The following is a 96,467-nucleotide window of genomic DNA, read 5'->3' as shown; positions in this document are numbered from 1 at the left end:
TGCTACTATCCATATCTGGGTTCAAAGGATTTTATTAGTGGGATAGGTTCATGAATTATCCTTCATCAGCCTATCTGAATTTATGACTCCACACACCAGACTCCGCAATCTCAACACGATTACTCAGCTGTGACGAGTTCAGTACTACCACGTGTACGACGCCGTGTAAGACTATTATACAGCATCACACCGATCGACTTGATCAAATTACCTTCCAATTCCTGGAACAGCTTCATGTTCGTGCCAAAGGCGGCGTTAGCTTCATCAACGATGCGATCGGTTGCCGCCTCGTCAAGGGGTAATTCATCCAAAGTTTGCCGATATTTGGTTTTGAATGCCTTCTCATCAGGAATTTCTGGAAACTCATAAAAGGCTGTTCCTTGTCCATCAGACAAATTCATCGCTGTTACAGCAATATTTTTGAGAATTTGTCCCCCGGATAAGTCACCTATGTAACGAGTGTATGAATGGGCGATTAACAATTCCGGTTCTGTAGCAGATATTTCTCGGATGCGCTGTACATAAGCTTCACCTGCGGGAGATAGTTTGATTTGCTCTCTCCAGTTTGCACCAAAGTAATAACTTAGGTCTTGCTCTAAGCTATGCTTGCGGTTTAGCTGAGGAAAGTTAATTTTAGAAACTATTGGGTGCTGGCGGTGCTTTTCTATTTCCTCTTCCATCGCTGAGTAGACGAAGTAGAAGTTAGCAACTAGTTTCCGGTAAGAGTTTTTTTCCACTACTCCTTTTAAAAAGCACTTGACAAAACCTACATTTTCTGCCATTGTGTGGGCTTTCTTAGTGCCTACACGTAATTTGGTTGCTAAATTGCTGCTCATGCTAAATTTCTCAACTTTAAAAAGTTTACTGCCGGAGTTTTGATTTACTAACGGCTAAAAAGGCCATTAAAACGTTACCTTAAAACTATTTGATGAGAATTTATATTAAAATTTTTTAAGCTGCAATGATTTTGTAGTTTTTTACACAGCGATAAGGCTAAGAGAACAGAATTTTAGATTTTAGATTTTGATTTTTTGTTGTTATTAGCTGAATCTTGCTTTCATTCTCAGCTTGGATGAAAAATTTTGCGATTTACCAAAAGTAATATTTATTACATACTTATTTGGTAATAGCATTATCAAGTGTGAACTAATACAGATAAAAATCAAAACGAAAATTGTCGGCATAAAAGGAATAATCAGCTAAGATGTGGAGACTTTACTAATAAAGTAAAAACCAATACTGACTTTATCAAAGATTTACAATCTTAGAAAGAAAAATTCAGTATTATTACGTAAAGATGGCTCGATCTAAAATGAATTTATAAAGAGAAAAAGCATGTCAAAATTGCTGAATAAAGTCTTAAGTGCTATTTATTTTTCAGTGTGATTGTGTGGAGTGTTTAAAAATATGGTTTCATCTATAACTCGGACATCGGGCATTTCTGGGGGTTCTACTTCTGAAGTTGAGGGATTGGGCAAAGGGATTGAGAGCAGTTTTGGACTGAATTTAATCCCATTACCAGCAAATCCCTTATTTGGCACAGATGGGATTCGCGGACGAGTCGGAGAATTACTGAATGCGCCTTTAGCATTGCAAGTTGGTTTTTGGACGGGGATTGTTTTACGTAACCATGCTGCTCAAGTAGGGCCAGTCATTCTCGGACAGGACTCTAGAAACTCCAGCGATATGCTGGCAATGGCTTTGAGTGCAGGGTTAACAGCAGCAGGGTTAGAGGTTTGGTATTTGGGATTATGTCCCACTCCTTGCGTTGCCTATCTCACCAGTATCAGTGATGCCATTGGCGGAGTGATGATTTCTGCCAGCCACAATCCTCCAGAAGACAATGGAATTAAGGTTTTTGCTGCCAATGGTGGGAAGTTGCCGCAAATCTTGCAGACAGAAATTGAAGCGGGACTGCGTGGCAAGATATCACCGATCGCTAGAGTCACTAATTGCGGACGGCATTACTCACGTTTCGAGTTAGTGGAAGATTATAGCTCGGCGTTGAAAAAGCCCTTAAACGGTGTCTTGAATCTTCAGGGAATGAAGATTGTTTTAGACTTGGCGTGGGGAGCCGCAGTTGGGTTAGCACCATCAGTATTTACCCAAATGGGAGCGGAGGTAATCTGCTTGCATAACGAAGCAGATGGCGATCGCATTAATGTTAACTGCGGTTCCACGCACCTGGACATTTTGGCAGCAACGGTACAAGAACACAACGCCGATATCGGCTTTGGCTTCGATGGCGATGCCGATCGCGTCTTAGCAGTAGACAATACAGGCAGGCAAGTTAACGGCGATTACATTCTCTACCTGTGGGGACGACACTTACAACAAAACCAACAATTGCCAGACAACTTGATTGTATCTACAGTCATGGCCAACTTAGGCTTTGAGAAAGCTTGGCAGCAAATTGGTGGTAACTTAATTCGTACCGCAGTTGGCGACCAATACGTACAAGCCGAAATGCAGCGCACTGGGGGAATGCTAGGTGGCGAACAATCAGGGCATATTCTTTGCCGTCACTATGCCGTCACTGGAGATGGCTTGTTAACCGCATTACACATAGCATCTTTGGTGAGAGAGGCAGGTGTTCCCTTGAGCGAATTAGTAGATCGAAGCTTCCAAACCTATCCCCAATTGTTGCGGAACGTGCGCGTTGTCGATCGCGATCGCCGTTTGGGATGGCAAGATTGCCAACCTGTGCAACAAGCGATCGCTCTTGCTGAAGCTGCAATGGGCGATTCCGGCAGAATTTTGGTTCGCGCCTCTGGCACAGAACCAGTGATCAGAGTAATGGTGGAAGCAGCCAATGCTGAACTCACCAACTACTGGACAAATGAACTAGTTGCCAAAGTACAGCAGCATCTGATGGATTAAATTAGCTAATATCTCATTTCAGCTTCAAAAAACGCCAATACAGCTTCTACGATTAACCACCCTTGGTTATGTCTAGAAGCTGTAACATTTTGATTGCTTATTAAACCCGAATTATCCAATACGTTTCGCTTAAGGATTGTTGATGAAAATATACTAAAATTCAGAGATACAACATTGTTTTACTAAATAATTTTTCCTTCAATTAATTCCTCCCCTATGTTCAGTTTTTACCCAGCGCGATCGCTCCTTTTGCACACACATCTTTGAAGTGGTCACAATCATCACAGGAATCCAATGCACCATGTATAACGACCCTTGAATTGTTGCCCAAACCAAAGACCATCCTCGTAAATTTTGAAATTGGTAAAGTCCAGCAATAAAGGCAATTGTCAGAATGATGCTAAGTAGTGTCTGGAGGGGAAACAGAACTGGATTATGGCTATAAAAAATTGTCCAAAGTAAGTCGGGTATTAGTCCAATTGGCAGAAGAAATTGCAATATAAAAAACAATAGTAAATCAATTTCTTTTGCCCAACCTAAAGTAAAAATTTGCGGAAAATAATCTAGGTAACGCTGATAGCCACCTTCAGCCCAACGACAGCGTTGATTCCAAAGTTTTTCCCAAGTAGTTACACCTTCTTCCTGAATTGATGGAACTGTAACAAACTCAATTTCCGTACCTGTTAAATAGAGTTTGAAACAAAGATCCAAATCATCGGTGACAGTGTTCTCATTCCAACCTTGACACTTTTCTAATAATTGCCGACGAATTAACATCCCATTACCGCGCAGTTCAGACATTCCACCAATAGCAATGCGATGGGTTTGTAGAAAGCTATCACAGTTCATTTCCATCTGCTGGCAATGGGTTAAGAAATTGGTATTAGCATTAGAAATTGCTTTTCGTACTTGCACTGCACCGATCGCTTGCTTATGAAACAGAGGTACTGTTTGCCGGAGAAAATTAGCTCTTAACTGAGCATCCGCATCACAGACTAAGATAATCTCCCCTTGAGTAAAGGGAAACACTGCATTCAATGCACCTGATTTACCACCTTTTGATTCCCGTCGATGAACTTGTAAAGCTGGAAATTGAGTTTGTAATTCTTTCAAAACTTGAGGAGTTTCGTCGGTACTACCATCATCAACAACCCAAATATCTAGGGAATCGCTGGGATAATTCAGTTGGCATAAGCTGTAAACTAGATTAGCCAAGACTGGGCTTTCATTTTTAGCCGGAACTAAAATCGAGACTGACGGTAAATAAATTTCACTCTCCATCACCGCCACCACTGGTTTAGCTAAGAGCATCCGTAACGTTTGCACAATCAGGATTGCCGTTAATCCCAGCATCAACCATTGTGTTTCTGGTAGCCAGTGCAGTAAACTCACGCCACTCCAGACAAATAAAACTACTAGGGTTGCTTTGAGACGGCGATGAAAGCTAATATTTTTACTGGACTGATAAATACTTCCCACTTTATTTGCTATATCCTTTCGGTTCGTGGCTTAGTCGTGCGACGTAATAATAGCATTGTCACCACTCCCAAAAGGAAACCGCCCACTCCTGCTGCAACTGCTAGAATCCGCCCTAATTGTTGAGCAGTATTCAACACTGGGTTATTCAACAGATTGGAGGAGAAATGTAGCGATTGAATCGTCCATTTATCTTGGAATTTTTGCAGCACAGCTGTCCATCGCAAGGCCATATCAGCCGCTTTGCCATCTTTGAAAAAGAAAGATGCCATCGCTTCTCCAGAGGCAACATCGATTTCTGGAGTGAGAAATGTTCTGAGACTATCTCCTTTTAGTTGCATTTTGATATCTTTAATGGAACTGGAAAACTGCTGATTCCAGTACTTTTCAAACTCAGGAACTTTATGAAATATCTGATTATCAACTGTTGTGATTGTGAAGTTTGGGTGCAAGTAAGGCTGTATTTTGGAAAAATCGCGAGTGTTTAGAGCTTGCAGGGCAATATCCCGCGTGCGAATAATTGCATTTATCTCCTGTGGGTTGACATCTGCTAGAGCGTATTGGGGTAGATTCCAAATTACTAACATTAACAAAACACTCCAAAGTCGCTGAGTGCATTTGTATATGCTTACTTGTCTCTGTTTCATGAGCCATAAAACCTGTAGATTGGGTGATGCTTACTGATAATTGTTTTAATCTTAATACGCACATTTTGCCACTTCTGTTGACTGGCACTGATTAAAATAATTTTTACATTGTTTCCATATACACAAGCTTTAATTTAATAAGGTGCGTTGTGGAATTTATATCATGTCCAGATAAATAGTTATGATTCCCACAGTCATTGCACCCCACCCCCAACCCCTCCCCGCTCTTCGGGAGGGGAGACAAAGCATAGCTTTGGCGGGGTGGGGTTCTTCGGGTTTAATAAGTAATCAAGCGGACATGATATTATTCCTAACTCTCAAATCTCTAACGTGCGTTACGCTGACGCGATAACACACCCTACAAAACGACAAAATCAGATTATCGAGTTAGGAGGCTGAGAAATCTAAACTTTGCCGAAAAGAGATCAGCAGTTGATTCAATGCAGCCATATCAATTAAAAATGCATCATGTCCGTGGGTTGAATTCAGCCATGCCAGTTGAGCATTAGGGATTAAATTTGCCAATTCTTGTTGTTCGACTGGAGGATAGAGGATGTCAGAATCAATGCCGACAACTAAAGTTGGTTGCTGGATGCTTTGCAGAATAGATTCATAATCTGACAAATCAGGACTGGTGCGATCGCGTGCAATATCATGGCGATCCATTGCATGGGTGAGAGTGATGTAAGTGTTGGCATCAAATCGTTCTGTTAGCTTTTGACCTTGATGCTGTAGGTAACTGGTTATAGTAAACTGCTCAGATGCATCATACTCGCGTCCAAAGCGGCTTGTAAAACTATCCCAAGAACGGTAAGTAAACATCGCCATCATCCGCGCTACTGCTAGTCCTTGGTTTGGCGGCGCATCCAGAGTATACTTCCCTCCTTGCCAGTTTGGATCGGCATAAATTGCCTGTCTTTGGGCTTCACTTAATCCAATACACCAAGCTGAATGTCTGCCAGAAACAGCAATGGGTGCGATCGCTTTCACCTTTTCTGGATATAACAACGCCCACTCCAGTGCTTGCATTCCACCGAGCGAGCCACCAATTACTAACCGCAGAGATTGAACACCCAGGTATTCTAATAGCGCAACTTGCAGGCAAACCATATCTCGGATTGTAATTTTAGGGAAGAATACGCCATAAGGGTTTCCCATTATGGGGTTGACAGTAGTTGGCCCAGTTGTGCCGTAACAACTTCCCAAAATGTTGCTGCATACAATAAAGTCGCGTTCTGGATTGAAGGCTTTCTCTGAACCAAATAAAGGTTCCCACCAATCATCAGCATCAGCAGAACCAGTTAAGGCATGACAAATCAGTACCCCATTATCGCCTTGAGCATTTAACTGTCCCCAGGTGCGATAAGCAACCTGAACCCCAATTAATGTTTCGCCGCCTTCTAATTGAAATGGTATTGTTAGCTGGTAAAACTGGGTTTGCGGTGAGATGAAGTCTGAGTAGATCATAACTAGAGTGTGGGAAGCAGAGGGGCAACGGAGCAGGGGGACAAGGGGGACAAGGGGGACAAGGGGGACAAAAAGGAATTATAGAACAAGTCTCTCCCAAGTCTCCCCCCTCTTCTTGCTTGGTCTACCTTGTCTCTTCCCCATGCCCCATGCCCCATGCCCAATGCCCCATGCCCCATGCCCCATGCCCAATGCCCAATTAAAAACTAAATCCTAACTTGCCCGAATGCTTGCTCAAAATCTTCTTTAATGTCGTCGATATGTTCAATTCCCACTGATACTCGCACCAAATCGGGTGTCACACCTGCTGAAAGCTGTTCGTCATTACTTAGCTGTTGATGGGTTGTAGAAGCGGGATGAATAACAAGGGTTTTCGCATCACCAACATTTGCTAAATGACTCGCTAATTTCACATGATTAATAAAAGCTTTACCCGCTTCTAGTCCACCTTTGATGCCAAAGTTTAAAACTCCCCCAAAGCCATGCCGAAGATATTTTTTCGCTCGTTCATGATAAGGGTGATTGGGAAGTCCGGGATAATTAACCCAAGATACTTGCTCTTGCTGCTCTAACCACCGAGCCAATTCTAGGGCATTGCTTACATGACGATCTACACGTAGAGAGAGAGTTTCTAATCCTTGCAGTAACAGAAAGGCGTTAAATGGACTCAAGGAAGGGCCAAAATCTCGTAACCCCTCGACTCTAGCGCGAATAATAAAGGCAATGTTGCCAAATGTTCCACTAGGGCCAAACACTTCTTGAAAATTTAGCCCATGATAGCCGGGTGCTGGCTCAGTAAATAGAGGAAATTTGCCATTACCCCAATCAAATTTACCCGAATCGACAATTACACCACCAATGGAAGTACCATGCCCACCAATCCATTTAGTTGCAGATTCTACTACTATGTCTGCACCATGCTCAATTGGTCGAGCTAAATAACCACCAGCACCGAAGGTATTATCCACAATTAAAGGAATGCCGTTTTCGTGGGCAATGTGAGCTAAAGCGGCAAAGTCGGGAATATTGAATTGAGGATTGCCAATGGTTTCAACGTATAAGGCTTTGGTGCGATCGTCGATCGCCTGACGAAAACTTTCTGGGTCATCTCCCTCAACAAACTTGACTTTAATACCTAACCGTGGTAGTGAAACTTTAAACTGGTTATATGTCCCACCATACAGAAAACTAGTGGAAACAATATTATCCCCAGTCTGAGCGATGGTACTGATTGCCAAGAATTGCGCCGCTTGCCCACTAGCGGTTGCTAATGCTGCTACACCCCCTTCTAACGCAGCAATCCGCTTTTCAAATACATCCGTCGTCGGGTTCATGATGCGGGTGTAAATGTTACCAAATTCCTGGAGAGCAAATAACCGCGCTCCGTGGTCGGTGTCGTCAAAAACGTAGGAAGTCGTTTGGTAAATCGGTACAGCACGAGCATTAGTTCCAGGAGCAGGCTCTTGTCCAGCATGAACTTGCAGGGTTTCAAAACGATATTGTTCTGACATAAGCAGTTATTTGAGTTTCCAATTATACAAACAAGTAACAATAATTGAGCGTTGTTTTGGATAAATCAACGGTAATTTGGAGGGCTTACCGTATTTTACCTGTTTGCATCTAAGATTCCTCATCTCTAGCACAACAAGTTGGAAAATAGAAAATGGGAATTAACACCTCTTAATTTATATTTACAAAAAAGCGTGTGAGTCGTCATGCAAATAGATCAGCCTTTTAGAATTAATGCTGCCCAACCAGACAAACTAAAACAATTTCTTCCCAAACCTTTAATTATTTCCAGCCCAGTTACAGGTTGCAATGGTTTTTATTTTGCCTATCATCGCCAGTCAAACTATCAACTTCCTGAGACATCGCCTTTTCAGCACATTATTACCATTTACAGTAGAGAGTTTCAGGCAAAATTAAAAATTAACGGACACTGGCAAAGTAAATCTTATGCAGCAACCGATGTAGGGATTTTTCCTGCCGATCAAATTTCGCCAGCAGTACAATTTGAACAGGAATTAGGGTTTATTCACTTTGGCCTTGAACCAGCGATGATTACTCGCGTTGCCTACGAATCAGTAAATGCTGATACCGTTGAAATTGTCCAACAACTGCAAACGCACGATCCATTGATTCAACAAATTGGACTGACACTTAAGCACGAAATAGAAACTAGTGGATTTGATAGTTCCCTGTATATGGAGTCAGCAGCAAATCTACTGGCAGTGCATTTATTGAAACGTTACTCAACGCAGAAATTTATCATTCGAGAATACACAGGTGGATTACCAAAACATAAATTAAAACAAGCGATCGCTTATATTAACGATAACTTAGACCAAAACTTATCACTTGCAGAAATTGCTGCGATCGCACAGATAAGTCCGCATTATTTTGCTAGCTTGTTTAAGCAATCAATGGGAATAGCACTCCATCAATATGTCACTCAATGCCGAGTTGAAAGAGCAAAATATTTACTTGTAAAACGAGAACTATCAGTTATACAAGTCTCCCAACTAGTAGGATTTCAAAGTCAAAGTCATTTCACCAAGGTTTTTCGCAAATATATCGGCATCACTCCTCAAGCATTTAAGAAGCTACACTGATTTTTCGGAAGATAACGCTAGTTTTCGGAAGATTGCGTGAGACAGCACGATATTATTAAAGCTAGACTCAATAGTTGTCATCACACTTTAAGTCCATAGTCCAAAAAATGACACAACTAAAACCAGCCGAAGAAATGCCCGGTAGCTTTGGGCTACCCATTTTAGGTGAAACTCTCCGATTATTTGCTACCCAAGGATGGGGACTGGCGAAGAACTATGAACGCTACGGGCCAGTTTTTAAAACTAGCATTTTAGGAAAGAAATATGCAGTTTTGGTAGGGGTGGAAGCAAATCGACTAATTTTGCAAGAAAAAGCCGATTATGTATCTTCCTACTTAGGATGGAAAGTGGCTATGGAGCATATTTTTGGGCGGCCTATGATGCTTCAGGATGGTGAAGAACATCGCCGGACTCGTCGTTTAATGGCTCCAGCGTTTCATAGTAAAGCCATTGCTAATTATTTTGATATCATGCAAACTGAAGTTAACAAATGCCTAGAAAACTGGGTGCAAAACAGTCCAACTTCCATCAAGAATGAATTTAATCAGTTAGCATTGCGAATTGGAATTCGGCTATTATTAGGTGTTCGACTACAAAGCGAAGTTGAGCAAGTCGAACAGTTGTATAACGCTTTGACGCAGGGAGCATTGGCGCTATTACGGTTAGATATACCATTCACAAAATATGGTCGTTCCCAAAATGCTCGTCGTCAGTTGAAAGCTTTCTTACAAAAAATTATCAACGAACGTAAACTTCAAGGCAACTTAGAAGAATCTTGTGATGTATTAGGATTATTTTTGGCAGCATTAGATGAAGAGGGAAATGCTTTAGCCCAGTCACAGATCGTAGACGAATTGATACACTTATTAAATGCAGCGCATTTCACTACTGCTACATCCTTAACGTGGGCAATGGTTGAATTGGCAACGCGTCCGCAATGGCGTGAAAAACTCCGCCAAGAACTTACAACAGTTGTCAAAGATGAACCTTTGAATTTGGGACACCTCAAGCAACTTAATCAAATGACTTATTTTTTCAAGGAAATAGAACGACTTTACAATCCCGCAGGTGTAGTGCTGTTTCGGGGAGTTGTAAAAGAAATTGAATACGCAGGTTATCGCATTCCTCCCGGTTGGGTGGTGATTGTTGCTCAAGGATTAACGCATCGCATGAGCGAGATTTATACTAACCCAGAAAGTTTTGATCCAGAACGCTTTGCCCCTCCTCGCGAAGAAGATAAAAAAGACTCCTTTGCTTTAATTGGTTTTGGTGGTGGCGAACATATATGCATTGGAATAGAGTTTGCCAAGATGGAAATGAAGATTTTTTTGGCAAGCTTGCTGCAACGATATGATTGGAAAGTGACACCGGAATATAAATTTAACAACTATCATCAACCACCGTTTCGAGTTGAAGGAAAATTACAGGTGCAAGTCAGCAACCTCGAATTGAGAAACTAAACTCAAAATCAGCCTGTATCCGTTGCAAACTTACTCACTCAGTTTTTGATTTTTAAGCACAAATTGCTCAAGATCGTGAAACTGTCCTTTGAAGAAGCCATACTGTTTCAGTACACCCTGACTGTGAAAACCTAACTTTTCTAGCAATTTTTTAGAAGCTATGTTTTCTAACATGACTTGGGCAACAACGAAATCTAAACCCATTTTCTCAAACCCAAATTGCAAGATAGTACCCACCGCCTCAGTCATGATGCCTTGTCTCCAAAAAGTACTGGCAAGCTCATAACCGACTTCGGCTGAGTGTTCTTGTGGGTTTACCTGGAACCCACAAGAACCAATCAAAACGTTGTCTTGCTTACGAGCAATTCCCCAGCGAATTGCATCTCCTCGCTCAAAGCGTTTGGCTCTACGTTCAACAACAGCGATCGCTTCTTTAATAGAAGTGAAGGTATCAAGATCGTGAAACTTAGTCACGCCTGGATCGGAGAATACAGCAAAGATAGCCTCAGCATCCTGCAACGTTGTCTCACGAAGAAGGAGCCTTTCTGTTTCTAATTCAGGAAAGGAAGATAGTGAGAAATTGTTGCTCATAGTTGCTCCTTTAGAGCTAACTTAGCGATCGCCACAGTAACAAGACAATTTCATTAGGCTCAAGGTTGAATAGTCTTTGCCGACTGGTTAAATAACAAATCTCGTGACTTATCTGGATCGAGCGGCTGAGTTTGCAATGCTTCTGCTTTCTCGTAGGCGCGAATTGTTGCTGGACGGGCTTTAATTGCCTCAAACCACCGTTTGAGATGAGGAAAATCTTCTAGATTCTGACTTTGGCGTTCATAGGGTACAATCCAGGGATAGGCAGCAATATCGGCGATAGAATAATCACCAGCCACAAATTCTCTATCTGCTAGTTGCTTATTCAGCACTCCATATAAGCGTCCCGTCTCATTCACATAGCGGTTAATCGCATATTCAATCTTTTCGGGAGCATAAGTACTAAAGTGATGATTTTGTCCCGCCATTGGCCCCAGTCCTGCCATTTGCCAGAACAACCATTCTAAAACTTTAGTGCGATCGCGTAAATCTTGGGGGATTAATTTCCCGGTTTTTTCTGCCAAATATAGCAAGATTGCACCAGACTCAAATACCGAAATTGGCGCACCTCCATCTGCTGGTTCATGGTCAACGATCGCAGGCATCCGATTGTTAGGAGAAATCTTTAAAAATTCCGGCTTAAATTGATCTCCAGCCCCAATATTCACAGGAATTATGGTATAAGGTAAGCCAACTTCTTCCAAAAAAATTGTGATTTTATGACCGTTTGGGGTTGTCCAATAATAAAGCTCAATCATGGTTATCTTCCCTAAAATTGTGCGATTGTTTTTTAAGCCAATAGTGCAGACAGCTTTTTCGGATTTCTCACAAAACCTGAAAATAAGAGGGCGAAAGCTGCAAAAATGTATATACAGTCAGCATTTTAGCACTTTATACCCAAAAGTATTGTCCTAGAGGTAAGATGGAAAATCGCTTTCAGAATGGAGCTATAGCCCCATACTGGACTATTTTGCTGGGCTATTAATGATTTTGCATTACAAAAAAAGACGTAATGCTTAAAAAAAATTAACTAGTTCATCTGTAGAGACGATGACGCTTTTCGAGAAGTTGGTGAAGTTGCATTGTCACCCCAAAACCTAGAATTTCAAATACTTAGAGAGTAACTTATGAGTGAAAAAACAGTAAGCGTGATTAAAGCAAACTTATTGCCAAAAGGAGATTATGTTTCGTCAGGATTTTCCACTATTCAGGCAGATTCATATTTTCCCAATATAACTTTGGGAAATAAATATGATTCTTTTTGGCTTTACTTGCGGCGGGATATTACTCATAACTGGTATGTGGATAAGCGACGGCAAAAGGTAGGTTTTGTAAGCAGAGATGAAGCTCATATTCTATATAATACAGCCTTAAAATTTCGAGGAAAAAAAGCTTTAGAAATAGGTTGCTGGATGGGTTGGTCAGCTTGTCATTTGGCTCTAGGAGGAGTAGAGTTAGATGTAATCGATCCGATGCTATCTGAACAATTATTTAATGAAAGCGTTACAGAGTCACTAAAATCAGCAGGCGTTAAGGAATCTGTAAATCTCATACCAGGATTTAGCCCTCAAAAAGTAGAAGATATCGCAAATAAATTTCAACGTAAATGGTCATTGATATTTATAGATGGTAATCACGAAGCACCAGCACCGCTCAATGATACAATTATTTGCGAACAACTTGCAGAAGCAGATGCTTTAATTTTATTTCATGATTTGGCTTCTCCCGACGTAGGCCAAGGTTTGGACTACTTAAAAGAAAAAGGATGGAACACAATGGTGTATCAAACTATGCAAATTATGGGAGTTGCATGGCGGGGGAATGTTGAGCCTGTAATACATCAGCCAGATCCTAATATTAACTGGCGCTTACCTCCACATTTACAAGGTTATTTTGTAAGTGGTTCAGTTGAATCTGCAACGGAAGATAAATTTGCAGAAATTCTCAGAGCAGTTCGGCCATTTACTTTATTGAGTGAAAGAAAGTTATTCTCGCTTTATAGTCAGGCAAAACAAATATATTGTTATCTTTTTTGGCTGCCAAAAATGTTACTACTAGCGATCGCCAGAATCAAACCTATCAAGGGCAACTAGCTTTGTATTATCAGCCATGACTAGCAACTGTCTATGTGTTGCTAGTCATGGCTTTCTCTGGATGAAACATAGAGCTTCGATTCATCATGCCTCAGTCGCTCATCTTGATGGAGCAATTGTATTGCCTGGTAGTCTAAAAGTGCATGAGTCATTTTTGAGTTGACAACCATTTCAAAGAAATCAGAACGCTCAATGGCAATAACTTTGATCGCTGCGTCATTTGCCGCACGTACTGTTGCTGTGCGCTTGCTTCGCTGGAGTAATCCTATTTCACCAAAAGAGTTATTAGGCCCCAATGTTTTTAATAATTTTGATTCTGAACCTGAAGACTCTTGAATGATTTCTATTTCCCCTTCAATCAAGATATAAAATCTATCAGCCACATCACCCTGGCGGATAACAATTTCACCGGGCTGGAAGGTCAACATTTTTAGCCTGGGAATCAACTGAATTAATTGCTTATCCGTTAAGGTTGGTAAAGTAACAGATACCTGACCCTCATAGTCCACATCCAGTTTGCCATCTTCCATACGCACAATGCGATCGCTAGCGCCAAAGATCCGACTGTCATGGGTAACAATCAAAACCGCACTTCCTTGTTCTTTCGCCAGTGTGGTCATTAGTTCGGTGACTTCTTGCCCTGTTTGCCGATCTAAAGCGGATGTAGGCTCGTCGGCCAGAAGTAATCGAGGACGGTGAACGAGGGCGCGGGCGATCGCCACACGTTGTTTTTGCCCGCCAGAGAGATCCCTTGGGTAAGCATTCAAGTGCTGCCCTAGCCCCACCGCTTTCAGAATTTGCGAACTTTGGCTTTTTGCTTTTTGAGGCGTGAAATCATCCTGTAGTTCCAGCGAAACCATCACATTCTGCTGGACAGTCATAAAATCCAGTAAGTTAAAATGCTGAAAAACATAGCCGATTCCTCGCCGTATTTGCATTCGCTGGATTTCGTTGGCTCCCTTCAATTCACGATCTAAGACTTTGAGACTGCCTTCTTGAACAGAACGCATACAGCCAATTAGAGATAGTAGCGTTGTTTTCCCAGAACCAGATGCTCCAGTTAAAATAACAACTTCTTTTGGGTAAATATCCAGATCGATTCCAAATAAGATTTGTCTTTGACTTCTGCCTTCCCGGTAATAATGATTCAGCCTTTTAATGGCTATAACCTGATTCATAAACCTATAAAATTAAGGAATTAAATTTACTTAAAAACATCCACTGGATCTGCATCTTTAACCTTTAGTAAGGAAAGTCCTGCTGATATTATGCAAATCATGCAGACTAATCCTAAAACAAATAATCCTGATTCTACAGTCATTTGGATAAATATTTTTGTAGTTTTAACTAGATAATCATAAGCCAAGCATGATATTATTGCACCTGGAATATATCCGGCAATAACCAAAAATATTGCCTCTTGAAAAACTATAGAAACTAAAGAATTGTGGTTCAGACCCAAAGCCTTTAACGTTGCATAATTGGCAAGATTATGCGTAACCTTTACATAAAGTATTTGGTATAAAATAAAAATACTAATAATGATAGCAATAATCAAAATAAACCGAAAGATAAAACCCATCGGTGAGTTGCTTTCATGAAATACTTTTTCTCTGGCGATTAATTCTGATTTAGAAAATATTTTAATGTTTGCCGGAAGATATTTTCTTAATTGCTCAACAGTTTGCTCTATATTGGTATCTGAATTAGCATCTGGTTTTAATTTAATTAAGCCAGCATCTATTTTTGTCAGGCTCCGCCCAAATAATTGGCTAAAAGTTGTTGGATTGATAATAAAACTAGCATCATAAGCATTATTAACCCCTAACTCAAAAAGTCCAACAACTCTAAGTTCTCGCAACGATCCAGTAGCTCCTGCTAAAACTTCTGCCGATGAATTTCCTGTTTCGTTGAATTCAGTAATGATAGGACTAAATTCATTTCTGGCATTACGGTCAAATAAAGCGAATTTTTGCTTGTTTAGTTTTTCAAGATTCTCTTTAAGTCCGGGAAGATTTAGTGTTTGTATATTAGAAGGAATGCCTATAACGTTCACTCTAATACGATAAAGAGATTGATTTCTGTCGTACCATTGGGTTGAAGTAATATAAAGTGGTGCGACAGATTCAACGTTCTTTAACGCTAGTGCTTGATATAAAGGTCTGGAGGAAAACGTTACTGGTTGCAATACAGTTGAAGAGAGAGAGCTAACTAAAACAATATCTGCATTAAAATTCAAAGGTAATTGCAACGCTCCTTCTAAAAAGGCATTTCTCAGCCCAAGCTGCATAAAAATGAGAAATGTAATGCAAAAAATTCCTACAATTCCCGCTATAGTTTGATTGCGTTGATATCTCAATTGCAACCAAGCAATGGGAATTTTTTGAATTTCAATTACAAAACGTCGAATCATTCTTTAAGTCCTATTGATACATCAACTTTGAGATTTGTCATTCCTGCTACAACACGGCTATTTTCCCGATTCAGGAGAATTTTTACTTCTACCACATGAGCATCCACATCTGTTGCGGCATCTGTATCTAAAACATCGCGTTTACCAATTTCTAAACCCACTTGAGATACTTTTCCAAAGAGCGGTTTAGTGAGGCTGGGACTGGTAATCGTTGCTGTTTGGCCTAGATGTATTTTGGGGATATCTGTTTCGTAAACCTCTGCTACTACCACCATTTGCATCGTATTACCTAAACTCACGATGCCTTTCGTCCCTACCATTTCACCGGGAGAAGTTTGCACCTTAATGATTTGTCCAGTTCGGGGCGATCGCACCACACTCAAGGCTAATTCCGCCTGAGCCTGCATCACCTTTGCCTTTGCGTGTTTCACTTCTGCCTGAGACAACTGCACATCTACCGGACGAACTTCTGCCAAACTATTCAAAGAAGCACGGGCTTGATTCACCTGTCGTTGTGCCGCTTCCATCCCCAAGCGTTTGCTATCGTACTGGGAAGCCGAAACCGCTCCCTCGTGGTACAAACTGCGATACCGTGACTCCTCCATCTGAGCATTTTTCAATTCCGCTTCCAAACGAGCGATCGCCGCTTGTTGAGCTTGTAAATCTCCCTGTTTTGCCCCAGATCGTACCTGCATTAATCGCGCTTGGGCTACTCTCACCTCTTCTAGCGCCATATTCACAGTTGCCAGACGACGAGTATAATTATCCAACACCGCAAGCACTTGCCCTGCCTTCACCCAATCCCCTTGCTGCACGCGTAGCTGTTGAATGCGGGCTGATTCCGTTGAAGAAGGCGGAAACACTTGAATTACTTCTCCTTCAGGTTCCACACGCCCCAAAGCCGTCACCGCTTGCACCACTGGAGTTACAACCACTGGCTGAGGTTTAACTGCTTCACTCGTCCCCATCATCCGATATGCGATCGCCCCACTAAGCGCGATTCCACCATAAAATACTGTAGTTAAAAATACGGTTAATATAGTATTTCTACTATTGTCATTCCGAGTAAATAAATGTGTCATAGTTCTTCCTGCTTGGAGTATAAAACTATTGTTAGATATAGAATATAAGTCAACTTCACCTTGATAAAGTAAGAAATCAAAGCATAAATTATCTGGTAAAGTTTTTATCCTTACAATATATATTGTTCCCATTTTTACTGCCAATCTCTATATACTGACTTCTGCAAGAAACTGAGTCAGATCGTGTCCGCTTGATTGCTTATTAAACGCGAAGAACCCCACCCCGCATTTGCTAACGCAAACGCTCCCCTCCCCGCTTGCGGGGAGGGGTTGGGGGTGGGGTGTAAGGGACTTTTGCAAGAAGTCTAATATCAAGCCCAAGCCTTTATAAGGGTTTCACCTTAAGTTGACACCAATGGTTGCGGGTATCTCCCCTTGAAAAACAAGCTAACCGAATGGTTTTAAGATGCCATTGTGAAGCAATTGCTAATAAATCTATAACTATATATATACTTTTTCATAGCGGTGATTTGGCGATCGCTGCCCAAACTCTATGGTGAACTTGAAGAATTGGTGTCGGATATTTTGTTTCGAGTAATGTCGCCAATTCTTGGTCAAATATTTCTACTTTTTCTGGTGTTAAGCTGGCTCCCACGCCAGCACTAGCACGAATTCGCCCCCGCCAAGCTTCGTGTGTATAAGATACAAATACATCGTAAGAAAATGTGCGGATTTCTCGGAATCCTCCTTCGCCAATATCCTGTAACCACAGGGGATACAAACCATTACCGCCGCCCAAATTCCACGCGGGATTATGAGCCTGGATCAGTTGTTCCGTTGCGTGAACTATATTACCTTTTAAGGGTATCCAATCAAAATGTGCGATCGCCAGTAAGCCATTTACTTTCAATATGCGAGTAATTTCCTTGACAGCACGCGGACGATCAAACCAATGCCAACACTGTCCAGCTGTCACTACATCTGCACTGGCGTTTGGTAACTCGGTATTCTCGGCACTTGCAACTCGATAATCTACTTTAAGTTGCAAAGCTTCGCTTAACAGTCTGGCTTGTTCTAAAAGTGAGGCTGATGGATCTAGGCCAATTACATAAGCACCTCTATCAGCAAACCCCCGCGCTAGTGTCCCTGTTCCCGTACCAAGGTCAACAATATTCTGCCCTGGTAAACCTATACCATATTCAGACAATTTGTTGAATAATGAACTAGGAAACCCAGCGCGGTGTTTTGCATAATCAGTAGCAGTTGCACCAAAATCAATTTTCATACCTACAAAACTATTTTTGTAACAATTGTCTAGGCTAGAAGTTCTCTACCCACGGATGTAGTTCTATTTTCCATGTCCTTGCAAAAGTCGGGGTAAAGGCAAAGGGGAAAAGGGTAAAGAAACTCAAAATCCTTTCCCTTTAACCTTTAACCTTTTCCCTGTCTTGCAAAAATACATTTTTACAAGAGGTCTATTGTAGATCCAATACGCTTGGGTTAAGCTTTTATTTCTCCCCCTGCCCCCTACCCCCCTTACTGGCTCTGTTTAACCAAATCGGTAATCGTCTCAACCAGCTTTACTGGCTCGATAGGCTTCGGAACATGCCGTTGAAAACCTGCCTCTATAGCCTTTTGATAGTTAATTTCTCCAGCAAATGCTGTTAAGGCGATCGCTGGAATCTTCCCGCCCTGTTGGTACGGCAAGGCTCTCAGCTGGCGTACCAGCATATAGCCATCCATTTCTGGCATCCCAATATCGCTAAGTAGCACGTCTGCTCTGTACTTGGTTAAAGTAGCGAGAGCTTCAACGGCTGAAGTGACAGTTGTTACATTTGCTCCATACATCTCTAGCATGAAAGCAATAAACTCCCGTGTATCTGTGTTATCATCTACCACCAAAACTTTGATGCCATGCAAATTTAAGGATGGCTCAGACGGTTTACTGTCCGCGTTCTTCTGGGATGGAGTTGCCATGAGCGGAAGTCTCACAGTAAAGGTTGTCCCCTGACCTTCACCTGCACTTTCTACCCGAACAGTTCCGCCATGCAATTCGACTAAGTGACGGACGATCGCCAACCCTAATCCCAGTCCACCAAACTTTCTGGTTGTAGCACCATCTGCTTGGCGGAAGTATTCAAACACATAAGGGAGGAAGTCAGGGTGAATCCCTTGACCTGTGTCGATAACAGTGACTTCGGCAAAAGAGCTAACTTGCTTGAGTTGGATATCCACTCGTCCCTCGACATCAGTGAACTTAATCGCGTTCGACAGGAGATTCCAAATCACTTGCTGTAACCTATTTGGATCGCCCAAAACTTGCCCTACATTTGGTTCAAGCCTCACCTGAATTTGAATAGACTTGCTTTCAGCAGCCAACTGTACAGTTTCCATTGCAGCTTGAACGATCGATACTAGATCCACTGGGCAAACATTCAGGCTAAGTTTGCCTTGCAGAATTCGCGAGACATCCAGCAAGTCTTCAATCAGTTCGGACTGTAATTTGGCATTGCGTTCGATCGCACTCAGGGCATGAGCGGTCTTGGCTTCGTCAAGCTTACAGGTTTGGAGCAACTTAGACCAACCCAGAATTGGATTAAGGGGCGATCGCAACTCATGGGATAATACTGCCAGAAACTCATCTTTAATTCGGTTAGCTTGTTGCAATTGTTGAGCTTGTTGCTGGATTGAAGCGAGTAGATTTGCCCGCTCAATAGCGATCGCCATCTGCTCGCAAGTGGATTGCAGCAGATCGATTTCTTCGGAAGTAAAGTAGGTACGGGTGCGGCTGCCAAAGGAGAGCGTCCCCAGTAACCGTCCCTGGACAATCAATGGTTGTCCAGCAAAAGCCGTAATGCCGATTGAGTTGACAAGCTGCGCGTTGGGATGGGTGGAGATTTGCGAGCGATCGAGGACAATTTGCTGCCGCTCTTGTGCCACCAGTCCGCAAAGATTTTGACCAAATTCAATCCATTCCAGTGATTGAGCTGTTGCCTCAGAGATCCCTTCATAGTTGTTCAGATGCAGCATTAGCCGGTTGTCTTTTTCCTCGACCATGTAGTTGTAGTAAGAATGTAACTCTAGCTGGGCTGAGAGCTTGTTAAATAAGTTATTCATCAACAACATGGGATGTTCTGTGGCCAATAAATCGCTGGTCGTTTCATACAGCAGATGCAGCCGTTCCTCTGCTCGTTTGCGTTCGGTGATGTCGAGTGCGGTTCCGAGGAACCCAACGGCTTGCTTGGACACTCCCTCTCCCTCTAATTGCACCTGCCCATTAGCGAATAGCCACCGCTCAGTTCCATCCTTCCACACGATCCGATAGTCAATTTCATAAGTACCTGACGACATCGGGTTGAGCGCATTGCTGATGGTGTTGACTACACGCTCACGATCGTTTGGGTGGATGCGCTCTATTACCATCGGCAAAGGGATAAGCGCGGTGTCATCCGGTTCGCCCCAAATCTCGTGCATCCGCTTGTCAAACTCGACGAGGTTCGTACTGGGGTCATAATGCCAAGTCCCAAGCCGACTGATGTTAACGGCAAGCTGTGCGCGTTCCTCACTCTGGTGTAGAGCTTTTTGTGCTTGTTTACGCTCGCTAATATCCTCTATTAAGCCGTCAATAACGGTTGTACCATCTACTTGGGTAAAAGTTGTACTAATTCGCACCCAAATTAAACTACCATTCGCTCGTCGCAATTGCATTTCGCGATCGCGGATTTCGCTATTTTGCTTTAATTGGTTGAGAACTTGGGCATAGTCCAATGGTTGGAAATAAGGCTCAAGGGTTTGACTTGCTGGAATTTCAGTTAGAGAATTTAAACCTAACAGCCGCAGAAATGCCGGATTACCTTCGAGTAAAATACCATCTGCCGTTAAGCGATAAATTCCTACATTTAAATTATTCAGCAAAGTTTGAAAGCGTGATTCTAGCCTGACTGCTTTACGTTGAGCTTCAGTCCGCTCTATTGCTCGGCGGACTGCTGCGGGTAATCGAACATAGTGCTTAGGAGACTTAATGATGTAATCTTCCAATCCCGATTTCATCGCCTCAACGGCAACTTCCTGAGTACCACTACTAGTAAACATTATTACTGGGCAATCAGGATAACGGTTTTTAATTGCCCGAATCGCGGTTAAGCCATCACTCCAGCGTAATTGATAGTCCGTTATTACTAAATCAAACTGTCCTTTCTCCAGTGCTTCTTCCAAGTCTTTTGCTTGAACAATTTCGTGAAACTGGAGGTCAAAAAACTCTTGCTCTAGTACATGAATCGCCAGTAGGCGATCGTTCAAATTATCATCAATTAGAAGAATACGTAACATTTAATTTCATTATATTTACGTAAGGATAGCAGTGAGAAGAAAGTCCAAAAAATGTTCAAACAGTTCAAAATTGCGGTCTTTCGTTAAACATAATCCAGTGGAGATTGAGGGTTATAACAATTTCTACTAATTCATTAAAAATAACTGGTTTAACTATGTAAGCATTTACACCTATGTCATAGACATGATTGATGTCGGCATACTCCCTCGATGAGGTGAGAACTACGACCGGTAAGCGTTTGAGTTCTGGTTGTTGCCGTAACCACATCAAAACCTCAGCCCCGGATCTGCGCGGGAGTTTCAGATCGAGCAAGATTAGTACAGGCAAGGGATAACGAGTGCGATCGCCATAAGGTTCCTGCCCAGACAGATATAACACTGCTGCATCGCCATCATTTACAACTTGAACTGGATTGACAATGTTAGCCTTGCGGAGCGCGCGTTGCAGCAGAAGCACATCTTTGTGATTATCCTCTACAAGTAAAATAGTGTCTTGCTCTTTACTCATGAAATTTTTGTCATTAAAGGCAAAGGCAGGGGGCAGGTGGTCACTGAGCGTAGCCGAAGTGAGGCAGGGGGCAGGAGGAAAGACAGTTTTTCAAAACTTACTAGTGTGCCCCAGAGCGTAGGGCAAGGGTTTTGCACTAAATATTTAAGACCGTAGAAAGAATTTTATGTTTGCCCGTAATCAAGAGGATTGAAAAATTTTAGGGATTTACATCTATAACTATAGGTAAATCTATCCAAAATCGGCTTCCTTGTCCAGGTTGGGATTCTACACCAACTTGTCCACCCATACGTTCGACTCCTTTGCGGACAATTGCTAAACCGATACCACTACCAGGATAAACTTCATAGCTGTGTAGGCGCTCAAAAACATTGAAAATGCGTTTATGGTGTGTTTCCTCAATACCAATGCCATTGTCTTGTACCCATAAGCGAACCAATTGATTACGTTTTTCAGTCCATATCCGTAACTGAGGTTGAACTTCCGGTGCAACAAATTTAATCGCATTGGTTAGCAAATTGGTAACTACTTGAATCAAAATAGTAGGGTTTCCCGTAACTTCAGCTAAAGGCTCTTCAACCTGCACTCTCGCCTGTCGCTGTGTTATCTCTAATTCTAGCTGTCTCAGTATTTGTATCATTAATAAAGATAAGTTAATAGGTTGTAATGGCATTTCAGTCCGGCTGAGGCGACTGTATTCAAGCAAATCTTGAACAAGCTTGTCTGCTTGCTGTGTACTTGTAATAATGCGCTGCAAATAGTTTTGTTGGTTTTCTAGGTTAGATTCACTATCCTGGTTCTCTAAGAGGATTGAACCAAACGCTTGGATAGCACGTAATGGTTCTCGCAGATCGTGGGAAATTGAATAACTAAATGCTTCTAAATCTTGATTAGCTACTGCTAATTCCTGATTTCTCTGCGCTAAATCTCGATTTGCTACTTCTAATTCAGCAGTGCGCTCCCTGACTCGCTCTTCTAAGGTTTGGTTGAGTTGCTGAATTTCAATTTCAGCTTGTTTACGAGATGTAATATCTTCAATTAAGCCATCTAGTACCTGTTGTCCCTCAACTGTATTTAGAGCTATGCTTAATCCTACCCAAATAAATCTTCCATCTGCTCGTTGTAATTGAATCTCTTGCTCTTGCTGTTGAGGTGGCGGCAGCTTTTGTAGTATTGAGTAGTATTCATGGATGTTCAATAAATTCATCGCTGAGGCTTGTGATAATGAATCCAGCCCTAACAATTCCAGAAACGCTGGGTTACACTCAATAAAATTTCCATCTGGATAAATACGAAATATACCTAGTTTTAATTGGTTAAGCAAACCTTGAAGACGGATTTCAAGTAAGGTAGCTCGTCGTTTGATTTCTGTTCGTTCTAATGCAAGTCGCACAGCAGCTGGTATCCGAATGTAGCGATTGGGTAACTTGAGGACATAATCATCTAGCCCAGACTTCATTGCCTCTACCGCAATTTCTTCACTACCTGTATTAGTAAACATAATCACTGGACAGTTTGGATACTGTTGCTTAATTGTATATAAAACTTCTAGTCCAGTACTCCAGCCCAGTTGATAGTCGGTAATAACCAAATCGAATTCGCCTGCTGCTAATGCACTAGCAAAGCTAGAGGCTTCACGAATTTCTTGAGGTTGAAATTGCGGAAATTCTCGCCTCAGTTCTCGGATCGTTAAGGCGCGATCGCCTGGATTATCATCAATTATCAGAATGCGAAGTACTTGCGTCATTCGTATCATTGCTGTGAGGAAGGGCTTTTGGCAGGGCAATCCAAAAGCGACTACCAGTACCTAATTGCGATTCTACTCCGGCTCGACCGTTCATTCGCTCTAATCCTTTGCGGACGATCGCTAAACCAATACCAGTACCTGGATAGATTTCAACGCCATGCAGTCGTTCAAACACCCGAAAAATGCGCTCTTGATGTTCTGGCGCAATGCCAATACCGTTGTCCACAATCGATAATTTTATCGAATTTTGCTGTTCCTGTGCATAGATATGTACTTTTGGGTGTATTCCAGGCTGCACAAATTTCATCGCATTGCTGAGTAAATTGGTTACTACCTGAACAAGCGTAAAGCGATGAGCCATCACTAGCGGCAAAGGTTTTGCCACCGTAACTTGTGCAAGCTGTTCTTGAAGTTGTTTGCTGAGTTGTTTTAAAGCTTCTTCGACAACATTAGTTAAATCAACTTTTTGTATTTGAATTTGGGAACGGCTGAGGCGGCTGTATGCCAGCAGATCGGAAATTAGGGTGTCCATTTGGACTGCACCCTCTGTAATATATTGAATGTATTCTTGCCCAACCGAGTCTAGTTTGTCTGTGTAATCTTCTTGCAATGCCTGAGCAAAGCCTTGCATAGTACGTAACGGTGCGCGTAAATCGTGCGATATCGTGTAAGTAAAGGCTTCTAGCTCTTGATTGGTTTCTTGCAACTGTGCAGTGCGCTCGGCAACACGCTGTTCTAGTTCCAAAGCGTAATTTTGAAGTTGTTGGCGTAGCAAAGATTGTTGGATAGCGATCGCTAACTGAGCCGCCACCTCAACCACAACATCTTGTGCTTGAGCATCAAAAACAGCTGTCTGAGTCGCCGCTAAGTTGAGTTCTCCTAGCAGCGTTTCTTCAACTAACATCGGAATCCGCAGACAACAACGCATTCCTGCCAAATGCAACCGTGCTAAAACAGGTGGGTAAAGCTCAACATTTGTCAAGTCTCTAACATAACTAAGGTTTTGCCGTAAGCTTTGCTCAGGTGCAAAGTCTGATACTGACATCTTTGTGCCTTCAAGCGGTTGTAATTCTCTAGTGCTGCTGCCTGCGACAATCTCAGCTGTACCTGCCTCAAAATTAAACAAGGCAACAAATGCTTGCTCATAGGGTACTAACTGACGCATTTGTGTCAGCGCACTTCGGATTAGAGATTTGATCGACTCAGCTGCTAGAATTGCCCGGTCAATATTATGTAAAGCAGCAAGTCTTTGGGCAGAAAGCTGAACATTTTCAGTTTGTACTTGGGCAGTTTTGAGAGCATTCTCATAATTATTAGACACATGGGAAATTTGCCGCCGAATAAAAAAGGCAAGGATGCCACCAGCAGCAAGTGACAGGATTATGCTAGTAAAAATGACTCGCTCAGTAGTCTGTTGGACTGCTTGGTTGCGCTGATACCGTAGCTGCTCTTCAGTAGCAATAAGATCGGTAATTTGATTTCGCATCACGTCCATGTGCTGTTTGCGAACCTCAATTGCTGATAGGGGTTCAGCTTCACCTCTTTGTTTGCGGGCGATCGCTTGAGAAATAGAGTTCTTCCAGCCTGTTTCCTCTGCCTTGATTTGCCTTAAGCGTTGATTTTGTTGGGGATTATCTGAAACTAAATCACCCAACTCATCAAAAGTATTATTAATGGTAGAGTTAGCTTGCTGATAAGGTTCAAGAAATTCTGGCTTACTTGTAATCTGGTATCCACGTACTCCTGTCTCTAGATCCAGTAACAGTTTTTGTAAGCCATTTGCTCTGGCAATGACTTGATTAGTGTGATCGACCCATTGCATAGCCTTGAGCAGGCGGTTAATTTGCCAGATTGAAACTCCTGACAATGACAATAACAGGATAATTGGCAGAGCGATCGCACCGATCAGCCTACGTTTGAATGCAACTTGAGTAATTTGCAGCATTTACTTATGCTATAGCAGCACTTGTACAGTAAACGACACTATCTTGAAAATAACTTTGTTTACGTAGCTGCTTTGAACACGAGCTTTAGGACTGTCTAGGGGACAACGCCAACTTCTGTTGTCATTGTTTTTTCCTCACATTTCTAGCTTCCGGCCAACCATATACCACAAACCCACGGCATAGCGGATGTAATTGAGTTCTGTAAAACCTGCTTTCGCAAACTCGTACTCGAAGTTGAAATGGATAAAGTCATCCAACCACGGTTCTTGAAAAGAAGCACTCAGCGCGTATTCACCCCGATAAGTGTCAGCATATAGTACCCAACCTCCGGGTTTGGTAATCCGGTACATCTCCTTCAGAATCTTAGGAGTCCACTCTTTAGGTGTCTCGTGAAACAGTAGTGATGATGTGACAAGATCGAAGGAGTTGTCAGGGTAGCCAGTGTTACGAGCGTCCACCTGCTCGAAGGATGCCCGCTCACTCAATCCAGCCTTGTTAAATTTGTGCTGACTAATCACCAGCATATAAGGTGAAACATCAGTAAGGCGAAAAGTGGCCTGTGGAAACCGCTGTGCCAGTGCCAGCGCTCCACCAGCCGTACCTGCACCAAGCTCTAGCACCGTCTCAATTTGAGCGTCTTCAGGAATTAGTTCAGCCATTGTCTCGCGCAACTGCTGGCAACTAACATTGTGGCTGAGGGGAATAATGGCATCCATCGCAGCATCCCAGGCTAAACACGACTGAGGGTTAGTGTAGGAATCTGTTGACCCATGAATGGGAGCGTGGATATAATCAGGGTAATATTCATGCTCAGTATGGTAGCTTTTGAGTTCCTCTTCCCAATTAATTGAGGCATATTCCTGCATTACTGAGGGCATTGCTGCGGTGATACGTTGAATTACCTCGGTTCGATACGCTTGTTTTTTTTCTGCGTTCCATCTCGGCATAATCATCTCCTACTTACACTCGTTACTGGTGTTCCTAGATTCCAATCTGGGAACGAGAAATAAACTGCAAATATAATAGAGCAATACTCCAGACAGTTTTTAATTGAGCTAATTCACAAGAAAGCTATCGATCCTTTAAAGTGCTGGTTAAAACAAACAAGCACCGGAACGATAGCTATATATAAATTGTACAGAGTCTGCTAGAAAAAATGAGCGGTTTGGGCAAACCACAGATGAAGGGGTTCACAAAAGAATATTGTCATCTCTAGTAATGTACCAACGCGCCAAGACAGTTTACTCTATACAAGCCATCAGGGATTGAATGACTAAGTTTGTAAGCCACTTTAACTAACGAGTGAACGGTGCTACTAGTGTAAAAGTGGCATCGTTTAAAAACAAGCTATCAGTGGTATACGGGTCAATATATAGCTTGAAGTTTCTGTGACGTATATAGTAAGTAGGAAAATTATATGACTGAAAAGAAACATTTGTTAAACTTGCTAAACCTGGTTTTATACAAAACGTTGCATCAGCTTTTAACTGTGCAGTATTGTCATTGCGATCTAATCTAATTTGAAAATTTTGATGTCTTAAGTAATATCCTGGCAAATTTGAGGATTCAAATGAAACACAGTTAGAAGACGCTAGCCCTGACCTTACTCTAAAACTTGCGTCTCCTCTGTCTAGAGAACTTGAAATGGGGCTAACTTCGCCAAGGAAATTGCGATGACGAATATAGTAGCTACGAAGATTAAATGCTCGTATTGAGACAGCTGGTTCAACAGGAGTTGACTCTGCGATCGCAGGATTAATTGATGTAGAAATAGATATAGGAAGCGCTGATAAGGTTAGCGCTAGTGCAAAGAGGTTATTTTTCATGGCTACAATCTTTTTAGATGACCATTTAGCAAAACAATGCTCTTACTTAAGAATTGTAGTATTAATTCTAAAAATGCTAGAAATTAGTTAGAAATATTCACATAATTCGTCTTAAGCTTAAAGCTTCGTGCGATGAAAATACTCTTATTAATTGCTGCATTAATACTGAGCTAATTAAACTCTAAAAAAACAAATTTTACGTAAAATTATGTTTATATGAAAGTTAAAGATTGAACCAAGTATCAGGGCTGAATGTTACTAAAATAGGCATTTCAGCTTTTGTTAATGCCATTGGCATCAACGCGCTCGGGGCGCAAGGCCTTGTGCCCCTACGACAGGTGTGGTTCAAATACATGAAAACTACTGTAAATTAACTCTCATGCCCATTAGTCTGCCTAAGTAATGGGGATTGTGACATTCCCTAATATCTTGGAGCGGCAGATGTAAATAAAGCTAATACCAATTTGGGAAAAGAACACAACAGATACCTGAGTAGGGGTGCGCAGCTACCTGTATGCCCCTACAAGTAATCCATCTGTCGCAAAGATTAATTAAATTGGTATAACTGTTTAAATTTAAGTAAATACTGAAAAAAATCTGAAAAATTCCGCTAAAGTCTTATTTAAAACAAACTTTATTCTTTCTACAAATGAATATAGAAGAAGCACTAGTAATTTTAGATACATTCCTTGAGCATGGCTTAAGTGATGTTCAAGAAATAGTATTTCGTAAAGCTTGGGAAGGACAAACTTATCCAGATATCGCCGAAAGCTGTGGTTATGATGCCAATTATATAAAAGATGTTGGTTCCAAGTTATGGAAGCTACTTTCACAGGCTTTCGGGGAAGAGGTGACAAAAAGTAATTTTCGCTCAGTATTGAGACGACGAAGCCTTGGGCGGGCTTTGCCTACGCAAAATAGCGTTTTGTCAGAAAAACTACAACCTGTGCCAGCAGTCTTGAGACAGTCTCAGCCAACAAGTAGAGCCAAAGATGGAATATCAGGGTCTTCTTTAACGATCGAAAAGCAAGACGAGAGAAAAACCCCAGCCCCTAATCCCGACTTCTTAGAAAATCCTGGTGGCTCAGTGCCGCTCAATTCCTTTTTTTACATAGAGCGTCCGCCAATTGAAGAACGCACATATACCGAAATCAACAAACCTGGAAGTCTAATCAGAATCAAAGCTCCCAGCAAAATGGGAAAAACATCCCTAATGCACAGAATTCTTACTCATGCAAAACAGACTGGAGTACACACCGTACAGATCGGTTTACAAAGAGCAGATAGTCAAGTTTTCACTAGCTTAGACAAATTCTTACGCTGGTTTTGTGCGAATATCAGCCGACAGTTGAACCTAGAGATCAGACTGGATGATTATTGGGATGAGGATATTGGCAGCAAAGTTAGCTGCACATTGTATTTACAAGAGTATGTGCTAGAAAAAATCGACGCTCCGGTAGTCTTAGCTTTGGATGAAGTGAATCAAATTTTCGAGTATCCAGAAATCTCTAGGGATTTTCTCCCACTACTGCGTTCTTGGTATGAAGATGCTTCCGAATTAGAAATTTGGCAAAAACTCCGATTAGTAGTAGTTCATGCCACTGAAGCTTATATGCCATTAGATATTAATCAATCCCCCTTCAATGTGGGATTACCGATTAAGTTACCAGAATTTAGTTTAGAGCAGATGCAGGATTTGGCAGTGCGTCATGGACTCGATTGGGCCAAAGGTGAGAAAGGATTGGAAAAGCTGGCTTTGCTACGAGCGATGATTGGCGGTCATCCTTATTTAGCTCGTCTGGCTCTTTATAACCTGGGAAATCAAACAGTAACCCTAGAGCAGCTATTACAAGAGGCTCCCACAATTGCCGGTATTTATAGCAACTATTTACGCCATCATCTAGCCAATCTCCAAGAACATCCAGAACTGGCGATCGCACTCAAACGGGTAGTTACCTCTCCCACAAGTGTACAACTAGAAGCGATCGCTGCCTATAAATTAGAAAGTATGGGTCTGGTAAAACTTGAAGGAAATCAGGCAATGCCTAGCTGTGATTTGTATCAGCTATATTTCCAAGAGCAATTAACCTAAATGCTATGAATAAGTACGAATATCAAATTGGTGGTAGTCTCAAAGTCGATGCTCCTAGCTATGTAGAACGGCAGGCTGACTTTGAACTTTATAATGCTTTAATTCAAGGTGAATTTTGTTATGTCTTTAGTTCCCGACAAATGGGTAAATCTAGTTTGCGGTTACAAACAAGACATAAATTAGAACAAGCAGGCTACAGTTGTGCTTCTATCGATATGACTCGCATCGGCAACGGCAATATTACTCCTGCTCAATGGTATAAGGGCATAGTAGTTGACTTATTAAGGAGCTTTAATCTCTTTAGCAAAGTTAATATAAAAGCCTGGTGGTCGGAGCGTGAAGATTTACCTGCATTACAGCGATTGAGCCAATTTGTTGAAGACATTTTATTAGTTGAACTAAAAACTGAAAAAATATTTATTTTTATTGATGAAATTGATAGTGTTTTAGGCTTGAATTTCCCGGTAGTAGATTTTTTTACTTTAATTCGCTCATGCTACAATCAACGAGCCGAAAATCTACAATATAACCGTCTAACTTGGGCATTATTCGGAGTCGCAACGCCTTCAGATTTGATTGCCGATCGCAACTGTACGCCATTTAATATCGGTAAATCTATTGAACTGCACGGCTTTAATTTATCGGAAGTTCAGCCATTAGCAGCAGGTTTAGAAAGTAAAGTAGCTAATCCGATGGCAGTTCTCAAAGAAATTTTGGCTTGGACAAATGGTCAGCCCTTTCTTACTCAAAAGCTCTGTCAAATAGTGGTGCAAGAAAGAAACTCTGGAAGCAAAGATGTTCAGGAACACAGAAGCATAGAAGTTGATGAGCGTTATAAATTGGATAATCATTTACCGATTATTAATCAACATTTGATAAATTTTTATTATCAATTTCCTTTGTTAATTTTAGAAAAACTAGTGCAAACCCATATTATAGAGAAATGGGAAGCAAAAGACGATCCAGAGCATTTGAAAACAATCCGCGATCGCCTGCTGATCAATGAACAGCGTGCTGGAGGTTTACTAGGATTGTACCAGCAAATTTTACAAGGTATTCAGATAGCTAGTGATGATGGAGAAGAACAAATAGAACTGCTGTTATCGGGGTTAGTAACCAAGCACCAAGGGCAATTAATAGTAAAGAACCGGATTTATGAAGAAGTTTTTAACCAAGCTTGGGTAGAAAAACAATTAGCAAAATTACGGCCATATTCCCAAGCATTCAACGCTTGGATAGCCTCAGAGCATCGTGATAATTCCCGACTATTACGCGGGACAGCTTTACATGAAGCTCTGGCTTGGTCGCAAGGCAAAAGTTTGAGCGATTTAGATTATCAGTTTTTAGCAGCTAGCCAAGAATGCGATCGGCGAGAAGTTGAGACATGGTTAGAAGCAGAACGAACTAAAGAAGTTAAAGCTAGACTAGTTCAAGAGCAAAAAGCAGCTAGATTTCAAAGATTATTTTTTATAGGCGCGTTCGGTTGGGCATTAATAGTTGTTTTAGGATTGGCGATGGTGACTTTCGAGTATAAAAAGCACTGTTCAGTAACCTCAAAGCAATTACTACATTACCCATGAGTGCTGTAGTTTAGACTAGTTATCGGTGTGAAACTGCTGAACAAATCATATATAAAAATTTGCTAAAAATCACTAGTTAGTACATATAACTATTGATTATTAACCAAGTCAGTTTTAACTATATTATCCCGTTAAGTTTGATAGGATAATTAAAAATCATCCTCAAATTTAATTGATAGTAATAATTTCAAACAAAACTGTAATGAATTATTTTATTTTTGAGAGTCTCTTGGCTAATAATAGTTAAAGAATAATCTGGGTTTTTCCCCTCTTTTTGCAAAATTGGGATGCTCCCGTTTTATAGCGATATTTTTTGTCATGTTACTATTAAGTCTGAACCTTATATCTTTACCCATAGCTAAGACCACGAAAAAAGCGATGAAAGTGATAATCTTTGCTATATTAGTATCGGTAGTAATCTCAGCAATCATAGGATTGCTCTGGGCAATAATTTATCTACTGTATAGCCAAAATATTCAAGTAACTCTCAAGTTATTTTTCTACTCATTTTTGGGAGGATTGCTTGGTGGAATAGTTGGTGGTTTTATTGGTTATTTAGTTGGTTCGAGGGTAGCTGAAGGATTTTCAGCTGATTTCTTTATTAGTTCTGAAGGCTTCAGCTGGCTTCTTTGGATTTCAATTTTCTGGATTATAGGCATTATTGAAGGAGCAGTTTTACCAGGATTGATTTTCATCAAATTTTATTCATAATCAGTTCTGGATAAGTACGTGTTTTTAGCTCTATTCGTGCATATTTTTTGATTTTTCGCCGAATTCTGGTCTTTTCTGTTATGTGTTTAACTAGAAACTTTTACGGTTCGTAATACTATACATATATCAATGAAAACTCAAAGTGTCATAGCAATCGTAACGATTCCAACAGTAATTTTAGGAACGCTTGGAGCGATTTGGGCAATATTTTATTTCAGATATACTCAAAATACTCAAGCAAGTTTTGAATTGTTTTTCTACTTCTTTTGTGCCGGTTTGATTGCTGGAATAGTTGGTCTAATTATTGGTTTTTTATTTCAGAGTATTGTAGGTTAATAAAGTATCAGGTTTGGCATGGACATTATTATATTTCGTGAATAGGTAAAACCTAAATCGATATTTATCCTAGACTGCCTCTCTAGGTTATCTGTTGAAATATTGTTTTGCTGCCAGTATCTGGAATTTTGTGAGCCACCTTCCTATGGTGAAAGCCTAGTTTATAATAAACCCTCTACCTCAGCAAATTTCCGCAAGCGTGGTAGACATTGACGTTGATAGAAACTGCTTAATGTCGCAATTGACAGCCCAAAGTCTTTTGATAATTCTTTCCAGCTAACTTCTGGGGGTAAGCGTTTGAGAATTAATACCTGACAATTTACGTCTGGACGCCCTTTAATGTGAGTACTACGTAGTTCCATATCCGAGTCTGTCTCCACCCATATCTCCAGGTTTTCCAAAATGGGAGGTGCTTGGGGGGTAGCTGGTATATTATCTATCGGGTCAATAGTTTCACCAATTTCACCCGACTTAGACTGACGAACCCCAAAGGAGACTGTTGTGGCTTTTTCTCGGTTTTGGTTGAGATAAAAATCTTGTAGTCTGCGTTTTAGGTAAGCATCTAACCAATTAATTACACTACCTTGAGTGGAGTCATAGGCTTGACCTGTCAGACCATCACAAATATTGCGGCAGAAATACAACCAAGTTTGTTGCAGTGCGTCTTGATAGTAGGGAGTATTTTCCTTCCAGAGTTTACCTTGTGTCAAACGAATAATTTGCGTGAGCAACTTCTGACGTTGAGAGCTTCCAGGTGAATGTCTACGAGCTTGGACAACTAAGGATGTTAGCTGTTCATTTAGATCCTCTTTACCTGAGGTTTTAAGCAACAGATATTTGACTTTCTGGGCTACTGGTAGTGAATGACTCTGAATATCTAAATCAATAGTAACATCTTCTACAGTCAAAGAATTCTTGCTTACTTCATCAGTTTCAATAGCAATACTATCCATGTTTCTTTGCTCAGATGCCTGAATACTGCGATGAATTTTTTCTTCAGGCGGGATAAAATCTTGGTTTATACAATTTTTTCGCATCTTATTTTCTTTCCTCAAATTTCTTTATTGGACATACTTTGTAGGTTTGATGCAGTACCCAAGCATCTCTTTGCTTGATTTTTGATGCTGTCATTATCTGTCAGATATCAGAGGTAACAATAGCATGGTTGCAATGGGCAATACCCTTTTGCTCACCGACTCAATTCAATCCACATAATCAACTCAGTAGGAGGACATAATTAAATGTAAAACGCAAATCAAAAGAACCTGTTGCTGTTGGGTTTTTCCCTTCTGCTTCTATTTATTAGACGTTCTTGAGGTTCTGGATTGAAGTTTACTTTCACCATATCTTTAATTTAAGTAAATCATTCACTTTTTGACAGCATGAAAAAGTCATAATTCGTCAGGAATTTTGCCGTCAAAGTTTTATTAATTTATGTAAAAAATGTCAGTAACGCCAGAAAAAATCTCTTTTCCCACCTGTGTTAGCAGTTTTGCATTAGAAGTCTTGACTAAAGGTATCTTCCAGCAATCTCAGACTACATATTCATTTACAGAATTTTTGATACAAAACACTTTAGCGGCTTGCTGAAATGATGTTAGTATAAGGCGATATCACGGACACTAGCACAGTGGTATTCCTGTCCGTTTAACTCCAAATAATTGACAGTTATTTCCACGGCTATGTCCTGACCATCTTGAGTTCTTTGGCTAGACTCAAAAGTGAGAGAGCCTTTTTGTCTAACTTCTTCCCAGTGCGATCGCCAAGTAACCGTCGAAAAGTTTGGATTTATATCGTAAACAGTCATAGTCAGCAATTGGGCGCGGGAGTAGCCAAGATGACGACAGGCGGCTTCATTCACGTAAACAAGCTGGGCATCCGAATTGACAAAAAAGATAGAATCCTTAAATTTATCTAGATAAAACTGACTCAGGCGCAGGGCTGATTCTGCTTTTTGGCGATCGCTAATTTCCTGCTGCAAAAGTATATTTTGCTGGGTCAGTTGTTTTTGCAACCTTCCAATAGTCAAGTTATTTTCTACACGGGCAAAAACCTCTTCTTCACTAAAAGGTTTGGTAATATAATCCACTCCCCCGACTGCAAAAGCTTTAACTTTGTCAAAAACTTCATCCAAGGCGCTAATAAAAATCACCGGAATGTCGCGGGTTTTCTCTGAGGCTTTCAAATGTTGACAGACTTCATAACCATTCATTTCTGGCATCATGATGTCAAGCAAAATTAAATCGGGCGGTGCAGCTTGTGCTGTTTTCAAAGCTGTTTGTCCGTTAATAACTCTCCGAATTTCATAGCCAACCTGAGTTAGCATAGCGGATAAAAGTCGCAGATTATCGGGTGTATCATCAACAACAAGAATATTTGCTTTTGGTAGCTGAACTTGATGGTTATCCATATTTATTAGAAATAATTTATTAGAAAATAATTCAGGAGTCAGAAATCAGAATTCAGAATTTAATTGGAGTCCGACTGGTAAATCAATGAGTTTAGTATAAGATCCCTACCAAATCTTCTAGTGCATTCACTACACGAAGATTTAGCGATATTTAATTAGTGGCAGGTCTCAATCCCCCACTTTCTTGTTCTGACTTTTGAATTCTGATTCAAAAATCATTTCTTACAGTTGTGTTAAATCAATAACTTTATCAATGCGAAAGTTATTAACCCAATCAGACAGAGTGTTTGTCAAAAGAGCAGATTCTTCAGGAATTTGCTCAAGCAAGCTAAAAATCAGCTTTTCATCAGTACACAGCGCCGCTTGGTGGAGCTGTGCTACCCACTCAGTGGGCATCTGAGCCAGCATCTCTTCTAATGATAAAATTTTCAGGTCGGAATTTTCAGCAAATTCGTCTTTTTGAAGGGGTTTATCTGCATATACATAACGCACCCCTAAATATTTAGACATCATATTCAAGATTACTTCCTCTCGGAACGGCTTACGTACAAAATCGTTGCAGCCAGCCGATAAAACCACAAAGCGCTCCTCATCAAAAGCACTAGCAGTTAGGGCAATAATGACAGTAGCTTGACCTTTTAAAGTAGCTCTAATTTGTTTAGTAGCTTCATACCCATCCATTACAGGCATCCGCATATCCATCCAAATCAGTTGTGGTTCCCAAGTTTCCCAAAGAGTCACCCCTTCTTGACCATTTTCAGCATGGCGTACCTCGAAGCCAAGCGATACTAGCATCTTGACTAGGAGTTGGCGATTTTCCCATTTATCTTCAACTACTAAAATCCGGTATTTTGGTTGATTAGGCTCTAAACCAATTACTCGTCGTTTTAGCTGTAGAATTGGAGCTTCAGCTACTTCTGCTAAACTAATTTGGAGATCGAAAGAAAAAATCGTTCCTTGTCCCAAAGTACTGCTAACAGTAATACTTCCCCCCATTAGATGCACAAATTGTTGGCTAATAGTTAAACCCAAACCTGTTCCTTGCTGAGATTTTCGACCTGCTTCTGTTTGAACAAAGGGTTTAAACAACTTTTCAATTTCGGCAGGTGCAATCCCTGTTCCGGTATCTTCAACTTCAAAATGAAGCCAAAAGAATGAAGGATGGGAGTTTCTTATTACTTGTGTCCCTTCTTGTTGCTGTAGTCTACTTTCTTCCTTCATTCTCACTCGTAAACTGACGCCACCTTCTTGAGTAAATTTGATAGCATTACCAAGAAGGTTAATCAAGATTTGACGCAATTTACTTTCATCTGTATGCACATATCTAGGAACTTCAGGTCTACGTTCAAACATCAACTGTAAACCTTTGGATTCTGCTTTAATTTGAAACATCTCTTCAAGTGAATCAAGTAGAGTGTACAAGTCAAAGCTATTGTTATTCAGTGTCGTTAAACCCGCCTCAATTTTGGACATTGACAACACATCATTAATCAAGGTAAGCAAATGCTCTCCACTGCGACTGATAATTTCTAAATGTTCCAACTGAGAAACATTGATAGAAGAATCGCGCATCATTAGCTGAGTAAAGCCAAGGATGCTGTTGAGAGGAGTACGAACTTCGTGACTCATGTTTGCGAGAAATTCGCTTTTGGCACGGTTGGCAGTTTCGGCTTCTTTGGCTTTTACTTCTAATCTATGGCTATAATTCTCTAACTGTTCGCCAGAAGTTTTTAACTGTCGCGTTAGCCAAGATACTCCAATCAATAGAAATCCCATTGATAAGAATCCCACTAGCATCATCGTTCCTGCTAATCGTTGAGCCGGCGCAAAGGCTTCTTCCTGGTTCATCTCCACCATTAAGGCTAGGTCTTGGTCATTGAGCCAGTGATATACCCCAATTACTAACACTCCAGCATAGTTTGGATAAAGTCCTTGACCGCTAATTCCACCCATTGCTGCATCAATACCTTGGCTGCTAACTCCTTGAGAAAAGTCCGGTGTTTTATTTTTATCTTTAGAAATAAAAGCGTTTTTAGTTACTAAAGAACCAACTAAATAAGTTTCTCCGCTCTTACCTAAGCCTGTACGTTCTCGTACAATTTGATCTATTCTGCCTAAATTTAGATCGGCTAAAAGGACACCTTGACGTACCTTGGCTGCATCACGTAGAGGGGTTGCAAAAGTAACTGATGGCTTACCAGTAATCGGTGAGGCATAAAAGATGGGGGCAAAAGAGTCTCCTGGCTGAATCTGTTCAATATAGGTGATGTTAGCTGAAATTTCATATTGACCTTCACGCTGTTTATTAGTAGATAAAATAATCCGATTGCTCCGGTCAAGAATGGAAATTTCTCCCAGACTTGGCTTGATTGTAGCCATATTTGCAAGATAATCTGAGAGAACTTTGTAAGCTTTTCGATAATTTGCGTCGGCGGGTTTGGAATTTAAAAGGATTTGAAAATTATTTTGTACGTCTGGAAACTGAGTTACTAAGAGAAAGTCTCGTTCTTGGTCTTCAAACCAACGGGTAATTTCTTCTTCTTTGAGAGTGGCAGCAGCACTGAGCCGTTCAAAAGCAGCTTGCTTCAAAGCTTCCCTCGCATTGATAAAAGCAAATCCTCCTACTACACCTACAGTTACTAAGGATAGGAATAAGAAGGAACTGGCAACTTTAATAGTTAGGTGCTGATTCCAGAAGTTCATATATTTACAACTTGTTTCTTATTCTAAAGATATTTATCTTTTTTATTATTCATGTAGATTGATTATTCCTTTAGTTAATATAAATAATTATTGATTACCATTGAGCAAAAATCTGTTTTATCCGCTTAATTGCTTCATCAGTTGCTTGCTTTGAAGAAATTTTATCTACAATTATTCGATTCAGAGCTTTTCCCCAGATATTCTCCTCTAACACTACGCTGTATGCCGGGTTTTGGACATAATAAAATAACCGCGTTGAACCTTCCGTCACTGTCTTGACCGCAGTTGAAACGTGTGGGTCAGCTGGGTTTTTCCAAAATGGGTCTTGCCAAAGTGTCTTGATGACAGGTAAATTACAACCTCCAGCAGCTTTCAGATACTTACCTATCACCTGTGATTGGGTGAGATATGCAAGAAAATCCAAAGCTTTTTTCTGTTGCTGGGAATCGGCGAACAAAACTGCTTGCCGAAGTGTGAGTAGATAACGCATTGGCTTGCCGTTGGGTTTGTTGGGAAATTTTAAAATACCAAGCTTATTGCGATAGGTGTCGGGATCTTGGCGCACAGAGCAAGGAATTGAGAGGGTGTTGTTAGGAGTCATCACCACCATACGGTTGAGCAAGCTGCGATTATTATCTGGATTTAACCAATTAAGTGCATCTGGTGGCACATAACCTTGTTGGTAAAATTTGGTATACCAATCTAATGCCTGGACAATTTTTTGTCTGACCTTTGGATCGTCGATCAGGAGTTTACCGTTGGAGTCGAGAATTTGCACATCGTATGCTTCTAAAATATGCTCAAAAAATATGTAGGTATCTGAAGCTCCAGTAGAAAAAGGAAAACCTAACCCATAAATATGCTGTTTTTGCTGTTTTGCCCGCAGTTTGTTCTGCACTTGTTTCCAAAATTCCCAAAAACCATTCCAATCTTTGGGAATATCGCTTTCACTGCGACCTATTTGCTTTAGCAAGTCTCGCCAGTAAAAAATATGAACCGTTGCCTGATTGATTGGAACTGCATAGTAGCTTCGCTTTTTTGCAGCATTATTATAATAATTAACAGCTTGCAGGGCATATTCAGGATAAAGATTTTTGACTGGCTCAATTACATCCGTTACATCCGCTAGTTTCCCTTCCCAAGCCAAATGCGGATTCAACGCTCTTTCAGCGCCGTAACTCATCATGATATCGGGTGGATTACCTGCGTGAATAGCTCTACGTGCCTTCTGCGGTAGCTCATCGCCGATATAGAAGGAAAGCTTGACTTGATTACCAGTTTGTTTTTCCCAGTTGCTCACCAACTGCTTGATTGCTTCATCTTCATCCACAGTAAAACCTTTATCCCACCAAATCTTTAAAACGGTGTTGTCAGTAGGGGAATGGGTGACTGAAGATTGTTTTAATTGAGAGGTGTTACTACAAGCAATAATTATCAAGCTGAGTGTCAATACGATGAACACATATCTGCAATAATAGTAATATTGCGGCTGATTATGAAAGCCTTTAGCAATTTGACTAGCTTTTGTTTTAAATGTCATATTTGTAAAAGCTTAGTGCCATTGGTCAAAAATTTGCTTAATTCGGGCGATCGCTTCATCAGCTGCTTGCTCTGGAGAAATTTTATCTACAACAATTCGATTGAGCGCCTTACCCCAGACATTATCTTTTAAAACCAAGCTATAGGCTGGGTTTTGGACAAAATAAAATGAGCGAGTTTCTCTGTTGAGAAATATATTAATGGCAGTCGAGAGATAAGGATCTTTGGAATTTTTCCAAAAAGGATCTTCCCACGCTGATGTTAAAACTGGTAAATGACGGCCTCCAGAAGCCTTGAGATAATTTCCCATCACTTCTGGTTGTATTAAGTATGCAAGAAACTCCTTAGCTAGTTTCTGTTTCTGAGAATCGGCAAATAAAAACGCTTCCTTCACCGTAATTAAGTAGCGCATTGGCAAGCCATTGGGTTTATTTGGAAACTCTAAGATCCCAAGTTTTTGATAATATGTATCGGGGTTTTGCCGCACAGCAGCAGGAATTGAAAGCGAGTTGTTAGGAGTCATCACCACGCTTTGATTGAGTAAGCTACGATTATTATCTGGATTCAACCAATTTATAGCATCTGGTGGGACATAGCCTTGCTGATAAAAATTTGTGTACCATTTTAAGCTGTTAATAATGCCTTGACGCACTTTCGGCTCGTCAAGGAGGAGTTTATCCATAGAATCTAAAATTTGCACGTCGTATGCTTCTAAAATCTGCTCAAATAAATAGTATGTATCAGCAGAACTAATGCCGAAAGTAAATCCTAACCCATAAATATTCTGTTTTTTATCTGGTATTTGTTTTGTCCGCAAGTCATCCTGTATTTGTTTCCAAAGCTCCCAAAAATCATCCCAATCTTTTGGTACATCACTTTCTTTACGACCTATTTGCTTTAGCAAATCTCGCCAATAAAAAATGTGAATAGTTGCTTGACTCATTGGCAGAGCATAGTAGCTTCGCTTTTGAGTAACATTGTTATAAGACTGAACAGTTTTGAGGATTTTTTCTGGGTAAAAACTTTTAAGTGGCTCAATTACATCTGATACATCTACTAGTTTGCCTTCCCAACTTAAACGGGGAATAATTTCTCGATCGGCAGTATAACTGGTAACAATATCAGGTAGGTTGCCAGCCTGAATTTCTCTTTGAATCTTCCGTGTTAGCTCATCTGTGGAATATAAAGAAAGCTTGATTTTGTTGCCAGTTTGTTTTTCCCACTGGCTAACTAGTTGCTTGAGGGCTTCATCCTCTTCCTGAGTAAAACCTTTATCCCACCAAATCCTTAAATCGGTACTTTCACTGGATAACTTATTAAATGGGGAAGGCGAGGATTGATATGTGTTAGTGCAAGCAACAATTATTAAGCAGAGGATTAATGCGATGAGTGCGTAGCGACGGTTGGTTAGTCTTGGTACTACACTAAAAGCTTCTTTAGCTTTCTGCTGACTCTTCAAGACTTGAGTAATCTGACTGGCTTTTTTTCTGGACACCACACTTCTAAAGCTTATATTTAAACTGAATAGATACAGCAGAATTCAGAATTCAGAATTCAGAAGTCAGAATTCAGGAGTAAAACACGCTTTATATCTGAGTAACAGATTTAGCTTGTTTACTTTACAGCTTGAAATCTACTGTATATTCAATTTAAGGCTTTTTGTTGGTCTCTCAATAATTTACAAGCGATCGCTCTTAAAAGAGATGGGCAATTGCTTGCTCTTTGCACGGAAGGAAGCGCCTTAGCAAAGCGGGGCGCTAGCACCTCGCCTCCCTATTTGCACCGATTAGAATAATTATTCTGCCGCGTGGTTTAATAATTCCATTGATGAATCGAATGCAAGGCGTTATATTAAGTACCTCGCATTCTGAAGATTTCTATTTGACTGTGGGGTTGAGGATTAAACAACTACCAAGTTATTTTGACTTAGTGACACTCCACCAGATAGTTGTGCAAATTGTACCTGAGCAAATCCACCCGCACTACCATCTTGGTCAAAATATAGTGCGCCTGTAGTATTGTTATAGATAACTCGCTGATTGCTGGTTGTTGCAGATGTTCCAAGGGTAAAAGAGCTAGCTGAGAGTAAACCTGATGATAACCCGCCACCAAAACCAGCAGTTGATACCTGAATCAGTTCATTAGTCGCGTTGAAATTATAAATATTATCAATGCCTTCATTGAAACTATTGAAAACAAAGGTATCAGTACCAGCTCCTCCATAAAGGTTGTCATTACCTTTGCCACCTTTGAAGGTGTTCTTGCCAGAAGCGCCAGAGGCTGTGAGAGTATCATTACCATCGCCTCCATCCAGTAGATTATTGCCTGATGAATAGTCAACAATCAAGCGATCGTCACCAGCACCACCATTGAGGGTGTTATTGCCAGAGACAGTATAAGCTCCGTATGAGGAATATAAGGAGGCTGAACCAGCGGCTGTGAGAGTATCATTGCCATCGCCCCCATTCAGTAGGTTATTGCCTGATGAATAGTCAGTAACTAAGTTATCGTCACCAGCGCCACCATTGAGGGTGTTCTTACCAGAGATTGCATCGAGATCAAAATCGCCTCGGTAGTCGTCATAGGAGCCAGAGACGTTCAGAGAATCATTATCATCACCACCAGAGAGCGAATTATTCCCATTTGAATAGTCAGCACTCAAGTAATCCTTACCTGTACCGCCGAGAATCGTGTTATTTCCGCGTCCCCCAGCCAGGGTATCGTTGCCATTGCTTCCCACAATCAGATCATCGTAGTTCGTACCTGAGATATTTAATTGTTCGATATTCTTGTAGCTCACCTGATTCGGGCCTGCTGTAATCGAACCAGCATTAGTAGCAGCATTGAATGTTGAAGTGATTCCCTGGCCGATGGAATAGTTATAGAAAGACAACAAATCATCACCCTTCCCTCCATCTATAGTATCTTTGCCGCGATCGCCTCCGGTGAGTGTATCGTTGCCATTGCCCCCGACAATCAAATCATCGTAGGCTGTACCTGAGATATTTAATCGTTCGATATTCTTGTAACTAACCTGATTCGTGCCTGATGTAATGGAGCCAGTGTTAGTAACAGCATTGAATGTCGAAGTGATTCCCTCACCCCCGCTAGAATTACTGTAATAATAGCCTTCTAATAAATCATCACCTTTTCCGCCATCGATAGTATCATTGCCACTACTACTCCCGTAGAGCGAGATAGTATCGTTGCCATTACTCCCCACAATCAAGTCATTGTAGGCTGTACCTGAGATATGTAATCCTTCGATATTCTTGTAGTTAATCAGATCCGTGCCCGCCTTAATCGAGCCAGTGTTAGTAGCAGCATTGAATGTTGTTGTAATTCCCCCACTAGGATAGATATACGAAACACTCAACAAATCGTTACCTGTTCCCCCATCTACTGTTTGAGTCGCTAAGGAAAGTGGAGAAGTATATAGGACGAAAGAGAAGGAATCATTACCATTCTCTCCATTGAAAATGTTATTACCAAACCTACCCTCGGCTTTTTTGTCGTCGTAGTAGCCAGAGGCAAAGAAAGAATCATTGCCATCCCCGCCATTGAGGATGTTATCGCCCGTTGAATAGTTAACACTCAATTGATCGTCACCAGCACCACCATTGAGTGTGTTATCACCAGAGGTAAAAGAGGCGGAATAGTCGTATTCGCGAGAGGCACTAAGAGAATCATTGCCATCTCCTCCATTGAGGATGTTATCGCCTGTTGAAAAGTTAGCATCTAATTGATCGTCACCAGCACCACCGTTGAGGGTGTTATTGCCATCTGTCTTAGACGCAGAGAGATTATCACTGCCATCTTCTCCATTGAGGATGTTATCGCCTGTTGAAGAGGTAGCACTGAATTGATCGTTACCAACACCACCGTTAAGGATGTTATCGCTTGTTGAATAATCAACATTCAAGTAATCGTTACCTTCACCGCCAAAAATTGTATCATTGCCATAATTTGAATCGTTGCCACTACTGCCTCCGAAGAGTAAATCGTTGCCATTGCTTCCGACAATAAAATCAGCGTAGGTTGTACCTCTAATTTCTAATTGTTCGATATTGGTGTAGTTAATCCGATTTGTGCCAGCCTGAATTGAGCCAGTGTTAGTAGCAGCATCGAAACTCGAAGTGATTCCTTTAGTAGCACGGGTGTAATATACAGACAAAGAATCCTGACCTGTTTCTCCATTTACACTTTGAGTCGTTAAGGAAGAGGGGGCAGTTTTTGAGGCGGACAAATGGAAGTCATCATTACCAGCGCCTCCATTTAGAGTGTTTCTACCCCGGACTTCATCGGCGTAAAAGGAATCATCGCCGTCTTTGCCTGAAACCGTATTGTTGCCAGCAGAATAGCTAATATCAAGGTAGTCATCCCCTGCATCTCCACTGAGGATGTTATTTCCAGAAGAATAGGAAGCATCAAGGGTATCATTTCCCTCATCACCCCGCACCAGATTATTACCAGTACCACCACGGAGAGAGTCGTTACCTGTACCACCACGGAGGGAGTCGTTATCCGTACCACCAAGGAGAGTATCATTGCCTGAACCACCAATGAGGGTATCATTTCCGGCATCACCGCTTAAAAGGTCGTTGCCATTTTTGCCATCGATGATATCATCACCCACTTTAGCGTTAATTGTATCTGCGTCCTGAGTACCCAATAGAGTATCTTTACCGTTGGTTCCAATGATATTCACCATAACTCTTACCTTCCTGAATCGATATTTTGAGTAACTTCAGCTATTAACTTGTTGTTAATGTTGTTTGAGGACACACGGAAATCGCCGAGAGTTGACGCTTTCGACATACTGTTATGTCACCCTTGAGGGTTAGCATTTTCTCGAAGATTTACCCTATTGATGAGCTTGTAAGTAGGACTTATCTAACTGACTTGAAAAAGTTAGGGGGCAGGAGATTCAAAGTTAAATTCTTTGCCTATTCCCTATTTCCTTTTTCATTCGTTATTTGTGTACCCGTTAATAATGCTAGTTAAGACTATCTAAGTCTTAGCATTGTACATATTTATGAGCGTGTATTTAGGAAAACAGATGGTTTCACACTTTTTTATCATTCTCGATCCGCAGATCAACCTAGCCATCACTGACAAAGTGTCGAAAAATCAAGCTTGAATGCCTAAAACCCACACTTCATATTTCTTCTCAAAGCGTAGCCCTACTGTGGTAAATATAGAGAATAATTCACTTTCGATAGGGAAATAATTTTTATGCAGTTGTTGTGGGCTATTGCCCGTAAGTGTGTAGCTTAAAAATAGGGAACATCTAAATAACACTTTGATAACCATATCTGAAGATTTACTGAGATGTCCACACTTATAGACATATCTTTGCATACTCTTTACATTATTTGCCGATCGGTATAATCTCAGTACTTATCTTTATATATTCTTCATGTCTGAAAACCACTAATAATCCAGAATACAGCAGCTAAACAGCAGCTAAACAGTTGTTTTATTTGCTCGTGTAGCGTGTCGTTGCCCTTAGTAAACAAGCAAGCTGTAAGAGTTTTTGAAATCTGGGGTTATACTGTGAGTCTATGACGATAAGTTACAGAAGTTGAAAGCGATCGCTCCAAAGGATTGCCATATTATCAAGAGTTACTTAAGAATAACCTCCACCAAACATAATCTCGTAGCGTAGGCGTAGCCCGTCCTAACCATAGCCAAGAAATTACTGAGGACGGTGAATCTGAAACTCGATTATATTAGGAAGTTTTGGACAAAAATAGATTTTTATTCAAAAAAACAGTAGTCAGGAAATGAAGGCGTATTAATATAGTGGATTTCTTGAACCATGCCAATTTGAAAAAAGAATGCAATATCAATATATAGATATAAGAGAGTGTGCGAGTGTGCGTTCTGATTAGCAAAAATTTTTTAAATTGGCATCAGTATAGTATTCATATAGATGACAGTGAAGGTCAACTATAGCAATCTGATTTGATTTCTGAGTTAATCGTAGGGACTAGGGACTGGGGACTGGGGACTGGGAAGAAGGAATAAAGTTGTACTGAGTTTTTTTCAAAAATCAAATATGAGTTTTATAGTACTTATAGATATATAAATTTATTCCTCTTCACTTCATTAATTCTTCATACAATCAGTATTGTATGCGTTTACAATTGTTTGTGTATCGATTTAACGTAGTATGTGCTTTTTGTTTACAGCTATTTTCAGGTAAATAGACCACGCGGTAGGGGTACAAGGACTTGCATCCCTACGACAGATGTGATTCAAATACATAAAAACTGCTGTAATACCGTTTATTTGTGAAGCTGCATATAATTCACCTCCGATGGTATCTCTGCACGCGAACTGTTCGAGATCGTTATTCGGGTAATGCAGGAACTCTGATGATTTCAAGGATCGTGCGATCGCAAACGAAGAGATCGATGGTACATCACTGTCAATGCAAGGATTTTTTTAGATTAACCACCTTGTATGGTAATTTCTGAGCTTGATAAATAAATGTAAAGAATAAGTTGGCATTGCATAAACTTTGCTTTCTAGCTTGATGAATTAACTAAGAAACTAAAAAGTTGAAGGTACAAGATTGAAAATATCTTGTTATCTCCTAAATTAGTTGCTTCAACAACATAGTTCTTCTAAAGGAGAAAAAATGAGTACATTAGAGCAAAGTCTTAGTCAATTCCGAGCTTTACCAAAACCAGAGTCATCTCGATTAATTGACTTTGAAGAAGCAGAAATTCGTCCTGGTATAGTAAATGACACTTATATTTTAATTGTCAGAGGAACGAAACCATACTTGAATTTGGAAGTGAATCTTGTGCCACTTGTATACGTCCAGCAACCTGAATATTGGGGAGTGGAGGTCGTTGGTACTTTGCCTGGAATTGGACTACCAGCGATCGCACCTTATATAGTTTCTCTGCCAGTAGACGGCATTCGTGGCAAACAAGGTATTGAAGTTATTGGTGCTAATGGTTCCAAGCAACTGCCTTTTCTAGATGTTAAGTATTCCTAATTCCCGACATGAATATGTGTAGAACCACCATCTTAAAAGCTGTTACAAAAGCATAAAAAACGCCAGAAAATTTATTTTCAGGCTATTAGCTCAAGTTGGTTGAAACGGACTAAAATACTTTATTAGTCCGTTTCAACCAATTCTTGCTATTAGAGGTTGTTTGAAAAGTCTCATTTATTACTTGCCTAAGTGATTGGAAATCACGCCTACGCAATCAAAACCTACTTTCGCAGAGGGTTAAAAACCCTTGTAACGCATAACTATTTTGATACGCTTCCAGACTGTAGATTTGGACGATCGCAGATGAGTTAAGATTTTTGGCAATTGTGTACTGATTGCAAAACTGCAACAGCTCGCTGAAACTGGGATATGAATTTTTGAGCAGTTTATATTACTACAGGTAATGAGTCAGTTTCTCAGTACCCCCAAGAAACTAGAGTTCTGGAACCATTGTAGATTTCTTTACTTATGTCGTATCCAGGAATACTGACCATACTGCTAAACCCTGGTGATTTCTAAATTTATTGTTCTCAAACCAGTAACATCAGTTTGTATGTGTGTTTTCATACAAGCAACTAGAGCAAATTATCGCAGTAGATAGAACTGTATTTGATGTCCCAAATTCAAAGGCGAATAGCCGTTCAGAAACGAGAACATCTTGCTATAAGAAAGAAAAGTTGTTAGTAAAGCCTTAAATAACGTGAGTTCGACAAGCCCTTTTTTGACCTCTCCCCCAACCCCTCTCCGTGTCGGAGAGGGGAGCCAAAACCCTAATTTCTCGTTGCTCCTCCCTTTCCCCGTGGGAGAGGGAGGTTGGGAGGGAGAGGTTCATCGAACTCACGTTAAATAATACTCAAAGAAGAAACCAAAGGAAAAGGTGAGAAAAAACCCACCTCTTAAGAATCGATATGATAGACAAGTAAACAAAATTTAAAAAATATTTATCGAATGGTAGATCAATCATCTGGCTTGTCCAAGGTCAAAGACTCAATAACACAAAAACTCTTCTTGGGTAATGAACCTAATGCGGAGTTAATTGCAATTCTCACCGTTTACTTTGTCCAAGGAATTTTAGGGCTATCGCGTCTAGCCGTTAGCTTTTTTCTCAAAGATGAACTACTCCTGAGTCCAGTCCAGGTATCGGCGCTATTGGGAATTGTCTTCCTACCTTGGATGATCAAGCCGGTGTTTGGTTTCATCTCTGATGGCTTGCCTATATTTGGCTATCGTCGCCGTCCTTACTTGATTTTATCCGGGATATTGGGAACTGCTTCTTGGATGAGTCTGGCCACAATAGTTCATACTAGCTGGGCAGCTACCTTAGCGATCGCTCTTGGTTCTCTTAGTGTCGCCATGAGTGATGTCATCGTTGACTCGTTGGTTGTGGAACGAGCCAGAGGCGAATCGCAAGCAAAAGCCGGTTCATTACAATCTCTCTGTTGGGGTGCTTCTGCGATCGGAGGTTTAATAACAGCCTACTGTAGCGGTCTACTACTTCAATACTTTACTACCCGTACCGTCTTTGGGATTACCGCTTTATTTCCGCTGATCGTTTCAGGGGTGGCTTGGTTAATTGCTGAGTCCCCCGTTAGCAAAGATCCTGAAGATAGTAATCAGACTAACTCTGTACCAATCAAACATCAACTGGAACAGCTACGCCAAGCCATTAGCCAAAAAACAATTTGGCTACCAACGGCGTTTATCTTCATTTGGCAAGCTACCCCAAATGCTGACTCAGCCTTTTTCTACTTCGCTACCAACGAACTCCACTTTGAACCAGAATTTTTGGGGCGAGTAAACTTGGTGGGAAGTTTCGCTTCTTTGGCAGGTGTTTGGATTTTTCAACGTTTCCTCAAAAGCATCCCTTTTCGCGTGATTTTTGCTTGGAGTACTGTGCTTTCGTCACTTTTGGGGATGACGATGCTGTTGTTGGTAACTCACACAAACAGGCTATTAGGTATAGATGACCACTGGTTTAGTTTGGGTGATAGCCTGATTTTGACTGTGATGGGGAAAATTGCCTTTATGCAAGTGATGGTGCTAGCAGCAAGGCTTTGTCCTTCTGGTGTGGAAGCGACATTATTTGCCTTGTTAATGTCAGTCTATAATTCAGCCGGAACGGTTTCCCATGCAATCGGAGCATTAATCACCTATTGGCTGGGGATCACCGCAACAAACTTTGAGTCACTTTGGCTCTTGGTGTTAATTACTAACCTCAGCACGCTGTTACCCTTACCATTTATCAAATGGCTACCTGCTGCTGAAGAGCAAACTGAGACACTCAAAGATAAGGAACAAGCGTTTTTGCCAGATTTGATGTCTGAGTTGGTACTGAGAGAACCAAAGTCAGAAATAGTCGAATAGTGTAATAAATCTCACGCCAATTCAAGCCATTGCGCTGCCTTGCCGTGTTAGCAACTGGCATAGTGAAGCCGCAAAAAAACTATTAGCGGCTACATATTTTCGTCCAAAATAACCAGAAAAAACCAAGTATATGCGTTTGAAAAGTCAAGAAACCTCAGTTACAGAAAAATCCTACACCCGTGCAGACTGGCAAGGAGGATATCAATCTCTCACCGAAGAGTTTGATTATTGGATTGATGATATAGAAGGGCAAATTCCCAAACAATTACAAGGTACGCTGTTTAGAAATGGCCCCGGTTTGCTAGATGTGAATGGGCAACCTCTTCATCACCCCTTTGATGGGGATGGAATGATTAGCAAAATTACCTTTACAAACGATCGCGCTCATTTTCGCAATCGCTTTGTCCGCACAACTGGCTATTTGGCAGAGCAAAAGGCGGGAAAAATTCTCTATCGCGGTACTTTTGGTACTCAAAAACCCGGCGGTTGGTTAGCTAATATTTTTAACTTTAAACTCAAAAATATCGCCAATACAAATGTTATCTATTGGGGCGGTAAACTGCTAGCAATGTGGGAAGCGGCTGAAGCATATCGTCTCGATCCTTATACTCTTGAAACGCTAGGAAATGAATATTTTAATGGTGCTTTGTCAGCAGGTGAAGCTTTCGCTGCACATCCCCGCTTGGAAAATAATTGTGAGCAAGATGGAGGCGCACCTTGCCTAGTCAACTTCTCGATTAAGCCGGGATTATCTACCACAATTACTATTTTTGAGCTAAACCCAGCGGGTGAAATTGTCAGACAGCACGCTCATAAGGTTCCAGGTTTCTGTTTCATTCACGATTTTGTCATTACTCCCAATTACTGCATCTTCTTTCAAAATCCTGTTAAATTTAATCCCATACCTTTCGCTTTGGGAATACGTGCGGCGGGAGAATGTATCAAATTTCAGCCAAATCAGCCAACTCAAATTTTAATTATTCCCCGCTTCCCCAAAGCAGGGGAAGAAGAGATAAAATTTCTGGAAACTCAGTCGGGTTTTGTCTTCCACCACGTTAATGCTTTTGAGGTAGGAGGAGAAGTTTTAATTGACTCCATTTGTTACCAAAATTTGCCAGAAGTGGAACCCAACAGCGATTTTCGACAAGTTGATTTTGAAGCTTCTTCACCTGGGCAACTTTGGCGATTTTCTCTGAATTTAAAGGATGGGATAGTACGGCGGGAATTGATTGAGAGCCGATGTTGTGAATTTCCCAGTATACATCCGGCGAATGTGGGACGCCCTTATCGATATCTATATATAGGTGCGGCTCATGCAGAAACTGGTAATGCTCCCTTACAAGCATTGTTGAAAATTGATTTAGAGTCTGGAGAAAGACAATTTTGGAGTGCTGCACCCCGTGGTTTTGTAGGTGAACCGATTTTTGTCCCGCGCCCAAATTCCGAAAAGGAAGATGATGGTTGGATATTAGCTTTGGTTTATGATGCTGCTCATCACCGCTCAGATTTGGTAATTTTGGATGCTAGTGATTTCTCTAAAGGAGTAATTGCACGGTTACATCTGAAGCATCATATCCCCTATGGTCTGCATGGAAGCTTTACTTCTGAGGTTTTTGGGGAAATTTGATCCCCTATTTGGGTGAAACCATTTTTTCGCTGGCAATAATATGCAAATCTATATTTTTGAGCAAGCGCACCAATTTTTGCGTCAAAGATCCTTTGAGGAGCATTTGCCAGCGCGATCGCTGACTTTCACCGATTACAATTTGAGTAATCCGGTGTCTCTCGGCGACTTGGGCGATCGCATTAGCGATATTACTGTTGGTAACACGAAGAAAAGTACCTTCAAATTCTTTACAAAGTTTCTCACAAGTGTGGATATGCAAGCTTTCTTCTTTGGTGAGGAAGCGTTCTGGATCGGCAACAAACAAGGTATAAAGCGGCGCATTCATATAGTTAGCCAACCTTGCACCCCGGCGTAACAGCTGCACTGAGTTGGGATAAGTAGATACACATACCAAAACCCGCTCGTGAATATTACAAAATTGTCCGTTGGGAGTAGAGGCGATCGCATTTTCTTCTACGTTGTCTGCCACTTCCCGCAAAGCCAACTCCCGCAAAGCAATCAGGTTACGGCGTTGGAAAAAATTATCGAGTGATTGTTGGATTTTTGGCTGTGCGTAAATCTTCCCTTCTAATAACCGTTCTTGCAGTGTTTCTGGTGTGACATCTACTACCACTATTTCATCTGCTTCATCCATAATCCTGTCAGGAACCCGCTCCCGGACTACCACACCTGTAATTCTGGCTACTAAGTCGTTGAGACTTTCCAAATGTTGCACATTCATGGTGGAGTAGACATCAATCCCAGCTGTCAAAACTACTTCGACATCTTCGTAGCGCTTTTCACGTGCAGAACCAGGGACATTGGTATGGGCAAGTTCATCGATTAAGACTAATTGCGGCGATCGCTTTAAAATAGCATCTGTATCCATATCCGTTAGCGTCAACTCACCGCGAGGATATTGCTTACGGGGTATAATTTCCAGTCCCTCTGCCTTTTCAGCCGTCTCCTTGCGTCCGTGGGTTTCCAAAAGCCCAACGACAACATCAATTCCTTCTTGTTTTAATGCGTGTCCCTCTTCCAACATCCGGTAGGTTTTGCCTACTCCAGGAGCCATACCAATAAAGATTTTATGCTTACCCCGCCGTCGTGCCGGATAAAGCGAGTAACTTGCAGAATTTAAAGGCGCATTCCCAGCCGAACCAGTATTGGTCATTTGTCCTTTGTCATTGGTCATTTGTCATTGGTAAGGATTTTAAGCCTATTTTCGTTTCGTAGCATAATTTGGTTTATTCCCGCCCACTTACTTAGTACTCCTACTTCATCGGAAACGAAAACAGCGCTTTACCCATGCCCAATGCTCCATGCCCCATGCCCATTTACTGATTTTGCTGACGATTAATATCTTGCAAGTCAAGAGCATAATTCAATCGCAGAACATTGACTCCTGGTTCGCCAAAAATCCATAAAAATCTGTCATCAGTATACTTATTAATTAAACGTAAAATCTCATCTTCTTTTACTCCCCGCGCACCAGCAACCCGTGTCAATTGCTGCCGTGCTGCTTTCAAGGAAATATGCGGATCTAAACCCGAACCAGAAGTATAAATTATATCAGCTATCGGTTGAAGATTTTCCTCTCGCAATTTATCTGCCTCTTCTAAAATCCGCTTCAGTAATTCTGGATTGCTGGCAGCGAGATTGCTAGCTCCAGATATGCCAGTTGGCTTGGCTTTTTTTCCTTGACTATATCTAACAGTACTAGGACGAGAATGGAAATATCGCTCAGATGTGAATACCTGACCGATTAAAGCCGAACCAATTGGTTCATTACTTAGATTCCGCACGATACTGCCATTAGCTTGATAGGGCAAAAAAACTTGACCCACTACAAGAATTACCAGCGGATAGATGATTGCAGTCAACAACCAAAGCATTAGAGTTATAAAAATTGCTCTGATAGTTTCTCGAATAATAGCCATAAAAAGTTTTCCAATTGCGCCTAGAATTTAATTTTTAATTTTTAATTTTTAATTCTTTTGCCCACCTAGCAGGATGTTACAAGATGCTGTTAGCAACAGCATAAACAACTGGGGCAGTTACCACATTCAAGCACAGCAAGATGAAAATAGCGAGTGGTAGATGTTGTTTATGCCATTGCGACTAAACAAAGGATATCGCCAAAGCAGTGCTGAATGAAAACGATATTTATTCATATTCTTCTTGTCCCTCCTATCAACAGGTAAAAGTAAAAATGTTTATTATTTTACTTTGGTCAAGATGCGATCGTTTCTCAGCGTCTCTACTTTTGCTATCCTTAAGCCAAACCTACAAGTGTAATCAGTACATCGATCAACTTAATTGCAATAAACGGTGCAATCACGCCACCTAAGCCGTAAATTAAAATATTGCGTTGAAGTAACTGATTAGCTGTCAGCGGTCTAAACCTCACACCCTTTAATGCCAAGGGAATCAAAGCAGGAATAATCAAAGCATTATAAATCAATGCTGAGAGTACAGCAGATTTAGGGCTAGTCAAATTCATAATATTCAGGCTTTGCAAATTAGCAGCGACAAATATCACTGGAATAATTGCAAAGTATTTAGCAATATCATTAGCGATGGAAAATGTCGTCAATGCCCCGCGAGTAATCAACAATTGCTTACCAATACCAATGATATCGAGTAGCTTTGTGGGATCGGAGTCCAAATCGACCATGTTAGCGGCTTCTTTTGCAGCTTGCGTTCCTGTATTCATCGCCACGCCGACGTTAGCTTGAGCTAATGCTGGTGCATCGTTAGTTCCATCTCCCGTCATGGCAACTAGTTTGCCTGCGGCTTGTTCCTGTTTAATGATACTGATTTTGTCTTCTGGTGTAGCTTCGGCAATGAAGTCATCAACCCCAGCTTCTTTAGCAATGACAGAAGCGGTAATTCGGTTGTCTCCAGTTAGCATGATGGTACGTACTCCCATCCGTCGCAGTGCAAGAAAGCGATCGCGGATACCAGGTTTAACTATATCTTTGAGATAAACAATCCCATAAATTTCGTTATCTAAGCTAACTGCTAGGGGTGTACCTCCCAAGCGGGAAACTCGTTCGTAGGCAGCATCCAATTCTGGCGTATCGCGTCCGTTGCGGGAACGGACAAATCCTTTAATGGCTTCTACTGCTCCCTTTCTGGCCTCATACCCACCAGGTAAATTCGTGCCACTCATCCGAGTTTTGGCAGAAAAACTGATTCCTTCTGCCTGAGTGGAATCAAAATCAAACCGTGCGCCTAACTGTTCTGCTAGTCGGACAATGGATTTTCCTTCTGGTGTATTGTCAAAGACACTAGCCGCCCAGGCAACATTAGCAATTTCTGACATTGAATGACCGTTGAGGGGAATAAACTCTTCCGCCAGACGGTTGCCGAGGGTAATTGTACCTGTTTTGTCAAGAAGTAAAGTATTGATATCACCACAGGCTTCGACTGCTCGTCCTGATGTGGCAATGACGTTAAATTGGGCAACTCGATCCATACCAGCAATACCGATGGTACTTAGTAAGCCGCCAATGGTGGTAGGAATTAACGCTACTAATAGGGCAATTAAAATTGGGACGCTGACTGGACTGTTGACATAGTAAGCAAGTGCAGGCAAGGTGACTACGACTAACAAAAACACTAAGCTGAGAACTGCCAACAATACCGTGATGGCAATTTCATTGGGTGTTTTGCTGCGTTCTGCTCCTTCTACCAAGGCAATCATCCGGTCAATAAAGCCTTTGCCTGGATCAGTAGTTATACGGATAATTAGTTCATCTGAGATAATCCGCGTTCCACCAGTGACGGAACTGGCAACATCGGAGCCTGATTCTTTTAATACTGGTGCAGATTCTCCAGTAATTGCCGATTCATCCACTGAGGCAACACCCATGATTACTTCACCATCGGCGGGGATGATATCGCCAGCAACGACGTAGATGGTATCGCCCTGTTTAAGGCTGGTGGATGAAACTTCGCTAAGTGTGCCATCGGCAGCAAGTTTTTTAGCGATCGCCTCTAACTTTGTTAACCGCAAGGCATCGGCTTGAGCTTTACCCCGTCCTTCTGCCACTGCTTCGGCAAAATTGGCAAACCAAACTGTAAAAAATAAAATCCCTGACAACAAGGCGTTGAAAACTTGCGGGTTCTTTTGCAGGGTTGGGCCAAATAGGTTGGGATCGATGGTTAGCAATAGGATGATGATTGTTCCTACCCAAACCACAAAGATTACTGGATTTTTGATTGCATACTTAGGGTTGAGCTTGACAAAAGCATCTCTAATTGCTCTTAAGTACAGCCACTTATTATTTGCCCTAGTCTTTTTACGTTTTTGGCGGCGATCGCCAGAACGAGAACTTGGGCGTCTAGCTTTGAAGTTAGTTGCCACTTGATTCATAAATAAAGTTAGCAGTGAGAAGTTAGGAGTTATAGGAACTTCTAATAAAAAAATATCCAACCTGTAGGATGCGTTAGTAACGCATCCTACGAAACCGGATAATTTATAAGATAACGGCAGGAGCCAGGAGGAAATAAGTATGAATGAAAACTTTAGTTCTGAGTAATTACCCAGTTAAAAATAAGATACTGGTACGAGACGCATAGTGCAAGATATAGCTGAGTGCTGTTAGCTCGGCGTTGATCCCGTGCTGAGTAAACCTAGTAGTTCGCTCTCGTGAACTTGGCGGGGTAAAGGGAGAAAGGTTTTAAATCCCTTCAGGACTTACGCACTTAGATCCCCCAACCCCCTTAAAAAGGGGGCTTTAGAAGTTCCCCCCTTTTTAAGGGGGGCTAGGGGGGATCTAGGTTTCAGGCTTCAGTGCGTAAGTCCTGCCCTTACCCTTTCCCCTTTACCCCTTACCCAGCCCTCACAAGCACATTTTTGGCTTGGCAGACTACTAGTTGCTTCCAGGCTTTGAGCAATCAACACTGTTCTAACATCATATCTGACTACAGCTATATAACTTTTCTTGCTTAAATCTCACACTTTTAAGTCTGGGTTACTCCTTCCTCCTGCCTCCTGAATTACTTTTTGATATCTTCTTAATTTCAAACTTATAACTCATAACTTTTCTAACTGCCAGATGCTAGTTTTAAACCCTCAGCTATGGGGCCTAAAGCCAGAACGGGAAAGAAAGTTAATACTCCCAAAACCAGCGTTACCCCAGCTGTGATACTAGTAAATACCAAAGAATCAGTTCTTAGGGTAGCAGGAGTTTCTTCTACTGGTTGTTTGCGAGACATACCGTCAGCTAGCAGCAAGATAGCAATCATCGGAATGTAACGTCCTCCGATTAGGCTAACTATTGTACTCAAGTTCCACCACAGGGTGTTATCCCCCAAACCCTCTAAGCCCGAACCATTATTTGCTGCTGCTGAGGCATATTCATAAACTACTTGAGAAATACCGTGATAGCCAGCGTTGCTAATTCCAGATAGGGAGATGGGATAAGCCAAAGCGATCGCACTGGGGATCAAAACTAGAATTGGGTGAATCAACAGCACTACGCTAGCGAGAACGATTTCCCTTTTTTCAATTTTGCGTCCTAAAAACTCTGGAGTACGTCCTGCCATTAATCCAGTCAGGAACACTGTGAGAATTAAGTAAATAAATAAGTAAGCTGTTCCAGTTCCTTGACCACCCCAGATAACCTGGATAAATAAGTTGAAGAGAGTCGAAAATATTCCTTGCGGCATCAAAGAATCGTGCATCCCGTTCACAGCACCAGACATAGTAGCAGTAGTCATCACTGCCCAAAATGCTGTTTGTGCCCAACCAAATCGAACTTCTTTCCCCTCTAAATTCGGCTGTTCTAATCCAAAGGCGGTATTAACCAGGGGATTACCTTGCAGTTCTCCTACGGCTGTAACTCCCACGAGAATCACAAAAATCACAAACACCATCCAAAAAAGTAGCCAAGCTTGTTTGATGTTATTGGCAAATATACCGTAGGTGTAAATTAAGGCTGCTGGTATAGAAATCATGGCGAGCATTTCTATCAAGTTAGAAGCGCCATTGGGATTTTCAAAGGGATGTGCTGAGTTGACGCCAAAAAAGCCGCCACCGTTCTCGCCCAAAAGTTTGATCATTTCAAAGGATGCCACCGGGCCTCTGGCCAGATATTGCGTCCCGCCTTCTAAGGTTTGCACATCCATAGTTCCAGCTAATGTTTGTGGTACACCTGTTATAAGTAAGGCGATCGCGCCAATAATTGAAATCGGCAGCAATATTCGCGTAATTCCACGGACGAGATCGACGTAAAAGTTTCCCAATCTTTTACCCGTTAACCCGCGAATAAAGGCAATTCCCACAGCTAAACCTGTGGCTGCGGAGGTGAACATCAAAAAGCCTAAAGCTGCTACCTGGCTAAAATAGCTTAAGGTTGTCTCACCTACATAGTGTTGTTGGTCAGTATTCGTTACAAATGAAATCGTTGTATGCAGCAATACATCCCATCTGGGCGAACCGAAGCCGTTTAGATTCCAGGGTAAGAGTCTCTGAAAATAGATCAAGAAATACACTGAAATACCCATAATCAAATTAAAACAGAGTATGGCCCGGATATACTGCCAAACCGTCATGTCATCTTTTCTCCGAACACCCGCAAATACGAACATACTCCGCTCTATGGGGTTCATTAAAAAATCAAGCAGTGTTTTTTCTCCCAAAAAGACACGAGCTATGTATTTTCCGAATAATGGAGTGATTGCTATGACAATACATAGCGTTAAGCCAATTTGCAAAAAACCTTGTCCCATATATTTCGCGCTAAATTAAATTTAAGTAGTAGCAAGCCAATTCTTAGAAATAATAGATTAACTGTAGGAGTATTTGATTTCAAGGGATTTTCCTAAACAGTACTGAGTACAAAAAGCAATAATTGCACTCAGCATCAAATCAGTTCCGAGTATTAAGTGCCTCGGCTGAGAGTAGTAAGATTCATAAGTACTAATTTTTACTCATAACTTGTTACTCAATACTGGCTGAACGTACCACTACGGCTAAGATAACTCCTGAATATTTTCAGTTATGACTATTTTCTAGATACTTATTAAAGTTTTCGTTAAGAATATTTAATTTTGACTCTTAATTTATCTATCTCACTACTTAGGACTATTTGTTTATACAATACATTTTGCAAGTTTGCTACTTTCAAAGAATATAAATATCATAAAGTATTTTCTTAATGGGATTAGGGTTTTGGAAGATAGTGGTAGAGACGCCGCTTCTTGTGGGCAACTACTCAGTTTCCATTATCCAGTCTTCTTTATTGCATTTGGAGAATCGTAATTTTCGGGTTAATTCTTAAGTTGGCATTTGCAGATATAGATTGCAGATAACTCATAATTGGTCAATTAAATAGTTATACAGATTGGAAAATCAAAATTTTTTAGTAAATCATAAATGACGATGTTAAGTCGATTATTGACTATGAAAGAAGCGATAAATGAGCGGGGAAAGACTTATGGGCTAATAGCGATCGCCTTTGCGATCGTGATAGTGTTGGAATTTTCAACACCACCTGAGTACGTATTTGGCTACCTCTACACAGGGACGATTTTGTTAGCAAATTCACGATTGAATCGGGGTGCTGTGTTGGGGATCACTCTTGCAGCTACAGGATTAACATTATTAGACCTGCTTGTTCCCGGAAGAGAAATACTTTATCTCTCAACATTGGCAAATAGGCTGATTGCAGTGTTGGCGTTGATGGTAACGGGTTGGTTAAGCGATCGCAACCACCGCAATGAAGAAGCGATCGCTTATACCCAAGCACAATTACGCTCCCAAGAACAACTAGCGATCATGCGTGAAGATTTTGTTTCTACCCTAACGCATGATTTGAAAACACCTTTATTAGGAGCAATTGAAACGCTGAAATATTTTCAAAATGAGCAATTCGGTAAAATCACGCCTATGCAAGCAAAAGTATTACAAACAATGGCTCGTAGTCATCAGAGTACATTGCAATTAGTCCAAACGCTTTTAGATGTGTACCGCAATGATGCCGAAGGGCTGAAACTACAGATATCACCAGTTAACTTGGTGACAATAGCGGAAGAAATCGTTGCTACCTTAACAGAACTAGCGAAAACACGCCAGGTTTATATTTCTCTGCATTATGGCGAATCAGATTTTCGCAGCTTTCTCTGGGTAAATGGCGATTCTTTGCAACTTGGGCGAGTCTTCAGCAATCTCCTGAGTAATGGCATTAACCATACCCCTCGTGGCGGTAAAGTGGAAGTAGTATTTGAAGGTTATTCTAGCGATCAAGTGGTAAAAATACTCGATACTGGTTCCGGGATTACCGAAAAAGAGTTACCTCACTTATTTGAAAGATTTTATCAAGGAAATAGCGATCGCCACGTCACCGGATCTGGGCTAGGACTTTATTTGACCAGGCAAATTATTACTGCTCATGGGGGTACAATTTGGGCAGAGAATCGCTCACCACGCGGCGCATTGTTTGCTTTCCGACTTCCAGCTTGTCCGCCACCGGGGAGATGAGAAATCAATTCAAAATTCAAAATTCAAAATTCAAAATTCATGGATTAAAGAACTTCTGCCCCCTGCCTCCTGACAAATGACAAATGACAAATGACAAATGACAAATGACAAATGAAAAAAATCTTACTAGTTGAAGATGATGAACTGTTTCGGCTTGGTTTGCGGATGCGGTTGCAACAAGAAACCAGTTTGGAGATTGTCGCAGAAGCGGAAGATGGGGAACAAGCTGTAGAATTAGCCAATCACTATCCTCTGGATTTGGTGTTGCTGGATATAGGTTTACCAGGGATTGGCGGGATTGAGGCTTGTCGCCAAATCAAGCAGAAGCACCCAAATTTACCAATTCTCGTTTTAACGTCTCGTTCTGAAAAACCCCTGATTTCGCGGTTAATTGCCGCTGGAGCGCAAGGTTACTGTCTTAAAGGTATTCCGGCTGAGTCTTTGATATTAGCAGTGCGCTCGGTTGCTGCGGGCGCTTCTTGGTGGGATCAAACGGCAACAACTGAAATTAGAGCCGCTTTTGAGGGTAATTCGATAGCGGTGCAGTCTGCAAAAACTGAGGAATCTTTAGAAAATCCTTTAACGAAGCGGGAGCAAGAAATTTTGGCACTGGTAGCAGCTGGCAAAAGCAATCAAGAAATTGCTGAAATTCTCTACATTGCCCCTGGTACAGTGCGGGTTCATGTCCATGCTATTTTACAAAAACTAGAAGTACGCGATCGCACTCAAGCCGCAGTCTTAGCTATTCAAAAAGGATTGGTAGCACCAGAATTGTTGATTAATTAGATTTATTGGTCATTTGTCATTTGTCATTTGTCATTGGTCATTTGTCATTGGTCATTTGTCAGGAATTATTATTCTCTCCTACTTCCTTGCTCCCCCTGCTCCCCTGCTCCCCTGCTCCCTAATCCCTTTTCCGATTTTGAAAATTGCGATGAGATATCAGGTTGCTGCTCTATGGGAATTTCGATTGCAAACTCCGCTCCTTTGCCCACAGATGAGTTACAGCTTATATTTCCTCGATGTTTTTGGACGATAATCTGATAGCTAATAGATAATCCTAGTCCACTACCTTTGCCCACAGGTTTTGTGGTAAAAAATGGGTCAAATAAACGCGATCGCAACGACTCTTCAATACCAAGACCATTATCAGCGATCGCAATTTTGACTGCGTTCAAGTCTGTCACCTCTGTATGAATCCAAATTTGGGGAGGAGAAGATTGATTCCCTATTCCCCATGCTTCATTTCCCATTGCTTCATCTGGAAATTGATTACCTGCTCCCCACTTTCCGTTCTCTACTCCCTCCTGTATTGCATCAATAGCATTATTCAACAAATGCATAAATACTTGATTTAGTTCACTCGCATAACAAGTGACTAGGGGCAAGTTACCATAATCTTTCACTACAACAATTGCCGGACGATTGGCTGTTTCCCTGAGCCGATGTTGTAACATCACTAAAGTGTTTTCGATGTCTTCATGGATATTGACTCGTTTCATCTCTGCTTCATCATGCCGAGAAAAATGTTGTAGCGCCAGTACAATTTCCTGAATGCGATCGGAGCCTCTATACATTGCACCTATCAGATTTTGCAGATCCTTAATGATAAAATTCAAGTCTATATCTTTGGCTATCTGCTGAATTTTTGGTGTGGGTTTGGGATATTCTTGCTGATAGACCTCAATCATCTTCACTAGGTCTTCCACATATTGACCAGCATATTGGAGATTTCCATAAATAAAACTGATCGGGTTATTAATCTCATGAGCTAGTCCAGCTACTAACTGTCCCAGCGCCACCATCTTTTCGTTCTGAATTTGTTGAACTTGAGAGGCTTTCAAGTTGTCAAGAGCCTGTTGGAGTAAAAAGTTTTGTTCTTGCAGTTTAACTTGGAGCAAGCGTAAATTAATCTGATTTTCAATTCGCAATACCACTTCTGCACCATGAAAAGGTTTGGCAATATAATCTACACCACCAACATCAAATGCCTTTACCTTATCGACAACATCATCCAGAGCGCTAATAAAAATTACTGGGACTTCACTAGTTTTATCGTCAGCTTTTAGTTGTTGACAAACTTGGTAGCCATCCATACCTGGCATATTGATATCCAGCAAAATCACATCGGGCAAAACCATTTGACATGCAGTCAGTGCCATTTTACCGTTTAAGGCTTTGCGAACTTCAAAACCTTGTGCAGTCAACATCGCTGATAAAAGCCGCAGATTATCTGGGGTATCATCGACCACCAAAATATTTCTTTTCTGATGGTTAGTTTGATTAAAATGCATTATTGATCAAAGTTACGCGTATAATTATTGAGGATAGTAAATCCTTGTTTGAAATCACCCTAAAATTTGTTGACCGATTTCACCGAAATATTTATATTTATAGTTTAACTCTCACGTGGCTGGAGAGTTTTGCAGATTATCGAAGCTATTAGCCACTTATCACCTTTGGCAACACGATGAATTGTTGTCACGATTGTAATAAATAGCACTCACAGATTATCTAGCCAAGGATCGAAATGAAATTTTTTCCAGGTGCTACTTGATAGCTACCATTGAGGTGCTGAAGCGAGCAACTCAACAGCCAGTCGTTGTTCTACGGGTTTAGAAAATAAATATCCTTGAGCAAAATTACAGTTTAAACTTCTCAATTGGGCTAACTGTTCTTGTGTTTCGACGCCTTCAGCGATCGCACTCATCCCCATTGAGTTGGCAATGCCAATCATTGCTGGTACTAACCCCATATTCTCTTTATTCTCCTGCATCCGCTTGACGAAAGATTTATCAATTTTGAGTGCATTCAAAGGGAAGCTATGCAGGTAACTTAAAGAGGAATATCCTGTACCAAAGTCATCCATAATCAACTTAATTTTTCGCTGCTTTAGTTGTTCAAGAATTCCTTTGATTGCATCAGTATTTTCCATAATTACACTTTCGGTAATTTCTAATTCTAAATATGCGGGATTTATTTGATTTTCATAAATTATTCGGTCAATTTGCTCTACCAAATTTGGCTGTAAAAATAACCTTGCACTCAAATTGACGCTTATAGTTAGAGGTTCTGGTGTGACTGGATTATGTTGCCAGATGCTTAATTGATGACAAGCTGACTGTAATACCCAAGTATTGATCGCATTAATTAAACCCGTTTCTTCGGCCACAGGAATAAATTCTATAGGAGAAACCAAACCACGGATCGGATGTTGCCAGCGTACCAAGGCTTCAAATCCAGAAATTCTACCTGTAACCAGGGAAATAATTGGCTGATAGTAAACGAGGAATTCTCGCCTTTCCACAGCCCTCCGCAGGTCATTTTCTAACTCTAAAAGCTGAATAGCTTCCTGATGCATCGCTGGATTAAAAACGTGATAGTTGGCTCTTCCTTGAGCCTTAGCCCGATACATTGCCGTATCAGCATCTCGCAGCAAATACTCTGGGCGATCGTAATCTTTATTGCCCCAACTAATGCCAATACTGGCATTCATAAATACTTCATATCTTGACAGTTGAAAAGCAAGTGATAACTGTTGCAAAATCCTTTCTGCAACTTGGATTGCTATATTGACATCTGTGATATTTTCTAGGAGAATTCCAAATTCGTCCCCGCCCAATCGTGCTAAAGTATCAACAGGTATGATACATCCTTGTAAGCGGTGAGCAATGGCTATCAGCAATTCATCTCCTACCAGATGACCAAGAGAATCATTAACAACTTTGAAGCGATCGCAGTCCAAAAAAAGTACTGCAAATTGATAACTAGATTCTTGTTTAGCCCGATTTAGAGCATTTTCTAGTCGCCTAATAAACAAAACTCGGTTTGATAATCCAGTCAGGGAATCATGCAGTGCTATATCTAGCAGTTGACTTTGCAATTTTTGGCGGGAATCGATTTCTTGTTGAAGTTTTTGGAGAGTTTTTTCTAGCTCTCCAGTCCGCTGTTTTACCCGATCTTCAAGCTCAACATTTAATTTCAATATTTCTAATCGCGCCGATCTCAATGCCAGTTGATTTTGCACGCGCACTAAAACTTCTTGAAACTCAAAAGGTTTGGTGATGTAGTCTACACCACCTACTTTAAAGGCTTTAACTTTGTCAAAAACATCGTCTAAAGCGCTAATAAAAATTACTGGAATATCGGCTGTTAAATCCCAAGCTTTAAAGGTCTGGCAAATTTCATATCCATCTACTTCTGGCATCATGATATCGAGTAGAATCAAATCAGGTAATAATGTTTGAGTCGCTGTCAGTGCCATTTGCCAGTTCAAAGCTTTACGAACGTTATACCCTTCTCTTGTCAATATGGAGGATAAAACCCGGAGGTTATCCGCCATATCATCAACGATCAAAATATCTTTTTTATTAGGGTCTAAATGCTCGTAATTCATTCTAAGTTTGTTGTAGTCAATTCCATGATTTTCTCAAACTGGTAGTTATTTGCTAAATCCCTGAGAACTTGGAAAACTTGAGCATTATCTGATGGAATTTCTTTGAGTAACTCTAAAATCAGTTCATCGCTACAGCTAGCTGCGGCATAGTGAATCTGTTGGAGCCACTCAGGTGACATTTGTGATAAATGACCCAGGAGTTCGGCAACACTTACAAAAATCTGTGTACCTCGATCGGCAACTACTGTGTTTGTGGTTTCTACTTGATTGGTATATTTTAAACCCAGATGTTTGCTCAGTTTTTCCAATAATACTTCCTGTTTGAATGGCTTGCGAATAAAATCATCACAGCCAATGGACAGAATTTTCTGGCGTTCTTCCTCAAAGGCGCTAGCAGTTAGGGCAATAATGATTGTATTGGTATTGGAGCGATCTGGCATTGTTTTAGAGAAGTCGTCAGGAGGAGCCAAGGCTGTTGGCATTCGCTTACGCCAAGTGGACGCACCAGAAGCATCATTTTCGATCGCACCAGTTGTTTCGGGTGTAGAAGATTTGCATACAACTTTCAGAACCTCACCCTCGGCGGAATCGGTTAACTCCTCTGCAAGGTACTGGCTTCCCGATGATACCAGTTGTTTCAATTTTGGGAACCTCCGCGACGTATTGGCTCCCCCATGCCCGATTTCTCTAGCTTTAATAATTCTTGTGGCTTCATAACCGTCCATAACTGGCATTCGCATATCCATAAAAATCAAGTGTGGTTGCCAAGATTCCCAATTAGCGATCGCTTCACTACCATCTGTAGCTTCATTAACTTCAAAGCCAAGAGATGTGAGAATTTTAACTAGCAATATACGACTTTCTTTGGAATCGTCAACTACTAAAATGCGGTATACTTTTTCACTAGGTGCTAAAGCTCTAATTTGTGATTTTATTTGGTCGATCGGGATTTCTCTGGGGCAAGTTAGAGCAATCTGAACATCAAAGGCAAATGTACTACCGACACCAGGCATCGTGCTGACAGTAATATCTCCTCCCATCAGTTGCACGTATTTACGGCTAATCGCTAAACCCAGTCCCGTCCCTTGTTGGAATTTTCTGCCGATTTCAGTTTGCTCAAAAGCCTCAAACAGCAAGTCAAGTTCTTGTGGGGCAATACCACAGCCAGTATCTTGTACCTCGAAGATGAGGGATTGGGGATTAGGAATTGGGGATTGGGCTGAAGAAGCAGACGGGTAGGAAGCATGAGGTAAGGGTGAAAACGAAAAATTCAATTTTTCCTCGCTCTCTCTAGTCCCCAGTCCCCAGTCCCCAGCCCCCAGTCCCCAATCCCCAGCCCCTAGTCTCACCCGTAGCGTCACACTCCCTTTCTCGGTAAATTTAATCGCATTTCCCAAGAGGTTGAGCAATACTTGACACAATTTATTTTCGTCAGTTTCTATGTATTTAGGAATATCTGGCGCATATTCAAACAGTAATTCTAAATTTTTAGATGCAGCACGCAAGTGCAACATCTCTTCTAAGTTCTTCAACAAATGAATTAAGTCAAAGCTGCTGGAATTTAAAGTGATTTTGCCAGCTTCGATTTTAGACATTTCGAGAATGTCGTTAATTAATTTGAGTAGATGTTCGCCAGCACGATTAATTATTGCCAAGTTTTCTTGATGTTCGCTAGATAGCGAATAATCTCGACTCATGACTTGGGTAAAACCAAGAATGGCATTGAGTGGGGTACGCAGTTCGTGGCTCATGTTAGCCAGGAATTCGCTTTTGGCGAGGTTGGCGGCAGCACTTCGCGCGGCTTCTCGAACGGCTGCTTGTTGTTCCTGTGCAGCGATTTTTTGCGATTGAATCAGTTCTTCTTGGGTGGTTTGCAGTTGCTCAATAACTTGCTGGAACTCTTGGGTACGTTTTTTTACTTGAGCCTCTAAGGTGCGATTGTATTCCGCTAATAACTTTTCTGTTTGTTTGCGTTGGGTGATATCAAAAAATGTGGCGATCGCAAAAGCCACATTCCCTGATTCATCATAAATTGGCTTTCCTAAAACCTCAATGCGAGTAATATTGCCACAATAGCGAATTTCTATATCATCAACCCTGATGCTTTCCCCAAGCAATGCTCTCAAAATCGGCAAGCGATCGCTGGGGTAAAGTCGATCTGTCCCGGCAAGGTAAGCTTGATATATCTCTGATAATTCTTCGACTTTAACTTCTGCGATCGCTCCTTGACCGAGAATTTGCTGCCCAATCTGATTTGTATAATAAGGTTTACCCTCAGCATCGATGATAAATACACCGACCGGTATGGCTTCTAAAAATTGAGTTAGCTGACTCTGATTATGAGATAGTGCCTCATTTAAAACTTGCATCTGGGCATTCTTTGCTTCTAAAGCGCTAAAGGATGCTTGGAGTTGCTTTGCCATAGTTTCAAATGATTTAGCTAGTTCTCCCAGTTCATCGGAACGCTGAATGTTTGGTGTTTCCTCCCATTCACCTTCAGCAATTTTCTTTGCCGTTCTGTTTAATTGTGAAATCGGTTTAATTATCCAACGAGCAGTCAAAATCCCAATTCTTGTAGCCACTAAAAAAGCAACTATGCACAGCAAAATAGTGATGCGGGTGTTGGCATTAATTTGCTCCATAAATTCGCCTTCGGGAATCACCGCCACGATTAGCCAATCTAAACCCAGTTCGTCCCTCCAGCTTTTTACCTGTACAAAATAACGCATTCCATCGGCGGTAAAACTTAGCTGTTGCTTCCCCACAATCAACTTTAGACTACCAAAGCGTTCGATCAAAGACTGTGTAGTGAGTTTAATTAAAGAATTTTGACTATTTAATGCTGATAGACGTTTTCCTTTACCATTAACGATCGTATATGGTGGCTCGCTAGTAGAAGAAGCCACTATATACCCAGAACGCTCTAAAATAAAAGTTTTACCCGACTCTTTGATTTTTAACTTAGTTAAAAACTTGCTAATTTGTGATAAGAGCAAATCAACACTAATCACCCCAACAAATTTGCGATTTTTATCGTAAACAGGATAGCTGGAAGATATGGATAAAACTTCTGGTTTATCTTCCCATGGATAAATTTGACTCCAAACTCGTTTGCTTCTCTTAACTGGATCTGTATACCAAGCTTCTAGGCGAGGATCGTAATTTTTGACTTGCTGTAAATGGCGGCGATTTCCTTGCTTGTCTGTAGGATAAACATAGAGTTTGCCTACACCATGCTTGGCGCTAACTTCATTAATTAAGAGCTGGCCATTATCTAGACGCTCAACACCAATAAACTCACCTTTGAAATTGGCAAAGCTGTTGTAGCCAACATTGAAAACCTGCATTTGTTTCCAAAAGTAATTGCCGGTGGTTTGAAAGTCCGAAAGGTTGAGCAAACCTAGCTCAATCGCATCTAAGTTGATTTGATTGATTTGCTTTGGAGTTGTTAAATAGCGATCGAGATGCTGTTCAATGCGATCGCAGATTTCATTTTCTAATTGATTAGCAAGCTCACTTACCGCTTTTTGCCCGTTTTGATACGAAAGATAGCCCACAAGTCCCACTGCACCACAAATTTGCAAGATAAAGGGCACAATCAGAACATATCTCAGGGGCATCTTGGCATAAACTTTGCCAACTAAGCGATTAAATGATTTGACGGGCTGAAGTTTGGATAACATTGTAGTTTTATTCTTCCCCAGCATCTACTAGGTGCATTTTGCCGTGCTAGCTACATTCTATATAAGTATAATTACGGCAGACATCGCTCTTTATGAAAATTTTATATTTTTAGTATAAAATAATACGAAATACTTATAATTGTTTGACTGGCTGACTTCCTCCAACGCCTCACTTTCAAACTTTATACAGGAGTAGTCCACTATAGAAATCGTCTATGTGGATACGCCATCACACTTGAATTTGCTCAATTTTATCTGGCAATATTTCCACAAATTTTCTCAGATGAACTGAAATTTAACCAATAAGCTCCAGTATGCCATTCTAAAATTCAGGTCGCCATTAGCACCCAATCCTAAATTTAATTTGTAATTGCTGATGTGTTGATTTTCTGGTCTGGAAACCTCTGGATTTGCACAAGAACTTATATTTAATTACAGCAATTTTAGAATTGTTATGCAAATACACAGCAGAAACAAAAAAAAATATAAAAAATTTACTTTGTATTTTTTATTTTGACAAATTGTTAACTTTTTTATATAATTATTTCTACTTTATCGCCAATTTTTGAAATTTTTCCGGCTGATGATGGGGGTAGTTGAGTATTGATACTCAATCGATAAAAGTGATTAAAAGGCGATGAAGCAACCCAATTTGGCAAAGTTGCTTGTCGCTGGGTTGTAAAGATTTTTTGAAAGTTTGGGTAAGCTTCTCCTAAGTAAGAATTGCGTGTTGGGACTATACAACGCTGACATGGGTTAACCCCAAAAAAGTCTACATCTCCCACTCGAAAAGAGACTAAATCACCTTGTTCGCTAAATAGCCGATCTTCCCAAAATGCTGGTACACCACCAATCTCGATGTTGGCACGCATCCGACGGCGCATTTCATCTACACTTAAACCAGGAAACCAAGAAGCTACCTCTGCCAATGTGGCCGTACTAATTACCGTTGGGCCAAGTGAGTGTGTATCGTCAGGAAAACCCATCAAAGAGTTTTGTCTTAATGTGACAGCAAACTCAAAATAATCACTCAAAGTTGCTTCTAATGCTTGCCGTTCCTCATCCAGATGAAAAATCTGTTGTAAGTTGCGATCGGGAATTTGCAACGAGATAGTTCTATTTAAGAGTGCAAATTGTGCCCTTATTAAATGGATTTTAGCATGACGCTTGCCATTGACAAATCTACCTTGTTCGTCAAAAAGGGCAAACTCGCGGTCATACTGTAGTGCGCCACTGGCAAGAACTCTAGCGTTCTCAACTTCAACACCATCCAGTGATTTAACTGGATACAGTAAAATCTTAGCTAGGTAAGGCGTCACGTCGCTTCGCTCCGAATTCAAAATTCAAAATTCACGCATTCAAACATTTTAGACACCCGTCAAAAGAGGCAGGGGAGCAAGGGGGAGGATTGGACGGAGCTTGATACTCCGACCAATCAAGAACGTCCTTTATGACGGGGCTTGATACCCATGTTCCGCTTTGCTTCACGGCTTCGGGGCAGGGGGAGCAATCCCTGCCCCCTGCCCCTTTGCCCCTTTCCCTCTTCGGTCATAGAAATATTTGGATTTGAGATTTGGCGAAAAGTCGCAGTATCTCGCAAAGAGCGAACTGAACTTTTCAACACGGATTTTGGATTTTAGATTGGTGATTTAGTAGTCCCCAATCTAAAATCTAAAATTCTTTTGTTAATGAGCTATTTGAGCAATATTGTTTGTTAATTTATGGATATACTGGCGATTTATCGATTCCGCCAACATGATTTAAAGGCCAGAAGCGAACTACAGCACGTCCAATGATATTCTGGCGAGGGACAACACCCCAGCAGCGGCTGTCATAACTACTGTTACGATTATCACCCAGTACTAAATATGAATCGGTTGGTATAGTCTGGGGTTTGGCCAAAAAAGGTGGCTGTGGCCCTGATTGGCAAACATCAATAACTGTAGTCTGCCCAGAACTGAGGTAATTAGATTCTGGCAGAGGTTTGTCGTTGATATAGACTTTGCCATCCTTAAGTTGTATTTTCTCTCCAGGTAAGCCAATTATACGTTTAATAAAAGCATCTTGATATTGTTCTTTTTGTAGCTCTTTTGTAGGTGAAAATACTACTATATCTCCCCGCTGTGGGTCAGCAAATTTATACTTCAACTTATCGACAATAATTTTGTCTGCCTCCCACTGGTTTGGCGTACCATGCAGAGTTGGTTCCATTGAGCCAGAAGGAATCCAGCGTGCTTCAGCAACAAAGGTACGAATTCCCAGAGCTAGAACGATACTCAATACAATTGTTCTACCTAGCTCTGCGATCCAGGAATTATCGGGTTGTTGACTAGAGTTGTTATCAGACACTTGATTATGCATGAAATTACTTAACTTAACGAAAGACGTAGGTAATTAACTCGCCTAGTGAGACTTTATCTGTTAATCTTAACGGGAAAATTTTAATTTCCTAATTATGTTTGCATCTTGACTACCAATTTGAGATTGTGGATTGGGAAGGAGATAGGAGGCAGGGGGCAGGAGTAGGTTTCAATTTAGATGAGGCTTCTATATAAGACAGACGCTTTCGCGTTCAACCTTATCTAATTGCAGTCCACCAAATCGGAGATTTTGTGGCGGAATTAAACTCCTGCTGCCTCTCTTGTTAAAAATAAACTTTTTTTTAAGGTGCGGCAAAAATTGGTTACTCCGATCGCGAATAAGTTTAACCTAAAAGCATGGTTCTCTGTAATACATAGCTCGCTGTCTAAACTTGGTTATCCCTATGTCATCGCCAAAAATGTTGCTGATTCGCCGCGCTCGCATAATCTTACCCGATGGTGAACTGATGGTTGGAGATGTGTTGACGCGCGATCGCCAAATAGTCGAAGTTGCGCCAGAAATCTCCCAAACACCACTAGCCACTGAAATTGACGCAGAAGGCTTAACTTTGTTGCCAGGAGTTATCGATCCGCAGGTGCATTTCCGGGAACCTGGACTAGAACATAAGGAAGATTTATTCACTGCCAGTTGTGCCTGTGCTAAAGGGGGAGTCACTTCTTTTTTAGAAATGCCCAATACGCGCCCCCTAACTACGACACAACAGGCTTTAGACGACAAGCTAGAACGGGCCTCACACAAATCCTTAGTTAATTATGGCTTTTTTATTGGGGCAACAGCAGAGAGTTTACCAGATTTGCTTTTAGCAAAGCCAACACCGGGAATTAAGATTTTCATGGGGTCGATGCATGGTCAGTTGCTAGTTGATGGCGAAACAGCATTGGAGGCGATATTTGCCAAAGGCGATCGCTTAATTGCCGTTCATGCCGAAGACCAAGCTAGAATCAACCAACGCCGCCAAGAATTTGCCAATATTCACGATCCAGCCGTTCACTCGCAAATTCAAGATAATCAAGCGGCGTTGCTGGCAACCCAACTAGCATTAAAACTTTCTCAAAAATATCAACGTCGGTTGCATATTCTCCACATGTCAACAGCTGAAGAAGCAGACTTGCTGCGTCAGGAGAAACCGAGTTGGGTGACAGCAGAGGTGACACCACAGCATTTGTTGTTAAATACTAGTGCATATAAAACAATTGGCACATTAGCACAGATGAATCCACCTTTGCGATCGCCCCACGATAACGAAGTTCTCTGGCAAGCTTTGCGTGATGGTGTGATTGATTTCATTGCCACAGATCACGCGCCGCACACCTTAGAAGAAAAAGCTCAAGAATACCCCAATACTCCTTCGGGAATGCCTGGAGTGGAAACTTCCCTCGCTTTGATGTTAACTGCGGCAATGGAGGGCAAGTGTACTGTGGCTCAAGTTGTAAACTGGATGTCTAAAGCTGTAGCTGTGGCTTATGGTATTCCGAATAAGGGAGCGATCGCCCCTGGTTATGATGCTGATTTGGTGCTTGTAGATTTAAACACATACCGTCCAGTCCAGCGCGAAGAACTTTTAACCAAATGCCATTGGAGTCCTTTTGAAGGCTGGAACCTGACTGGCTGGGCTAAAACCACTATTGTTGGCGGTGAAATAGTTTATGACAAAGGCCAGGTAAATACGCAAGTGCGGGGTCAAGCTTTAACTTTCTTGTAGCAAATATTTATTTAACTTTACTGAAACCTTGAATTTACAGCAACTACATAAGATATATTCCTCCCCAACCTTCATGCCAGATTGTGCAGGTGGGGTATTTCCATAACTCACAACGTAGAATTTTGCTGTATTTCTAAGTGTTTCAAGTTAAACGCTCGCAAAGACGCGATAAATCGCCGTCTCTACGAAAGATTGACTATTGTAGAGACGGCGATTCATCGCGTCTCTTGCCTTAACCGAACAGTATTGCGCAAGGCGGAGCCTCTAGGACGGCATTCCCAGTCTTCGACTGGGAACGAGATAATATTTAAAAGCTGGTTTTGAGGCTGGCTTTCACGTTAAGTTGACACCAATACTACGCATACCGCCCTCTACAGATAAGCAAGCTATAGGTAGTGTCTCGTAGAGAAGGGAATTCGTTAAAAAAAAACTTAGGTATTCTTCCAGTCGGATAAATCGGATAAGTCGGATAAGAGTAAACAAGCCAATGGAATTGTATTGTGGTTCATCTCACGATCCTTGTCCACAAAAAAATAATCAAAAAGAATTGCTATGTCCTTCAAAATTTTGGCTTTAGACGGTGGCGGTATTCGTGGAATTGTTGCAGCACGAATACTTCAACAAGTAGAACAAGAAATTAGAAATCAGGGAAAAGGAGAGTTTTTACACGAATATTTTGACATGGTTGCTGGTACTTCTACTGGTTCGATATTAGCAGGAGGGATTGCTATCGGAAAGGAAAGTGATGAACTTATTAAAATGTATAAAAATAGAGGTAAAGATATATTCCCTCTGGAAATAAAAGAGCGCTACAAAAACTTTCCGTCCATTATCAAATCAATTATTGATGTATTTTCCCCATCTAAATATTCTCATGATGGAATTACTAGCGTACTCAAAGATGCTTATAAATCCACAAGAATCAAGGATATCGAAAAACCCATTCTTTTGATTCTTGCTTACGATACGCTATATCGCAACACCACCTTTTTTACAAATTGTCATCCCGATTTAGGAGACAGATGGTACGATGACTGTTATTTATGGGAAATATGTACCGCTTCTGCCTCAGCACCTACTTTTTTTCCACCATATAAATTAGAACCTGTAGATAAACAAAAATTTGGTGACTGGGAATTCCCCCACATTGATGGAGGAGTTTCTGCTAATAACCCTGCTCTGGCAGCTTTGAGTCTAGCGATGAGGATTAGTCAGTCTTCAGTATCTCCAGAAATCAAGCAACAATATAAACTAAATAATCTGCGATTAGAAGATATTTCTATCCTTTCTATTGGCACAGGTCAAACTGGTCAACCATATCAATATAAGCAAATAAGCAAATGGAGAGGTTTAGACTGGATCAAAAATCTTACTAACATATTCATGGAACCTACATCTGAGATTGATAGTACGATTTGCCGACAAATTATGGGTGGATATGAGTCTAAACGTTACTTACGTCTTCAGTTTGACTTAAATGAAACATTTAAACCCAAACCAAAAGAGACTTATAAAGATCCTCGCATTGTCTTACCTCCAGAAGAGCGGAAAAATAAATTTACAGGGGAAAAAGTCACTGAAGAAATAGATAATACTAATTCCGTGATTCTTCAGCAGTTAATAGATACTACTTCTGCATTCATTGAGGAAGGTCTTACGTACTATACCAGAGACGATTCCGGTTCTCCGATAAAAAAGGCGATCGCGTCTTTTATTAAAGATAACTAGCGAACTGTGTCATTATTTACAACTGTCTACAATTGGTTGGGGTTTGAATACCCATCCAATTGATTTTTACATGCCGTTCAAGACTTTTTCTGGCTGGTTGCATCAGCTTAGATAGTCAAGGAGCGATGCCTACGGTGGTCACTGAGCCTTGCCAAAGTGCGGTAAACTACGCACGTCACATATAACAATAACTGCCTTCTTTGATAAATTCTCGAAATTGTATTTAATTTACTAATTAAAATTTGCATTTCTGATAAAGTTTAGTCAAGTCAAGCTTTACCTCTTCTTTGTACTACTCCTATCACATCGTAATAATACCTAAGTTTTTTAATTAATAATTAACAGGAGAAGATATAAAAAATCTTTTAGTAACAAAATAGAATGTGTAATCAAATACATTTTTCTCAGCCCTGTTTTGTGTTGTTGCCGCAGTATTTACCGAATGTTTTCCATGAGAACTGAGGCAGAGAAAATAATATGTTTTTAGACATTTTAGCTAGCCTGCAACGGTTATTTGTTGGTTATATTCCAGCAGTTGTATTGGGTGGTTTTATTGGATATTTAATCGGGATAAATAGCATGGTTTATCAGCTATTTCGGCTGATATTTCAGATACCACATAGTATCCCTCCTATCGCTTTGCTACCTATTGCTCTAATTGCGTTTCAAGAGAGCGACTCGGCTGCTATTGTAGTAGTTTTTGTGGGAACTCTTTGGACGATGATTATTAATACAGCAATAGGGATGCGGCATTTCAAGAGACAGAATAATAACTTTCGAGTAGCTATTTTTCATATATTTCATGCCTTGAAAGTTAGCATTTGGGTAGCCTGGTTTATCGTTATTGCCACAGAAATGTTAACAGGCCCAAGAGGACTTGGCTTTACCCTCTGGGATGCTTATAAAGCTGGCAATACTGATTATATAATCCAGGAAATATTATACATCGGCATCATTGGCTTTTTGCTGGATCAGTTACTAGATTTCGCAGCTTATATTCTCTCGCAAATGGTTTCAGATGGGAAAAAATCTTCTTAAACTTTATCGAGCAGAATTCAGGAGTCAGGAGTCAGGAGTCAGAATGGGCTACCCCCCGCTACGCTAACAGAATGAATTGTGTACGACTAGCAGGTAGCGCAGCGTAAATCCTTCTCTTTTCCCAAAGGCAGAAGCTACGCGCAGCTTCTTGTAGAGAGCGTTTTGATTCTGAATTCTGAATTCTGAATTCTTCTTTATCTAGGCTTGCGGATTGCACCCTGCCAGCTAATAGTTTGCTTGGCAGAACGTGTTCCTAAAGAACGAGTTGCTACGACTTCAATATCAACATTGATACCAGGGCGTAAAGCTTCGTCAGGAATTTTTAGCTTACCCAAAGCTAGAGTAAAACGGTTGTAGTCACGAGTCACAAGTTCTGTAGGAATATCTCCTTCAAATTCAGTTTTGTAGCCAGAAAAACCGTGCAAGCTATCCTGGACGCGGAATTTCACGCGAAATTGAGTATTAATAGCATCAGACTTGGCTGCCAAATCAACTATTTTTAAGTTGAGATTTTGTCCGGCATCGGCAAACTCTGCCACAGCTAACCGGGTGACATCTTTTTTGGGAATGGCATGGTTAACAGTAAATGTTGTTAAGTTAGCCTCACTTTTGCTGTTACCTTCAACCCATAATTCCTCAGAAAAAGTAATTTCTACTTGTTTGTTATCAGTTAAATTTAGTGTTACGGCTTGATTGCCAAAGCTGGTAATGGGTTGTCTTTCTTGCCAAATTATTTGAAAAGCCTCTTCTAGACGCTGTTCAAACTCAAGGTAATCATCGGCGATCGCAGAACCAGGCGCAAGTAAAGAAGCCGCCCCTATGCGTTGATTCCACTTATTCTTCGAGAGTTTGAACTGTTTATTTATCAGTTCCGACATTGCTAGCTGCACAGTTGGAGTATCAGCGGCCAAAGGTTCCTTGCTATTGACAATACTCAAAGTTCCTAAGCGCCCTTGGCTACCATCGCTACCATCACTGCCATCTCGCCCATCGCTACCATCGCTACATCGATAAACCTTTTCAGTACACTTGTAATCAGGACTACCAGGAGTTCCCTGGCAGGTTTTTACTTCCCATCTTCGTCTGTGACAGTTACAGCCTTCCGTACCCCTACCACCTCTACCACCGCGCCCGCCTTCGCCACTAGTTGCCCGAACAGAAATATTCCGTAAGTCTGCTAAATTGCTGTAATACACTGTCAAAGAACCACCATTTCCCCCATCTCCTCCTTTGCCACCATTACCGCCACTACCACCATCTGGTGCGTTTATATCATGGCTGACGCGATTGCCGCGTTGGGAACCACAGTCAGGTTGATAACCATCTTCCCCGTCTTCCCCGTCTTCACCATCTTTACCCGACAAGTCAAGATTTACAGGTGAACCATTGACAAAAATATTTTGGTTTTCACCGCTGCTACCATCTCTACCGGATCGCCCATCGGTTCCTGCGCGTCCATCTCTGCCATAATTTCTAGCTACTCTATAGTATTCGTCAGAGGCAACGGCTGGACATAAAACTGAACCAGAGGCAGGCAAAAAGCTAGTAAATAAGCAGAATGTCAGCAGTAGTGGCAGTTTACTCCTAAAACCATTGTGCATCTATTTACACCTAAAACTTTAGTTGAATTATCTACTCCTGACGCTGAGTTTCAACAATTTGCTCCCTCTTGTCCAGTGAGATCGTGTTTGGTTAAAGACTTATCATTAAGACCGCTCTAGGGGCAGAGGAGCAGAGGGGCAGAGGGGAATTGTCCCAAAGCGATCGCTCATAAGAGTAACTAGCAACTTGGGTTAAACTTGGCCATGCTAAAGCGAGGTAGTGAGTGTCGAAGTGTGACCCACTTATGAAAAAGGATTAGCTTCTGTTACCACTTCTGGCAGTGGAATAAACTCCGTTTCATCTGGCACCCTAGCAAAGCGATAGTCGCGCCAATCAGCTTTCGCTTGCTCTATTCGCTCTGGTCGGCTAGAGACAAAATTCCACCATTTGTAGCGTGTACCTAACGGCTCACCGCCAATAATAATACATCGAGCAGCAGATGTAGCAGAAACCTCAACCCGATCGTCTGGCTCTAGAATAGCGAGACGATATTGCTCGATCGGTTCACCATTAATCCTCAATCCCTCCGTGACACTGTATACTGCCCTTTGTGAATAATCTGTAGGGATAGTGAAGTGGGTGTTGGCAGACAACACTGCATCTAAATAGAGGATAGGTGAGAGAACTTGTACAGGTGAGGTATAGCCAAATGCTTGCCCAGCAATAAGTTTGATGATAACGCCATTCTCTTCCCAAGTGGGAAGGATTTCAGCCGGATAGTGAATGAACGCTGGCTCGGTTTCTTCGTGTTCAACAGGCAGGGCAACCCAGGTTTGAATGCCATGAATAGTAGTTTCTTGGTGACGGTCAAAGTCGGGTGAGCGTTCTGAATGGACAATCCCCTTTCCTGCTGTCATCCAGTTAACTGCACCTGGTTGGATTTCCTGCACAGTACCCAAACTATCGCGATGCATCAAAGCACCATCAAATAAATAAGTTACTGTTGCCAGATTAATATGAGGATGTGGTCGGACATCGATGCCTTGATTGGGGGGCATAACGGACGGCCCAAGATGATCGAAAAAGATAAACGGCCCAACCGTTTGGCGATTAGGATATGGCAAACTGCGGCGGGCAGAAAAACCACCCAGATTTTTAACTTCGGGTTCAATCAGTTGAAGAATTGCCATAAATAATCGCAGGTGATTAGTAAATGCTGTAATTATTATAAGTATATTTACTTGCAAATAAGCTAATCTTGATGAGTTATCTGTTTATTTTGGAGAGTTGATGCCAATGCGATCGCCTGTTTTTGACTAGTTTTTTCCGATTAAATATGAAACACAGCCCCAGTCAGTATTGTTTCTCAACCAGAGAGTTTTTTCACAAGTGCGATCGCTCACCTTTAACTTTATTAAACTTCTGATTGGATCTCAGTTTCCTACTGTTAAGGAAATTGATTGCAACCAATTAGCTCAATTACTATCAGATTCTGCAAAGCCCCGTCCATTATTACTAGATGCACGAAGTCAAGCTGAGTATGCAGTTAGTCATATCGAAACAGCAGTACGCATAGATCCTCTCACAGAGGACTTAACAGCAGTTGCAACAGCTTTAAAAGATAGACCAATTGTTGTGTACTGTGCTGTTGGCTACCGAAGCGCAAAATTAGCCCAAAAACTGGATAAAGCCGGGATTAAGTGCATTTATAACTTGAGTGGTGGAATTTTTCAGTGGGCAAACGAAGACAGGCCGATTTTTCAAAATGGTCATCCGACAAAGGTTGTACATCCTTACAATGCAATCTGGGGAAAACTGCTAAAAACTACTTACCATGCTCAGGAGTATTGACCTTTGGACTAATATCATATTCGCTTCATTACTTATTAAACCCAAAGAACCCCACCCCGCCAAAGCTACGCTTCGTCTCCCCTCCCGAAGAGCGGGGAGGGGATTAAGGGGAGCCAGTGCGGTCTTGGGGTCTCCCCAAGTGGAGCATCTGGCGTGTGGGGTGCAATGACTGTGGAAATCATAACTAATTATGCGAACATGATATAAGAGCTTGTCAACATTGAGCAAGTAGAATAAAAGCAACGATAAAACTACTTAAGCTGCATGTCTCAAGTTTCGATTGTCATTCCTACTTTAAACGAAGCAGTTAGCTTAGAGCGGACATTGCGCCAATTGACTTTACTTAATCCGCCTGCTTTTGAAGTGATAGTAGTAGATGGTGGCAGCGATGATGAGACAGTGGCAGTTGCAAAGCAATGCTTTGGGTCATTCAATCAATCGCTAGGCGTACAAGTTCTTTCATCTGAACAGCGTGGGCGTTCTATTCAGATGAATTACGGAGCATCGGCTGCAACTGGAGATATTCTTTGCTTTGTTCATGCAGATACTTGGGTGCCGGATGACCTAATCACTGTAATCGAGCAAACTCTAGCAGAGTCAACCATTGCCTGTGGGGGGTTCATTTCTCTGATGAGTGGATCTCAAACGACTCGCTGGGGCATCTCTCTACATAATTATTTAAAAACCTACTATGCACCACTGCTATTTAAACCTCACCTGTTTTTTCGAGGATTGCGCCTGTTGTTCGGAGATCAGGTAATGTTTTGTCGTCGCACTGACTTTTGGGATTGCGACGGATTTGATGAGGCATTACCGATTATGGAAGATGGAGATTTATGCCTGAAATTGGTTAAAAAAGGACGTATTTATCTAGTCAACCGCATTGTTCACTCTTCAGATCGTCGCGTCGCAAAATGGGGTAGCTGGAAAGCAAACGCAATCTACCTTTATATCGGTTTTTTGTGGGGAATTGGCGTTGATGCAAATTATCTCAAACAATTTTATCAAGATATTCGCTGATTCAGGCTCCAATCATAGTAGAGATAGGAAATGGGCGTTGAGGCATTGATTGGCAGGTCTGTTTGTAGGTAGGAGCGGATATATTCTGGAATAGAGGATTTGACCTTAAGAAAATCTTGACGATACCATTTAAAGATTTTGCTACAGTAGAGCGTTTTACTATTTGAGTCATAACGGACTTTTTCAGGATTGTTAATGAAGCGACGGGTATCTTCATCTAACTGCTGAGTAACTTGTTGAGGAAAATAAGCTCCAGCACGCAGTAACGGGCAACCAACCGAAGCGCAGACAATTGCAAAATGAATTCGTGGCTCCTGTAATTGATTCCGTAGAATTTGGTTCTCTATTTGGGCTAAACTGTAATGTTCGTCAAATATATAATAAGCACGACGTTGGAAGAACCACAAAAAAGCCAGCCAGTTGGGAATGCCTAAGATTCGCGGACGAATTGACTCAAGTGGGTATCTTTCTAAAATTGCCGAAATGGTGAACGCATTGTAAAGGTTGATCCACAATGCCAATTGCTCAGAAGTGTTGCTATTAGATGTAAAAGCCAGATTTTTTTGACTCGACAACCAATCAGCTAGCGCTTGAGGTTGCTCAGTTTTCCAAGCAATATAGTTTACACGACCCTCTCGATCGACATATTGACGCAACAACTTGTCCCAAGGTTCAAAATCAATCATTATTGCTGTGTTTATATGTTGGCTGTAGCTAAAAGAATTCTTTGCTTTCGCGATCGCAACGTAGACTTGAATTTGTACAAGTATTTATTTAACGAATTATAACAATACTATCTTTGGCAACTTAAAATCAGCGATACACTGAGTAAAATTCCTTGAGGAAGCGTTGATGGCACGGTCAAATGGGGTTACAAGTGAAACGTCTGTAGAGGAATTGCCTACAGTTTCAGATAAAAATGCGATCGCAATTGAAAATCCACCTGAGCCAGTGGAGGATGCCCAAGATATTGACGACATATTGAACTCACTAAAAACCTTACTGAGTTCTCTAGAAAAGCTCCAAAAAGTCCGGCAGGAAGTAGGCGATATTAAACCGTTAATTGGGCGGATGCTTGATGGCGAACTAGTTGCTGGTGAAGAATTGGAGCAACTCAAGACAGGTGTGAGCAGTCTTTCTCGCCTTGTTCGTGCTTATAATGACCATCAAGTAGCGTTGGCTAAAGCACAACCTGCTAGAGACTTGCTAGATCAAGTGCTTAAAGAGCGTAAAGCTAATTGAGTTGAGACTGGAGATTGGGCACAAGAGGCAGAGGGGAAAGAGGTAATTTTTTATTCTCCCCCTTTCGCCCTGCTCCCTAGTGTCCAATTTAATAAGCGATCGCACTTTTTTGAGAGAATGCGATCGCTTCTCCATCGCCTTTAGGTATGTATGTCTACGGCGGCAAGGTATATTGTTAAAGTAAGTATGGTATTATACTCAATCTACTATTGAAATTTGCTAATAACCTAAAATAGGTTATGATGACGAAAGCCTAGTATTACTTGCAAGGTAGGTATCGTAATGAAGACTAATAGAGAGAATCTACCCTTAGACCAGATTCTCTTGGAGGATAGCTTACAAATGCTGAGTAATCTGCCAGATGAATGTGTTGATTTAGTTGTATCTTCTCCACCTTATAATCTAGGCAAAGAATACGAATCAAGGCAAGCTCTTGAGATTTATTTGGCAGAACAAACAGCCGTTCTGCTTGAATGTAGCCGGATTCTCAAAAATACAGGTTCGCTATTTTGGCAAGTTGGTGCTTTTTCTAACCGAGGAATGCTGATTCCTTTAGATATTCGCTTTTTTCCGATTTTAGAGTCATGCAGACTAATTCCTCGCAACCGAATTATATGGGCTAGGCAACATGGTCTTCATGCCCAGAAAAAGTTTTCTTGTAGACATGAAACTATTCTTTGGTTTACTAAATCAGATAACTATAAATTTAATCTAGATGCTATTAGAGTTCCCCAAAAATATCAAAATAAGAAACATTATCGAGGAAATCGAAAGGGGGAACTTTCATGCAATCCAGAAGGTAAAAATCCTGGTGATATTTGGCTGTTTCGGAATGTTAAGCACAATCATGAAGAACAAACTATACATCCCTGCCAGTTTCCAGAAGACTTGGTAGCTAGAATTATATTAGCTACAACTAACGAAAATGATATTGTTTTAGATCCATTTATGGGATCGGGAACTACGGCAGTGGTTGCGAGAGATGGTAAACGTCATTTTATCGGGTCAGAAATTGAACCGAAATATCATCAAGTTGCGTTGCGTCGTCTCAGTGGCAATCCGGATAAAAATGGTTGTTTTCCAAATTTAAAAACATTGCGTGATTATGTTGAAAAAACTGGTCAATGTATTGATACATTTAAGTTTGATGTGCAAGTAGGAAATAAAGCTTCAGAACGCAGCAAAGCAAAAATTTATTCAGAAGAGTATCACTTGCAAGCAATGGAAGATAGATTAATTTATGAAGAATCTGCTTTTGCAGCTAATCTAAGAGGTGAAGAGATTCCAGTAGATGCAAAGCTTAATGGTAATGGGAAAAAGACCTCTTTACAAAATAAAATAGCAAAACAAGTAGAAGAAGTAGAACAAATTGAATTGAGATTATGGACTTAATAGATTAATTTTTACAATAAGTTAATTAGACAACGACTACGGGCTGAACGTCCCGCAATAATTTGGCATTGGCGATTAACTCTAGTATTTACAGTTCTCGAATATCTTTTAGATAAATACTCAGTCCAAATAATAGGAACTATTGTATTTTGTTGTTCAAATAATCCAACCAGTCTGATTGGTACATCAAAAACTTGGTTTTTAGCCAAAGCTGTTAACTGATTAACAGCTTGCTCGTAATAAAGAGTGCTATTGGAAGCAGGAAACATCAGAGCCTTTGTTACTATAATTACCAAATTAGTCGGGTATCCAACAAATTCAGTTTTAGCTTTGAAGAACAATTCTGAGCGCAAAGTGTTATTGAGTAGAAAGGGATAGTTAGAAAATTGAATTTAAATGATAATGCCAGTTTTAGCAAAATCAACATCTGTACCTAAAAATCTATAAGGTGCCGGAATAGGAATATTTGATTGCCAAGCATCATGAATAAAAGCAGCTTTAATATATTCGTTCGTACCTACTGGATCGAATATTGCATTACCTTGAATTCCAGCTTGATCTGAAGCCTTGATATGCAAAGGCATTCTAGTGAGAGTAGTACTAATCTCATGCCATTCGTTTTGGTATTGGGTATTAATTATTGTATCTGCTGCGTTAAAGTCAACATATTGAATAATGATTATTATGTCTCCTTTTGGTATTTCAACAGTTCTTTGATAAAAGCAAGCGGATCGATTTCAAGAACTTGGGCAACTTGTAAAAATTCAATCACGTCAAGACGGCGCTCTCCACGTTCATACTTTGATACATAAGATTGTGGAAGCTCTAGCTTTGCTGACAACTCTGTTTGAGTGAGCTTTGCAGCTTTCCGCGCTTCTATAAGTAACTGGCGAAACCGATTGTAATCTTCGCTGAAAACTGATTTAGGCACTTTAGCTTGCCTTTTTTCGGGCGATGGTTTATTCGATCTCGATGAGAGTTATTACATATTGCTAAACTCAGTTAAATTTTAAAACCTAATATGGGATAAACCCAAAATAGGTTTTGGACAGCTATTATGAAGACAGCACGCACGTAGGTGTTGGCGTAACCTCTCCAAGAGTTGCCCGTCGTAGAAATGACACTCTCAGTTCTCCAGCTTGTAAATGTGAAGTCGCTACATGTCTATATCTGTGGTTTCATTTGAAGGATATCAAATTTTGCAAGATATCTACTTACGATCATGAATGTTGCACCTGCCATTGTAGTACTAGGTCAAAATAGCGTGACAGTAGCACGCAAGATAATCAGCGTCTTACCAGGGGCGACGCTATACGGTCTAGAGGGTCGCACATCTGGAGTTGATGTCAGCTTCACAAATTTTGGGGAGACGCTACGCGAGTTATTTGTGCAGGGAAGGCCGCTGATTGGCATTTGTGCCGCCGGCATTTTAATTAGGACTCTAGCTCCGGTAATCTCGGATAAACGACAGGAACCACCAGTGCTAGCTGTGGCTGAAGATGGTAGTGCTGTTGTCCCTCTCTTGGGCGGACTTGGTGGAGTAAACGATTTGGCTCGCCGCATTGCTGAAGCGCTGGATGTCAAAGCTGCAATTACGACCACAGGCGATTTACGTTTAGGCACAACGCTGTTATCTCCTCCCCCTGGATACCATTTAGCAAACCCAGACGATGCGAAGAAATTTATCTCAGATTTGCTAGCTGGGGCGCAAGTTAAGCTCGAAGGAATAGCGCCTTGGTTGAGCGATAGTAAACTGCCCATAGATCCACAGGGAGATTTGACCATCCAAGTTACGGAACGCTTGGTGACTCCTACAGCCAACAGGCTTGTCTACCACCCAGCAACGATCGCGATCGCAATGAGTGGCATGATTGATGATGCAGTAGCTTTAGTACACCAGCTACTAGCTGATGCCAAACTAGAAAAAGCATCAGTCGCCGGGATATTTGCACCCATCGCCGCCGCCGCCGATCCCGCAATCCACGCGGTAGCTAGCGCCTTAAAAGTGCCCACTCGCTTTTTTACCCCAAATCAGTTAGAAAGTCTACTTTCACAAGGTTATAGCCCCGTCCAAGCCGCAGCGATCGCCGCCACTGGGACATCCCCCCTATCTCCATCTCCCGATATTGCGCTCGCTATTGCTCCTCAAGCAATCGACCCCAATACCATCGGTCAACCACGCGGAAAATTAGCGATTATTGGCACGGGCCCTGGTGGTTCGCAATGGATGTCTCCCGAAGTCAAGGAGATACTCAAGTCGGCAACTGACTTAGTGGGTTATAAAACGTATTTAGATTTAGTTGGTTCTCTGGCTGATGGCAAGCAACGGCATGAGTCTGATAACCGCGAAGAAGAAGCACGGGCAAAGATGGCCCTTGATTTGGCTGCATCTGGACGATATGTAGCTGTAGTTTCATCTGGCGACCCCGGTATCTATGCAATGGCAACAGCGGTTTTTGAGGTATGCGATCGCTATGCTAAACCAGAATGGGACAGTATCGACATTCATGTGGCCCCAGGCATCTCTGCAATGCAGGCAGCAGCAGCAGCCATTGGTGCGCCCCTTGGGCATGATTTCTGTGCTATTTCCCTCTCCGATATCTTGAAACCTTGGTCTGCGATCGCCCAACGAATTGCGGCTGCTGCTGAGGCCGATTTTGTCATTGCTTTCTACAATCCTGTTTCTAAAGAGCGTACTTGGCAACTGGCAGAAGCGAGAAATATTTTGCTGCAACATCGAACACCAGATACACCAGTAGTATTGGCCCGGAATCTCGGCCGCCCAGGACAAACGGTAAAAGCGATCGCACTTGAGCAGTTAACACCAGCAAGCGCTGATATGCGGACAATTATTCTCGTTGGTTCCACAAAAACCCGAACTATCAAGCGCCGCGATGGTAATATCTGGGTTTATACGCCGCGTCGCTATACCGAATATTAGGCACGATTGGCGCTGTCACCGAAGAGAGCAAAAAAGGCAAAATAAACACTTTTTTAAAGGCACTCAAAGATAAAGGGATGGGATTTTGCATTTTCTGTAATGCCGCGATGTCTAGCGACAAGCCGCAAAGCGTCTACGCTACTCTTTATGCTTTAGAAATAGGACAAATTAAGCGAGTTAAAATTCTTGAATGGTATGTACATCAAGGGAACGAAACACAAGCAGCCGTGGAAAATGTGCCCAACATTACTTTTGTTCAATTCATCAATTATCAGGCTATTAACACACATAAAAATCTGAAAAACATGCATAAAAGTTCCCAAAAGTCTGCAACAGCAACTGGTACATCATCAAAATTTTTAATTTTCACAACAGCAGTCATAGTTGTGCTACTATACAACTCGTGTATGTAGTTCATTCAAACGAAAATCCCAATAAGTCTCACCTATCTGCAATATAAATGAGTAAAAACCATTGATGATTACGCTATGAAAAAATAAATTATTATTAAACAGAATACATTTGTCAAAAGTCAAAATTTATTCTGAATTCTGTACAAATAGCGGAGGAATCATCGGGTTCAAAATCTCACAAAACAAGAAAATTTGGTGATGCAAGAATTCATTAATGGGTCTAAATCCCCGATTGATAACGAAGCTCTTTCTCTACGAAAGGCTTCTCTTTCAGAGACGCTAAGGCAACGCCAAGGAATCCTTAAGTGTTTTGATTTTGACTTCTGAATTTTGACTTCAACAAATTTTCATTGGAATTTTCACATTGTAATCTAAGCATATAGCGATTAGTCAGGAGTTTAGTTTGATGAATCCTAAAGTCTCTGTAATTATCCCTGCCTACAATACTGAAGTTTATATTAAGAAGGCAATAGAGTCAGTCTTAAATCAAACACTTACTGAGCTTGAAGTTATCGTTGTCGATGATGGGTCAACTGATAAAACTGTAGAAGTTGCAAAGAGTTTTACCGATGAACGTCTCAAAGTGATAGTTAATCCACAAAACCTTGGGGTTTCTGCTGCACGTAATCTTGCTATCAAAGCAGCCCAAGGAGAATGGATTGCTGTTCTTGATTCAGATGACTGGTATACTCATCAAAGATTAGAAAAGCTTGTGTTGCTGGCAGAACAAGCAAATGCAGATATGATTGCAGATGATGTTTATTTTATCAAAGATGGTGCAACATCTCCTTGGAGTACATTGATTCAAGAAAGTGGAGAACATATAGATAAAATTCTCCAAATTGATATCGTTTATTTTGTAAAGACTGATGTCTATGGAAAAGCAGGACTACATCTTGGTTTAAGCAAGCCCCTGTTCAAACGAGAATTTTTGGTTAAACACAGCATTGAGTACGATGAAAGCCTAAGCATAGCTGAGGACTTTTGGCTTGATATGAAATGTTTAATTAATGGCGCTCGCTTTTTTCTAGTGCCAGAAGCCTATTATTTCTACCGTTCACGCTCTTCTTCTCTTGTACGTGAAAGCCGATTAAAACGTCTAAATCAATCTTGCATATCTACTGATTCTTTCATGCAGCAAAAAGTTGTGGAAAAAAATCCAGCTTTAATGCGTGCTCTGTCTTATAATCTTGCAGTTTACAACAGAACTTTAGCTTACTATCAAGTTTTATTGCCTCTCAAGCAAGGAAATTGGTTATTAGCATTGAAAGAACTCACAAAAAAACCGAGCGTTTTTTATGATTTTATTTCTAGATGTAACAATATTATTAAACGTCGATTTCAATACTATGTGATGGGTAATAAATTAGTTTTTGAAATGCCTTATAATCTCCAAATAAAACGAAGAAAATCAACGCATCCCAATTTTTACTCTTCCAAAAATAATAAATAAGTAAGACCAAAAGATTGTTACAAAAATATGAGGTAAGGGAGTAATCGGACAACCCTGTGACTAGAAAGATTATAAAGATTATAAAGCTGTACGTCTTCTAACTTGGTTGCGATGCCTACGGCGGGCTGCGCCTACGCAGCCTCATTCCAAGAAAATAATCTTGTAGTCTAATTGGGTTAACAGCCAAATCATAGCTCCTATACTGACCTGTATTGGAGATGGACATGATGGAATTTAGAATATTATTCGTGAATTTACTCTCCCTATTGAACGCCGCGAAATACTCGATCGAGTAATCATGTCCTATTTTCCAACCATAGAACTATTATGATACCTATTGCATAAGCAATAATATCTTTCCAATCAAATACACTTCCCAAAGCAACAGCCAGAATCTTGTATTTTTGTAATCCTAAATTATTTACAAAATTAAAATATTGCAGAATCTCAATTGCACAAGAAAAGGCAAAAACTGATAAAGCGACTATCGATGAGTGTATATTCCAAAAAGCTTTGACAAAGCAATAAATTAATATAACTACTAAAACATCACCGATAAAAGGACGAATAAAACTATCATTTATAAAAACTGCAATACATACCTCTATTAAAAATAGTAAAACTGTCAGGTAAAAATATTTTTTATTGAAGATAAACATGGCAATCAATAGCGCTCAAAAAATACCTAATTTGACTATCAACCTCTTTAATTTTTGATAGACTCTGTTAAAAATTCTATTATTACTAATCCCTCTTTTGTTACTATGGGGAGAGTATAATCAGGAAGAAAAACCGAAACAGTAAGTAACTCTGATGGTTACGTAGCGCAGGGAAGCAGTAAATACAGTCGGCTTCATAGATAACTATTGTCAACACTATTATTCAATATTTGAGGATGTGAGACATTTTGAGGCATTCAAGTATTTACACTTGAGAATGTTATCAGAAATCCGAGCCAAATCGCTACCAGAGATAGCGAAAACAGCAGGATTAAAAGATGGTCAATTCCCGTCATCATTTTTACCAGAGATGCACTGTGGAATATCAAAAAATTAAAAGAAATGAGGCTGTGGTTAACAAAAATGTTGATTGGAGAAAGAGAAATAATTTTATGTATTGACAAAACAGGAGACAAGAAAAAGGGAAAATCAACAGATTACGTGACTCGCCAATATACCGGGAATTTAGGCAAGACAGAGAATGGCTGGGGTATCAGTAAATGCTTATGGTGTAGTAGATGGGATTACTTATCGGTCAATGTTGACAATCTTTAGAAGAAGCTTTCATACCTAGCTGCTGTTAGTAGTAATACACTCATCAAGCGACCTACTGAGTATTGCCTTACTTAGCGGTATCAAACTAAATATGAACTTCCGTTAACTAGTATAACAAAATATTCACAAACCTGAGATGATGGCATATTAATGCTTTAGTACATCCTGTGTCACTGATACCCCAGATATCCGAGTAATCATTTGTCATGAATCCTTACACTATCCTCGATCGGACAGGACTTCAGCGTGTTAGTGATGGCATGATCCGCCCCCTACTAGAAAATTGCGAGCCTGCCTCATATACCCTGGTTTTAGTCTGGCCCCAACTTGGGGATTTTGATAGTCTTGAATATGCGTGGTGGTTACAGCGCGAAGCTAAAAAATTTTCAGATGAAAAACTCGCTATTCGTGCAGTGGGAATTGGTAATCGCGCCTCTGGAATAAGATTTTGTGAATATACAGGATTTCCACCGGAAAATTTATTTGTTGAACCTAATGGAGAACTACATCACAAACTCAAACTTTATTCAGGTCTCAATTTTCCTCTCCCTGGACTTTCCCCTGCTCAGAAAGCTTGGCTAAATCTAGTGTTAATGTGTGCAGGCCTTGGAAGTCCTGGAACGCTAAAAGAAGTTTTTCGGGGATACAGGGGAGATCGTCAAGCCCCTCAACTTATTGAAGATGATGAAGTTATTCAAGCTACTCCTTTACCTGCTTTTAAAGGCTCGTTTTTCCAATTAGCTGGCGGAAGTGGGTTTCAACGTCCCTTTGAATTGGCTACTCTACGGCTACGGAATATGGTTGAAGTTCTCAGCAATTGGCATACTTATGTACCTAATTCTGCCTACTTAACTCAGCGTGGTGGAACTTTTCTGTTTGATACCAAAGGCCAGTTACTTTACGAACATCGAGATCCAGGAATTTTAGGCTTTGCTGCTAATATGAGTCAGCCCTTATCATTTTTATCCTCGATTGAAACGGATAGCTTTACTTCAACTCACTAATTCCTAAACCTTGTCTACCTTGAGAACCGTAGTTTTGTAGGTTGGATGCAGCGATAGCGTAACCCAACATATAAATAAGGTGGTAATGTTGGGTTGCGTTTCACTCTACCCAACCTACATAAACATAAATATATCTTTTAAGGGACTTCCAAGAAATAAATTATCCAATCTTGTAGGGTGGGCATCTTGCCCGCCTTTGACTATGGGCGCGCTACGAATGGGGTCATACCCTGCGGGATCTCGCTACAAACCCGCCGTTGATTGAAAACCACTAAATCTTCTCTTTTAGAGACGCTGTTCGCGTTTGATTTAATAAGGGTTTTAAACCCTCTTGTTCAGACGCTCCGCGAACAGCAGACTCAGGGCATCGCTCCTGACTCTTGAATTTTGAATTATGCTGAAAATCAAGATAAGTGAGGACTTTTCTAACGACACTTGAATTTCATTTGTGCGAAGTGGTCTTCCAGTAGGAAAATAGATAAAGGAGTAGTAACCATCAAGCTATATGTTTGAAATTATGGTATTAAATCATTTTTTGTTAAAAGAGCCTGCTTCGGTATCTCATCAATATTCTGAACACATCAATCTACTTTTGTAAATCTAAAATCTGCTCTAAAAGAAGCTCTAATGGGTATAAAAGTCATAATAATTCGTAATTGATAATGACGCTTGCGGACTCGCTAACGTAATTCGTAGTTGTAATCACTGCTTGCTCTGTACTCTCTTAATTACGAATTACGAATATAGCAAGTAAGGATAAATAAAATGTCATTTATTATGCAAACTTCTGGAACTCTTACTGGTTTAGATATCTTGGTAGTTGAGGATGATGATGATACTCGCTTTTTTATCACTACTGTCTTGGAAATGGATGGAGCAACAGTTATAGCAGTGATATCAGCAGCAGATGCACGCAATGTATTGTCTGAATTGCAACCCGATGTTTTAATTAGTGATATCGGGTTGCCTGGGGAGGATGGCTACACTTTCATTTCCAAATTCCGTGCGCTCAAAGCAAATAATTGTGGACGAGTCCCGGCTATTGCTTTAACAGCCTTTGCTGATAGTGAGGCTCGTATCCGTGCTTTGGAAGCTGGCTTTGACACTCATATATCTAAACCGATCGCTCCAGAAGAACTAGTTGAGATAGTGGCTAATTTGGTTGCTTCTTGTAATTGGTAGTTATTCTCTTCGGTCTTGATAATCTTCAGAAGATTTTGGATCTAACTCCCAGCGATCGCCATCACGATCCTCTAAAATATCGTTGGTATGCAGAAATTCAGAATCAGCCATTTCTAGCCCTACTGCTGCTTCTAAGTCCTCTGTGACATTTTGATCGGGAGTGGAAGTACTACCACCAACTGCTTCATCTCCAACTGCATCTGCATCTTGCCAATAAGCATCAACATCCCCACCAGTCAGTTCAGGACTAGTTTCTGTGTACTCGTCTCTTTCTGCTTTTATTGAGCGTCCGCCAATGTTGTATCCCGGCAAGTCTTTTACACCAGTACCGTAGGATTCGGTAATCTCTTGTGGCAAATCATTACTTTTAATTTTGTCATTATGATTTTTTTCTGCCATGATCCTAGCTCTTTTCTGCATTCTCACAATAACGTTTTCTTGTCAGCAATTTGTCTAACTAGAGGTGTATAGCTAAGAAAATAATCTATCCCCTGGGTACGAAGCTAAACTAGCGATCGCGCCATAAGATTGTAGCTATGAATTCATGGTCAAGGAACTTGTAGTTGAAGTTATGAGTTATAAGTTATCAAACCAAAATTATTCATTGGCGAACTTTTCACTCATAACTATTTCTTGTTTGGCAAAAATAGGCAACCAAAATAAAATTTTGATGATAAGTTTAGCATTTTAACTCGTTTTCATACTTTTTAAATATCTGAATGCTAAATAACCAATTGAATACTCAAACTTATTTGAGTAGTGAAGGCAGATAATATGATAAGTAATTCAAGATTATTTATTCAAAAAATAATCTGTTTATTTAACTTTTGTTGTAGTTAGTTAAAGACTAGAGAATACAAACGTAATACCATTTTATGACTGAACATAACAATAACTCCGGTAAGAAAAAAGTTGCTATCCTCATTGAACAAGCAGTAGAGGATGCAGAATTTACAGTTCCATATAATGGATTGAAACAAGCAGGAATAGAGGTAGTAGTCCTTGGTTCCCGAATGAATGAAAAATATAAGGGGAAACGCGGCAAACTTAGCATACAAGCCGATGGTACCACAACGGAAGCGATCGCAGCCCAATTCGATGCAGTGGTGATTCCCGGTGGGATGGCTCCCGATCAAATGCGGCGAAACATCAACACAGTCCGCTTTGTCCAAGAAGCTATACAACAAGGAAAATTAGTCGCTGCTGTTTGTCACGGCCCACAAGTTTTGATTGAAGGTGACTTGCTCAAAGGTAAGCAAGCCACTGGTTTTAGCGCTATTGCCAAAGACATGATTAACGCTGGCGCAAATTATCTAGATGAGCCAGTGGTAGTTGACGGAAATTTGATTACATCTCGTGAACCTGGAGACTTGCCAATTTTCACTACAGCTATTTTAAGCCGTTTGGGTTATGGTGGCAAAGATGCTGCATTGCCAAATGAAAAAGACACAAGTGCTGAATGGTGGAAGTTGGCTGATGCTTGGGGTGGCTCAACTAAAGGTGATATTGCCAAAGGCTTAAATACTGCTCTTGCTGGTGAACGTTATTCTTTAGAAGCATTTGAGAACTACTTTGAAAAGGAATCAGATAACGAAGTAAAATCAGTTTTCCAAGAAATAATTGCTCATAAACAGCGCCACATTGAAAAACTAGAAACTTATCTTGACCGATTGGGTGAAAAACCCTCTTTAGGGGCAAATATTGCCAATCAGTATGCCAAAGTGAAAACTGCCATGACAGGAAGTGATGATATATATCAGTTACGTTCTGCTCTAGGTGATGTGCAAACCGGTATCGGCGATATTGGCAATTTGTGTGCAATGTACACTGACCCTGTAGCAACAGCTATTTTCAAACAAATTTACCAAGATTCATCGAAATATGAGCAACGATTGGTAGAACTATATCGAGCGCGGATAGGCGCTCAGATTCAGCCTCCTAAGCCGACAACAGGGGCTGCTGTGTCAATGTAAGGTTTTTTGAACGTAGATGGCTACCGAAAAGGCGCAAATAACACAAAAGAAAGAAGAGGGTATTTGCGCCTCTATGGTGAATTTACAGTAATGGAGATATAAAAAGTGACTTCAACATCAGGGGATAAATCAAGTACAAACCAGCCAGAGGCTAGTGAAGTAGAGCGTTGGGCTTCCCTTATCGGTGGCGGTGCGATGGTGCTGATGGGTTTAAGACAAGGTTCATTGCGAGGAGCGCTGACGGCTTTAGCTGGTGGTGGTTTGGTTTATCAAGGTGCAACCAAGCAAAGCACAATCCAGAAAGCACAGGAAGCAATAGGTCTAAACCAGCCGATCAAAGTTGAAAAGACGGTAACTATCAATAAATCGGCAGAAGAATTGTATCGCTTTTGGCACGACTTTGAGAATTTGCCCACCTTTATGAAGCATCTCAAATCTGTTAAGGTGTACAACGAAAAACGTTCTCATTGGATTGCCAATGCACCTTTGGATAATACCGTAGAATGGGATGCAGATATTCTCGAAGACCGGGAAAATGAATTTATTTCTTGGGCTTCAGTAGAAGGTGCAGACATTGATAATTCTGGTTTTGTCCGTTTCAAAAAAGCACCAGGCGATCGCGGCACGGAAGTCAAGGTTGTTTTGGAGTATAACCCACCAGGCGGAGCATTGGCAGCTACCGTAGCTAAACTTTTTGGTGAAGAACCAGAACAGCAAATTGGTGATGAATTGCGCCGCTTCAAAATGCTAATGGAAGCAGGCGAAATCGCCACAACTGAAGGTCAACCTTCTGGACGTAAGTAGTTCTTTGTCCTTTGCCCAATGCCCAATGCCCAATGCCCAATGATTAATAATTATGAAAGCAGTCTGCTGGAACGGTGCTAATGATGTGCGGGTAGAGACAGTACCAGATCCGACAATTCTTAACCCGCGTGATGCAATTATTAAAATTACTTCCACGGCGATTTGTGGCTCCGATCTACATATTTATGGCGGCTATATTCCCACAGTGCAACAGGGTGACATTATTGGTCACGAATTCATGGGGGAAGTCGTGGAAGTTGGCAGAGGAGTCAACAATTTAAAAATAGGCGATCGAGTTGTTGTTCCTTCCACAATTGGCTGTGGTAATTGCAATTATTGCCAACGTGATATGTGGTCATTGTGCGATAACTCCAATCCGAAAGGTTGGATTCAAGAAAAATTGTTTGGCAATATCACCTCAGCTATTTATGGCTACTCCCATATGTTGGGTGGTTATGCAGGCGCACAAGCCGAATATATCCGTGTACCCTTTGCTGATGTGGGTGTCGTCAAAGTTCCGCCAGATTTGCCGGATGAGATGTTGTTATTCATCTCCGACGCTATCCCCACAGGTTATATGGGTGCAGAATTATGCGATATCCAACCGGGTGATACTGTAGCCGTTTGGGGTTGCGGTGCTGTTGGACAGTTTGCCATGATTAGCGCCTACATGATGGGAGCCGAAAAAGTGATCGCAATAGATCGCTTTCCCGAACGCCTGGAAATGGCGAAAAAGTTTGCCAAAGCAGAAGTGATTAACTACGAAGAAGTTAATGCTGGCGAAGCGTTGAAAGAGATGACTGGTGGTCGTGGCCCCGATGCTTGCATCGATGCTGTTGGTTTAGAAGCACACGGCGTTGGTTTAGAAGACTTCTACGACCAGACAAAACAAAAGCTCAGATTGGAAACCGACCGTCCCCACGTTCTGCGGGAAATGATGGTCGCCTGTCGTAAAGGCGGGACTCTTTCAATTATGGGTGTTTATGGTGGTTTTGTAGACAAAATACCATTGGGTGCAGCCTTTAATAAAGGCTTAACCTTCAGAATGGGACAAATGCATGGACAGAAATATATGCATTTGTTATTGCAGATGGTTTTGGATGGAAAACTCGATCCATCCTTCGTTGTCACCCATCAATTGCCTCTAGAACAAGCACCCCACGCCTACCACATCTTTCAACAAAAAAAAGATAACTGTATCAAAGTTGTTCTTAAACCCTAAATGGCAAATAGTCATTCAGTGTTTTGAATTTGTCCACCTTACATAATGCAATTGAGGTTTTTTATGAATCGACTAAGTTCTTGGTTACGAAATATTCGTATTTCTCAAATCCTTGTAGTTTTCTTAGCAGGATTTATATTTTTACTGGGTCAGGCTTTTAGCTACGTTGATGTAGCACAAGCTGATGTTACAAGTCCAGAGGGTACTTATTACAAAGGAACACCAAATGGGCAAGGTGAAATTAGAAACGATACCCAAATCAATAATACCCAAAAATCACAAAATCCAATCAAAGGTGCTGTTGATAATATCCGCGAAAAATTAAACTTGGATGAAAAACCTCCTGAAGCTACAAAAGAGTTTTTTGATCCTAGTACAAATAGAAGTGCAGATAAAACTTCATCATATGAAGGAAGTAGAGAAGGTTATTATCGCACTCCTTCTAGTAACTAACTCAGAGATAGCAGCTAAAGGGTTAGTAAATCTTGAGTCGAATACTTGAATAACTTTTTAGCGGTTATTGAGACGCGATAACTATCGCGTCTCAAAATTAAGACAAATCCAGGATTTATCTTGATACGAACGATCCAGGAATTATAACTAAGGACTAAATAATTATGAAAGCAGTTTGCTGGCATGGAGCAAACGACGTGCGGGTGGAAACAGTTCCCGACCCTAAAATTCTTAACCCACGTGATGCTATTGTTAAAATTACTTCCACAGCAATATGCGGTTCAGATTTGCATATTTACGACGGCTATATTCCCACCATGCAAAAGGGCGATATCCTTGGTCATGAATTTATGGGGGAAGTCGTAGAACTTGGAAGTGCAGTTAAAAATGTGAATGTAGGCGATCGCGTTGTTGTTCCCTTCACTATATCTTGCGGTAGCTGCTTTTTCTGCAATCGGGATTTATGGTCGCTGTGCGATAACTCTAACCCCAATGCTTGGTTAGTAGAAAAGCAAATGGGACATTCACCAGCAGGTCTATTTGGCTACTCTCATTTATTCGGCGGTTACGCTGGCGGTCAAGCAGAGTATGCAAGAGTACCTTTTGCCGATGTAGGCTTGTTCAAAATTCCCGATGGTTTAACGGATGAGCAAGTGCTATTTCTAACAGATATTTTTCCCACAGGCTACATGGCAGCTGAGAACTGCAACATCAAACCCGGTGATATTGTCGCCGTTTGGGGTTGTGGGCCAGTCGGACAATTTGCCATCAGAAGCGCATATATGCTAGGTGCGGAACGGGTGATCGCCTTTGACCGCGTTCCCGAACGTCTGCAAATGGCTAAAGAATACGGCAAAGCAGAAGTTCTCAACTACGAAGAAGTGAATATTGGCGAAGCACTCAAAGAAATGACTGGCGGTCGTGGCCCCGATGCTTGCATTGATGCAGTGGGAATGGAGGCACATGGTACAGATTTTATGGCGATGTACGACCAGGTAAAGCAAGCAGTACGTTTAGAAACAGACCGTCCGACGGCATTACGGCAAGTAATAGTATCTGCTGCTAAAGGTGGTCACGTATCACTTGCGGGTGTGTACGGTGGCTTTTTAGATAAAATCCCAATGGGTGCTGCCATGAACAAAGGATTAACCTTCAAAATGGGACAAACGAATGTCCACAAGTATCTAAAACCTTTGCTAGAACACATCCAAAACGGTGATATCGATCCAACATTTATCATCACTCACACTTTACCTCTAGAACAAGCGCCGCACGGCTACGAAATTTTTAAACACAAGAAAGATAACTGCATCAAAGTAGTACTCAAACCGTAGTGGGGAATGGGGAAGAAGCAGGGAGCAAGGAGCAAGGGGGAGAATACAAAATTACCTTCTTTCCCCTCTGCAAACTTCACCCTACCCCTGTGCCTCTTCCCAATGCCCAGTGCCCCAACACTTAACACCTAACCTTCCATGTTTGATTTACTAAAATCACAATTTACGCGTCGTACTATATTACACAAAGCAGGTTTTGGGTTAATTACACTGAGTACTTTTGGGGTAGCAGGTACTATTTTTAAACCTAATCGTACCTTAGCCCAAGCTGGGCCAGCACCAGGCAAAGAACCATCTATGCCTCCTGAAAAAAAGTTAGGATGGGCTATTGTTGGCTTGGGAAAATTTGCTACGCAACAGATTATTCCGTCGTTTGGTGAATGTAAGCGTTCAAAGTTGGTAGCACTAGTCAGTGGCGATCGCGCCAAAGCTGAAGGCATAGCCCAGCAATACGGGGTTAACTCGAAAAATATCTACAATTACCAGAACTACGACACCATCCGCAATAACCCGGAGGTTGATGTTATTTATATCATTTTACCTAATGGGTTACACGCCGAATACAGTATTCGTGGTGCCCAAGCTGGTAAGCATATCATGTGCGAAAAGCCAATGGCTATTACTGTCGAGGAATGCCAAGCAATGATTGATGCTGCCAAAAAAGGCGATCGCAAATTGATGATTGCTTACCGCGCTCAATATGAACCTTACAACCTGGCTGCGATCGAACTTGCACAAAGCGGCAAACTCGGTAAACTAAAAACCATAACCTCTGACCACGGACGCAACCTCGACCCCAAAGATCCCGCAGATCGTTGGCGGGCACAAAAAAAACTAGCTGGCGGCGGTTCTCTTTATGACATAGGCATCTACAGCTTGAATGCTGCTAGATACATTACAGGCGAGGAACCACAAGAAATTAGCGCCATGATGTACAGCACCCCTGGTGACCCCCGCTTTCGGGAAGTTGAGGAAAATGTCAACTTCGTTTTGCGTTTTCCTAGTGGTGTGCTTGCTAACTGCACGTCAAGCTACGGCTATGCAGATACCAAGCGTATCCAAGTTTTTGGTTCAGATGCAGTCTTAGAGTTAGATCCAGCTACCGACTACTACCAACATCGCTTGACAATCAAACGCAAAAACAGCAGTGAAGAACAGAATATTCAGGAAAAGAACCAATTCGCCCTAGAGATGGATCATTTGTCCGAGTCCATCATGGCGAATAAACAGCCCAAAACTCCTGGAGAAGAAGGCTTGCAAGATGTCAGGCTGATGCAACTAATTTACCAGGCAGCTCGCACTGGCAAAACAATCAAAGTTTAAAAGTAAAAGAGGCAAAAAATATGTCTGATACAACCGTTATCAAAGTAGACTCTAGCAATTCTCCTAAAGGCCAACTTGGTCAGAAATATCTTGCATCTGGCAAAACCATTTCCATGCGCCTATGGGAAAATGAGGAACCGAACGAACCTAAAGAGCCAACAGCAAGAGAATATGAAACTGTTGGTTATGTAATTACTGGTCGTGCAGAATTGCATCTTGAAGGGCAAACGATTTTACTAGAACCTGGCAGTTCTTGGATAGTACCAAAAGGAGCCAGCCACACTTATAAAATTTTAGAATCATTTACTGCTGTTGAAGCAACCAGTCCACCTGCGCAAGTTCACGGGCGAGACGAAAACTGATTTGCGATCGCTCGCTAAAAACCTATAGCCGCTTTCAATGACATGGAATATAAAGCATTCGTAGGAGAACAATATTCTTGTTCTCCTTTTTACTGTGCTTTGCAGTTTAGAGGTTGTTTTAAAAGTGTTTTGCTGTGATTTATATCACATTTTTACCCCCCTTAATCCCCCCAATATATAGGGGGGATTAAGGAAGTTTGGTTCCCTCCCCTTTATAAGGCTACGGTGTACACATAAGTCTAAAAAAGCTTTATTTTTCATTGTTTTATCGTTGTTATCGTTCCCAGGCTTCGTCTGGAAACGAGGAAAAATCATAACTAATTAGCCGGACTTGATATTAATTCTATTTTGATCGGTCTAGATAATACTTATGGCATAAATCTTCTGATAGAGAGACATAACAAGACGAAATTGTATTCTATTAACAATGTCTTTTTAGAGAAAATGCTTTTTGGTAAGTCTGGTTTTCTATCAATAATTTCAGCATAGATAATTACTCAATATTTTTAACAAAAACAGAATGGAGCGAACAAATGAGGTTTGTCTTAAGACGCCGCAAGCTGGGTCAATTGATGGTCTTCAGCACAGTAGCGGCTACGATCGCTAATTTTGTAGAGAAAGCTGTAGCAGAAACTCAAGTAAAAAAAACTACCCCAATGCTGGCAACTTCCACTTCTGAAACTGTGAAGGTGACGCTACAAGTGAATGGAACACCTCATAGTTTGCAAATTGAACCGCGTGTTACCTTACTTGATGCACTTCGGGAATATCTAGGATTAATTGGTACTAAAAAAGGTTGCGATCATGGTCAGTGTGGTGCTTGCACAGTGCTGGTTGATGGGCAACGAATTAATTCCTGCCTGACATTTGCAATTATGCACACCGACGCAAA

The 96,467-nt window shown here is 41.1% G+C and carries 74 protein-coding genes and 2 pseudogenes (1 of these 76 only partly in view); 35 read left to right on the top strand and 41 right to left on the bottom strand.

All coding sequences use genetic code 11. The features are described from left to right. Positions 1-119 precede the first annotated feature (119 nt). Positions 120-836 carry a heme oxygenase (biliverdin-producing) gene (locus RMX89_RS09400; RefSeq protein WP_322667120.1) on the bottom strand — a complete coding sequence of 239 codons (717 nt, stop codon included), beginning with the start codon at positions 834-836 and terminating at the stop codon, positions 120-122. A 571-nt stretch (positions 837-1,407) separates the two neighbouring features. Here RMX89_RS09400 and glmM point away from each other — a divergent pair. Beyond that, the gene (gene glmM / locus RMX89_RS09395; protein WP_322688737.1) at positions 1,408-2,880 is read left to right on the top strand and encodes a phosphoglucosamine mutase; all 1,473 of its coding nucleotides are present in this window, start codon (positions 1,408-1,410) and stop codon (positions 2,878-2,880) included. A gap of 198 nt (positions 2,881-3,078) precedes the next feature. On the opposite strand, the gene RMX89_RS09390 is transcribed toward glmM, so the two are convergent. From RMX89_RS09390 to RMX89_RS09375, 4 genes are all read right to left on the bottom strand, one after another. Then, a complete protein-coding gene (locus RMX89_RS09390) occupies positions 3,079-4,359 on the bottom strand; it encodes a glycosyltransferase (RefSeq protein WP_322688736.1) in 1,281 nt (426 codons plus the stop codon). An 8-nt stretch (positions 4,360-4,367) separates the two neighbouring features. Further along, on the bottom strand, positions 4,368-4,943 hold the full coding sequence (locus RMX89_RS09385; protein ID WP_322688735.1) for a YybH family protein: 576 nt from the start codon (positions 4,941-4,943) through the stop codon (positions 4,368-4,370). Between the two features lie 447 nt (positions 4,944-5,390). After that, a complete protein-coding gene (metX, locus tag RMX89_RS09380) occupies positions 5,391-6,470 on the bottom strand; it encodes a homoserine O-acetyltransferase MetX (protein WP_322688734.1) in 1,080 nt (359 codons plus the stop codon). 206 nt (positions 6,471-6,676) lie between these two features. Next, positions 6,677-7,981: an O-acetylhomoserine aminocarboxypropyltransferase/cysteine synthase gene (locus RMX89_RS09375; protein ID WP_322688733.1), complete on the bottom strand. Its 1,305-nt coding sequence runs from the start codon at positions 7,979-7,981 to the stop codon at positions 6,677-6,679. Between the two features lie 204 nt (positions 7,982-8,185). Between RMX89_RS09375 and RMX89_RS09370 the strand changes: the two genes are divergently transcribed. Continuing rightward, positions 8,186-9,082, top strand: coding sequence for an AraC family transcriptional regulator (locus RMX89_RS09370; RefSeq protein WP_322688732.1), 897 nt, complete (start codon positions 8,186-8,188; stop codon positions 9,080-9,082). Positions 9,083-9,189: 107 nt separating this feature from the next. Next, on the top strand, positions 9,190-10,542 hold the full coding sequence (locus RMX89_RS09365) for a cytochrome P450 (protein WP_322688731.1): 1,353 nt from the start codon (positions 9,190-9,192) through the stop codon (positions 10,540-10,542). A gap of 30 nt (positions 10,543-10,572) precedes the next feature. Here RMX89_RS09365 and RMX89_RS09360 read toward each other — a convergent pair whose 3' ends face one another. Beyond that, on the bottom strand, positions 10,573-11,133 hold the full coding sequence (locus RMX89_RS09360; protein ID WP_322688730.1) for a GNAT family protein: 561 nt from the start codon (positions 11,131-11,133) through the stop codon (positions 10,573-10,575). A gap of 59 nt (positions 11,134-11,192) precedes the next feature. Then, positions 11,193-11,891: a glutathione binding-like protein gene (locus RMX89_RS09355; protein WP_322671672.1), complete on the bottom strand. Its 699-nt coding sequence runs from the start codon at positions 11,889-11,891 to the stop codon at positions 11,193-11,195. Positions 11,892-12,260: 369 nt separating this feature from the next. Between RMX89_RS09355 and RMX89_RS09350 the strand changes: the two genes are divergently transcribed. Then, positions 12,261-13,226, top strand: coding sequence for a class I SAM-dependent methyltransferase (locus RMX89_RS09350; RefSeq protein WP_322688729.1), 966 nt, complete (start codon positions 12,261-12,263; stop codon positions 13,224-13,226). A gap of 41 nt (positions 13,227-13,267) precedes the next feature. Here the strand turns inward: RMX89_RS09350 and RMX89_RS09345 are convergent, their stop codons facing one another. From RMX89_RS09345 to RMX89_RS09300, 10 genes are all read right to left on the bottom strand, one after another. Beyond that, positions 13,268-14,404 (bottom strand): ATP-binding cassette domain-containing protein, encoded by a 1,137-nt coding sequence (locus RMX89_RS09345; RefSeq protein ID WP_322688728.1) that lies wholly within the window; start codon positions 14,402-14,404, stop codon positions 13,268-13,270. A gap of 26 nt (positions 14,405-14,430) precedes the next feature. Further along, positions 14,431-15,639 carry an FtsX-like permease family protein gene (locus tag RMX89_RS09340; protein ID WP_322688727.1) on the bottom strand — a complete coding sequence of 403 codons (1,209 nt, stop codon included), beginning with the start codon at positions 15,637-15,639 and terminating at the stop codon, positions 14,431-14,433. Beyond that, positions 15,636-16,721, bottom strand: a complete 1,086-nt coding sequence (locus tag RMX89_RS09335) for an ABC exporter membrane fusion protein (RefSeq protein WP_322688726.1) — start codon at positions 16,719-16,721, stop codon at positions 15,636-15,638. Before RMX89_RS09335 ends, RMX89_RS09340 begins: the two co-directional genes overlap by 4 nt. 457 nt (positions 16,722-17,178) lie before the next feature. Beyond that, positions 17,179-17,946, bottom strand: coding sequence for a class I SAM-dependent methyltransferase (locus RMX89_RS09330; protein WP_322688725.1), 768 nt, complete (start codon positions 17,944-17,946; stop codon positions 17,179-17,181). Positions 17,947-18,197: 251 nt separating this feature from the next. Next, on the bottom strand, positions 18,198-20,990 hold the full coding sequence (locus tag RMX89_RS09325) for a response regulator (RefSeq protein WP_322688724.1): 2,793 nt from the start codon (positions 20,988-20,990) through the stop codon (positions 18,198-18,200). Positions 20,991-21,054: 64 nt separating this feature from the next. Next, positions 21,055-21,498: a response regulator gene (locus RMX89_RS09320; protein ID WP_322671665.1), complete on the bottom strand. Its 444-nt coding sequence runs from the start codon at positions 21,496-21,498 to the stop codon at positions 21,055-21,057. Between the two features lie 199 nt (positions 21,499-21,697). Then, positions 21,698-23,245 (bottom strand): ATP-binding protein, encoded by a 1,548-nt coding sequence (locus RMX89_RS09315; protein WP_322688723.1) that lies wholly within the window; start codon positions 23,243-23,245, stop codon positions 21,698-21,700. Then, entirely contained in the window at positions 23,214-25,190 is a 1,977-nt protein-coding gene (locus RMX89_RS09310) for a CHASE3 domain-containing protein (protein WP_322688722.1), read from the bottom strand. Before RMX89_RS09310 ends, RMX89_RS09315 begins: the two co-directional genes overlap by 32 nt. A gap of 135 nt (positions 25,191-25,325) precedes the next feature. Next, positions 25,326-26,138, bottom strand: a complete 813-nt coding sequence (locus RMX89_RS09305) for a class I SAM-dependent methyltransferase (RefSeq protein WP_322688721.1) — start codon at positions 26,136-26,138, stop codon at positions 25,326-25,328. Between the two features lie 348 nt (positions 26,139-26,486). Next, complete coding sequence (locus RMX89_RS09300; protein ID WP_322688720.1) at positions 26,487-27,017, bottom strand: AbfB domain-containing protein; 531 nt, start codon at positions 27,015-27,017, stop codon at positions 26,487-26,489. Between the two features lie 649 nt (positions 27,018-27,666). On the opposite strand from RMX89_RS09300, the gene RMX89_RS09295 reads away from it, so the two are divergent. The 4 genes from RMX89_RS09295 to RMX89_RS09280 all read left to right on the top strand — a co-directional run bounded on the left by RMX89_RS09295 (position 27,667) and on the right by RMX89_RS09280 (position 31,736). Continuing rightward, positions 27,667-29,109: an AAA-like domain-containing protein gene (locus tag RMX89_RS09295; protein ID WP_322688719.1), complete on the top strand. Its 1,443-nt coding sequence runs from the start codon at positions 27,667-27,669 to the stop codon at positions 29,107-29,109. Positions 29,110-29,114: 5 nt separating this feature from the next. Further along, entirely contained in the window at positions 29,115-30,689 is a 1,575-nt protein-coding gene (locus RMX89_RS09290; RefSeq protein ID WP_322671659.1) for an AAA-like domain-containing protein, read from the top strand. Between the two features lie 378 nt (positions 30,690-31,067). Next, positions 31,068-31,400, top strand: a complete 333-nt coding sequence (locus RMX89_RS09285) for a hypothetical protein (RefSeq protein ID WP_322688718.1) — start codon at positions 31,068-31,070, stop codon at positions 31,398-31,400. A 129-nt stretch (positions 31,401-31,529) separates the two neighbouring features. Continuing rightward, a complete protein-coding gene (locus RMX89_RS09280) occupies positions 31,530-31,736 on the top strand; it encodes a hypothetical protein (RefSeq protein WP_322671657.1) in 207 nt (68 codons plus the stop codon). A gap of 161 nt (positions 31,737-31,897) precedes the next feature. Here RMX89_RS09280 and RMX89_RS09275 read toward each other — a convergent pair whose 3' ends face one another. The 6 genes from RMX89_RS09275 to RMX89_RS09250 form a co-directional block, all read right to left on the bottom strand. Continuing rightward, complete coding sequence (locus RMX89_RS09275) at positions 31,898-32,566, bottom strand: sigma-70 family RNA polymerase sigma factor (protein WP_322671709.1); 669 nt, start codon at positions 32,564-32,566, stop codon at positions 31,898-31,900. Between the two features lie 767 nt (positions 32,567-33,333). Continuing rightward, positions 33,334-34,146, bottom strand: coding sequence for a response regulator (locus RMX89_RS09270; RefSeq protein ID WP_322688717.1), 813 nt, complete (start codon positions 34,144-34,146; stop codon positions 33,334-33,336). Between the two features lie 222 nt (positions 34,147-34,368). Next, positions 34,369-36,849 (bottom strand): hybrid sensor histidine kinase/response regulator, encoded by a 2,481-nt coding sequence (locus RMX89_RS09265; protein WP_322688716.1) that lies wholly within the window; start codon positions 36,847-36,849, stop codon positions 34,369-34,371. 94 nt (positions 36,850-36,943) lie between these two features. Then, entirely contained in the window at positions 36,944-38,389 is a 1,446-nt protein-coding gene (locus RMX89_RS09260; protein WP_322688715.1) for an ABC transporter substrate-binding protein, read from the bottom strand. Positions 38,390-38,401: 12 nt separating this feature from the next. Next, the gene (locus RMX89_RS09255) at positions 38,402-39,883 is read right to left on the bottom strand and encodes an ABC transporter substrate-binding protein (RefSeq protein ID WP_322688714.1); all 1,482 of its coding nucleotides are present in this window, start codon (positions 39,881-39,883) and stop codon (positions 38,402-38,404) included. 405 nt (positions 39,884-40,288) lie between these two features. Then, on the bottom strand, positions 40,289-43,099 hold the full coding sequence (locus RMX89_RS09250; RefSeq protein ID WP_322688713.1) for a calcium-binding protein: 2,811 nt from the start codon (positions 43,097-43,099) through the stop codon (positions 40,289-40,291). A gap of 1,935 nt (positions 43,100-45,034) precedes the next feature. On the opposite strand from RMX89_RS09250, the gene RMX89_RS09245 reads away from it, so the two are divergent. Further along, a complete protein-coding gene (locus RMX89_RS09245; RefSeq protein WP_322686174.1) occupies positions 45,035-45,400 on the top strand; it encodes a hypothetical protein in 366 nt (121 codons plus the stop codon). 250 nt (positions 45,401-45,650) lie between these two features. On the opposite strand, the pseudogene RMX89_RS34480 reads toward RMX89_RS09245, so the two are convergent. Beyond that, a pseudogene (locus tag RMX89_RS34480) lies at positions 45,651-45,894 on the bottom strand (hypothetical protein); the annotation flags it as partial. 454 nt (positions 45,895-46,348) lie between these two features. On the opposite strand from RMX89_RS34480, the gene RMX89_RS09240 reads away from it, so the two are divergent. After that, positions 46,349-47,764: a folate/biopterin family MFS transporter gene (locus tag RMX89_RS09240; protein WP_322688712.1), complete on the top strand. Its 1,416-nt coding sequence runs from the start codon at positions 46,349-46,351 to the stop codon at positions 47,762-47,764. Positions 47,765-47,894: 130 nt separating this feature from the next. Continuing rightward, positions 47,895-49,391 (top strand): carotenoid oxygenase family protein, encoded by a 1,497-nt coding sequence (locus RMX89_RS09235; protein WP_322688711.1) that lies wholly within the window; start codon positions 47,895-47,897, stop codon positions 49,389-49,391. A 4-nt stretch (positions 49,392-49,395) separates the two neighbouring features. On the opposite strand, the gene RMX89_RS09230 is transcribed toward RMX89_RS09235, so the two are convergent. The 4 genes from RMX89_RS09230 to kdpA all read right to left on the bottom strand — a co-directional run bounded on the left by RMX89_RS09230 (position 49,396) and on the right by kdpA (position 56,111). Beyond that, a complete protein-coding gene (locus RMX89_RS09230) occupies positions 49,396-50,544 on the bottom strand; it encodes a universal stress protein (protein ID WP_322686228.1) in 1,149 nt (382 codons plus the stop codon). A 163-nt stretch (positions 50,545-50,707) separates the two neighbouring features. Next, positions 50,708-51,310, bottom strand: coding sequence for a K(+)-transporting ATPase subunit C (gene kdpC / locus RMX89_RS09225; protein WP_322686177.1), 603 nt, complete (start codon positions 51,308-51,310; stop codon positions 50,708-50,710). A gap of 335 nt (positions 51,311-51,645) precedes the next feature. Further along, positions 51,646-53,751: a potassium-transporting ATPase subunit KdpB gene (gene kdpB, locus RMX89_RS09220; protein WP_322688710.1), complete on the bottom strand. Its 2,106-nt coding sequence runs from the start codon at positions 53,749-53,751 to the stop codon at positions 51,646-51,648. A 674-nt stretch (positions 53,752-54,425) separates the two neighbouring features. Continuing rightward, positions 54,426-56,111: a potassium-transporting ATPase subunit KdpA gene (gene kdpA, locus RMX89_RS09215; protein WP_322671648.1), complete on the bottom strand. Its 1,686-nt coding sequence runs from the start codon at positions 56,109-56,111 to the stop codon at positions 54,426-54,428. Positions 56,112-56,763: 652 nt separating this feature from the next. Between kdpA and RMX89_RS09210 the strand changes: the two genes are divergently transcribed. After that, positions 56,764-57,861 carry a HAMP domain-containing sensor histidine kinase gene (locus tag RMX89_RS09210; protein WP_322688709.1) on the top strand — a complete coding sequence of 366 codons (1,098 nt, stop codon included), beginning with the start codon at positions 56,764-56,766 and terminating at the stop codon, positions 57,859-57,861. Positions 57,862-57,972: 111 nt separating this feature from the next. After that, positions 57,973-58,647, top strand: coding sequence for a response regulator transcription factor (locus RMX89_RS09205; RefSeq protein WP_322688708.1), 675 nt, complete (start codon positions 57,973-57,975; stop codon positions 58,645-58,647). Between the two features lie 68 nt (positions 58,648-58,715). Here RMX89_RS09205 and RMX89_RS09200 read toward each other — a convergent pair whose 3' ends face one another. The 5 genes from RMX89_RS09200 to lepB all read right to left on the bottom strand — a co-directional run bounded on the left by RMX89_RS09200 (position 58,716) and on the right by lepB (position 68,301). Continuing rightward, positions 58,716-60,155, bottom strand: coding sequence for a response regulator (locus tag RMX89_RS09200; protein WP_322688707.1), 1,440 nt, complete (start codon positions 60,153-60,155; stop codon positions 58,716-58,718). A gap of 266 nt (positions 60,156-60,421) precedes the next feature. Then, positions 60,422-62,257 carry an EAL domain-containing protein gene (locus RMX89_RS09195; RefSeq protein WP_322686182.1) on the bottom strand — a complete coding sequence of 612 codons (1,836 nt, stop codon included), beginning with the start codon at positions 62,255-62,257 and terminating at the stop codon, positions 60,422-60,424. Beyond that, a complete protein-coding gene (locus RMX89_RS09190; protein ID WP_322688706.1) occupies positions 62,254-65,940 on the bottom strand; it encodes an ATP-binding protein in 3,687 nt (1,228 codons plus the stop codon). Before RMX89_RS09190 ends, RMX89_RS09195 begins: the two co-directional genes overlap by 4 nt. A gap of 533 nt (positions 65,941-66,473) precedes the next feature. Then, the gene (locus RMX89_RS09185) at positions 66,474-67,259 is read right to left on the bottom strand and encodes an MOSC domain-containing protein (RefSeq protein ID WP_322686184.1); all 786 of its coding nucleotides are present in this window, start codon (positions 67,257-67,259) and stop codon (positions 66,474-66,476) included. A 400-nt stretch (positions 67,260-67,659) separates the two neighbouring features. Continuing rightward, positions 67,660-68,301 (bottom strand): signal peptidase I, encoded by a 642-nt coding sequence (lepB, locus tag RMX89_RS09180; RefSeq protein WP_322671642.1) that lies wholly within the window; start codon positions 68,299-68,301, stop codon positions 67,660-67,662. Positions 68,302-68,704: 403 nt separating this feature from the next. On the opposite strand from lepB, the gene RMX89_RS09175 reads away from it, so the two are divergent. The 3 genes from RMX89_RS09175 to RMX89_RS09165 all read left to right on the top strand — a co-directional run bounded on the left by RMX89_RS09175 (position 68,705) and on the right by RMX89_RS09165 (position 72,790). Continuing rightward, a complete protein-coding gene (locus RMX89_RS09175) occupies positions 68,705-70,024 on the top strand; it encodes a dihydroorotase (protein WP_322688705.1) in 1,320 nt (439 codons plus the stop codon). A gap of 552 nt (positions 70,025-70,576) precedes the next feature. Beyond that, the gene (locus RMX89_RS09170; protein ID WP_322688704.1) at positions 70,577-71,752 is read left to right on the top strand and encodes a patatin-like phospholipase family protein; all 1,176 of its coding nucleotides are present in this window, start codon (positions 70,577-70,579) and stop codon (positions 71,750-71,752) included. A gap of 477 nt (positions 71,753-72,229) precedes the next feature. Further along, a complete protein-coding gene (locus RMX89_RS09165) occupies positions 72,230-72,790 on the top strand; it encodes a nitrate transporter (protein ID WP_322671639.1) in 561 nt (186 codons plus the stop codon). 194 nt (positions 72,791-72,984) lie between these two features. Here RMX89_RS09165 and RMX89_RS09160 read toward each other — a convergent pair whose 3' ends face one another. Together RMX89_RS09160 and RMX89_RS09155 are read right to left on the bottom strand one after the other, a co-directional pair. Next, the gene (locus RMX89_RS09160) at positions 72,985-74,391 is read right to left on the bottom strand and encodes a collagen-like protein (RefSeq protein ID WP_322688703.1); all 1,407 of its coding nucleotides are present in this window, start codon (positions 74,389-74,391) and stop codon (positions 72,985-72,987) included. Positions 74,392-74,634: 243 nt separating this feature from the next. Further along, positions 74,635-75,522 carry a pirin family protein gene (locus tag RMX89_RS09155; RefSeq protein ID WP_322688702.1) on the bottom strand — a complete coding sequence of 296 codons (888 nt, stop codon included), beginning with the start codon at positions 75,520-75,522 and terminating at the stop codon, positions 74,635-74,637. A 169-nt stretch (positions 75,523-75,691) separates the two neighbouring features. Here RMX89_RS09155 and RMX89_RS09150 point away from each other — a divergent pair, with 169 nt between their 5' ends. Continuing rightward, on the top strand, positions 75,692-76,183 hold the full coding sequence (locus RMX89_RS09150; protein WP_322688701.1) for a rhodanese-like domain-containing protein: 492 nt from the start codon (positions 75,692-75,694) through the stop codon (positions 76,181-76,183). A 264-nt stretch (positions 76,184-76,447) separates the two neighbouring features. After that, positions 76,448-77,203: a TIGR04283 family arsenosugar biosynthesis glycosyltransferase gene (locus RMX89_RS09145; RefSeq protein WP_322688700.1), complete on the top strand. Its 756-nt coding sequence runs from the start codon at positions 76,448-76,450 to the stop codon at positions 77,201-77,203. Here the strand turns inward: RMX89_RS09145 and RMX89_RS09140 are convergent. Beyond that, positions 77,188-77,889 (bottom strand): DUF547 domain-containing protein, encoded by a 702-nt coding sequence (locus RMX89_RS09140; RefSeq protein WP_322688699.1) that lies wholly within the window; start codon positions 77,887-77,889, stop codon positions 77,188-77,190. The two genes, RMX89_RS09145 and RMX89_RS09140, sit on opposite strands and share 16 nt — an antisense overlap. 166 nt (positions 77,890-78,055) lie before the next feature. Between RMX89_RS09140 and RMX89_RS09135 the strand changes: the two genes are divergently transcribed. Both RMX89_RS09135 and RMX89_RS09130 read left to right on the top strand, forming a co-directional pair. Next, positions 78,056-78,445: a hypothetical protein gene (locus RMX89_RS09135; RefSeq protein WP_322671633.1), complete on the top strand. Its 390-nt coding sequence runs from the start codon at positions 78,056-78,058 to the stop codon at positions 78,443-78,445. 282 nt (positions 78,446-78,727) lie between these two features. Beyond that, positions 78,728-79,837 (top strand): DNA-methyltransferase, encoded by a 1,110-nt coding sequence (locus RMX89_RS09130; protein WP_322688698.1) that lies wholly within the window; start codon positions 78,728-78,730, stop codon positions 79,835-79,837. Between the two features lie 11 nt (positions 79,838-79,848). Here RMX89_RS09130 and RMX89_RS09125 read toward each other — a convergent pair whose 3' ends face one another. From RMX89_RS09125 to RMX89_RS09115, 3 genes are all read right to left on the bottom strand, one after another. Continuing rightward, complete coding sequence (locus RMX89_RS09125) at positions 79,849-80,106, bottom strand: hypothetical protein (protein ID WP_322688697.1); 258 nt, start codon at positions 80,104-80,106, stop codon at positions 79,849-79,851. 123 nt (positions 80,107-80,229) lie between these two features. Next, complete coding sequence (locus RMX89_RS09120; RefSeq protein WP_322688696.1) at positions 80,230-80,421, bottom strand: hypothetical protein; 192 nt, start codon at positions 80,419-80,421, stop codon at positions 80,230-80,232. Between the two features lie 98 nt (positions 80,422-80,519). Beyond that, the gene (locus tag RMX89_RS09115; protein ID WP_099103407.1) at positions 80,520-80,768 is read right to left on the bottom strand and encodes a helix-turn-helix domain-containing protein; all 249 of its coding nucleotides are present in this window, start codon (positions 80,766-80,768) and stop codon (positions 80,520-80,522) included. 291 nt (positions 80,769-81,059) lie between these two features. Between RMX89_RS09115 and cobJ the strand changes: the two genes are divergently transcribed. The 4 genes and pseudogenes from cobJ to RMX89_RS09095 all read left to right on the top strand — a co-directional run. After that, positions 81,060-82,778 carry a precorrin-3B C(17)-methyltransferase gene (gene cobJ / locus RMX89_RS09110; RefSeq protein WP_322688695.1) on the top strand — a complete coding sequence of 573 codons (1,719 nt, stop codon included), beginning with the start codon at positions 81,060-81,062 and terminating at the stop codon, positions 82,776-82,778. Continuing rightward, positions 82,742-83,191 carry a hypothetical protein gene (locus RMX89_RS09105; RefSeq protein ID WP_416211974.1) on the top strand — a complete coding sequence of 150 codons (450 nt, stop codon included), beginning with the start codon at positions 82,742-82,744 and terminating at the stop codon, positions 83,189-83,191. The genes cobJ and RMX89_RS09105 overlap by 37 nt, the downstream gene beginning before the upstream one ends. Positions 83,192-83,597: 406 nt before the next feature. Continuing rightward, complete coding sequence (locus tag RMX89_RS09100; RefSeq protein ID WP_322688693.1) at positions 83,598-84,644, top strand: glycosyltransferase family 2 protein; 1,047 nt, start codon at positions 83,598-83,600, stop codon at positions 84,642-84,644. Between the two features lie 129 nt (positions 84,645-84,773). Further along, positions 84,774-84,879: pseudogene (locus RMX89_RS09095) on the top strand (ISKra4 family transposase); the annotation flags it as partial. Between the two features lie 61 nt (positions 84,880-84,940). On the opposite strand, the gene RMX89_RS09090 reads toward RMX89_RS09095, so the two are convergent. Beyond that, complete coding sequence (locus RMX89_RS09090) at positions 84,941-85,303, bottom strand: DUF2809 domain-containing protein (protein ID WP_322688692.1); 363 nt, start codon at positions 85,301-85,303, stop codon at positions 84,941-84,943. A gap of 402 nt (positions 85,304-85,705) precedes the next feature. On the opposite strand from RMX89_RS09090, the gene RMX89_RS34475 reads away from it, so the two are divergent. From RMX89_RS34475 to RMX89_RS09080, 3 genes are all read left to right on the top strand, one after another. After that, the gene (locus RMX89_RS34475) at positions 85,706-85,918 is read left to right on the top strand and encodes a transposase (RefSeq protein ID WP_416211973.1); all 213 of its coding nucleotides are present in this window, start codon (positions 85,706-85,708) and stop codon (positions 85,916-85,918) included. Between the two features lie 206 nt (positions 85,919-86,124). Then, positions 86,125-86,922 carry a peroxiredoxin-like family protein gene (locus RMX89_RS09085; protein WP_322688691.1) on the top strand — a complete coding sequence of 266 codons (798 nt, stop codon included), beginning with the start codon at positions 86,125-86,127 and terminating at the stop codon, positions 86,920-86,922. A gap of 765 nt (positions 86,923-87,687) precedes the next feature. Next, complete coding sequence (locus RMX89_RS09080; RefSeq protein ID WP_322671626.1) at positions 87,688-88,104, top strand: response regulator; 417 nt, start codon at positions 87,688-87,690, stop codon at positions 88,102-88,104. Here the strand turns inward: RMX89_RS09080 and RMX89_RS09075 are convergent, their stop codons facing one another. Next, a complete protein-coding gene (locus RMX89_RS09075) occupies positions 88,105-88,503 on the bottom strand; it encodes a DUF6335 family protein (protein ID WP_322671625.1) in 399 nt (132 codons plus the stop codon). A 476-nt stretch (positions 88,504-88,979) separates the two neighbouring features. On the opposite strand from RMX89_RS09075, the gene RMX89_RS09070 reads away from it, so the two are divergent. From RMX89_RS09070 to RMX89_RS09035, 8 genes are all read left to right on the top strand, one after another. Beyond that, the gene (locus tag RMX89_RS09070; RefSeq protein ID WP_322671624.1) at positions 88,980-90,077 is read left to right on the top strand and encodes a DJ-1/PfpI/YhbO family deglycase/protease; all 1,098 of its coding nucleotides are present in this window, start codon (positions 88,980-88,982) and stop codon (positions 90,075-90,077) included. Between the two features lie 105 nt (positions 90,078-90,182). Then, complete coding sequence (locus tag RMX89_RS09065) at positions 90,183-90,881, top strand: SRPBCC family protein (RefSeq protein ID WP_322688690.1); 699 nt, start codon at positions 90,183-90,185, stop codon at positions 90,879-90,881. A gap of 52 nt (positions 90,882-90,933) precedes the next feature. Further along, positions 90,934-92,103, top strand: a complete 1,170-nt coding sequence (locus RMX89_RS09060; RefSeq protein ID WP_322671622.1) for a zinc-dependent alcohol dehydrogenase — start codon at positions 90,934-90,936, stop codon at positions 92,101-92,103. Between the two features lie 63 nt (positions 92,104-92,166). Then, the gene (locus tag RMX89_RS09055; RefSeq protein ID WP_322671621.1) at positions 92,167-92,556 is read left to right on the top strand and encodes a hypothetical protein; all 390 of its coding nucleotides are present in this window, start codon (positions 92,167-92,169) and stop codon (positions 92,554-92,556) included. Between the two features lie 164 nt (positions 92,557-92,720). Then, complete coding sequence (locus RMX89_RS09050; protein WP_322671620.1) at positions 92,721-93,890, top strand: zinc-dependent alcohol dehydrogenase; 1,170 nt, start codon at positions 92,721-92,723, stop codon at positions 93,888-93,890. A gap of 138 nt (positions 93,891-94,028) precedes the next feature. After that, on the top strand, positions 94,029-95,213 hold the full coding sequence (locus RMX89_RS09045; RefSeq protein ID WP_322688689.1) for a Gfo/Idh/MocA family oxidoreductase: 1,185 nt from the start codon (positions 94,029-94,031) through the stop codon (positions 95,211-95,213). A gap of 20 nt (positions 95,214-95,233) precedes the next feature. After that, the gene (locus RMX89_RS09040) at positions 95,234-95,575 is read left to right on the top strand and encodes a cupin domain-containing protein (protein ID WP_322671618.1); all 342 of its coding nucleotides are present in this window, start codon (positions 95,234-95,236) and stop codon (positions 95,573-95,575) included. A 533-nt stretch (positions 95,576-96,108) separates the two neighbouring features. Next, on the top strand, positions 96,109-96,467 hold the 5' portion of the coding sequence (locus tag RMX89_RS09035) for a (2Fe-2S)-binding protein (protein ID WP_322671617.1). It continues 265 nt past the right edge of the window; the window shows 359 of its 624 coding nt (coding positions 1-359); its start codon is at positions 96,109-96,111; its stop codon lies beyond the right edge, outside the window.

Origin of the sequence: Nostoc sp. DedSLP04 (assembly GCF_034530775.1) — a bacterium.
Taxonomy (GTDB): domain Bacteria; phylum Cyanobacteriota; class Cyanobacteriia; order Cyanobacteriales; family Nostocaceae; genus Nostoc.
This window is presented reverse-complemented; position numbering and strand designations above follow the sequence as displayed.

Excerpts from the sequence above, each read along its gene's own strand:
- RMX89_RS09400 (WP_322667120.1), bottom strand. The coding sequence starts at position 836 with ATGAGCAGCAATTTAGCAACCAAATTACGTGTAGGCACTAAGAAAGCC.
- glmM (WP_322688737.1), top strand. The coding sequence starts at position 1,408 with ATGGTTTCATCTATAACTCGGACATCGGGCATTTCTGGGGGTTCTACT.
- RMX89_RS09385 (WP_322688735.1), bottom strand. The coding sequence starts at position 4,943 with ATGTTAGTAATTTGGAATCTACCCCAATACGCTCTAGCAGATGTCAAC.
- metX (WP_322688734.1), bottom strand. The coding sequence starts at position 6,470 with ATGATCTACTCAGACTTCATCTCACCGCAAACCCAGTTTTACCAGCTA.
- RMX89_RS09375 (WP_322688733.1), bottom strand. The coding sequence starts at position 7,981 with ATGTCAGAACAATATCGTTTTGAAACCCTGCAAGTTCATGCTGGACAA.
- RMX89_RS09370 (WP_322688732.1), top strand. The coding sequence starts at position 8,186 with ATGCAAATAGATCAGCCTTTTAGAATTAATGCTGCCCAACCAGACAAA.
- RMX89_RS09365 (WP_322688731.1), top strand. The coding sequence starts at position 9,190 with ATGACACAACTAAAACCAGCCGAAGAAATGCCCGGTAGCTTTGGGCTA.
- RMX89_RS09360 (WP_322688730.1), bottom strand. The coding sequence starts at position 11,133 with ATGAGCAACAATTTCTCACTATCTTCCTTTCCTGAATTAGAAACAGAA.
- RMX89_RS09355 (WP_322671672.1), bottom strand. The coding sequence starts at position 11,891 with ATGATTGAGCTTTATTATTGGACAACCCCAAACGGTCATAAAATCACA.
- RMX89_RS09350 (WP_322688729.1), top strand. The coding sequence starts at position 12,261 with ATGAGTGAAAAAACAGTAAGCGTGATTAAAGCAAACTTATTGCCAAAA.
- RMX89_RS09345 (WP_322688728.1), bottom strand. The coding sequence starts at position 14,404 with ATGAATCAGGTTATAGCCATTAAAAGGCTGAATCATTATTACCGGGAA.
- RMX89_RS09340 (WP_322688727.1), bottom strand. The coding sequence starts at position 15,639 with ATGATTCGACGTTTTGTAATTGAAATTCAAAAAATTCCCATTGCTTGG.
- RMX89_RS09335 (WP_322688726.1), bottom strand. The coding sequence starts at position 16,721 with ATGACACATTTATTTACTCGGAATGACAATAGTAGAAATACTATATTA.
- RMX89_RS09330 (WP_322688725.1), bottom strand. The coding sequence starts at position 17,946 with ATGAAAATTGATTTTGGTGCAACTGCTACTGATTATGCAAAACACCGC.
- RMX89_RS09325 (WP_322688724.1), bottom strand. The coding sequence starts at position 20,990 with ATGTTACGTATTCTTCTAATTGATGATAATTTGAACGATCGCCTACTG.
- RMX89_RS09320 (WP_322671665.1), bottom strand. The coding sequence starts at position 21,498 with ATGAGTAAAGAGCAAGACACTATTTTACTTGTAGAGGATAATCACAAA.
- RMX89_RS09315 (WP_322688723.1), bottom strand. The coding sequence starts at position 23,245 with ATGACGCAAGTACTTCGCATTCTGATAATTGATGATAATCCAGGCGAT.
- RMX89_RS09310 (WP_322688722.1), bottom strand. The coding sequence starts at position 25,190 with ATGCTGCAAATTACTCAAGTTGCATTCAAACGTAGGCTGATCGGTGCG.
- RMX89_RS09305 (WP_322688721.1), bottom strand. The coding sequence starts at position 26,138 with ATGCCGAGATGGAACGCAGAAAAAAAACAAGCGTATCGAACCGAGGTA.
- RMX89_RS09300 (WP_322688720.1), bottom strand. The coding sequence starts at position 27,017 with ATGAAAAATAACCTCTTTGCACTAGCGCTAACCTTATCAGCGCTTCCT.
- RMX89_RS09295 (WP_322688719.1), top strand. The coding sequence starts at position 27,667 with ATGAATATAGAAGAAGCACTAGTAATTTTAGATACATTCCTTGAGCAT.
- RMX89_RS09290 (WP_322671659.1), top strand. The coding sequence starts at position 29,115 with ATGAATAAGTACGAATATCAAATTGGTGGTAGTCTCAAAGTCGATGCT.
- RMX89_RS09285 (WP_322688718.1), top strand. The coding sequence starts at position 31,068 with ATGAAAGTGATAATCTTTGCTATATTAGTATCGGTAGTAATCTCAGCA.
- RMX89_RS09280 (WP_322671657.1), top strand. The coding sequence starts at position 31,530 with ATGAAAACTCAAAGTGTCATAGCAATCGTAACGATTCCAACAGTAATT.
- RMX89_RS09270 (WP_322688717.1), bottom strand. The coding sequence starts at position 34,146 with ATGGATAACCATCAAGTTCAGCTACCAAAAGCAAATATTCTTGTTGTT.
- RMX89_RS09265 (WP_322688716.1), bottom strand. The coding sequence starts at position 36,849 with ATGAACTTCTGGAATCAGCACCTAACTATTAAAGTTGCCAGTTCCTTC.
- RMX89_RS09260 (WP_322688715.1), bottom strand. The coding sequence starts at position 38,389 with ATGACATTTAAAACAAAAGCTAGTCAAATTGCTAAAGGCTTTCATAAT.
- RMX89_RS09250 (WP_322688713.1), bottom strand. The coding sequence starts at position 43,099 with ATGGTGAATATCATTGGAACCAACGGTAAAGATACTCTATTGGGTACT.
- RMX89_RS09245 (WP_322686174.1), top strand. The coding sequence starts at position 45,035 with ATGAGTACATTAGAGCAAAGTCTTAGTCAATTCCGAGCTTTACCAAAA.
- RMX89_RS09240 (WP_322688712.1), top strand. The coding sequence starts at position 46,349 with ATGGTAGATCAATCATCTGGCTTGTCCAAGGTCAAAGACTCAATAACA.
- RMX89_RS09235 (WP_322688711.1), top strand. The coding sequence starts at position 47,895 with ATGCGTTTGAAAAGTCAAGAAACCTCAGTTACAGAAAAATCCTACACC.
- RMX89_RS09230 (WP_322686228.1), bottom strand. The coding sequence starts at position 50,544 with ATGACCAATACTGGTTCGGCTGGGAATGCGCCTTTAAATTCTGCAAGT.
- kdpC (WP_322686177.1), bottom strand. The coding sequence starts at position 51,310 with ATGGCTATTATTCGAGAAACTATCAGAGCAATTTTTATAACTCTAATG.
- kdpB (WP_322688710.1), bottom strand. The coding sequence starts at position 53,751 with ATGAATCAAGTGGCAACTAACTTCAAAGCTAGACGCCCAAGTTCTCGT.
- kdpA (WP_322671648.1), bottom strand. The coding sequence starts at position 56,111 with ATGGGACAAGGTTTTTTGCAAATTGGCTTAACGCTATGTATTGTCATA.
- RMX89_RS09210 (WP_322688709.1), top strand. The coding sequence starts at position 56,764 with ATGTTAAGTCGATTATTGACTATGAAAGAAGCGATAAATGAGCGGGGA.
- RMX89_RS09205 (WP_322688708.1), top strand. The coding sequence starts at position 57,973 with ATGAAAAAAATCTTACTAGTTGAAGATGATGAACTGTTTCGGCTTGGT.
- RMX89_RS09200 (WP_322688707.1), bottom strand. The coding sequence starts at position 60,155 with ATGCATTTTAATCAAACTAACCATCAGAAAAGAAATATTTTGGTGGTC.
- RMX89_RS09195 (WP_322686182.1), bottom strand. The coding sequence starts at position 62,257 with ATGAATTACGAGCATTTAGACCCTAATAAAAAAGATATTTTGATCGTT.
- RMX89_RS09190 (WP_322688706.1), bottom strand. The coding sequence starts at position 65,940 with ATGTTATCCAAACTTCAGCCCGTCAAATCATTTAATCGCTTAGTTGGC.
- lepB (WP_322671642.1), bottom strand. The coding sequence starts at position 68,301 with ATGCATAATCAAGTGTCTGATAACAACTCTAGTCAACAACCCGATAAT.
- RMX89_RS09175 (WP_322688705.1), top strand. The coding sequence starts at position 68,705 with ATGTCATCGCCAAAAATGTTGCTGATTCGCCGCGCTCGCATAATCTTA.
- RMX89_RS09170 (WP_322688704.1), top strand. The coding sequence starts at position 70,577 with ATGTCCTTCAAAATTTTGGCTTTAGACGGTGGCGGTATTCGTGGAATT.
- RMX89_RS09165 (WP_322671639.1), top strand. The coding sequence starts at position 72,230 with ATGTTTTTAGACATTTTAGCTAGCCTGCAACGGTTATTTGTTGGTTAT.
- RMX89_RS09160 (WP_322688703.1), bottom strand. The coding sequence starts at position 74,391 with ATGCACAATGGTTTTAGGAGTAAACTGCCACTACTGCTGACATTCTGC.
- RMX89_RS09155 (WP_322688702.1), bottom strand. The coding sequence starts at position 75,522 with ATGGCAATTCTTCAACTGATTGAACCCGAAGTTAAAAATCTGGGTGGT.
- RMX89_RS09145 (WP_322688700.1), top strand. The coding sequence starts at position 76,448 with ATGTCTCAAGTTTCGATTGTCATTCCTACTTTAAACGAAGCAGTTAGC.
- RMX89_RS09140 (WP_322688699.1), bottom strand. The coding sequence starts at position 77,889 with ATGATTGATTTTGAACCTTGGGACAAGTTGTTGCGTCAATATGTCGAT.
- RMX89_RS09135 (WP_322671633.1), top strand. The coding sequence starts at position 78,056 with ATGGCACGGTCAAATGGGGTTACAAGTGAAACGTCTGTAGAGGAATTG.
- RMX89_RS09130 (WP_322688698.1), top strand. The coding sequence starts at position 78,728 with ATGAAGACTAATAGAGAGAATCTACCCTTAGACCAGATTCTCTTGGAG.
- RMX89_RS09125 (WP_322688697.1), bottom strand. The coding sequence starts at position 80,106 with ATGTTTCCTGCTTCCAATAGCACTCTTTATTACGAGCAAGCTGTTAAT.
- RMX89_RS09120 (WP_322688696.1), bottom strand. The coding sequence starts at position 80,421 with ATGCCTTTGCATATCAAGGCTTCAGATCAAGCTGGAATTCAAGGTAAT.
- cobJ (WP_322688695.1), top strand. The coding sequence starts at position 81,060 with ATGAATGTTGCACCTGCCATTGTAGTACTAGGTCAAAATAGCGTGACA.
- RMX89_RS09100 (WP_322688693.1), top strand. The coding sequence starts at position 83,598 with ATGAATCCTAAAGTCTCTGTAATTATCCCTGCCTACAATACTGAAGTT.
- RMX89_RS09090 (WP_322688692.1), bottom strand. The coding sequence starts at position 85,303 with ATGTTTATCTTCAATAAAAAATATTTTTACCTGACAGTTTTACTATTT.
- RMX89_RS34475 (WP_416211973.1), top strand. The coding sequence starts at position 85,706 with ATGAGGCTGTGGTTAACAAAAATGTTGATTGGAGAAAGAGAAATAATT.
- RMX89_RS09085 (WP_322688691.1), top strand. The coding sequence starts at position 86,125 with ATGAATCCTTACACTATCCTCGATCGGACAGGACTTCAGCGTGTTAGT.
- RMX89_RS09080 (WP_322671626.1), top strand. The coding sequence starts at position 87,688 with ATGTCATTTATTATGCAAACTTCTGGAACTCTTACTGGTTTAGATATC.
- RMX89_RS09075 (WP_322671625.1), bottom strand. The coding sequence starts at position 88,503 with ATGGCAGAAAAAAATCATAATGACAAAATTAAAAGTAATGATTTGCCA.
- RMX89_RS09070 (WP_322671624.1), top strand. The coding sequence starts at position 88,980 with ATGACTGAACATAACAATAACTCCGGTAAGAAAAAAGTTGCTATCCTC.
- RMX89_RS09060 (WP_322671622.1), top strand. The coding sequence starts at position 90,934 with ATGAAAGCAGTCTGCTGGAACGGTGCTAATGATGTGCGGGTAGAGACA.
- RMX89_RS09055 (WP_322671621.1), top strand. The coding sequence starts at position 92,167 with ATGAATCGACTAAGTTCTTGGTTACGAAATATTCGTATTTCTCAAATC.
- RMX89_RS09050 (WP_322671620.1), top strand. The coding sequence starts at position 92,721 with ATGAAAGCAGTTTGCTGGCATGGAGCAAACGACGTGCGGGTGGAAACA.
- RMX89_RS09045 (WP_322688689.1), top strand. The coding sequence starts at position 94,029 with ATGTTTGATTTACTAAAATCACAATTTACGCGTCGTACTATATTACAC.
- RMX89_RS09040 (WP_322671618.1), top strand. The coding sequence starts at position 95,234 with ATGTCTGATACAACCGTTATCAAAGTAGACTCTAGCAATTCTCCTAAA.